This window comes from Providencia sp. Je.9.19 (assembly GCF_051129765.1).
Taxonomy (GTDB): domain Bacteria; phylum Pseudomonadota; class Gammaproteobacteria; order Enterobacterales; family Enterobacteriaceae; genus Providencia.
On sequence record NZ_JBCPSS010000004.1, the window covers coordinates 230,686 to 346,028 of the forward strand.

106 protein-coding genes, 1 tRNA gene and 4 pseudogenes (2 of these 111 only partly in view) are annotated in these 115,343 nt (G+C 38.7%); 65 read left to right on the top strand and 46 right to left on the bottom strand.

The genetic code is table 11. The features are described from left to right. The 18 genes from AAZR93_RS15685 to AAZR93_RS15770 form a co-directional block, all read right to left on the bottom strand. Positions 1-633, bottom strand: partial view of a hypothetical protein gene (locus AAZR93_RS15685; RefSeq protein WP_434720347.1) — the 5' portion only. It extends 1,311 nt beyond the left edge of the window; the window shows 633 of its 1,944 coding nt (coding positions 1-633); it begins with the start codon at positions 631-633; its stop codon lies beyond the left edge, outside the window. Between the two features lie 74 nt (positions 634-707). Further along, the gene (locus AAZR93_RS15690) at positions 708-1,940 is read right to left on the bottom strand and encodes a hypothetical protein (protein ID WP_434720348.1); all 1,233 of its coding nucleotides are present in this window, start codon (positions 1,938-1,940) and stop codon (positions 708-710) included. Positions 1,941-1,943: 3 nt separating this feature from the next. Continuing rightward, complete coding sequence (locus AAZR93_RS15695) at positions 1,944-3,278, bottom strand: type III secretion target, IpaC/SipC family protein (protein WP_434720349.1); 1,335 nt, start codon at positions 3,276-3,278, stop codon at positions 1,944-1,946. Positions 3,279-3,298: 20 nt separating this feature from the next. Beyond that, positions 3,299-5,350, bottom strand: a complete 2,052-nt coding sequence (sctE, locus tag AAZR93_RS15700; protein ID WP_434720350.1) for a type III secretion system translocon subunit SctE — start codon at positions 5,348-5,350, stop codon at positions 3,299-3,301. A gap of 29 nt (positions 5,351-5,379) precedes the next feature. Next, positions 5,380-5,880, bottom strand: coding sequence for a type III secretion system translocator chaperone SicA (sicA, locus tag AAZR93_RS15705; protein WP_434720351.1), 501 nt, complete (start codon positions 5,878-5,880; stop codon positions 5,380-5,382). Positions 5,881-5,997: 117 nt separating this feature from the next. After that, positions 5,998-7,092, bottom strand: a complete 1,095-nt coding sequence (locus AAZR93_RS15710; RefSeq protein WP_434720352.1) for an EscU/YscU/HrcU family type III secretion system export apparatus switch protein — start codon at positions 7,090-7,092, stop codon at positions 5,998-6,000. A 21-nt stretch (positions 7,093-7,113) separates the two neighbouring features. After that, the gene (gene sctT / locus AAZR93_RS15715; RefSeq protein ID WP_294107053.1) at positions 7,114-7,908 is read right to left on the bottom strand and encodes a type III secretion system export apparatus subunit SctT; all 795 of its coding nucleotides are present in this window, start codon (positions 7,906-7,908) and stop codon (positions 7,114-7,116) included. Continuing rightward, positions 7,905-8,177: a type III secretion system export apparatus subunit SctS gene (gene sctS / locus AAZR93_RS15720; protein WP_336430653.1), complete on the bottom strand. Its 273-nt coding sequence runs from the start codon at positions 8,175-8,177 to the stop codon at positions 7,905-7,907. The genes sctT and sctS overlap by 4 nt, the downstream gene beginning before the upstream one ends. A gap of 13 nt (positions 8,178-8,190) precedes the next feature. Then, entirely contained in the window at positions 8,191-8,847 is a 657-nt protein-coding gene (locus tag AAZR93_RS15725) for an EscR/YscR/HrcR family type III secretion system export apparatus protein (protein WP_434720428.1), read from the bottom strand. Between the two features lie 10 nt (positions 8,848-8,857). Continuing rightward, entirely contained in the window at positions 8,858-9,787 is a 930-nt protein-coding gene (locus AAZR93_RS15730) for a FliM/FliN family flagellar motor switch protein (RefSeq protein ID WP_434720353.1), read from the bottom strand. A gap of 2 nt (positions 9,788-9,789) precedes the next feature. Next, the gene (locus AAZR93_RS15735) at positions 9,790-11,238 is read right to left on the bottom strand and encodes a SpaN/EivJ family type III secretion system needle length determinant (protein WP_434720354.1); all 1,449 of its coding nucleotides are present in this window, start codon (positions 11,236-11,238) and stop codon (positions 9,790-9,792) included. Beyond that, positions 11,210-11,665 carry a hypothetical protein gene (locus AAZR93_RS15740; protein ID WP_336430649.1) on the bottom strand — a complete coding sequence of 152 codons (456 nt, stop codon included), beginning with the start codon at positions 11,663-11,665 and terminating at the stop codon, positions 11,210-11,212. The genes AAZR93_RS15735 and AAZR93_RS15740 overlap by 29 nt, the downstream gene beginning before the upstream one ends. Beyond that, positions 11,665-12,957, bottom strand: a complete 1,293-nt coding sequence (gene sctN / locus AAZR93_RS15745) for a type III secretion system ATPase SctN (RefSeq protein WP_434720355.1) — start codon at positions 12,955-12,957, stop codon at positions 11,665-11,667. Before sctN ends, AAZR93_RS15740 begins: the two co-directional genes overlap by 1 nt. Positions 12,958-12,963: 6 nt before the next feature. Then, on the bottom strand, positions 12,964-13,368 hold the full coding sequence (locus AAZR93_RS15750; RefSeq protein WP_294107047.1) for a type III secretion system protein: 405 nt from the start codon (positions 13,366-13,368) through the stop codon (positions 12,964-12,966). A 123-nt stretch (positions 13,369-13,491) separates the two neighbouring features. Beyond that, on the bottom strand, positions 13,492-15,558 hold the full coding sequence (locus AAZR93_RS15755; RefSeq protein WP_434720356.1) for an EscV/YscV/HrcV family type III secretion system export apparatus protein: 2,067 nt from the start codon (positions 15,556-15,558) through the stop codon (positions 13,492-13,494). Positions 15,559-15,579: 21 nt separating this feature from the next. Further along, complete coding sequence (gene sctW / locus AAZR93_RS15760) at positions 15,580-16,680, bottom strand: type III secretion system gatekeeper subunit SctW (protein WP_434720357.1); 1,101 nt, start codon at positions 16,678-16,680, stop codon at positions 15,580-15,582. Beyond that, positions 16,671-18,374 carry a type III secretion system outer membrane ring subunit SctC gene (gene sctC / locus AAZR93_RS15765; protein ID WP_434720358.1) on the bottom strand — a complete coding sequence of 568 codons (1,704 nt, stop codon included), beginning with the start codon at positions 18,372-18,374 and terminating at the stop codon, positions 16,671-16,673. Before sctC ends, sctW begins: the two co-directional genes overlap by 10 nt. Next, positions 18,364-19,143, bottom strand: coding sequence for a helix-turn-helix domain-containing protein (locus AAZR93_RS15770; protein WP_434720359.1), 780 nt, complete (start codon positions 19,141-19,143; stop codon positions 18,364-18,366). The genes sctC and AAZR93_RS15770 overlap by 11 nt, the downstream gene beginning before the upstream one ends. A 229-nt stretch (positions 19,144-19,372) precedes the next feature. On the opposite strand from AAZR93_RS15770, the gene AAZR93_RS15775 reads away from it, so the two are divergent. The 9 genes from AAZR93_RS15775 to AAZR93_RS15815 all read left to right on the top strand — a co-directional run bounded on the left by AAZR93_RS15775 (position 19,373) and on the right by AAZR93_RS15815 (position 24,860). Further along, positions 19,373-20,575, top strand: coding sequence for a PrgH/EprH family type III secretion apparatus protein (locus tag AAZR93_RS15775; RefSeq protein WP_434720360.1), 1,203 nt, complete (start codon positions 19,373-19,375; stop codon positions 20,573-20,575). Between the two features lie 34 nt (positions 20,576-20,609). Further along, entirely contained in the window at positions 20,610-20,918 is a 309-nt protein-coding gene (locus AAZR93_RS15780; protein WP_434720361.1) for a type III secretion apparatus needle protein, read from the top strand. Positions 20,919-20,972: 54 nt separating this feature from the next. Further along, entirely contained in the window at positions 20,973-21,269 is a 297-nt protein-coding gene (sctI, locus tag AAZR93_RS15785) for a type III secretion system inner rod subunit SctI (protein ID WP_294107040.1), read from the top strand. Positions 21,270-21,272: 3 nt separating this feature from the next. Continuing rightward, on the top strand, positions 21,273-22,022 hold the full coding sequence (gene sctJ / locus AAZR93_RS15790; protein WP_434720362.1) for a type III secretion system inner membrane ring lipoprotein SctJ: 750 nt from the start codon (positions 21,273-21,275) through the stop codon (positions 22,020-22,022). After that, positions 22,006-22,578, top strand: a complete 573-nt coding sequence (locus tag AAZR93_RS15795) for a hypothetical protein (RefSeq protein ID WP_336430638.1) — start codon at positions 22,006-22,008, stop codon at positions 22,576-22,578. The genes sctJ and AAZR93_RS15795 overlap by 17 nt, the downstream gene beginning before the upstream one ends. Next, positions 22,535-23,197 (top strand): hypothetical protein, encoded by a 663-nt coding sequence (locus AAZR93_RS15800; protein ID WP_434720363.1) that lies wholly within the window; start codon positions 22,535-22,537, stop codon positions 23,195-23,197. The genes AAZR93_RS15795 and AAZR93_RS15800 overlap by 44 nt, the downstream gene beginning before the upstream one ends. Continuing rightward, on the top strand, positions 23,175-23,657 hold the full coding sequence (locus AAZR93_RS15805) for a hypothetical protein (RefSeq protein WP_294107036.1): 483 nt from the start codon (positions 23,175-23,177) through the stop codon (positions 23,655-23,657). The genes AAZR93_RS15800 and AAZR93_RS15805 overlap by 23 nt, the downstream gene beginning before the upstream one ends. Positions 23,658-23,970: 313 nt before the next feature. Next, complete coding sequence (locus tag AAZR93_RS15810; protein WP_294107035.1) at positions 23,971-24,399, top strand: winged helix-turn-helix domain-containing protein; 429 nt, start codon at positions 23,971-23,973, stop codon at positions 24,397-24,399. A gap of 26 nt (positions 24,400-24,425) precedes the next feature. Further along, entirely contained in the window at positions 24,426-24,860 is a 435-nt protein-coding gene (locus tag AAZR93_RS15815; protein ID WP_294107034.1) for a YbaY family lipoprotein, read from the top strand. A 101-nt stretch (positions 24,861-24,961) separates the two neighbouring features. On the opposite strand, the gene AAZR93_RS15820 is transcribed toward AAZR93_RS15815, so the two are convergent. After that, positions 24,962-25,864, bottom strand: a complete 903-nt coding sequence (locus AAZR93_RS15820; protein ID WP_294107033.1) for a LysR family transcriptional regulator — start codon at positions 25,862-25,864, stop codon at positions 24,962-24,964. Positions 25,865-26,018: 154 nt separating this feature from the next. Between AAZR93_RS15820 and AAZR93_RS15825 the strand changes: the two genes are divergently transcribed. The 4 genes from AAZR93_RS15825 (at position 26,019) to AAZR93_RS15840 (ending at position 30,842) form a co-directional block, all read left to right on the top strand. Beyond that, the gene (locus AAZR93_RS15825; RefSeq protein ID WP_434720364.1) at positions 26,019-27,560 is read left to right on the top strand and encodes an MFS transporter; all 1,542 of its coding nucleotides are present in this window, start codon (positions 26,019-26,021) and stop codon (positions 27,558-27,560) included. 23 nt (positions 27,561-27,583) lie between these two features. Further along, complete coding sequence (locus AAZR93_RS15830; protein WP_294350000.1) at positions 27,584-28,654, top strand: HlyD family secretion protein; 1,071 nt, start codon at positions 27,584-27,586, stop codon at positions 28,652-28,654. A 115-nt stretch (positions 28,655-28,769) separates the two neighbouring features. Next, on the top strand, positions 28,770-29,213 hold the full coding sequence (locus AAZR93_RS15835; RefSeq protein WP_434720365.1) for a universal stress protein: 444 nt from the start codon (positions 28,770-28,772) through the stop codon (positions 29,211-29,213). A 387-nt stretch (positions 29,214-29,600) separates the two neighbouring features. Continuing rightward, complete coding sequence (locus tag AAZR93_RS15840; RefSeq protein ID WP_434720366.1) at positions 29,601-30,842, top strand: Zn-dependent hydrolase; 1,242 nt, start codon at positions 29,601-29,603, stop codon at positions 30,840-30,842. Positions 30,843-30,849: 7 nt separating this feature from the next. Here the strand turns inward: AAZR93_RS15840 and AAZR93_RS15845 are convergent, their stop codons facing one another. From AAZR93_RS15845 to dcuC, 3 genes are all read right to left on the bottom strand, one after another. Then, on the bottom strand, positions 30,850-31,725 hold the full coding sequence (locus tag AAZR93_RS15845) for a helix-turn-helix domain-containing protein (RefSeq protein ID WP_434720367.1): 876 nt from the start codon (positions 31,723-31,725) through the stop codon (positions 30,850-30,852). A 558-nt stretch (positions 31,726-32,283) separates the two neighbouring features. Continuing rightward, complete coding sequence (locus AAZR93_RS15850; RefSeq protein WP_434720368.1) at positions 32,284-33,549, bottom strand: amidohydrolase; 1,266 nt, start codon at positions 33,547-33,549, stop codon at positions 32,284-32,286. A 15-nt stretch (positions 33,550-33,564) separates the two neighbouring features. Then, the gene (gene dcuC / locus AAZR93_RS15855; RefSeq protein ID WP_434720369.1) at positions 33,565-34,842 is read right to left on the bottom strand and encodes a C4-dicarboxylate transporter DcuC; all 1,278 of its coding nucleotides are present in this window, start codon (positions 34,840-34,842) and stop codon (positions 33,565-33,567) included. A gap of 471 nt (positions 34,843-35,313) precedes the next feature. Between dcuC and codB the strand changes: the two genes are divergently transcribed. The 22 genes from codB to fabG all read left to right on the top strand — a co-directional run bounded on the left by codB (position 35,314) and on the right by fabG (position 59,624). Then, the gene (gene codB, locus AAZR93_RS15860; RefSeq protein ID WP_434720370.1) at positions 35,314-36,561 is read left to right on the top strand and encodes a cytosine permease; all 1,248 of its coding nucleotides are present in this window, start codon (positions 35,314-35,316) and stop codon (positions 36,559-36,561) included. Then, complete coding sequence (locus AAZR93_RS15865) at positions 36,554-37,852, top strand: cytosine deaminase (protein WP_434720371.1); 1,299 nt, start codon at positions 36,554-36,556, stop codon at positions 37,850-37,852. The genes codB and AAZR93_RS15865 overlap by 8 nt, the downstream gene beginning before the upstream one ends. Before the next feature lie 794 nt (positions 37,853-38,646). After that, positions 38,647-38,988 carry a helix-turn-helix domain-containing protein gene (locus AAZR93_RS15870; protein ID WP_434720372.1) on the top strand — a complete coding sequence of 114 codons (342 nt, stop codon included), beginning with the start codon at positions 38,647-38,649 and terminating at the stop codon, positions 38,986-38,988. A 197-nt stretch (positions 38,989-39,185) separates the two neighbouring features. After that, positions 39,186-39,728 (top strand): fimbrial protein, encoded by a 543-nt coding sequence (locus AAZR93_RS15875; protein WP_294107022.1) that lies wholly within the window; start codon positions 39,186-39,188, stop codon positions 39,726-39,728. Positions 39,729-39,812: 84 nt separating this feature from the next. Continuing rightward, positions 39,813-40,352 carry a fimbrial protein gene (locus AAZR93_RS15880; RefSeq protein ID WP_294107021.1) on the top strand — a complete coding sequence of 180 codons (540 nt, stop codon included), beginning with the start codon at positions 39,813-39,815 and terminating at the stop codon, positions 40,350-40,352. 112 nt (positions 40,353-40,464) lie between these two features. Next, a complete protein-coding gene (locus AAZR93_RS15885; protein ID WP_294107020.1) occupies positions 40,465-42,912 on the top strand; it encodes a fimbria/pilus outer membrane usher protein in 2,448 nt (815 codons plus the stop codon). Between the two features lie 41 nt (positions 42,913-42,953). Next, entirely contained in the window at positions 42,954-43,706 is a 753-nt protein-coding gene (locus tag AAZR93_RS15890) for a fimbrial biogenesis chaperone (RefSeq protein WP_434720373.1), read from the top strand. 10 nt (positions 43,707-43,716) lie between these two features. Next, on the top strand, positions 43,717-44,331 hold the full coding sequence (locus AAZR93_RS15895; RefSeq protein WP_294107018.1) for a fimbrial protein: 615 nt from the start codon (positions 43,717-43,719) through the stop codon (positions 44,329-44,331). A gap of 2 nt (positions 44,332-44,333) precedes the next feature. After that, a complete protein-coding gene (locus tag AAZR93_RS15900; RefSeq protein ID WP_294107017.1) occupies positions 44,334-45,452 on the top strand; it encodes a fimbrial protein in 1,119 nt (372 codons plus the stop codon). Positions 45,453-45,464: 12 nt separating this feature from the next. Beyond that, the gene (locus AAZR93_RS15905) at positions 45,465-46,028 is read left to right on the top strand and encodes a fimbrial protein (RefSeq protein ID WP_294107016.1); all 564 of its coding nucleotides are present in this window, start codon (positions 45,465-45,467) and stop codon (positions 46,026-46,028) included. 17 nt (positions 46,029-46,045) lie between these two features. Further along, positions 46,046-47,740 carry an O-antigen ligase family protein gene (locus tag AAZR93_RS15910; protein ID WP_434720374.1) on the top strand — a complete coding sequence of 565 codons (1,695 nt, stop codon included), beginning with the start codon at positions 46,046-46,048 and terminating at the stop codon, positions 47,738-47,740. A 124-nt stretch (positions 47,741-47,864) separates the two neighbouring features. Further along, positions 47,865-48,065, top strand: a complete 201-nt coding sequence (locus AAZR93_RS15915; protein WP_294107014.1) for a DUF4762 family protein — start codon at positions 47,865-47,867, stop codon at positions 48,063-48,065. A gap of 87 nt (positions 48,066-48,152) precedes the next feature. Continuing rightward, positions 48,153-48,833, top strand: a complete 681-nt coding sequence (locus tag AAZR93_RS15920; protein WP_434720429.1) for a DsbA family protein — start codon at positions 48,153-48,155, stop codon at positions 48,831-48,833. Further along, entirely contained in the window at positions 48,830-49,786 is a 957-nt protein-coding gene (locus AAZR93_RS15925) for an ABC transporter (protein WP_434720375.1), read from the top strand. The genes AAZR93_RS15920 and AAZR93_RS15925 overlap by 4 nt, the downstream gene beginning before the upstream one ends. Positions 49,787-49,791: 5 nt before the next feature. Continuing rightward, complete coding sequence (locus AAZR93_RS15930) at positions 49,792-52,008, top strand: peptidase domain-containing ABC transporter (protein WP_434720376.1); 2,217 nt, start codon at positions 49,792-49,794, stop codon at positions 52,006-52,008. Further along, positions 52,005-53,180, top strand: a complete 1,176-nt coding sequence (locus AAZR93_RS15935; RefSeq protein WP_434720377.1) for an efflux RND transporter periplasmic adaptor subunit — start codon at positions 52,005-52,007, stop codon at positions 53,178-53,180. The genes AAZR93_RS15930 and AAZR93_RS15935 overlap by 4 nt, the downstream gene beginning before the upstream one ends. Before the next feature lie 2 nt (positions 53,181-53,182). Continuing rightward, complete coding sequence (locus tag AAZR93_RS15940) at positions 53,183-55,147, top strand: ABC transporter permease (protein WP_434720378.1); 1,965 nt, start codon at positions 53,183-53,185, stop codon at positions 55,145-55,147. Continuing rightward, a complete protein-coding gene (locus tag AAZR93_RS15945; RefSeq protein WP_434720379.1) occupies positions 55,144-56,577 on the top strand; it encodes a TolC family protein in 1,434 nt (477 codons plus the stop codon). The genes AAZR93_RS15940 and AAZR93_RS15945 overlap by 4 nt, the downstream gene beginning before the upstream one ends. Further along, complete coding sequence (locus tag AAZR93_RS15950) at positions 56,574-57,827, top strand: beta-ketoacyl-[acyl-carrier-protein] synthase family protein (protein ID WP_434720380.1); 1,254 nt, start codon at positions 56,574-56,576, stop codon at positions 57,825-57,827. Before AAZR93_RS15945 ends, AAZR93_RS15950 begins: the two co-directional genes overlap by 4 nt. After that, the gene (locus tag AAZR93_RS15955) at positions 57,824-58,618 is read left to right on the top strand and encodes a protein dehydratase (RefSeq protein WP_434720381.1); all 795 of its coding nucleotides are present in this window, start codon (positions 57,824-57,826) and stop codon (positions 58,616-58,618) included. Before AAZR93_RS15950 ends, AAZR93_RS15955 begins: the two co-directional genes overlap by 4 nt. A 16-nt stretch (positions 58,619-58,634) precedes the next feature. Further along, positions 58,635-58,886, top strand: a complete 252-nt coding sequence (locus tag AAZR93_RS15960) for an acyl carrier protein (RefSeq protein WP_294107008.1) — start codon at positions 58,635-58,637, stop codon at positions 58,884-58,886. After that, complete coding sequence (gene fabG / locus AAZR93_RS15965; RefSeq protein WP_434720382.1) at positions 58,887-59,624, top strand: 3-oxoacyl-ACP reductase FabG; 738 nt, start codon at positions 58,887-58,889, stop codon at positions 59,622-59,624. A 153-nt stretch (positions 59,625-59,777) separates the two neighbouring features. Here the strand turns inward: fabG and AAZR93_RS15970 are convergent, their stop codons facing one another. The 3 genes from AAZR93_RS15970 to AAZR93_RS15980 form a co-directional block, all read right to left on the bottom strand. Then, positions 59,778-60,785: an alpha/beta hydrolase gene (locus AAZR93_RS15970; RefSeq protein WP_434720430.1), complete on the bottom strand. Its 1,008-nt coding sequence runs from the start codon at positions 60,783-60,785 to the stop codon at positions 59,778-59,780. Positions 60,786-60,935: 150 nt separating this feature from the next. Beyond that, positions 60,936-61,415 (bottom strand): cyclophilin-like fold protein, encoded by a 480-nt coding sequence (locus tag AAZR93_RS15975; protein WP_434720383.1) that lies wholly within the window; start codon positions 61,413-61,415, stop codon positions 60,936-60,938. Further along, a complete protein-coding gene (locus tag AAZR93_RS15980) occupies positions 61,393-62,616 on the bottom strand; it encodes an MFS transporter (RefSeq protein ID WP_434720384.1) in 1,224 nt (407 codons plus the stop codon). The genes AAZR93_RS15975 and AAZR93_RS15980 overlap by 23 nt, the downstream gene beginning before the upstream one ends. A 114-nt stretch (positions 62,617-62,730) precedes the next feature. Here AAZR93_RS15980 and AAZR93_RS15985 point away from each other — a divergent pair, with 114 nt between their 5' ends. The 3 genes and pseudogenes from AAZR93_RS15985 (at position 62,731) to AAZR93_RS15995 (ending at position 65,286) form a co-directional block, all read left to right on the top strand. Beyond that, positions 62,731-63,627, top strand: coding sequence for a LysR family transcriptional regulator (locus tag AAZR93_RS15985; protein WP_434720385.1), 897 nt, complete (start codon positions 62,731-62,733; stop codon positions 63,625-63,627). A gap of 225 nt (positions 63,628-63,852) precedes the next feature. Continuing rightward, positions 63,853-64,188: pseudogene (locus AAZR93_RS15990) on the top strand (aldo/keto reductase); the annotation flags it as partial. 108 nt (positions 64,189-64,296) lie between these two features. Next, positions 64,297-65,286: an aldo/keto reductase gene (locus AAZR93_RS15995; protein WP_434720386.1), complete on the top strand. Its 990-nt coding sequence runs from the start codon at positions 64,297-64,299 to the stop codon at positions 65,284-65,286. Positions 65,287-65,343: 57 nt separating this feature from the next. Here AAZR93_RS15995 and AAZR93_RS16000 read toward each other — a convergent pair whose 3' ends face one another. Beyond that, a complete protein-coding gene (locus AAZR93_RS16000) occupies positions 65,344-66,237 on the bottom strand; it encodes a LysR family transcriptional regulator (protein ID WP_434720387.1) in 894 nt (297 codons plus the stop codon). Positions 66,238-66,438: 201 nt separating this feature from the next. Between AAZR93_RS16000 and AAZR93_RS16005 the strand changes: the two genes are divergently transcribed. Next, on the top strand, positions 66,439-67,137 hold the full coding sequence (locus tag AAZR93_RS16005; RefSeq protein WP_434720388.1) for an RluA family pseudouridine synthase: 699 nt from the start codon (positions 66,439-66,441) through the stop codon (positions 67,135-67,137). A gap of 18 nt (positions 67,138-67,155) precedes the next feature. Here the strand turns inward: AAZR93_RS16005 and AAZR93_RS16010 are convergent, their stop codons facing one another. Continuing rightward, entirely contained in the window at positions 67,156-68,031 is an 876-nt protein-coding gene (locus tag AAZR93_RS16010) for a LysR family transcriptional regulator (protein WP_434720389.1), read from the bottom strand. 96 nt (positions 68,032-68,127) lie between these two features. Between AAZR93_RS16010 and AAZR93_RS16015 the strand changes: the two genes are divergently transcribed. Beyond that, on the top strand, positions 68,128-69,135 hold the full coding sequence (locus tag AAZR93_RS16015) for a nitrilase family protein (protein ID WP_434720390.1): 1,008 nt from the start codon (positions 68,128-68,130) through the stop codon (positions 69,133-69,135). Between the two features lie 432 nt (positions 69,136-69,567). On the opposite strand, the gene AAZR93_RS16020 is transcribed toward AAZR93_RS16015, so the two are convergent. Beyond that, positions 69,568-70,107 (bottom strand): DUF2058 domain-containing protein, encoded by a 540-nt coding sequence (locus AAZR93_RS16020; RefSeq protein ID WP_434720391.1) that lies wholly within the window; start codon positions 70,105-70,107, stop codon positions 69,568-69,570. A gap of 169 nt (positions 70,108-70,276) precedes the next feature. Continuing rightward, positions 70,277-70,759 carry a cold-shock protein gene (locus tag AAZR93_RS16025; protein WP_294110353.1) on the bottom strand — a complete coding sequence of 161 codons (483 nt, stop codon included), beginning with the start codon at positions 70,757-70,759 and terminating at the stop codon, positions 70,277-70,279. Positions 70,760-71,049: 290 nt separating this feature from the next. Between AAZR93_RS16025 and yajD the strand changes: the two genes are divergently transcribed. The 3 genes from yajD (at position 71,050) to AAZR93_RS16040 (ending at position 73,870) form a co-directional block, all read left to right on the top strand. Further along, entirely contained in the window at positions 71,050-71,397 is a 348-nt protein-coding gene (yajD, locus tag AAZR93_RS16030) for an HNH nuclease YajD (protein WP_294110242.1), read from the top strand. A 436-nt stretch (positions 71,398-71,833) separates the two neighbouring features. Further along, positions 71,834-72,811: a DUF1852 domain-containing protein gene (locus AAZR93_RS16035; protein WP_434720392.1), complete on the top strand. Its 978-nt coding sequence runs from the start codon at positions 71,834-71,836 to the stop codon at positions 72,809-72,811. 27 nt (positions 72,812-72,838) lie between these two features. After that, on the top strand, positions 72,839-73,870 hold the full coding sequence (locus tag AAZR93_RS16040) for a methionine synthase (protein ID WP_294110359.1): 1,032 nt from the start codon (positions 72,839-72,841) through the stop codon (positions 73,868-73,870). A 265-nt stretch (positions 73,871-74,135) separates the two neighbouring features. Here the strand turns inward: AAZR93_RS16040 and AAZR93_RS16045 are convergent, their stop codons facing one another. Then, positions 74,136-75,056, bottom strand: coding sequence for a LysR family transcriptional regulator (locus AAZR93_RS16045; RefSeq protein WP_434720393.1), 921 nt, complete (start codon positions 75,054-75,056; stop codon positions 74,136-74,138). Positions 75,057-75,161: 105 nt separating this feature from the next. On the opposite strand from AAZR93_RS16045, the gene AAZR93_RS16050 reads away from it, so the two are divergent. Beyond that, complete coding sequence (locus AAZR93_RS16050; protein WP_434720394.1) at positions 75,162-76,187, top strand: zinc-dependent alcohol dehydrogenase family protein; 1,026 nt, start codon at positions 75,162-75,164, stop codon at positions 76,185-76,187. Between the two features lie 206 nt (positions 76,188-76,393). Here AAZR93_RS16050 and AAZR93_RS16055 read toward each other — a convergent pair whose 3' ends face one another. Together AAZR93_RS16055 and AAZR93_RS16060 are read right to left on the bottom strand one after the other, a co-directional pair. Then, entirely contained in the window at positions 76,394-76,756 is a 363-nt protein-coding gene (locus tag AAZR93_RS16055; RefSeq protein WP_434720395.1) for a cupin domain-containing protein, read from the bottom strand. Between the two features lie 76 nt (positions 76,757-76,832). Next, a complete protein-coding gene (locus AAZR93_RS16060; protein WP_434720396.1) occupies positions 76,833-77,651 on the bottom strand; it encodes an AraC family transcriptional regulator in 819 nt (272 codons plus the stop codon). Positions 77,652-77,885: 234 nt separating this feature from the next. Between AAZR93_RS16060 and AAZR93_RS16065 the strand changes: the two genes are divergently transcribed. The 3 genes from AAZR93_RS16065 to AAZR93_RS16075 all read left to right on the top strand — a co-directional run bounded on the left by AAZR93_RS16065 (position 77,886) and on the right by AAZR93_RS16075 (position 80,106). Then, a complete protein-coding gene (locus AAZR93_RS16065; RefSeq protein ID WP_294110257.1) occupies positions 77,886-78,248 on the top strand; it encodes a YibL family ribosome-associated protein in 363 nt (120 codons plus the stop codon). 624 nt (positions 78,249-78,872) lie between these two features. Further along, positions 78,873-79,010 (top strand): hypothetical protein, encoded by a 138-nt coding sequence (locus tag AAZR93_RS16070; protein WP_434720397.1) that lies wholly within the window; start codon positions 78,873-78,875, stop codon positions 79,008-79,010. Positions 79,011-79,287: 277 nt separating this feature from the next. Further along, positions 79,288-80,106 (top strand): hypothetical protein, encoded by an 819-nt coding sequence (locus tag AAZR93_RS16075; RefSeq protein WP_434720398.1) that lies wholly within the window; start codon positions 79,288-79,290, stop codon positions 80,104-80,106. A 100-nt stretch (positions 80,107-80,206) separates the two neighbouring features. On the opposite strand, the pseudogene AAZR93_RS16080 reads toward AAZR93_RS16075, so the two are convergent. Then, positions 80,207-80,407, bottom strand: a pseudogene (locus AAZR93_RS16080) (tyrosine-type recombinase/integrase); the annotation flags it as partial. A 1,111-nt stretch (positions 80,408-81,518) separates the two neighbouring features. Between AAZR93_RS16080 and AAZR93_RS16085 the strand changes: the two are divergent. The 9 genes from AAZR93_RS16085 (at position 81,519) to AAZR93_RS16125 (ending at position 89,409) form a co-directional block, all read left to right on the top strand. After that, positions 81,519-81,806 carry a helix-turn-helix domain-containing protein gene (locus tag AAZR93_RS16085; RefSeq protein WP_294110261.1) on the top strand — a complete coding sequence of 96 codons (288 nt, stop codon included), beginning with the start codon at positions 81,519-81,521 and terminating at the stop codon, positions 81,804-81,806. A gap of 209 nt (positions 81,807-82,015) precedes the next feature. Next, positions 82,016-82,567 (top strand): fimbrial protein, encoded by a 552-nt coding sequence (locus AAZR93_RS16090; RefSeq protein WP_434720399.1) that lies wholly within the window; start codon positions 82,016-82,018, stop codon positions 82,565-82,567. A gap of 224 nt (positions 82,568-82,791) precedes the next feature. Further along, on the top strand, positions 82,792-83,370 hold the full coding sequence (locus AAZR93_RS16095; protein ID WP_294110265.1) for a fimbrial protein: 579 nt from the start codon (positions 82,792-82,794) through the stop codon (positions 83,368-83,370). A gap of 59 nt (positions 83,371-83,429) precedes the next feature. Beyond that, positions 83,430-85,967, top strand: a complete 2,538-nt coding sequence (locus tag AAZR93_RS16100; protein WP_434720400.1) for a fimbria/pilus outer membrane usher protein — start codon at positions 83,430-83,432, stop codon at positions 85,965-85,967. Positions 85,968-85,994: 27 nt separating this feature from the next. After that, positions 85,995-86,723: a fimbrial biogenesis chaperone gene (locus tag AAZR93_RS16105; RefSeq protein WP_294110267.1), complete on the top strand. Its 729-nt coding sequence runs from the start codon at positions 85,995-85,997 to the stop codon at positions 86,721-86,723. A gap of 35 nt (positions 86,724-86,758) precedes the next feature. After that, positions 86,759-87,187 (top strand): fimbrial protein, encoded by a 429-nt coding sequence (locus AAZR93_RS16110; protein ID WP_434720401.1) that lies wholly within the window; start codon positions 86,759-86,761, stop codon positions 87,185-87,187. Continuing rightward, on the top strand, positions 87,180-87,713 hold the full coding sequence (locus tag AAZR93_RS16115; RefSeq protein ID WP_434720402.1) for a fimbrial protein: 534 nt from the start codon (positions 87,180-87,182) through the stop codon (positions 87,711-87,713). Before AAZR93_RS16110 ends, AAZR93_RS16115 begins: the two co-directional genes overlap by 8 nt. Further along, positions 87,713-88,246 (top strand): fimbrial protein, encoded by a 534-nt coding sequence (locus AAZR93_RS16120; RefSeq protein WP_294110272.1) that lies wholly within the window; start codon positions 87,713-87,715, stop codon positions 88,244-88,246. The genes AAZR93_RS16115 and AAZR93_RS16120 overlap by 1 nt, the downstream gene beginning before the upstream one ends. Before the next feature lie 11 nt (positions 88,247-88,257). Continuing rightward, positions 88,258-89,409, top strand: a complete 1,152-nt coding sequence (locus AAZR93_RS16125) for an adhesin (protein WP_434720403.1) — start codon at positions 88,258-88,260, stop codon at positions 89,407-89,409. Positions 89,410-89,505: 96 nt separating this feature from the next. Here AAZR93_RS16125 and AAZR93_RS16130 read toward each other — a convergent pair. The 5 genes and pseudogenes from AAZR93_RS16130 to AAZR93_RS16150 all read right to left on the bottom strand — a co-directional run. Continuing rightward, a pseudogene (locus tag AAZR93_RS16130) lies at positions 89,506-90,062 on the bottom strand (tyrosine-type recombinase/integrase); the annotation flags it as partial. A gap of 535 nt (positions 90,063-90,597) precedes the next feature. After that, the gene (locus AAZR93_RS16135) at positions 90,598-92,010 is read right to left on the bottom strand and encodes a hypothetical protein (RefSeq protein WP_434720404.1); all 1,413 of its coding nucleotides are present in this window, start codon (positions 92,008-92,010) and stop codon (positions 90,598-90,600) included. A 181-nt stretch (positions 92,011-92,191) separates the two neighbouring features. Next, positions 92,192-93,226, bottom strand: a complete 1,035-nt coding sequence (locus AAZR93_RS16140; RefSeq protein WP_434720405.1) for a virulence RhuM family protein — start codon at positions 93,224-93,226, stop codon at positions 92,192-92,194. Positions 93,227-93,433: 207 nt separating this feature from the next. After that, positions 93,434-93,598, bottom strand: a pseudogene (locus AAZR93_RS16145) (Arm DNA-binding domain-containing protein); the annotation flags it as partial. 164 nt (positions 93,599-93,762) lie between these two features. Continuing rightward, positions 93,763-93,857 (bottom strand) — tRNA-Sec (locus tag AAZR93_RS16150). Between the two features lie 290 nt (positions 93,858-94,147). Between AAZR93_RS16150 and prlC the strand changes: the two genes are divergently transcribed. Together prlC and rsmJ are read left to right on the top strand one after the other, a co-directional pair. Continuing rightward, positions 94,148-96,190 carry an oligopeptidase A gene (gene prlC / locus AAZR93_RS16155; RefSeq protein WP_434720406.1) on the top strand — a complete coding sequence of 681 codons (2,043 nt, stop codon included), beginning with the start codon at positions 94,148-94,150 and terminating at the stop codon, positions 96,188-96,190. Further along, complete coding sequence (rsmJ, locus tag AAZR93_RS16160; protein WP_434720407.1) at positions 96,183-96,947, top strand: 16S rRNA (guanine(1516)-N(2))-methyltransferase RsmJ; 765 nt, start codon at positions 96,183-96,185, stop codon at positions 96,945-96,947. Before prlC ends, rsmJ begins: the two co-directional genes overlap by 8 nt. Before the next feature lie 94 nt (positions 96,948-97,041). Here rsmJ and gdhA read toward each other — a convergent pair whose 3' ends face one another. Both gdhA and uspA read right to left on the bottom strand, forming a co-directional pair. Then, the gene (gene gdhA, locus AAZR93_RS16165) at positions 97,042-98,376 is read right to left on the bottom strand and encodes an NADP-specific glutamate dehydrogenase (RefSeq protein WP_294110279.1); all 1,335 of its coding nucleotides are present in this window, start codon (positions 98,374-98,376) and stop codon (positions 97,042-97,044) included. 264 nt (positions 98,377-98,640) lie between these two features. Further along, the gene (uspA, locus tag AAZR93_RS16170) at positions 98,641-99,075 is read right to left on the bottom strand and encodes a universal stress protein UspA (RefSeq protein WP_294110281.1); all 435 of its coding nucleotides are present in this window, start codon (positions 99,073-99,075) and stop codon (positions 98,641-98,643) included. A gap of 627 nt (positions 99,076-99,702) precedes the next feature. On the opposite strand from uspA, the gene uspB reads away from it, so the two are divergent. Beyond that, positions 99,703-100,038 (top strand): universal stress protein UspB, encoded by a 336-nt coding sequence (gene uspB, locus AAZR93_RS16175; RefSeq protein ID WP_294110283.1) that lies wholly within the window; start codon positions 99,703-99,705, stop codon positions 100,036-100,038. A gap of 195 nt (positions 100,039-100,233) precedes the next feature. Here the strand turns inward: uspB and pitA are convergent, their stop codons facing one another. Next, positions 100,234-101,724, bottom strand: coding sequence for an inorganic phosphate transporter PitA (pitA, locus tag AAZR93_RS16180; RefSeq protein ID WP_294110363.1), 1,491 nt, complete (start codon positions 101,722-101,724; stop codon positions 100,234-100,236). A 378-nt stretch (positions 101,725-102,102) separates the two neighbouring features. Here pitA and AAZR93_RS16185 point away from each other — a divergent pair, with 378 nt between their 5' ends. Beyond that, the gene (locus tag AAZR93_RS16185) at positions 102,103-103,302 is read left to right on the top strand and encodes an NAD(P)/FAD-dependent oxidoreductase (RefSeq protein WP_434720408.1); all 1,200 of its coding nucleotides are present in this window, start codon (positions 102,103-102,105) and stop codon (positions 103,300-103,302) included. Positions 103,303-103,724: 422 nt separating this feature from the next. After that, positions 103,725-104,423: a pirin family protein gene (locus tag AAZR93_RS16190; RefSeq protein WP_434720409.1), complete on the top strand. Its 699-nt coding sequence runs from the start codon at positions 103,725-103,727 to the stop codon at positions 104,421-104,423. Positions 104,424-104,650: 227 nt separating this feature from the next. On the opposite strand, the gene pckA is transcribed toward AAZR93_RS16190, so the two are convergent. The 4 genes from pckA to AAZR93_RS16210 all read right to left on the bottom strand — a co-directional run bounded on the left by pckA (position 104,651) and on the right by AAZR93_RS16210 (position 109,967). Then, positions 104,651-106,270 (bottom strand): phosphoenolpyruvate carboxykinase (ATP), encoded by a 1,620-nt coding sequence (pckA, locus tag AAZR93_RS16195; RefSeq protein WP_294110289.1) that lies wholly within the window; start codon positions 106,268-106,270, stop codon positions 104,651-104,653. Positions 106,271-106,473: 203 nt separating this feature from the next. Next, complete coding sequence (gene hslO / locus AAZR93_RS16200; RefSeq protein WP_434720410.1) at positions 106,474-107,346, bottom strand: Hsp33 family molecular chaperone HslO; 873 nt, start codon at positions 107,344-107,346, stop codon at positions 106,474-106,476. Positions 107,347-107,407: 61 nt separating this feature from the next. Next, on the bottom strand, positions 107,408-107,818 hold the full coding sequence (gene hslR / locus AAZR93_RS16205; protein WP_434720411.1) for a ribosome-associated heat shock protein Hsp15: 411 nt from the start codon (positions 107,816-107,818) through the stop codon (positions 107,408-107,410). A 55-nt stretch (positions 107,819-107,873) separates the two neighbouring features. After that, positions 107,874-109,967 (bottom strand): IgaA/UmoB family intracellular growth attenuator, encoded by a 2,094-nt coding sequence (locus AAZR93_RS16210; RefSeq protein WP_294110295.1) that lies wholly within the window; start codon positions 109,965-109,967, stop codon positions 107,874-107,876. A 304-nt stretch (positions 109,968-110,271) separates the two neighbouring features. On the opposite strand from AAZR93_RS16210, the gene nudE reads away from it, so the two are divergent. Next, the gene (gene nudE, locus AAZR93_RS16215) at positions 110,272-110,823 is read left to right on the top strand and encodes an ADP compounds hydrolase NudE (RefSeq protein WP_294110297.1); all 552 of its coding nucleotides are present in this window, start codon (positions 110,272-110,274) and stop codon (positions 110,821-110,823) included. 76 nt (positions 110,824-110,899) lie between these two features. Here the strand turns inward: nudE and mrcA are convergent, their stop codons facing one another. Beyond that, positions 110,900-113,431, bottom strand: a complete 2,532-nt coding sequence (gene mrcA, locus AAZR93_RS16220; protein ID WP_434720412.1) for a peptidoglycan glycosyltransferase/peptidoglycan DD-transpeptidase MrcA — start codon at positions 113,429-113,431, stop codon at positions 110,900-110,902. Positions 113,432-113,547: 116 nt separating this feature from the next. On the opposite strand from mrcA, the gene pilM reads away from it, so the two are divergent. The 3 genes in view from pilM to AAZR93_RS16235 are tightly spaced (at most 1 nt apart) and all read left to right on the top strand, a layout consistent with a single transcriptional unit that may run on beyond the window. Beyond that, positions 113,548-114,375, top strand: a complete 828-nt coding sequence (pilM, locus tag AAZR93_RS16225) for a pilus assembly protein PilM (RefSeq protein ID WP_434720413.1) — start codon at positions 113,548-113,550, stop codon at positions 114,373-114,375. Position 114,376: 1 nt separating this feature from the next. Then, the gene (locus tag AAZR93_RS16230; RefSeq protein WP_434720414.1) at positions 114,377-114,916 is read left to right on the top strand and encodes a PilN domain-containing protein; all 540 of its coding nucleotides are present in this window, start codon (positions 114,377-114,379) and stop codon (positions 114,914-114,916) included. Continuing rightward, positions 114,909-115,343, top strand: partial view of a hypothetical protein gene (locus tag AAZR93_RS16235; protein ID WP_434720415.1) — the 5' portion only. 156 nt of this gene lie beyond the right edge of the window; the window shows 435 of its 591 coding nt (coding positions 1-435); the start codon lies at positions 114,909-114,911; its stop codon lies beyond the right edge, outside the window. Before AAZR93_RS16230 ends, AAZR93_RS16235 begins: the two co-directional genes overlap by 8 nt.

Genomic DNA, 115,343 nt, shown 5'->3' on the forward strand with positions numbered 1-115,343 from the left:
CGGTAATGCTTCGATGGTTTTTTCAGATAAATAAGGCATTAATTTTTCTTTAATTGCAGGTTGAACATATTTATCTATAAAACGCTGAATTAACCCATCAATATTGTTTTTACCCAATACATTATCAAAAAGCGCTACTTCAAAGGCTTTTTGAGATGATTTAAGTACCTGCTTAAAATTTTTATCATTATCGCCGCTATTTACTTGCTCAATAAGCTTTGCCGCGCAGGCTAATACCTTTGAACCCTTAATTTCCTCATGAGTCAATAATGTTAAACTAATTAGTGCATTTTCAGGTTGATACTGTAATTTTTGTCCTTGGAGATTTCCACCATGCCCTAAATTCATAGTTTTGATTATCATATCCAAGCTTATATCTGGGTATTTTTCATTTAATAACGACTTAATTATATTAGCCTGTAACTTCTGGTTACTCAGATGCAATTCTTCACTTTTACCTGAAATATTAAATGTTTTATCAATATTCTGTTTATTGGCCGAAAAATGCGTTTCCTGACTTGAATTATTAACTGAATTTAAATTACCCAAAAATGATTTTGTTTGATCACTTTTTTTAGATAAAGATAATATATTATTTACAGTTGGTGTCGTGATACTTTTATTTATGATCATCCCCCCTCCTTATTTATTAATATAGAGTAAAAATTCTAAAACTTTTTTCTACGGAGAAAATTAATACTCAATTATTACATATTGACGTAGCTATTATTATATTGCTGTAAATCTTTATATAATTGGATAAGTAACTGGATTAAGGTTCCAAAGTGGCTATTATCTTGTCTAAAAGTTTCTAATAAACGAGATTGTGAGCTATTAATGGCACCTTTTTGGCTATCAACGATTGATTGTAGACTTTGAAATTCTTGGGGTGAAATATCACTTCCTTCATCACCCCATTTAAGGGAAGAGTGGTTCAATGCATAGAAAATTTCCTTAACTGGCTTTAAATCAGGAAATATACGTAACGCTCCATTCATTCGCTTAACAATAAATCCTTGTCCCTGTAGTTTTTTTTCCCAGAAAGCATACTCTTGCTCAGTGCCTTTTATTTCCATTAGCGGCTTAGCATTATCAAAATCAGGTTTCCATTTTCCAAAGTACTCGCCAATACTTATACCTTCTTTAACAACCTTGAACCCTTTTAGATCTTCTATCTCCTTTTCCAGTGCACTAATTTCTTTCTCTAATTTTTTAATATTTCCGGAAATAGAGCTAAAAATCGAGCCCAATAATCCTCCAGTCTTATCATTAATCTTCTCCTTGGCTAATTTTTTCTCTTTATCATTTAGTTTTCCTTTTAGTTCGGCGATTTTATCCTTATTTACAATACTGAGATCTAGTTTTTGCGTTGACCTTTCGGCCAAACTTGTGCCTGAATATTTCGAAACAATTTCATCCATATCCTCTAGTGTGGCTTCTAATCTTATATTGATTTTGCCATCTTCCCCCGCTTTCATATAACGCGATAACTTGCTAGCCATCGTATTCATATCTTGCATATATTGCATCGATGCTTTAACTAACTCACCGTATTTTTGCTGGTAATCCGTATATATATTGTCAATGACTTCACTTATTCCTGCAATATGAGGTCGACCATCAGCAACTCCTCTTTTGGCGGCTAATCCTCTCACCTCTTCGTAGTTATCATTAACACTCTTATACTTGTACGCCTGCATTTTTGATTTGAGTTGTATATTTTCCAGCGAGTTATTCATTGGTTGTGGTTGAACGTTTTCCTCTGGAATTCGATACCCCATTTGCTGAAATGCATCAAATGCCTTCTGATAAGGATCAAGTGCATTATTAAAGATAACCTCCCCTTTAAAGGGGAAGTCTGTTTGTTCAACATTAATAGGAATTGATAATAATTGATTATTATTCAATTTATTATAATTAATCGAGGCCGAAATATTCATTCCCTAACCCCTGACTAGACTTTGCATCGTTCTTAAGCCATTTTCGCGAATTTCACGTAAATGCTCTTGCATTTGTTTGGCAAGGTCTTGGCTCTTATCGATTTGTTTATCTTTATCACCCGAAACTGACCGTGCAATATCCGCTACTGATTGCTCAATTGTTTTATCAGCTTCTGCCGACTTCACATTGACTTGATTTGACGCTGTTGCCAACTGACCCGCATTATCTGACATTCGAGAAGCTTGCTCAGCGACTGCCATTTGCACACGAGATTTATTCATGACTTGGTCGTGCTTCTCATGTTGTGACATGCCTAAATCTTTTGTACGTTTGCCTGCCTCGTCAATTCTTTGACTCGCAAGATTCTTTTGATTTTGCGTAGCTTGATTACTCAACGTCACAGTTGAACCATCTTTTCCCGTCAAACTCAACACATTCGGCTTCGTTGCATCGCTCCCTACTTTTCCATTTAACCCAGATAACTTACCAGCACCGCTGAGATTTTGATTTCCTGGTACCAAGTTACTTTTAATCGATTGATGTTGCTGACGTAGCCCTCTTGCTTGGAAAGCACTCCCCGCGGCAGTAATCGCTAGGGAAGTAAAAAAGCCCATCATCGCCCCTTTAAAGGTTTCTTTACCCTCACGAATAGTTGAATCCGCGGAAGCTTGTACCATTTTGGCATTTAATTGTAGAAAATCCGCACTAATACGGCGATCTGAAATATTAATTTCCTTCATCACGTTACGGATAATTTTCGATAACTCCACCATCAAATCGTTACTAATAATGCCAATAAAAGTACCGTTTTTTACGCTATCAATAGGCTTTTGACCTTTTTTTGCCTCATTCCCTTCAATATTTATCTCTGATGAGCCCTTGAAGAAACTGCTTGCAATAAGTACCTGAATGGCTTGAGACATCTGCTTTAAATCAGCTTCATCCGGTAACTGTGCGTCACCAATCAACTGCTCAATAGGGCTTTTTTCTTCTGTTAACACCTTAACAATTGCCTGTTGGATATTTTCTGGTGTCAGCATTCGAAATGCATGTAGATCATCCAATGTGGTTAGTTTATCTGAGTCAGTTAAGGCGCTAAAATCTACTAAACTTTGAGCATCCTGAATTAAAAATTGAGACATTTTTAATGATGGCTTATCCATGGTCATCTCAGACTCTAATGCCATGGTATGCACATCCATTAATTGCACGCCTTGAGGCAACTGAGTCAGAGCTGCTTTCCCATTACTGTTAACTGTAGAAGAAACTTCCCCAAAACTAACAGACTTAGGAAATAAAACTGGCTTACTTAATTCTGATTGAATATTAAAACTCATTTGATAAATTCCTATATTTGCTATGCAAAGCGGGCTGTTTTCAGCATATTGGCTTTAGCTTGACCTGATTGATTTAATGACGTGAGCATTCCACTGAACATTTCTTCTAATTGTTCATAAGTTTGCGACATAGACTTCAATAAATTTTTTAATAACTCATCCAAGACTTGAATGGTTTCCATATTAAGCATCATGCCAGCAAATATTTCTTTCATATCACGAATTTGGCCTGCTGCATGTAAATTCAGTCCCCCCGAGATTGCCGTATTCGCAACCGTCAATACCGCTCCGGTTCCTTTCATACCAACTTCAAGGCGAGCGGCTGCTACACTTTGTGTTTTAACCGAATTTATTGCTTTATCCGCCGTTTTGGTGGCATCAGTGATATTGTCAGCTTGGTCAGCAACCTTATCTGCCGCTTTCACAATGTCTTTCATGTCATCAGCTTTTTGCGCTACCTTCGTGGTAGTTTTTACCGCTTGCTGTAAATCATCAATGCTGTCGGCTAATTTGGTAAATTTAGTAAGTACCACCATATCATCAGCCGATTTCCCTACTTTCCCAGCCCCATTCGCAATATTTCCTAATGCATTCGTTAAGCTACTTGGCATCGACTTGATAATGCTTTTCAATAAGGTACCTGCATTTTTAGCAAGCATTTTTACTGCGTTAGTAGCAACATTGACGATATTTTTCACAAAAGATGACATCGATGCTAATGAGAGTGCTAAAAATGCAATTGCTGCCACAATCATTCCAACAATACTACCAATCTGCTTCGCTTTTTCTTCTGGTACACCAAAAGTGATGAGCATATCAGTAACTACACTTGAAATTTCAGTCGCCAACATCTGCATCAAACTACTTTGTCCGGTCTCTTCAAGAACAATATCGGCTACTGAAATGGCAATACCAATCGCTGCTACCGCAATCGCTAAAGGAGCGGCAGCGCCAAACGTGGCAACGGTTGCAATGACTGACACCGCTAACATCACATAGCTAAAAATTTTACTCGCACATGAAGCAGCCTTATTGGCTTCATCCGCTTTACGCTGAGCTTCTTCTGCTTCTTTAGCTTTAGCTTCGGAATCTTTTCGAGAGGCTTTACTAATTGTATTCATCACCTCTTCTTGCTCTTTCATATTGCGAATAGAGTCTTCGTTCATAGCTTTTTTTAGTGATGCGGTCAGCATCGTAAGTAAAGCCAGAGTGCTTTCCCATTTTTCGCCATCAATCTCAATAGGCTTTGAGCTTTCTGCAACAAATTGATTTAATGTTTCACGTTGGCTATCCGCGGTTTTTGCCAGTTCGGTGACTTGATTAGTCACTTTTTTATACTGATGCTCAAGTACTGTTATTTCTTTTTGGCAATTTGCTATATTCGCCTGGAGAGTACTACATTGTGTTTTAAGGGATAACTGCTGGGTATTAAGATAGTTAACATCAGCTTCTAGTTGATTTTTTTGTTGAGTCAACTGAGTAAATTGTGCTTTCTCATCAGATGTTGTCGGCGCCAAAAGTGTATTTAATTTAGCTTTAGTTTCCCCTAAAGCATTATTAAGTGTTTGCAGCTTCTGTTGATTAGCATCAGATTGCTTTATTAACGTGTCATATTCGCCATTTAAAAAATCTACGTTAGAATTTTTAACGTTCAGCTGGTTAGTGAGCTCATCAAACTCAATTTTTGTATTACTTAACGCATCCGTAGTCTGTGCAAAAGAATCCAGTAAATCATTACCTTTTTTACTACGAGACTCAGATTCTGCATTAAGCAATTTCAATGTGTCACGCAGCCCCTCAATCGTACTGTTATTCAGAATTTGACGTAATGAAACAAATGCCTCAACAACTGAAGCGCTCGCATTAAAGCCCATATTTGGCGTTGCTAGCGTTGGTGTACTTTTCGCTCTGAGGCGTTTCGTTTGCTCTGTTGAAACCATATCACTACAAGCTTCCTCACAGGCTAAGACCGCTTTTACACTGTCCTCTCCTAGCCCAATAGAGTTGCTTCCTTGTAGAAAAGTATGAGTTTTATCAATTCGTTCACTGTTAGGATTGGTAATATTAATCATATTATTCCTTTGTTTTATATTCGAGCCCTCTATTTAGGCTCAACCTTTTCTAAATTTTTTTCTAATGTCGTTAAATAAGCTTGTGACTTTTTTTGTAAATCCGTATCCGTACTACTTTCTAAAACACTTTCAAAGCAATGAATTGCCGCACTACTTTTTTTCATCATCAGATTACATTGCCCTGCATGAAAAAGTGGTCGGTAATCATTTTTAGCTAATACAAAAGCAAGCGCATATAATTCAGAGGCTTTCTCATAACGCTTCGTTAATTGATAGACAGCAGCTAGTCCCATCACATAATCTGTATTATAGAAATCATAAATACTTAAAAATCGAAAAAATGTTTCTGCTTCTTTTAATTTACCTTGCTGATAGAACTCATATGCATAAGCATAAATACCATCCATCGTGCTTTGTGGTATTCCATGTATATCTTTATAAGTTGCACCTTCCATTAATGCAGTTGTAATATCATCAAGCAATACTTCCATATCCGTACTTTGCAAATCTTCTGCTTTAGCGTTATTCATATACCCACCTTATTTTTACATGTGATACATGATGCAAACTTTATCTTTGCATCATAGTTAATTGATTTTTTATTTCTTTAAAAAAACGATTTAAACGATAAATGATTAATTTACACTTCAATAGTTCTGTGAATTAGAGTCATTTTTAATTAATGTATTCAATGCTTCATCCACATCTATTCCCATTTTCACTAATTCAACACGAACTAGCCAAGACACTATTTGCATAATATCTTGCAAACCATTTTCATCAATGAAGCTATCTTTCTTATATGTGCGCCAAACTTGCCTTGCCAGAATAATATCTCTAACCACAGGCACGCCTTGTTGTTCTGCATATTTAATTATCGCTCTTGCTTGTGTCCCTTTACTTTTTGAAAGTAAAAAAGGTAAAGGGGCTATATCAGGATCATAATAAATCAACATAGCGATATGTGTTGGATTAGCCATAACAAATGTTGAGTTACGCACGTTTGATTTAACCTCCTCAGATAATATTTCTTGGTGCATACCACGACGAGCACTCTTAATCTGAGGATCACCTTCATTATCTTTATATTCTTTTTTGACCTCTTGTTTTTCCATTTTTAAATTTTTAATATATAAAAAGAATTCCGCAAGGGCATCCACAAGGATGATAATTAATGCGACAGCAAGAAAAACAATAATAAAAGTAACGCAGAGATTAACCCATTGACTAATCATGCCATTGATCATAGTTCGATAAAGCATGAAAATATCTTTTCGCCAAACAATAAAAAAGACTAATGTTGATATAATAAAGACAATTAAATACAAAATGGCCTTAATTAATTCCTTTAAAGAATTAAGCGAAAATATTTTCTTAAACCCTGCAATTGGATTTAACTTTGTAAAATCCAGTTTAATTGCTTCACTGGCTAATCTAAAACGACTTTGCAATAAAGCAATAATAGTACCCGATAAAAAACAAGCAAATAGTACTGGCAACACAATATTTAAAAATATAGTAAAAAACTGCCAAATTAATGCATCAACTTTTATATCAGTAGGTGATAAAAATATTTTACGCATCAGTCCGCCAAGTTCATATAAACTGGAAACTCCATCAATAACAAATGCACTGACGACTAATACAATTGCAGCAACACTATCTTTACTCTTAAAACCTTGTCCTTTTTTAGCTGAGTCTTTAATTTTTTTATCGGTAGGCTTCTCTGTTTTTTCAGCCATAGCTATCTGTACTCGTGACAATTAAGAAGAAAGAAAAATATCATTCAGTGGCGAAATCGAAATCATATTAACTAATATATCCGGAACTTCATTATGGAAATAAAGTAAAAACACACAAAACGCGATTATTGATTTTATTGCTAATGATAATGAAAATGCATTTAATTGAGGGCAAAAACGAGAATATAACCCGAGAGCAACCTCAGTAATAAATAACGTCACTAATATTGGCGCTGTGAGTATCACGCCATTAACAACCATCTTATTTAACCATTCACCTAAAGGAAGGCTAGTAAATGACGTAAATCCCTGAGCAAAAGGTAATAACTGGTAACTTTGTGCAAATATATTGGCTAACTGATACATTCCATCCTGAGCCAAAAATACCATACATGTAATGTGACTTAATAACACAGCGAGTTCAGAGGCTTCTGTTCCACTTGCTGGGTCAATGATACTGCTGATAGTTTCACCGCGCTGCGTATCAATTAATTCACCAATAACATTGGCTATCATAAAGGGCAAAGCCAATATCAACGCTAATACTAGCCCAATAGCAATTTCATAAATAAATACTTCAACTAAACTGATTTCATCCCATTGAATTTCACGAGAAGAAAAAAAAGGCCATAAACCTAACGCAATATAGGCGACAACACAGTTTTTAATGATCCCACCATTAAGTAATTTATTACTCAAAAAAGGGAGTAAAAACATCACCGGAGCAATTCTTAACCAAGCTAGCGCTATTTTGATCAGTCCTTCTTGAAAAATAAAATAAAGTGATGACACTAGCGATAGCATTTCCTGATTCATCCGAATAACCCGATTGCAGGGATCGCAGCAGTCAACGTTTCTAAAGCAAAATTCATGACCTTATCGGATAGCCAGCCTGAGATCATAAAAAGTGAACCAAAGACAGCTAATAATTTTATGCCAAAAGGCAATGTTTGTTCTTGAAGCTGAGTGACCGTTTGTAATAACCCCACTAGTAGTCCTACCGCGGTAGCAACTATGACTGGTATTGCGGATAATACAACAATCAACAACATCGTTTTATTACTTAAATAAACTATCTGGTCCATGGTATTTTCCGCTTTAATGCTGCGCTAATTCAATATATTGCATAACTAAACCTTTAGAGATTAGCGACCAACCATCAATAGCAACAAACAGAATCAATTTAACTGGTATTGATATTGTTACGGGACTCATCATCATCATTCCGAGTGCTAATAAAATACTGGAAATAACTAAATCAATAACAACAAACGGTAAGTAAATATAAAAACCAATTTCAAAAGCCGATTTAATTTCGCTTAATGCATAGGCCGGTAATAAAGAGAATAATGTTGCTTCAGCCTCATCAGCACTTACTTCTGCTTCACTTCGGCCTTGTTGTATCGATTCAAAAAAAGTCACTAATTGAGGATCTGAGTATTTTTTTAAATACGCTTTATACCCACCCAAACCATTATCAACAAAGTTATCAATAGATTCGACATTGCTAAAATCGACACTTTCTTGGCGCATATGATTATTCACGTCTTGCAATACTGGCATCATCACAAAAATAGAAAGCAACAATGCAATACCGTTTAATACCATCGTTGAGGGAACCTGTTGAACCCCCATCGCGTTACGTACCATAATCAATACAATGGATATTTTTAAATAACAGGTTCCTGCCGCAATAATAAACGGCAGTAATGTCGAAAAAGCGATAATCGCTAATAATGGAATTCCATCTGGTATTGTTGGCATATTAAACTCTTTTATCACCCAAACTCACGATATGAGTTATTTCCAAACCGAGTTCGTCACTATCACCAATATAAATAAGCTCACCTTCTGCAATAAGTTGCTTGTTGGCATACACCTTAACTTCACGCTCTTTATTTTCACCAATAGAATAAATATAACCAGGTTGCATTTTTGAAAGCTCATCGACGGTAATATCGCTGCGCCCCAAAACAAACGTTAATTTGACGTTCATTTCGTTGACATCAAATGGACGAACGGCTTCTTGTATTTCATCGTCTTCAGAGTCGACAAATGTTTCTTCAACTTCTGGCACCATCAATTCTTCGATCATAAATAATCCTTCTTCTTGCTTTTGAAACTGGGCTAACAGCCGTCCTGTCACAGACATATTTAACTGTAATTGTTGAACACACAGCACATCGCGTAATTCTATTTTTTGCAAAAGTTTGACGCTGATATAGCTATATCCCAAGATCCAATCAGCTTGTAGTTTCAAATTGTTTACTAACTGATTGGTCGGTTTTATCTTTTCAAGGCCTTCAATTGGCTCTGGTAATAACACCTCGCCAAGGCTAGCTTCCTTCACAACTAACCAAGGTTGGTTGATGCGTTCATCATCAACTATCTCGACAGATTCACAACGGAATTGATGGGAGAAAAACGTACCCTTACTATATTCAGAAGTAAATAATTCACATAACTGGCTGATACTTAACAATTCCCAAGCATACTGAGTCAATTTAGGCCAGCGGTGATGACACCAGCTTTCAACTGCAACAAATACAGTGATTTTTTGCGTTTCACTCACCATTGATAATTGAAAATGACGCTGCCCACGTTTCGATTGTTTGATTTGTGTATTAAACGAGTAGCATTGCTGCCAAACTCTAATTTGTTTTTCACGCGCACTGATTCGACGAATATTCAACATGACTAATCTTCTTGTTGCTGCTGCTGTTGATCATGACGTTGCTGATTACGTTCATCTTCACGTCGAATATGCACGTTGCTTTCATGATTGAATAAATGCTTATTTTCATTCAGCGCTTGATGCACTTCTTGACTATACGTTGAGCCAAGAAATTCTCCTTTAGAGGCAAGTTCAAATGTCACTGATGGGCTAGCTTGCCAATTTTTAAAGGTATAAGTGAGGCTACGCGCTTCCGCCTTAGGCTCTTTTGCATCAAATACTGGATTAGACTCCATAGATTCAGGTGTTCTATGGACCATTGGGCTTGGTTGTTGAGCCTGAGTTGAGGTCTGCGGTCGCGCGACCATTTCACTAATAACGGATGTCACAATATGGTTTTGCAAATCCGTTTTTTCCGTCGAAATCTCTTGAAATAAAGTTGACGATTTTTGCTCTTCATTAACTAAAGAATTAATGCGGGCTCCTGTGGGTTCAAGCAGCGAATTATCAGACGAATGTGTACCTTTTTGTGGTGTTGTTAACGCTCTCGACTGTTCACTTTGGGCATCCGAAAAACTTACGTCAATACCCTGTTCACCTAACGGTTTGTTACCCAACTCATGGGCCTTCAATGGAAGGTCTGCTGTAAGAGGCATGTCTGTTACTAAAGGAACCGTGGTATTTTTAAACTCATTCAATGAGTTAGTATTCATCTGCCTCATTTGGCTCGATAAATTCATTCCCTTCTCTAACTGAATTTCCGGTTGTAACGCTATTTTCGATTCAACTTTTTTGGTAGACGGTAAAACCTTGGCTTGACCCCTTAGTGATTCTAACGTAGGAAAATCAGCTAGTTTCATTGGGTTAGATGGTAATAATGCAGCCAGTGGCTTCGTTGTATTTAACTCTACACCCGCATCCAATACGACCGTTTGCTCTTCGAACTGAGTACGATGATGGGTTGAGAGCTGATTTTTTATCGAAGGTACCACGTCCATTAAGACTAAATTAGCTATCATGCTGTTAACCAAAGGAATTTCATCCTCGATTACTAATTTATGCGCAACCTTTAGTTCAGTATTAACCGGTAACTCACCCTCAGTAGGTAAATCTTGGTTTATCGGTAACTCGCAACCATCAACCTCTAGCAACTTACTTTGCCCTACTGCTTTAGTATTAATATCCGTATAAGGACTGTCTTTTAGCGCTATAAATGCCTTCGGCATACCATTATTTTGCAGCACCTGAATAGGTAAATGGGCGACTGCTGGCGTAATATAATCTTCTATTTTTCTACTTTGCTTTTTATGACAAACAGATTCCGTCCTTTTTTTATTGGCGGCAGTTTCAACTATTTTCTTTATAAGATTTTTATGACTAAATGTGGAACTATCAAACTTTGATGATGTTGCATTCCCTTCCATTACCCGATGAACTATTTTTTCACTCGGGTTCGTTTTTATTACTGACATGTACGAATAACTCCTCAATTTCATTTTGTTGCTGAAGTTCTGATTTTAACCTTCGAGCAGTACGTTGTTGCTTAAGATAATTTCGGAATTTCTCGCACTTGTTCCGTAACATGAATGCACGCTTAGCAATTTGCGATTGCAATAATTTATGTTTTGATAATTCCAAGGTTATTGTTTCTATTTTGAACTCAAATTGAGCAATTTCAGCGAGTACTGCCGCTTTCAATCTTTGTCGTTCCCAAAATGCAATTCGATTTAATTCTTCTGATTTTTCATAAGAGGTAGTCTGAGTGGCCAAAATCGAAATACGTTGGCGAATATTGATGCATTGCTGTTGTAATTCCTTTATCAAGGCATTCAACTTAGACTGCTCTTGTAACGTTCTTTCAAGACGCCTTTGTGTCAATGCAAGCAACTTGTTAATCATTACGATGCCAAAATATTTAATTGATTTAGCATTTCATCAAAATGCATTGGCTCATCCATGGCTTGTTTTAAAAAACGTTCAATTCCGTCTTTATTATCCAACGCCCTATCATTTTCTTCACTTTCACCACGTTGATATTCACCTAACTCAAGATAAACTTGGATTTGCTCAAGCCTTGAAATCATGTCACGAAGATTAACGGCATAATTACGGTGATCGGATGTAGTGACTTTTTGGAAAACACGACTAATACTATGCAAAACATCAATAGCGGGATAATGCCCGCGGCCTGCAAGTTTATGGCTCAGATAAATATGCCCATCTAAAATAGAGCGAATTTCATCACCAATAGGATCGGCCTCTTCTTCACTTTCCAACAACACCGTATAAAAAGCCGTAATTGAACCGTGTTTTAAACGCCCAGGACGCTCTAGCAACATTGGCAATTGTTCAAAAACAGAAGCGGGGTAACCACGTCTGGCGGGTAATTCTCCGGTAGCTAACGCAACATCTCGCAACGCTCGCGCATAACGCGTCATCGAGTCAACATACAACAGAACATTGCGCCCACAATCGCGAAAATATTCAGCAATAGTGGTTGCCAATAGCGCCGCATTACAACGTTCAATCGGCGGACTATCAGAGGTAGCGTAGATCAAAATAGTCTGAGCCGCATGAGGGGATGCTTGTAGTTCTTCAATAAATTCAATTACTTCACGACCACGCTCACCAATCAAAGCTACCACATGGATATCTGCATGGGCATGATTAATAATCATGTTCATCAATGACGTTTTACCGCTACCAGCAGCAGCAAAAATACCAATACGCTGTCCTAAACCGCAGGTCAAAAGCCCATCAATGGCACGAACACCGGTTAACATTGGCTCAGAAACTGGGCGTCGTTGTATCACACTGACTGGTGGGCTATCGATACGCTGTAATTTTGTATTGAGTAACATGGTTTCAGGAACATCATCACTTAATGTGCCAACCTGCTCTCCGGCAGCATTGAAGATTTTACCAGCTAGGTGCTCCCCAACTTGAAATACAAATGGATAGCCACTCGGATGAATAACCACCTCTCGGGTTAAGCCTTGGGCGCGACCAATTAAGCTCAATACTGTTAGCCCTTCTTTAAAGCCGACAACCTGTGCTTTAGCAATAATTTCCGGTTGTGCAAGAGATTGCTCAATAAAGCAAATCTCACCAATAAAAACGCCCCTTAAAGGCGCTTCAATTAGGCATCCATGAATGCGCGCCGGATGCGCGCAAGAATCAAATAGCTTCATGATTAATTAAGATAGCTGAGTTCTAAGTTCGTTTGCACGCTCAAAGAATTCGTCAAAACTATCAGAAAAAAGTTGAATATTATTGATAGCGGATTCTTTTAACACAGCAGAAAGAACATAAATATTATCAACGATATTTAATGCAGGTTGTCCTGGTTGAAAATTACGTGGTGGATATTCTAATAATGTGGTTAATAATGATGAGCTGACAGATTCTAAGTGACTATAATTACAATCAGCTAAATGACACCAAATAATAATATCATCCGTTGATAGATCAATATTAATTGGAGGGGTATCGCTCATCTCTAATTGAATATTAGAATGGCAATCTAATTGAGAATTAACTAAATCACTACGACCCATCGTATTTAAAAATTCATTTAGTACTTCTATAAATCGATATTTCACAGGTGTTTTCCTTATTTTATTTTAATGACAAATTGTTTGCTTATGACCATTAATAATTTAGTCATATTATTTATTACGTGAATTTATTTGTTACAGTGTTTTAACTATATAAACTTAATGATATTAAATTGTTTTAATCACATTCACTTTCACCATGTCAGAGACCTCATTAAAAGAGAGTACCTCTAACTCAGGGAAACGACCTTCGAGAATTTTCTTCACAAAGCGACGAATATCAACGGGTGCTAATATATTAATATCACGAACAGATAAGTAACTATTTTCTAAAGCGAGTTCAGCAGCTTGTATCAGTTCATTTGTTTTTTCAGGTTCTAAATGCAAATACACACCGCCCGATGATTGTCTAATCCCTTGACGTATAGAGTCTTCCAGCTCAGCATTAATCATTAACACATTCAAACGACCATCTACTGAGAAGCGAGAAGAAATATAACGCGCCATTGAACTGCGGATATGCTCTACCAACATTAAGCTGTCTTTTTCTTTTGGCACCCACTGCACCAGTGTTTCAATAATCAGTTTCATATTACGGACTGAAATTTTTTCCATTAATAAACGTTGGAATACTTCAGTGACTTTTTGCACTGTGGCATGGCGATAACATTCTTTTAGTAATTCAGGATATTTTCTCTCAAGATCATCAAGTAAGTTTTTAGTTTCTTGAATACCAAAGAACTCATTAATATGTCGCAGCAATAAAGTACTCACACAGTCAATAACTTCCGTAACATCATCACGTGCCATTAAGCCAAGTTGTTCAATATTATAAAGATGTTTATTTTCAAACCATGTACTAACTGAACCATATTCATCGGTAAATTTAATCAACTCCACGCCAAGATATTCTAACTCATCGTTCATCGTTAATAAACGATGACCATGGAAATAGACATCATATTCTCCCGCTTTTACTTCATTAATTAATACCACTATTTTATTTTCAGGAACAATAGGTGAATAGTTAATTGCGATATCTGGAATTCGATATCCATAACGAATAAAAATATCTTTTTTCATTCGTGATAAAAATTTACTCTCTTCTAGATGTTGCTTATAATTTTGATTGACAGAAATAATAATAGGTAAAGTTTCTGGAATATATTCTTCATCTGCCTCACTATTTTCTCGTTGCGTTTCCCCTTCGGTCACATCAGGATTCACACTTTCATTGACTAATTTCTTTTCATTTTGGTTAGCTTTATGTTTTTTGAAATACCGCACAACAAATAGAGCGATCAGCAGTCCCCCTAAAAATAGAAATATCGTCGTAGGAAAGCCTGGTAAGAAACCCATAGAAAGTACAATCAGTGCCGTAATTAATATTGTGAAGTCGTTAGCGAATAACTCAGAAACAATATTTTCACCCAAATTCTTATCATTACCGCCGACTCGGGTCACAATAAAACCAGCACTAATTGAAATAAGCAATGCAGGAATTTGCGCAACTAATCCATCACCAATGGTCAATAACGAAAAAGTATTCAACGCCGTTGAAACATCCATACCCTGCTGAGCGGTACCAACAGAAATACCACCAATTAAGTTAACAAAAATAATGATAATACCGGCGATGGCATCCCCTTTAATGAACTTCATTGCCCCATCAAAAGAACCAAATAACTGGCTCTCTTTTTCAAGATCTCCACGTTTTTCTTTAACTGTTGCCTCATCGATAACACCAGCACGTAAATCTGCATCGATACTCATTTGCTTACCGGGCATCGCATCTAGAGAAAAACGCGCCGCCACTTCTGCAATACGTTCAGAACCCTTTGTAATAACGATAAATTGCACAATGGTCACAATGGCAAATACCACCATACCAACGACTAAATTATCTTGAATAACAAATTCACCAAAGGTGGCGATGATATCCCCAGCATCGGCTTCTAATAAAATAAGGCGACTAGTACTAATTGATAACGCAAGTCGAAATAATGTACTGATTAACAAAATAGAGGGAAATGATTGAAAATTCAGTACGCGAGTTATATAAAAAGAACTCATAAAAATAAGCACTGAAATCATAATATTCAGGCCGATTAATAAATCGACAAGAATTGTGGGTAATGGAATAATAAGCATCGCAATAACCATAATCATGATAACAAGTACCATTAATTCTGGGCGATTACGGATCTGTAATAAAAATCCGGTTATATTTTTCATGGAATTATTTATCCTATCAAACTATGGCTGGCGGTGTAGAATTTGCTCCTGCACCATAATTTGGTCCATGAGTATTTTTAATTGTTCGAGAAGTTCATCCCTCGCGTCGAGTGACTGAAAGACAGTGATTGGGATCACCGAAAAAGCAATTAACAACAACTGTAAAAAACGGGCTCGCATATCGCTACTCATAACATGCAATTCTTCGTTAATAAAAGTAATCAATTCTTCTTCAAAACTAACTTGCCGACGAATGCCTCGGGTAAATAGCTGGCTCAACTCTTTTTCAAGCTGTAATTTATTTGCTTTTTCATTGCGACGAAAAAAACCAGATTGAAAAAATTGCTGACAAAAAACATGGTCTAAAGACTGTAATTCACGCAGTCGACCAACCCGATTAAAAAAGCTACCAAACTCACTAATATTAAGGTCACCTAATGGTAAAGCTTGTAAATCACAAGCAAGAGCTCGCCCTAAATAGCGCATCATATTTTCTCGCTCTTGGGCTTCCATCTCTTCAACCCATTGTTCATATAAATACACTACTGGTCCGTCATAACTGATAAATTCACGATATAACGTACGTAAATTATCTGCACTAAATTGCAGTTTTTTAGCAAATGCTCTCGCAATTAGTGCGACATTAATTCCCGCTTGCGCACTTCGTTTGGTATCTTCGGATTGCAACAGTTTCTCTAGCGCCTCGAGATTTTCAATCTGTTCTTTTTTTAATTTTTTACGATTGACTAACGCAGCAAGTACCATCAATAAGTCGCTGGGGTCCGTAAAATATTGCAATAAAAAAGCACGTAACTGTTTAGGGTTCATCAACTGTTTACTGAGTAAACCTTCTATATGCAGCACTTTTTCATCCGCATCTTTATCTAAGATACGATCAGCAAACTGCATCCACTCTTCTTCACTACCTTTCTTGGCACTTCCTCGACGAACATGGCTAGCAGCCAACATCGACATAGATGCATATTCACTGGAACTATCGATAACACCCGCACCACGAGATACTTCATCGGCATCATCGCTACTGCCACTTGATGGTGTACGACTTTTGTTTTGAGTGTTAACCGAAAATCGGTTATTGATGCTAAGTGGTGTTATTGCCATGACTCACTCATATATTGTTGAAGAAATTGAACCGTACCGTGTAATTGGCTATCACGGTTTGTAATACGTGTTTTTTCAGAGAATTGTCGACCATCCCATCCTTCATTTTCTTCTAACAGTCTTGGCTGGATTAAAAACAAACGCACCATTTTCTGTTGGTTAGTCGACGAATGACTAAACAATCCACCAACAAAAGGGAGATCGCCAAGGAATGGAATTTTACTTTCATTTTCAACATATTGTTCTCGAGTATATCCACCGATCAACAAGCTACTGTCCTTGGCGATACGAGCGACCGTATTAATACTGGTACGATTTACGGCGGGTAAACCCTCAACACTCGATGTTTTCCCAGCGCTATCGCGATTTTCTGCTCCATCCTCAATATTGACTTCCATTTCCACATGATTACCTGCTGAAATACGCGGCATCACACTCACCATCGTGCCGTAAGTCACTTGTTCGAGAGTCGCAATACGCTCACCTTGTAGCTTGGCGTAGAAACTGGTGTTGTTATCAAATAAAGCAGGAATATTTTCTTGTGTTAATAAAACCGGACGAGAAACAATATGGCCATTACCGCTTTTATTTAAGGCGTCAATCTGCAAAAGAAATTGTTGGCTATTCGATAATGTGCTGCGATTAAACGACACTGAGCCAGTGCCTGTTTTAAAAGTACCCACTTCCCAATTCACGCCCAAATTATCCAATTCAGAACGCGTAATATCGATGATCCACAATGAGAGTTCGACTTGGCGACGACGCATATCTAATGTATTAACTAATTGACGAACATAACGAATTTTTTCTTGGCTACCTTTAACAATCAAACTGTTACTATCAGGGTGAGCCACAAGCGAAAAAGCACTATTCGATGGCGCACGGGTCATCACCATGCGTTTATTAGTAGACGGTGCTAACTCACCAATCGGTGCATCCATCAATTCATCTATCGAGTCACCCGTTGAGTTAAGCGGTGCTGGAGGTGGCTGAATATGCAGAGTTTCCTCCATCCCAATGCCATTTTTAAATAAAGTATTAATGACCGTTAGCATGCCGGGGATCGTAATATTTTGTCCCCGTAGTGAATAACTTCTATCAGTTACAGATGCATGCTTGAGTGGAATAACTGCCACTTCACCACTGGATAACTCTTCTTTTTTGATTTGCTCAGCAAGATACAAAGATGCCGCTTTGATTAATTCAATATAAAGAGGCGGCCCAGAAACAAATAATAGACTTTCACCGCCTTGTGAACGTACAGGAAAGCGCGAATCATAAATGCCATTTCGTTGAATATAATTAAGCACCTGATTACTGCTAACATTATTTGTTGGAATAATAGCACTGCGCATTTCACTATTATCGTAAACATAAATGCCTGCGCCATCGTCATACCAAACCAATGCAATGCGACGAGTTAATGCTTTAAACATTTCATCTGCATTGGCTAAATTAAAATTACCCGTCACCTTTTTTTGGGCGGCTAATTTACTCAATATAATGGACTTATTAAGACGCTCTGCAACCGCATCAAAAACTTTACCTACTGCAATATTATTTGCCACAAATGTATCGTGATTCTTTGATTGCGTAACAGGCTCCGCCACAATAATTTCTGCATGCGCTGAATAAATATTCATACTCAGTAAAAAGAGTGTTAAACATAACACCCGATTTTTTTTACTGTTCATATAATGTTACTCCAATGTGCCTGATTTCCGATGGAGTCAGACCCAACTCTTTTTTAATGTCATTAGTAAAATGCGAAGCTGAGCAATAACCGGCTTCTAACCCCACATCTAATATTGAATCTTCACTTTCAATTAACTGCAAAATTGCATTAGCCATGCGAACGCTCATAATTTTTCTTTTCGCAGTTTTATTAAAGCTTTCTCTATAAAGCTGTCTAAAATAAGATGCGGAGATTCCATAACGAGCGCATAGCTGATTAATATTGGCATTTCTATCATCCTGCGCAGAAGAAAGAATAAACCGCATCATGCCATATGCCTCATAGCGTCTTAATACTTCACACCAGCTATCAAATATAGAGTGATGACTAATAATTAAATCAATCACAATATTTTTAATTGATGCTTTTAAAGGTAAATCTTCATTCAAGGAAATAAACTCATAGTTACAATTTTCGGTTACTTCAATAACTTCTTTTTTAGCCAAAAAAGCTTGCCCTGTTGCAGTGTCTATAATTGCTAGAATTTCGACTAATTCTGATAAATTCATTGAAAATAAATCCCAATGGGTTTTATCTATCAAGTCCCACTCATTCTCTTGGCAAATGAATATAGACTGATTTTCTATCGAAATATTTAAATTTGAATATATAGATTTATAAAAAAAAGGCGGTGCATTCTTATTTGGTATAGCCAAGACCAATTTGTCCTGCAAAGAAAAGCGACAGCCTCTACTTTCTAATAATATAGCAATATCTTTGTTTGACATTATCTGTAGGCCTTATCAATTAAGTTTAGTCGCTACAGAGTGAGTGATAGGATAAAAAATAACAAAGGAATACTCTGGAATCATTCATACTTTTCCGTCCAAATTATAAGTGTAAATGAATAAGATCAATTCAACTGACAAAAAAACTATTTTTTGCTTTACTTGCGGCCAATAGCTAATCCGATTAATCCATTACTAAAGTGAATTTAATTCCACGAGATAATTTTTTATGAACGACACAAATAACCGGGCTTGTATAATAAAAATTGCTAGCGGCCCCATGAATGGTCAAGAGCTAATGATTAATACAGATATGAATCTTATTATCATTAATAAAGACATTGATTATAGAACCGACATTAATGATGAAGGTTTCACGACTTACTATATTCCTAGTGATGGCAGCGCTTGTGAGTTTTCCATTATTACTGATGAAAATAATCCAAACGAAGGTATAGCCATTCGACTCAATGATAATGGCCTCAGCACCGACATTCCGGTTATTCTGCAACAATTACTTTTAGCTGACATTTTTCCTATCGCAATCAAAATGCAGGATTCCACTTGGGATAGCCCTCAAAATATCACCATCACTGAAAATTCGTTACTTGATTTCAAGCCAGAAGAAAAACAATCTAAAGTACAAAAAACGAGCTTTTTTAATAAACAAACTATGCTAGTATTTTTCTTCACGCTACTCTCACTCTTTGTTCTTTTTGTTACATTTCAATATATTCCTGCCCAAACAGCTGAGAATACGCAAAAGAAAACAAAGATGTTAGAACAGATTCTCCAAGGTAATCACGACTCAATCATTGTCACCCAAGGTATCAAAAATGAAAGTCTGATCTTAGTGAAAACACAACGGGATTCAGATTGGAGCATGCAACAACTTGTTAAAGCAAAGTACAATGAAAAATTCTCTATTAAAATAATGTCTAAATTTGAAAGTGAAATTGAAGAAAAACTCATTGACACAATTCCAGATATATTAAAAATCGAACTTAATAACCCTTGCCAACCAATAATAAGGAGCATCTCCAATAATCATTTAATTAATGATGAAAAGAATATAGACAAAATATTATCATCTTATTTTAACTGTAAAACAAAAATAAATTTAAAAACCATTACTTTTGATGAATTACTAAAAAAAGCTGAGTTAGGATTAACAGAAAGTAATGTTCAATGGCGTAAAATCACTAAAGATAATAAAGTTATCTTTATCGTAAAAGATAGTTTAAATGACAAACAAACTATTTCTTTAATCAACTTCACGAATTCATTTTATAAAAAATGGGGGGGGCATCACATTCAATTTTCGGTATCCCTTGTTAAAAACGAACTCGTGGGAAAATCGTTTGTCACCAATGCTAATGGTTATATTTTATTAGGTAATAACCATTGGTTTTTTAACTCAACCAGTTTTTAATTAATTTAATTTTCAAAAAAAGAGGAATTTACAAATGGCAGATACAATCCCAGGTTTAGATGGCAGTAATCGATGGGCAAAATCCGATCTTGAAGTAGAAGGGAGCGGTACAAATAATTTAGGTATGATATATCGCACCTCTGCGAGCATTAGCTCCAAAGCTAAGTTATTTGGTGACGAGCTAAATACAATACTCTCCAGTACCAATTTAGAAGTCGATAATCCGCTAGTCTTAGCGAAAATCACAGCAATGAGCGGCAATTATAATATGGCACGTCAATTACAAAGTAACTTTATGAAATCTATTAAAGAAACTGACCAAGCTATTATTCGTAACGTTTAATATTTAATAGAGCATCATTTAACATGATGCTCTGCATTATTTAGGAAATCATCTATGTTAACTATCACACCAAATTTATCAATAATAAGCCCGACAGAAATGACATCTGTTATACCATCAGGGATACCAATTGAAGACAAAGTTAAAAAGCTTTTTGCCGAATATTCCGTTTCTGTTAGCCAAGAAAAAGCAGCATTAATGGATAATGTGAATAGTATTGACCCAAGTAATCCAACTCAATTACTTCAATTTCAAAATCGAGTCGGTAATTACAGTCTTACCATGAATATGATTAGTACACTGACACATAAAAGTGTTTCAGCTATTGATACGGTCTTAAAAGCGCAATAAACCATGAATATTTTAAAGAAATTTATCTTAATTAGCTTTATTGGCTTATTGCTAGGATGTGACAACCAATTACTCCTGAGCCATCTAAGTCAAAGACAGAGCAATGAAGTACTCGCCATACTGCAAGAGCATGGTGTCGAGGCCACTCGCAAACAAGATAATAAAAATGGGGATTCAATTCGGGTTTTACCTGGTGACTTTGTGATTGCGGTAGATTTACTACGTCAATATAACTTGCCATCAAAAGAACCCGTGGAAATTATTCAAGCGTTCCCCGGCGATTCACTTGTGGCATCACCACAAGCAGAACGCACCCGTTTACTTTCTTTAATTGAACAGCGCCTCGAACAATCCTTACTCACGATCCCTGATGTGATTAATGCACGTGTTCATGTCAGTTATCCATTAAATGGCAATAATCCGGCAAAACAAACGCAAAATGTGTCCAGTTTGGTGACTTATTCTGGGAGTGAAGACCCAAAAATGATGATGAATAAAATCAAACTGTTTTTAACCAGTAGCTTTGCCGAAACTAGCTACGATAATGTCTCCGTCGTAATCGTCAATCGACCACCACTACAATACCAAATAAAATCCGCACCTGAATATTCATTTAACCCAATCATAATCGGTTCTATTATTGCCGCAATTTTGACACTTTTCGGAACATTACTATTACTTTTTCGCCAACAAGGTAAAAAGAAATCTGTTGTAAATAATGTGGAGAAACGGGCTGATGGCAACGCTGAATAACCTTCTCATTACGCAAGGGAATATTTTTCTGGCCCCTGGTTGTTATTTTCATAGTGACTTTAATGGGGTGGCCTATCATGACCTACCGCCTGTTTTACAAAGAAAACACAATCAGCAATTAATCCAGCAGTATTCTTTGCCTATGCCCAATGAAAAGACGCCGTTATTACCAAAGGTGTTATCCCAACATTGGGCACTTTTTCCTGAAGTTGCTTTAGGTTTAGGGGTGTTATTACACGCAGACCCCCTACCGTGGTGGGTGGAGCTTTCTCAATATCGAGCACTTCACACTCGTTTGAGTCGCCCACTTTGGCAATCAGAAAACCAACCATCAACGCCTCCACAAGTTTTAACTGCCCTTGGGGCACAGCAGCTGTTGTTATGTTTGGCCCCCTTTGGGGCGGCCTATACTCTGCGCGCAAAACATATGTTTAGCCATGAAACTCAGCAGCTTATACCGCCATCAGTGAAAACGATGCTACCTTGGAATACTATTGAAGAAACATGCCATTATGTCAGAGAAAACACCCCCGGATATCAAGCAAACCGTTGCTGAAAAAGTCTTAATCAAACATCAAGTATTAAGTACTGATAAGTATCGCAAAGCCGTCACTCAACAAGCTCAAAAAAAAGCCAATGAGTATTATCAGCAAGCAAAACAGGAACAAGAAGCGCTCTACCAAACCGCCTATCAACATGGCTATAACGAGGGTATTAAACAACTATTAGCCGATTTTATTAGTGTATTAGCAACCAGTGAAAAGCAGTATCAAGAGAAAGCTCGCGAAAGTGAAAGTCAGCTCACCAAGCTACTAACGGATTTTTTTGCCGATAACCGCCTACAGGAGATTGTGGCGCTCTATTTTGAAAAACAACAACATAAAGCAGCCGATATGGCATTACATCTTCCCGCGAACCTACAATCACGTTTTGCTGAAAATTGCGCTGACCTGAAATTATTAACTAGTACTGAAAATACCATCGCTTTAGAGGTCGATAATAAAATTACTTATTTCTCCCCCTCTGTCGCAACAAAAAATATCTTACCCCATGTATTTTCGGTACCGACACAGTGTCAGATTTTACAAGAACGCAAAAATGCCTATCAAAATTTGATAGAGCTCATGAATTTAACCGAAGAAAGAAATGACGATGCAAACCAACCTACAAATTAAAATGGCAACCACAGTACAGAATAATGCTCAGGTACAGCCTGAAAATATTCAACATAAAATAACCTCACTTTGGCAGGAAAAAAGCATGAAAACCGCAAGCAATAATCAGTACCAGAGTGACAAAATAAATCTATCCCCTAATGAAAAAAATAAGATTAATCAATTCATTAGTGAACTAAAGTCCAGAGAAGATAAGAAGGAATTTTTTGCCCATATATTTAAAACCATGATCCATTTAGGCAAAGATGAAAAACAAAATTTTGTAGCTGGTGTAGCACAAACATTCCAATCTTCAGATGATCCTGAGATGCAATCATTAAACACAAAATTCACTAAAGCATTATCCCGTTATATGTCGATCAGTTTGATGTCTATTCCTTTGACGAATCAACTTAACCATAATATAAGTAATGTAACTCTAGAAGGGGACAACGATGACGATGATATTGGCCCAATCTAATTTAGTGGATGATTTTTTTATTTAATAGACCTCCGACCAGTATTAATAGGTTTAGCTTACTTTTTTAATAAACTAAGCCTTATTTTTTGATAAAGATCAATAAATATAAAAAATACAAATAAGAAATTGATATATATTACCCCTAAATATAGTTTAAATTTACATCATCAATACACTTTGTCTTATTATAAAAAAACGCCTGAATTTTTTAGATATCTTATATAGCATCGTTTTTTTATATTGAACACCACTTTAGAGACAGTTAGGATGTATATAATTAATTTTCAATCAAACTATATTTGTGGGAAATACTATGAATAGCACTGACTATAATGAAAAAGAATCTATGGTTCTCTTATCTGAGCATGTTGTTTATGACCCGCTCAAACGCACACTTTCTCGAGGAAAAAAAATTATCAATCTTTCAGAAAATGAATCTTGTTTATTAAAGCTTGTTCTTATTAAAACAATAAGCAAAAGAGAAATCATGCATGAAATATGGGAAAAACGTGGAACTATCGTCACTGAAAGTAGCTATTACAAATTAGTCAGACAGTTACGTCAATCATTCAAAAAAGTCGAATTAGATGAAAATCTAATTATGACATTACCTCGAATTGGCATACTTTATACCGGCGAAAAATCAGAAATGCCGATATTATCAAAAAGAGATGAAAAGAAAAACGTCTATTCATATGTAAGATGCTTTTTCCAAAAAGTATTTAGCCGCTCATTAGTATAATTATTAATTACCAAAGAAGATTAATCATGTCAAAAACTAATACATTAAAAAATAACATATTTTTATTATTTATTTTTATGACAACCTGTATTCTATCTGGTTGCCACACACCTTTATCTACTTATTTTATTGCAGATACAGCTCAACATATTAAAGGTAATATCTATTCTCACTCTATCGATATTCCTGAAAATTCCACAATTACACTCTCTCTTACTTCGATAGAACAAAATGATAATCATGCCAAGTCGAATATTGATTATAGCTTTAGAACTCAAAGCGCTGGACGCAGTATTTCATTTGCCATCAAGCTTCCTGAAGAATTAATCATTAATCAAAGTAAATTAGGCATCAGCGTTAGAATAGAGAAAGAAGGTGAGTTGATCATGATGAGTTCTAAAATTATACCAATTACTGAGAATTTTTCTGATAATTTAATGCTGCTTGTGAATTCTATATAATTTAATTATATAAGCTAATAATCAAAAAATAAGAATAAAGATTATCTTCATATCATATGAATAACAAACATTCATAAATTAAAAGAATAATCCTCATTAAATCACTCTCGCTTTAAAAAAAACTGCTTAATAGTTTGTCTTAACCACTGATGTGCAGAGTCTCTATCCAAGCGAGGATGCCAAGCTTGAACAATAAATACTGACTCTAATTCAAGAGGCAAATCAATCTCGACGAGTGGAAGATTGATACTTTTAACCCCCTGCAACACATGACGCGGTAATGGCAAGATATAATCCGACTTCATCGTCAGCATCATTGCTGAATGAAAACCCGGTAATGTCAACGCCACATTCCGCTGTAGGCCAAGATCTCGTAGTGCATCATCTATAGGCCCTTGCGTTAACCCACGCCGTGAAACACTAATATGTGGATAATGGGTCAAACTCTCAGGTGTTACCTGCCCAATAATCGGATGCCCTTGACGCACCAATGCTTGAAAGGTACTGGTAAATAAACTTTGAGCTTTGATTTCAGGATGCCAATTCTGCGAAGAACCGATCACTAAATCAACTTTACCACTGCGCAATCCATCATCATCAATATCACTTTCAGCGATAAACTTTAAACTACTCAGCGGTGCCTTCTCTCGCAGCCCTTCTAACAATCCACCACCTAATGCACCAATAAAAATATCATTCGCTCGGATCGTAAATGTTCTTTCCAATCTTAAAGGATTAAATGCTTCATTGGGTTCAATCAATGCTTCTGCTTGTGCTATTAGACTACTAAGCTGCTGTTTCAATTCTAATGCACGTGGTGTTGGTACCAATTTTCGCCCTGCTCTAACCATGATCGGATCATTAAATTGCTCACGGATCCGCCCTAAAATCCGGCTCATCGCTGGGGCACTTAAATTCATTTTTTCTGCTGCTCCCCCCACACTTCCCTCTTCGAGTAACAGGTTAAGTGCATAGATCAAATTAAAATCAATTTTCTGCGGCATCGAGCCTCCTTTTTCCATCAACCAAATGGATTGCATTTTATGCAACAACTTATTTACATGATTTCATTTTAAACAATCAACAAAAGTTTAGATACTACTTTGGCATTTTTAAAATAATGATTGAAACAATAGGAGCGAGAGATGGGAGTTTGGAATGGTTGATGCATCTATTGCGCCGCACTACAAAAATAAATGGCTCACCAGTGCTACAGAAATTAGTGGCCGTACTTGGTTGGGATTATTTGGTATTTTTTTAGCTGTTATGGCAAGTGGTATTGGCGAAAATGCCAGTAAATTTGCGCTAGCCGATATTCAAGGTGCCATGTCACTAAACTTGGATACGGGGAGCTGGCTTATTACCTGTTATGTCACTGGTTTTGTTATTGGATCAGGGTTCACGCCCTGCTTTTGGCCAACCTTTTCATTACGCCGAGTTGCACTGCTCATGTGCTCAATTTATTTAATTGGCGGATTAATCACACCATGGTTAGGGGAGCACTATTCGATTTTACTCGCAGTACGCAGTTTGCAAGGCTTTGCGGGAGGTGCATTACCACCCATGTTAATGACTGTTGTATTACGTTTTATGCCACCGCTAATCAAAGTTTTGGGATTAGGTGCTTACGGCTGGGTTTCAGCCTGGAGCGCAACATTCGGCGCTACTGCTGCCGCTTTTGCTTTTCATTGGGGATGGAGTGGCTATTTTTATTGGAACTTACCCTTAATGGCGATCGCCACTATTTGTATCGGTTATGGCTTACCCCAAGACCCATTACGTTTAGAACGCCTAAAACAATTTAACTGGCGCGGCTTACTGTTGGGAAGCTGTGCGCTGGCTATGTTGACCATTGGGATCTCTCAAGGGGAGCGTCTCGATTGGCTCAACTCATCACTTATCTATATTTTATTCATTGGCGGTCTCGGATTATTAGCACTCTTTTTAATTAACGAGTGGTACCACCCATTACCATTTTTTAATTTACAGCTACTTGGTAAAAGAAATCTTTCTTTCTCATTAATTACCCTCGGTGGCGTTTTATTAATTATGGTGTCGTTAGTTAATATTACATCTGGTTATTTAACCGTCATTCAAGGATATCGTCAGGAACAAACGTCCGACATGATGTTATGGGTATCGCTGCCACAATTAATTACCTTACCCATCGTTGCCATAATTTGTAATACACCTAGAGTTGACTGTCGCTGGGTGTTAGCTATCAGTTTGATATTAATGGCAACCGCCTGCCTGTTAGCGTCCCAACTAACCCCTGAATGGAATGGTGACAATTTCCGCGCTATTTCCCTATTGCAAGCCATAGCTCAACCCATGGCGGTAATTCCATTACTGATGTTAGCCACCGGAGGATTACTACCAACGGATGGTCCTTTTGCAGCGGCATGGTTCAATGCCGTCAAGGGCTTCGCTGCCACTGCCGCAGGGGGCGCTATTGCTTTGTTTAATCGCCAACGCACAGATTTTCATTCAGACATTATCGCTGATAGTTTTGGTTCAGCTCATCGGGCAACCTCACAGAACTCAGTAGACGTATTAACACAATTAGCCACAAAGCAAGGTCATGTATTGGCCAGCGCTGATCTTTATATGTTGGTTTCGGGATTAGCATTATTACTTATCGTGCTGATCTTCTTCATGCCAACCCGAATTTATCCACCGCGGTCAGTCGCGGCGGTCTAGACATTTATATTCAGGAATCAAAAATGAGTGGAATCAAATTTATGGCTAATCGAAAAGTACCTTTAGCCATATTGGCAATTATTACTGTTGTACTCGGATTACTCATCAATAAATTTTTTATTGAAAACACCAAACAAAATACTAACGATGCCTACATTCGGGCTGATATTTCACGTATTTCCCCACAAATAGCGGGCGTGATCACCGAAGTATTAGTACAAGATAACCAATGGGTCAAACAAGGAGAGTTGCTCGCGGTAATTGATCAACGTGAATTTAATGTCGCTCTTTCACAGGCAAAGGCACAGTTACAGTCAGCCATTGCTCGTCAAGATGATGCTAAAGCCAGTCTTACGCGACAAAATGCATTAATTGCAGCAGCACAAGCACAATTACAATCAGCACAAGCAGAGCTTCAATTTGCTCGTCAAGAACATACCCGTTATCAAAAAATGGCAGCAAGTGGCGCAGGCTCACAACAAGCCGCACAACAGGCAACCACTCGCGTTTACACCATGTCAGCCAGTGTCGCTCAATCTGAAGCATCACTAAAAGCGGCCAAAAACATGTTGCAAGTCCTGCAAGCTAAACAAGCAGACAGTGATGCTGAGTTAAAATTCGCACAGGCTAAGCAGGCGATGGCCGTGTTGAATTTATCTTATACCCAAATTACTGCCCCCATTAGCGGCATCATTGGTAAGAAAAGCTTACGTATTGGTGAATTTGTCAAACCTGGCGATGCCTTAATGGCCATTGTTCCCCAAGACAAGCTCTATATCATCGCTAACTACCAAGAAACTCAATTGGAAAAAATTACGCATGGTCAGCAGGTGGATATCAATATTGATACCTTCCCAGGTCAAACCTTAAAAGGCTATGTCGATAGTATCGCCCCTGCTTCTGGCGCGAGTTTTTCACCCGTGGCCCCCGAAAATGCAACGGGCAATTTCACTAAAATTGTTCAGCGCATACCGGTGAAAATTATTTTTGATAACAATAAAGATCAAACAACGATGATGAATGCACTACGCGTAGGTATGTCTGCGGATGTAAGTATTAATACCCTAAATGGAGATCGCTTATCAGCTCAGTAACTTATCTTAAATATATTGTCCAAATTGCAATGAAAAAAGTGATTAATGCAATGCAGTGCAAAATCTAAAAATAGAATTTAACAGTAAAGTTTAAGCCATAGCTCAGGAGCTCCTCATGATTGATAGAGTTTTACTTGCAGTAGATAGCTTCGCCAATAGCGGTAACGCCTTACAATATATGCAGCGTTTACAAGGCTCTATTTCAGAAGTCATTGTCTTAACCGTTATTGACAATACCTTTGCATTAAGTCGGACAGGATTGCGTTCTGATAGCGATGAATGCAATGAATACCCTGCTGCCCAGCGAGAAGAAGCGCTCGCAGAAGCACAACTTACTTTGGTCTCTCAGGCATTAAAACAAATGGGCTTTCAAGTAAAAAGCTTATTGGCTGCTGGCACACCTATTGAGGTGATCCCTGAACAAATGACACTATTCAACTGTGACTTATTGATTATTTCCCATCGTCATCTTTCGTCACTAGGACGCTTATTAAATACTTCCGTCACTCGTAATTTATTAGATGATATTGGCCAACCTGTTTTAGTGATCCCTCGCTAAAATCAATCACATCAGAATTTAGTCGATAATATCATGCTATGGCAGCCGTTAGGCTGCTATTAGCATTTAAAAATCATCAGATAATTCATCGAAAAAATGCAAAAAAAATTCACCTTAGTTAAAAATAAGTACATCAACACATTGAATATTAACAATTATTAAACCAATTTAACCCTTTATTCATATTGCTTTCTACTCTCTATTTTGATCAGAATCATATAATATCAATTATTAGACAACTGTGTTTGACTTATCCATTTTTAGCTTGTAAAAATGAGTAATACAAATAAATCAGTTTTAAATAAGACTGATTTATTTATTTTTTACCCTTGCAGTCTCATTTTTTAGACAGTTTACTCAATAAGTATTTTAGGTGAGAGGTCATCCATGAATAAGCAAAATTTTTCGATACAAGATATGGAAAATTTATTCGAAAAACTAAAAACATTTTGCGCTTCACCTAAAAACAAAGGTATCACTCGGCTCGCTTATACTGAAGAAGATCAATCAGCTCACAACTATATGATGGAAATAATGAGAGAAGCTGGTTTTTCAGTGCGCCAAGACGCCATAGGCAATGTATTTTGCCGCTTATCTGGAAAACGTCGTGATTTACCCGCAGTCGGCACGGGTTCTCATCTTGATACCGTTCCTGATGGTGGGGCTTATGATGGCGCCCTCGGTGTATTTGCTGGGTTTTACGCCTTAACACAATTTGAACCTGAACAATTAACCCGAGACCTTGAGCTGATTATCTTTCGTGCAGAAGAGTCAAGCCGATTTGGTTTTTCCTGCATTGGCAGTAAAGTGTTACTCGGCGCTGTCGATAGAAATAAATGGGCATTAAATCAAGATGATACAGGCAGTAATTTTTTTGAAGTGCTTGATAATAATGGCTATAAAAGTAATGAAATAGAAGCATGTGAATTATCTGACGACTATTTTTCTGCATTTGTTGAATTGCATATTGAACAAGGAAAACGACTTGAATTTGAAGAAAAAACGATTGGTATTGTTAATGGTATTGCGGCACCAACTCGCTATTCAGTTCAAGTGAAAGGTCACGCTGACCATTCCGGTGCAACGCCGATGTATCAACGCCATGACGCCCTTGTGGCAAGCGCCGCAATTATTGATGACTTGAATCGAGCTGCTTGTAAAGAGTCGGTATGGGGCACAGTGGGAACAATCGGTAAATTGAATGTTTATCCTAACTCAATGAATGTCATTCCAGGAGAAGTAAAGTTTTTAGTCGATGTCAGAGGTATTGAATCTGAAAGTATCAAAAGAGTAACCAATAGCTTGAAAGATTCGATTAGCAAATCGGAGCAGGATAACAATGTCACTATTGATATTAGAGAAATTTCATCGGAACTACCGGTTAAATTAAATAATGATATTTGCCACATTATCGAAAAACATTGTATCGAAAAAGACATTAAATATATGACAATGTTAAGCGGAGCTGGGCATGACACGATGAACCTAGCGAAAAAATTTCCAACAGCAATGATTTTTACGCCATCTAAAGATGGGATCAGTCATCATCCTGATGAATTTACTGACTTTAACGATATTATTATCGCTGCAAATTTATTAAAAGATACGCTGTATACACTGGCAAAATAGTCAATAATTAATAATCATCAAGGGTTTTTTTCAGTAAATTAATGGCATCAGTACCTTTGGCTGCATCATTCCAAAGATTATCAAAAAGTTGCCTATAGCGGGAAATCGCTTCTTCAGAGTTAGTTACTGAAGCTATTCCATTAGAGATATTAGGAAACTCCCCCAGTCTGAAGGGGCTAACCGCTAAAGATGATGAGCCATCGGTGTGATATAAAATTTGAAATGTGACTGAAGGAATGGTTTTAATTGATATTGCAATATGTACTGAACTTTGATTTTCTTCAATTAAATTAATAAGATGCTTAAGTTCATTTCTAGCTTGTAATATACGCTCAATTTTCGTACTCGGTGGTAAATTTAAAGATCCCACTAACCCCGAGTGCAGCAATCGTTGAATTGATTGAAGACCAATAAGATTAAATAATTGCGGGCTTTGGCTATTAACCTTTTTTTTCCGCTCAGCCAGTATTGAAAGTGTTGATTGTTGTTTTTCCGAAAGCCCAACGTCAAGATCGGAATCCATCAACATTTTGGCAAGATAATTATCATAATTTTTAGAGGTTAATAAATATGAAAATGGCTCAAAATGTGCATAAATTTTTGTCGATGAATCCTCAAGCTGGCGCATTCGCTCAAAAAAACCATCAGCACTAGAGTAATATTCAGCACTCACACCCAGTAGGCTTGAAAGAGAAGTATTGAGTAAATCGGCCAGTTTTTCGAGTGTTTCTATTTTGACAATTTCACCTTTTTCTAAACGGTACACTGCGGCTCTAGAAATACCCAGATTTTCAGCGACTTGTTCCGCTTTTAAAGACGCCGCAATACGATAGGCTCGTAATCGGTTACCAATAGAAATGTAATTAATCGGATTATTTTTCATATTTATTCTTTAGGTGAGTTTTTAATCAACATGAGCCGTTTAACAACAAACTGATAACATTTCAAAACGGGCAGTTTGATTGTTTTATCTGATGACAATATCAAACTGTTTGTTTAGTTGCATTAAGAAATTTGATTAAGCAAATAGGATTAGATAGACAGGACGATTTTAAACATAAAATTTATGCGAAAAAAATGAGCTTACTATCAATTCGATTTGTTCATTAACATTATTTGAGCAGAAAGGTTTCCCTCTAAAAATCGTATTAAGACACTAGCTCAACTTCATTTTCTAGCATATCACCTCAGGGAATAAAAATAGACCAACATTACAATTCAACTCACCTACACATCACATTTCGATAAGCTATAAAAGCATTAATTATATATAGCAATAATACTTATTTTCTTACTGACAAAAAAAAATACGTATCAGATTACTACAATCATTAAATGTTAATGGCAAAATAAATATATTAAATTATATTTTTTAATTCATAAAAACATAATGGCCGAGAATAAATAATATTATCGGCCATTTATATAGATATTAAATGAATTATAAAAGAGAAGTTAAGCAACCCGTATATAAGTTATATGCGGTTAGCATTTCTTTTTCATCAAAATCAAATTTTGATTGATGATGGCCTGCGGTTCTATCCGCACCAACAACAAAATAAAGTGATTTTCCACCGCAACGCTGTACCCGTTTAGCCAGAATTGTCGCATCTTCGCTCCCACCAAAAGGCCTCGTTGCAATACCGGTTAATTCAGTATGCTGATTAACAACATTCGTTAATATATCAATGAGTTGTTGGTCATTTGTTAGATCGACAGCTTCCCCCATAACTTCACTTTCCATCTCTAATTTGAAGCTATGAGCAGAACCTTCTGCCATACGAATGGCATTTTCACTCATAAAACGATTAATATCTTCATTTTCACCACGAACTTCAACCTGCATTTCAGCATAAGCAGGTGTCACATTTCGCCCTTCGCCTGCTTTTAATACCCCAATATTAATACGAGACATCCCTTTTCCGTGACGAGATATACCTAACATCTGAGTTGAGGCATGACAAGCACCAGCAAGTGCATTTAATCCTAATTCTGGCTCAGCACCTGCATGAGATGGTACGCCTTTAAACCGAAAATCAAGTTTTGTGGTACAAAGAAAATGAGTTGGATTAATCACAATTTCACCACTATTTGCGATAAAACCTAAGTGGGAACCTAAAAAATAGTCAACATCATCAACAATTCCGCTTTCAGCCATGGCTCTAGCACCACGAACTCCCTCTTCAGCAGGCTGAAATAGCAGCTTAACTTTACCTGTTAACTTATCTTTATTGTCAACTAGCCAATGAGCAACAGCTAAACCGATAGAAATATGCCCATCATGACCACAAGCATGCATTTCACCTGGATGACAAGAACTAAAATTATCATTTTTTGGTCGATGGTCATCAGCCGTACTTTCAGTTACACCGACGCAATCAATATCAAACCGTAAAGCAACTGTTGGACCTGCTTTTCCACTATCAAAAATAGCTACGCAGCCTGTCAGCTCTTGCATTTCTTGTAGTAATTCTTCGCTAACATTATGTTTACGTGCAATTTCTAACCCTTTATCAATAATGCTCCTTTGACGTCCAAACGCATATTCTGGGTTTATAACATCAGTACCAACCTTAACTTCAAGGTTAAGCCCGCGTAATTGGTCCACAATCTTGGCGGTTGTCAAAAATTCAGACCAACCAATTTCAGGGTATTGGTGGAACTCGCGACGCCATTTTATGAGTTGTTCTAATGTGATAACAGACATACTATCTCCTTAATATTAAAGCATTATTAGTGCGATAAAAATCACACCAACGATCATACCGGGTGCCGTTCTTTTGGCTATTTCCATCGGGTTGATATTAGCTAAACCAGCACAAACAATTGTTGCGCCTGCCAGTGGTGACATCGTGCGTCCTAATGCGCCAGAAATAGCTGAAGCCATGCCTAAATCCGGTATTTCATAGCCAAATTGTTGGGCAAACGGCGTCACAGTTTCATTGAATGCAAAAGCAGCGGCATCCCCAGATCCCGTTATCATCCCCATCAAGAATGGACCTAAAGTCCCGCCCCAACGGGCAAATTCAGGGGCATGGATCAGAAAACCAATAAATGAATCAATAAGACCAGATGCTTTTAACCCAGCAGAAAAAACAGCGGCAGCAATAATGATACCGAGCACATCTCCATAGGCATTGCCCATTCCTTTAAAAAATTCTTTCGTGATAATTGATGGGTTAGTACGCGTGATAATTAATGCATAGATTGCGCCAATTAGCATCGCTGCAGGTACCGTGATTTGGTAAGCTTTTAGTGAATCAATAAAGGGTAATAGTAATAAAATCAATGGAATGAATGGTGCGGTTGCATAAAGATAATTCGGACGCTCAGCAGCTTCACTTTCAACAGAATTAGCTGCCCCACCATTATCATTTACAGTAACTTTAATGTTGTACTCTTTTTTTACCAATGCCACGATGGACAATGAAACTGCACCTATCGCCCCGACAGCCAGACTATATGGGCCATGACGAGCAATCAAATCCACAATGCTCATGTTAGACATTTGCGCCACGAAAGGATTATGTGATAACCCCGGACTCAACATTGAACCGATGGTGCCACATAATACCGCACCGCCTGCAATTGCAGGGTGGATGCGGGCTGCAATCAATAATGGAATCAAAGTCGCGCCAACTGCTGCGGCACAGCCCGCTGCCGATGGAATCGCAATATTAATAAAGAAGGTTAAAACGACAGCGGCTGGAATAAGAAAAAAACCTAATTTAGTTAATAAATTAGATAAAACTAAAACAAGGTGTTTATCGCACTTTGTGTATTTCATTACATAGGCAAAACCCATACTCGAACAAATCGCTTGTATTAATGGGGCCGACACCATTCTTTCACTAAAAGCATCGAGTGCACTCATTGGTGTTAAACTAATAATACAAAGTACTAATCCAGCTGCAATGAGTACCATTCGAGTTTCATATTTCTTTATTAATAAATAGATTGTCAAAAAAATGACTAGCCCTGCGATAATTTGCATTATCATAAAATGTCCTCTTCTTATTATAGCGTCACGCTTAGAAGTTAATTGGAGTGATGAAATAAAATCCCTAGTGTCACATTCCATTGTGAGCCTCAATGGTTTTATTTAATTGAGTGAAATCAATTTTTATAGTTAAAAATAAAATTTGCTATTATTTTGTGATCTAAATTTACTTTATGAAATATTGGAATTAAATTGTTTCGCACATTAAGATGAATATATTAAAAAATTCATTGCTATATCATGAGTAAATTTAAAATAATTTTCAGATTAATTAGAATAGTTCTCAACACCAAAATATTGATCTATTTTTTAACGTTATTAACTCAATTAATATAATATAAAGATATAAAATCGTCACATTAGCGATTCATTAATTGTCTTAAACTATGTGCGAAATAATTTGCTTTTATTTTATTCATCTATAAACTCCGTTCGAATTTTTTGGCCTGCTAATCGAAATGGGAGGTAATTTTGTCTGAAGATAAAAATTATAGTCATGGGCCTGTGCCCATATCCGCGAGAAAAGGCGGACTAGCATTAACCTTTGTGATGCTAGGTTTAACGTTCTTTTCCGCCAGTATGTGGACCGGAGGCGCACTCGGTACCGGTCTCAGTTTTAATGATTTCTTCCTCGCAGTTCTTATCGGTAATCTTATTCTTGGTATCTATACCGCATCTCTTGGTTTCATCGGATCTAAAACAGGCCTCACAACTCACCTTCTCGCGCGTTACTCCTTCGGTATTAAAGGTTCCTGGCTCCCATCATTCTTACTCGGCGGTACACAAGTTGGCTGGTTCGGTGTTGGTGTCGCGATGTTTGCCATTCCAGTAGGAAAAGCCACCGGTTGGGATATTAATTGGTTAATTGGTGTCTCTGGAATATTGATGACAGTAACTGTTTTTTTTGGGATTTCCGCACTGACCGTACTATCAATTATTGCTGTACCAGCAATTGCCATCCTCGGCAGCTACTCTGTCTATCTTGCAGTAACCAGTGTGGGCGGCATGAGCACCTTAGTTTCCATTGTCCCCGCGCAACCTATCGATTTTAACTTAGCCTTGGCAATGGTTGTTGGCTCATTTGTCAGTGCTGGTACTTTAACCGCAGACTTTGTTCGCTTCGGACGCAAGCCAAAAATTGCAGTACTCGTTGCAATAGTGGCATTTTTCCTCGGTAATTCATTAATGTTTATCTTTGGTGCCGCTGGCGCTGCATCACTCGGTATGGCAGATATTTCAGATGTCATGATTGCACAAGGGCTCTTATTGCCAGCAATTATTGTTCTTGGGCTTAATATTTGGACCACAAATGATAATGCACTTTACGCTTCAGGATTGGGATTTGCGAATATTACAGGGCTATCTAGCAAAACCTTATCTATTATTAATGGCTTAATCGGTACCCTATGTGCGCTATGGCTTTATAACAATTTTATTAGTTGGCTAACTTTTTTATCTGCGGCTATTCCACCAATTGGTGGGATCATTATTATGGACTACTTAATGTATCGCCACCGTTATGACACCTTTGATTGTAGCAAAATGCGTGATGTCAATATTAGCGCACTACTCGCTGTCGCCGTTGGTGTAATTGCAGGCCATTGGCTACCAGGAATTGTTCCTGTAAATGCTGTCCTTGGTGGCGCATTAAGTTATGCTGTTCTCAATCCACTGCTTAATCGTCGTCGTGTCATCAACCCGGAGATAACCCGTGCTTAATCATAATATAAAACATATACATAATATCCGTTTACCGGAACGTGATGGCTTATGGCGTATCGATATTAATAACCAAAAAATTCAGGCGATTGTCCCGCAGCCTACCAATGAAGTTTTACCTGAAAGCCTTGATGGCGAGGGCGGTTTAGTTATCGCTCCATTTATAGAGCCCCACATTCATCTTGATACCACCCAAACCGCGGGCCAGCCAAGCTGGAATTTATCCGGCACACTATTTGAAGGAATTGAACGCTGGGCAGAACGCAAAGCATTACTGACTCATGAAGATGTTAAAGCCCGTGCTTGGAAAACACTAAAATGGCAGATTGCCAACGGCATTCAACATGTCCGTACTCACGTTGATGTGTCCGATGCCACACTCACTGCGCTCAAAGCCATGCTCGAAGTCAAACAAGAAGTATCACCATGGATAGATCTGCAAATTGTGGCTTTTCCACAAGAAGGCATCATGTCTTATCCAAACGGAGAGGCATTATTAGAAGAAGCATTGCGTTTGGGTGCTGATGTTGTCGGCGCAATTCCACACTTTGAATTTACCCGTGAATACGGTGTGGAATCTCTACATAAAACATTTGCACTGGCACAGAAATACGATCGTATGATTGATGTGCATTGTGATGAAATTGATGATGAACAATCACGTTTCGTGGAAACCGTTGCCGCCCTAGCACACCGCGAAGGTATGGGCGCTCGCGTTACCGCCAGTCATACTACTGCAATGCACTCATATAATGGTGCCTATGCCTCTCGCCTATTTCGTCTGCTAAAAATGTCTGGCATTAACTTTGTCGCAAACCCACTGGTTAATATTCACCTGCAAGGCCGTTTTGACACCTACCCTAAACGCAGAGGGATCACCCGAGTCAAAGAAATGTTAGCCGCAGATATTAATGTCTGTTTTGGTCATGATGATGTATTTGACCCATGGTACCCATTGGGTACAGCCAACATGCTTCAAGTTTTGCATATGGGGCTGCATGTCTGCCAGTTGATGGGCTATGACCAAATTAATGATGGGCTGAAACTTATTACACAATACAGTGCACGAACACTGAATTTACAAGATTACGGAGTGAGTGAAGGCAAGCGTGCAAGTTTACTGATTTTACCCGCAGAAAATGGATTTGATGCTCTGCGTCGCCAAGTTCCGGTACGTTATTCAATTCGTGATGGCCGCGTGATCGCGTGCACTCAACCTGCCATCACGCAGATCCACCTTGATCAGCCTGAAACCATCCGTTATGGCTACACACCACTTTCAGGGAACTAAACACCAATAAATTCTAGATAAACGCCTACCTGAAAGGATAGTGAACAGGAAAATGAAGCATAATGTGACTTCATTTTCCTTTTTTTTTGCCCACAGTTCAAAGCGACAATACTTTTACGATGAAACCAGTACCTTCAATATTATAAATAATCAGTTAATAAGAGACCCTGTTAAGGAAAAAGCTAAAAACTAGAATTGTTCAATATCTAAATAAAACTTAATACTAAAATAAACACCCACACTGAGATTTTGATACCGCCCCCCCTAAATTATCTCATTTATAAATTACACGCCTTAAAGTGACAATCCAATTAAGATGCAATCAAGCCATTGACATACCCATACAAATTACTTGTTTTTATAATAATCCATGATAATTCATTGAAAATTTAACCTGTAGTCTGAGTAGGATAAGTCTTAAAAAAAAACAAACAAAATAATAAACTCGCAATTGGAGTAACTAGTGACATTTACTAGCTTGTATTTGTATTATTTTTGATCAAATTAAACATAAAACGAGTTGAATTTGTGTGTCTGTATTTTACATTGTATCTAAATGTAAATTGTATCTACTGTTATTTAGATATGAAAAATATAACTCATTGTTATCTATGATTTATATTTTTAACTCATTCATTTTCCTGTAACACTTTTTCATTTCATTAAGATGATAATGTTTTTTAATATCAATCAATTCGTACTATCTATTATACAAAATAAATAACCGCCAATATAATTAATGAAAATTTCATATGGCGTCTGAGGTTAGTTATTTAAATTAAAGGTCAATTAAAATGGTTTTTTTTTCTAATCAAATGGTTCATTTTTCTAACGGAATAAATAAAGAAGTGGGACTATATTTAAGAGGAATAAGAAAAGAGCAAAACCTAACAGGGGGTCAACTGGCAAAAATGCTAAATGTTAGCCAACAACAAATATCTCGATATGAAACAGGGAAAACTAAGCTAACATTTGAAATGATGGATACAATATTAACCGTATTTAATAAATCATGGAGAGATTTTTTTAATACTGTCATCGATAAGCATGATAATGAACGACTAAAACACATCATAAAAAATGAATCCACCTATTTATCTGTACTGGGTCAAGATTCTAAAAAATTATGGCGATGAAATTTATAAAATCGATTATTACACTTAAGACAGGTATTGTTAAATAAGATCAGTTTTATAAATTCTAACAATAGAAAATAAAATGACAACTTTATTAAAAATTATCATTAATTAATTTTTGTTAATGCTTATTTTTATCTAAAGTTGTTATTAATAACAATCATCACAAAATAAACATCATATAGGATTAATAAATCATGAAATTGAATAAAATAGTCGTGGCTGCTGCATTCGTAACTGGCTTTGCTTCTTTTGCAACAATGGCGGCTTACACAGGTACACCAACTAACGGTACGATTGAAATTACTGGTGAGTTAGTCAACTCTGCATGTGGTCTAAGTGAAGAATCAAGCCCAGTAAAAGTTAATTTTTATCAAATCCCAGTAGCAAACCTAAAAAATGGTGAGCGTGCGGGTAACGTTAAAAAAGATATCGTCCTGCAAGGCTGTGATACCACTGTAGCACAAACAGCAACAGTGACATATACACCATCAACAGTGAACCCTAACGATGCTAGCTTAGCCGCATTTACTTCAGGTACAGCAAGTGGCGCAGGTATTGGTTTAAGAGACAATGGCAATCAAGATGTTGTTTGGGGAACTGCCTCTACAGCAGTTAACTTAACTGATGGTAAAACATCAATTCCATTCGTTGCTTATCTAAAAGCTGATAATGCATCTAATGCAGTAACGCCAGGTAACTTTGATTCAACGATTAATTTCCAAATCAACTATCAATAAGCTGTAGCTCGTTTTTATGAAAATGTGCGGAGTATTAAATACTCCGCAATAATAAAACTTGATATATAGCCATATGGTATCCCCATGATAATGCGAGTTATAAAAATAGCATTAGGTTCTCATTTATTGTTACCTTTATTAAGTTGGGGAGTAACAATTAATAGCACGCCAGGTGATATTATTATGCATGGCGAACTAATAGAAGCCTCATGCACAATTGATCCTAATAGCCGAGATCTTTGGATTGATTTTGGTGAAATTAGTGCAAGAGAAATTACACCAGAGGCTAATTTACTTGTAAGTAAACAATTTCAAATAAAACTAATTGGCTGCACACTTCCCTCAGCAGATAAAGGTAGCGCATCTCGAGCTCAAATAACAATAATGGGAACATCAGTTGATAGTGATAAATTACTTCGAGTTAATGGAAAGTCTGAAGGATTTGGAATTCAATTACGAGATTATCATGGAGAAATCCTAAGCCTTAATACAAAAATGCCGGATTACACCTTACTTGAAGGACGTGATAGCTTGAACTTCACTGCGATTCTTATTGCTTATCAAAAAAATATAAAGGCAGGTGAGTTTGCAGCAACTCTACGATTTAGAATGGATTATTTTTAGAAGAAAAATTAAAAATTTATTTTATCTCATAAGCTCATGAGAAATTAATTCCAACATTGCCAGTGAATACAGAGTAAATATAATGATTATTTTTAATAAAAACATAATTAAGATGAAAAGGTTATTTGCAATATATATTGCATTACTCTGTTATTCCTCAAATCTCCTCGCTGATGATATCGTCGAATTTAATACAGATGTATTAGATGTTGGCGATCGAAGTAATATTGATTTAACGCGTTTTTCTAAAGATAATTTTGTGTTTCCTGGAGTCTATTTATTAGACCTTTATATTAACGGTCAATCATTATCTCAACAAAAAATAACTTATATTACTGATCCACAAAATAGTGAAAAAACATTAGCTTGTTTTACACATGAACAAGTTGAAATGTTCGCACTTCAAGAAGATGCATTAAAGAAAATTCAAATCATATCGCCAGAATGTTCGAATATTTTAGTTATTCCTGGTGCGAAAATTAATAACTCAGAAGGAAAGCTGGATATCACTATGCCACAGGCGTGGATGAAATATTCGGACCCAAACTGGGTACCACCTGAACGTTGGGATACTGGCGTATCCGGTATCTTATTTGACTATAATTTATCTGGGACAGTTGCACGTTCTTTAACGACGCACACCAATAAACATTCATTATCTGCTTATGGCCAAACTGGATTCAACCTTGGCGCATGGCGTTTCAGGGCAGACTATCAGGCTAATTATAATGAACGTGGCGACAGAAAATTCGATTGGAATCAATTCTATGCATATCGCCCTTTAGTCCATATGGCAGCAAGACTGACGTTAGGGGAAATCTATCTTAACTCTCAAGTCTTTGACACTATTCGTTATACCGGATTTAACTTATCCAGTGATGAACGTATGTTACCGCCTAATTTACGCGGTTACGCACCACAAATTAATGGAATTGCCAAAAGTAACTCAAAAATTATTGTTAGCCAAGCAGGACGAGTGGTTTATGAAACAACCGTTCCTGCCGGCCCGTTTAGTATTCAAGATTTACAAAGCTCAATTCGCGGAACGCTAGATGTAAAAGTTGAAGGTGATGATGGCGATATTTCGACCTTTCAAGTTAATACCGCAAATATTCCGTATCTAACTCGGCCTGGCTATATCCGCTATAACATCTCGGCGGGTAAACCATCACGCTTTAACCACAAGCCTGAAGGTAGCATGTTTGCAACAGGTGATTTCTCTTGGGGATTAAGTAATAACTGGTCAGTTATTGGTGGAATATTGTTTGCAGGCAAAGACTATACCGCACTATCCGCAGGCTTAGGGCGAGATCTCTCTATTTTGGGTGCACTGTCTGCTGATATCACACAATCTATTAGTCGGATTCCGGGCAACAACACTGAAACGGGCTCATCTTTTCGACTCAGCTATTCAAAATCATTTGATGAAATTAACAGTACTATTACATTTGCCGGTTATCGCTTCTCACAGGATAAATTTCGGACAATATCTCAATATTTAGATGAGCGTGAAAATAAATATTTAGGTACTGGTCGTCAAAAAGAGATGTATACCATTACCGCAAATAAAACATTTTGGGCTGACCAAGCAGACTGGCGAACAACCGTATTCTTAACTTATACCCGTCAAACCTTTTGGGATCAAACAACCCAAGATAGATATGGCTTATCTGTTGGTCGTACATTCCGTTTTATGGAAATTGATGGTATCTCAACAAATATTTCAGCCTATCGCTCTGAATATCGTGGAAAACGCGATGATAGCCTATCCCTATCGGTTTCAGTCCCTGTCGGTGATAGCCGTTGGGCGGGCTATGATTTACAGAACAGTGGTAGTAAAACAAGCCATATGTTGTCATATAGTGACAATAGAGATTTCAATAACTTATGGCGAATTAGAGCCGGTAGAAGTGGTGACGACCGTGCCCAATTCGATGGCTATTATCAAAAAAGAACGCAACTTGCTGAAGTCAATACCAACGTCAGCTATCAAGAAAGACAATCTGCATCACTTAACGGAACATTCCGCGGTGGTTTTACCGCTACGGGCTATGGTGCCGCGCTGCATAACAGTAGTGCAACAAGCAATACGGCAAGAATTATGGTCGATACCAATGGTGTTGGCGGCGTGCCATTTAACCATGAAAAAGCCAGAACTAACTGGAAAGGTATATCAGTCGTTCCCGATATCGTGAGCTATTACAGTTTTGATACTCGTATTGATGTGGACAAACTAAACAGTGATGTTGATACCAACAAAGCGATTGCGACATCAACATTAACGGAAGGCGCAATTGGTTATCAGCGGTTTGATGTAGCAAAAGGTGAAAAATTAGTGGCAACAATCCGTTATAACGACACCGTTCCTCCTTTTGGCGCAGATGTAACCAATGCTGATGGCATCAATATTGCCATGGTAATGGAAAATGGGCTGTCTTATTTGATGGCAGTAAATCCTAAAGAAACGTTAACCGTCTCTTGGGGTGGAAAAGCACAATGCAAAGTTCAGCTACCTGCACAAATTGATTCTGGTATGTCAGTTCTGCTGCCTTGCCAATAATAAAACGACGATCAGAACAAGTCTTATATAGGATATAAAAAATGGCAATTCAGATAAATCAATGGGTCGGTGGTTTGCTAGTCATCATGGCAGGTGTTAATCAGTCATATGCTGGTATTTCACTTGATAGAACACGAATTATTATTACGGAAGCAGAGACTTCTACAAGTGCGAATTTATCAAATACAAGTTTAAGTATTCCATTTTTAGCACAGTCATGGGTTGAAGATGCTGAAGGTAAAAAAATTACATCGCCCTTAGTTGTACTGCCACCATTACAACGAATTAACGGGGGACAAAAAGGCGTCGCTCGCGTTTCAAAAACAAATGAGATCAATAAATTACCACAAGATCGTGAAAGTTTATTTTATTTAAATGTTCGTGAAGTTCCACCAAAACCCGATAAAGCCAATGTTTTACAGCTGGCCATGCAGTCACGTATCAAACTATTTTATCGACCAACCGCCGTTATTCCAAAATCAAAAAGTGCAGTTTGGCAAAATCAAGTTACGTTCAACAAACAGGGAAATAATTGGCGAGCAGAAAACCCAACACCTTATTACGTCACCATAATTAGTTTAAATAACAAATTAACGACCGAGGGTGGAAAGAAACTTACCGATTTCCCAGGTGTCATGATTGCGCCTAAATCTCACTTAGATATCAAAGTAAATGGTGCGGCAGAAAACTTTACCATGATGTATGTGAACGATTATGGCGGACATCCTGAACTGAAATACAGTTGTAGTGGAAATACATGCAAGGCATTACCAACCGAGCAACAACCACGCTAGGAGTATTAACATGAAAATTAAACACTTAGGGATCTTGTTACTCGGAGTAAGTAGTGCCAGTGCAATTGCTGAACTTGCAGATGATAAAACGTCTCGTCAAACCTTACTTGACGTACACAGTGAAGTACATTTCCAAGGAAGCATATATGCATCACCTTGTGTTCTCGAGTTAAGCACACAGGAGCAATATGTTGATTTAGGTGAAATAAACGCAAGAACATTTCATCGTATTGGTGATAGAAGCGCGCCAGTCACTTTTAATATACGGCTTAAAGACTGTCAACGAGGAGCATCGAGATCGTTTGTTAATTCTGCGGGCGAAGCCACTCAAGACGGTAAACGTTACTATCTCACGGGAGAAAGTGCCGTTTCATTGAGTATCACCGGAGAACCTGATTTCTTTAATTCTGATTTAGTGCGTATTAAAGGTGATGTGAAAGGGGCTGGATTGCGTATTTTCAGTCAGGATCATGAAAATTTAATGTTAAATCAACCTAAAGCCTCATGGGTTATTAAACCTGGGGATAATAACATCACACTAAATGCAGTATTAGAAGCGACAGGGCAAACAGTAACAGCAGGTAACTTTAACGGGTTAGTTAGGTTAAAACTGGAGTATTTATAAAAATGTCTATGCTCAAAAATAAAAATTTTAAAAGTGTCGTCATTATAACTGGTTTTCTAACAACCGCATTATTACCTATGCGAGCACTAGGATATCCCCATGGCGCTGTTATTCCTGACGGCGGAACTTATACTTTTGAAGCGCAAATGAATAATCAGCTTTTGGTTAATGAAAAAGACGCAGAAACCGTATTTACATTCAATATAGGTAACACGCCTTATTTTAATATTTATTGCGATACTTATATGAAACCTGGGGGGCCTGGTAATACAGATCCTGACTCTGGAATGACGTTTGATTTGACATCAACAATTCCAAAATCAATGCAAAATCCGGGTTATTTAAGTCTCAACGAATATTTTGATGTAAAAGTTGAAATCCAGATTGGTGGACTGGTAAACCAACATATTACAGTTCCTATGACAAATCTTTGGAACGGAGGGTCCGATCCAATGGAATGCCGACCAACGAGTACGAATAGCCGTGACTATGCGACAACATTACAAACAGGTTCTAATGGAAGAGTAACATTCCGACTAAAAAAACCAATTATTAATGGAATTACCATTAATCAAGCGGAGCTAGTACAAGTTTTTGCCAAAAAAGGAAAAGATAATGCCGGAACTTCTTACGCGGCCATACCGTCAACCCGTGTGGTATTAGGGGCAGGTATTATTACCGTTGCAGATAGTTGCATAATTAATAACGGAAATCCTATTGATATAAAGTTTGGTGATGTTGCGAATACCAGTGAACAATTAAATGGAACAAATTACCTACAACCTTTCGCGATACCAGTGAAATGCTCAGGAGGTAGTTTTACAACTGGTGACTTAAATATCAAATTATCACTATTACCAGGAGCTTCGGGTCACGCTGAATTTAATTCAGATTATTTCGGTACCTTAAAAAATGGTATTAAACGTACAAACTTAGGCATTGTCATTAAAGATAATTCTATGGGAAATGTGGTTAAGCCCAACCAAGCCTATCAAGTACCTAACTTTGTAAACAATCAAGGTACTTGGAATTTAACCGCAGCACCGATTGCAGCCCCCGGAAGTACGGTAGATGATGGTGAATTTACAGCAACGGGTACTATTCTTGCTGAATTTCAATAAGGAGCTAATAGCATGTTAAATTATAAACAAATAATTCGTGCAAAATATTTTGGCGCAATTTGCGGCTTTATATTAGGCTCTGGCCATGCCATTGCAAGTACTTCACATATTAATACAGGTAATTACTCTTTTTCAGGAACAGTTGTTGTCACACCCTGTCAAATAGCACCAGGAAGTGAAGAAATACCTGTTGATTTTGAGCAAGTATCTGTCAAGGAGCTTTATTTAAATGGCAAATCAAAACCATTGCCTTTTTCTATACACTTAATAAGTTGTAATACTTCTGTATTTAAAGCAGTCACAGTGACATTTAATGGAATAGAAAATCAAGATCTTCCTGACCATTTAGCCATTAATAATAAAAGCACAGCAAGTGGGATTGGTATTGGTTTGCTAAATCAAAATGATACATCAATTAAATTGAATGCACCTTCATTAGCACAAAATCTTACAGACAATAATACTGAAATTAAATTTAAGGCTTATATTCAAGCTGAACCAGAAGCGTTAGCAAATGAAACAATTACCTATGGACATTTCTATAGCACGGCATATTACACCTTAAATTATCAATAATAATTAAAAATAATAATATGAATTTAATAGAAACAAATTTTAATAATAAAAGACTAGGTTACTCTTGGGTGACACTCTTTCTCACGCTTATTTTTTTTGGTGTGATATTACATATATATCTACCTAATTTAGGTGGTTCAGGTTTATCATTGCCATTAAATATAATTAGTAACTTTAGTATTGCTTTATTTATTTTTTTAGTTAGTATCATCCAACTAAAAAGAACTACCCTATTTTACTCAACAGCGAGCAATTTAATTTCTATCGGCCTAATTATTTTTATTTTTATTTGTTTTTTTTCACCAGATGCTTATCGACAAAGTGCCTATTTAACAGCATACTGGATATTAGGGATATTGGTTTTCTATCAATTATTAATGCAAATCAATTTCTCAGAAGTTGACTGCGATATTATATTATGGGGAATATTACTAGCTAGCGTTATCGAAAGTACACTAGCCATAGTTCAGACTTTTAATCTATTACCTATAGCTGGACTTTCTTACCCGCCATTATCGGGTGAACGCCCATATGGTATATTTCAACAAGTAAATGTTTTCTCTAGTTTTATTTGTGTTGGAATAGCAAGTGCAGTTGGTTTAATAATTAAAATTAAAAAAAATACTTGGTATTCTCTTAGCATTATTATGATAAGTCTCATTTTAATGAGTTCAGTATTACCTTTGTCACAATCATTAACAGGATATTTAAGTTTATTTTTAGTTTTAATTGTTTTTTTTATTTTTGCACGGTATTATCGTAAAAAAATATTACTCGCTTTATTTTCAATTATTATTGGACTTATTTTAGGATATATAATTAAAATTGGGCTTAACGTTTCTGATGTTTCTGAAATGAAGTTACATACATCACATATTCGTTGGGTTTTATGGCAACATAGTTTATCTCTATTTAGTGAAAATTTCTTATGGGGAACTGGAGTTGGTAGTTTTGAATCAGTTTTCTTAGAGCGATTTGGTGGTAATTTAATTAGTACTAGTCAAAGCACAATGTCTCACCCCCATAATGAAATATTGCGTTGGATGGTTGAAGGTGGATTAATTGGGCTTCTCGGTATATGCTTCATAACTTTAGGTGTTTTTTATTTATTACGATCTTCATTACGAAGACAAAATTATATTTATCTAGTAATAGCTTTACCTATTTTTATTCATATTATGACCGAGTTTCCATTATGGCTATCAACGCCACATGGAATAGTTTTGATATTATTATTACGGTGCACCGATGTTTCATTAAAAAAACAAATAATTTATAAACCAATTGCTATTTTTTCAAGGAGTATATTGGCATTAGGTGGCGTATTTTCAATAACATTATTATATTTAACGTTGCAGGCACAACAATATTTAACTTATATTGAAAAAACAGGAAGTCAATCAATATTGTCAACGTCAAATCCTGCTAACAACAAATGGAGCTATTTATTAATAGCTGATCGATATTGTTATGATTTAAATATGGGATATCTGTTACGTTATAATGAAACACATGATAATGAATATTTAAAACTATTTGACATTTGGGCAGAGGATTACTCTCTTAAATACCCTGATGCTAATGTTTATTATTCATGGATACTTGTTTTAAATGAGTTAGATCAAAAAGAAAAAGCTAAAAAAATTTATAAAAAAGCAAAATGGCTATTTATTAAAGATGAACGAATTGAACAAATTAATTTAATTAATTAGACAGAATTGATTGTTTTTATAGAAACCTTCATGTCAGAAATAGAATTGTAAGAATTTATTGGTAAATCGTTTATCAATAGAGTGTTGTTTTATTTAATTAATATACATTTAAAAAGGAAACAAAATGAAAAAGTTAAATGCTACTGAAGCTGCAAATATCGTTGGTGGAACAAGTAAAGTATGTTCAGACTCTTATGAAAAAATCATTGTTGGTGGTGTTTCATCTTGTAAGCTAATTACAACATGTACTGACAAGCATGGTAATAAAACTTACCAAGCTCAAACTGCTGATGATGCTAAATGTGCAGGTCCAATCGCACCATAAGATTTAATTAGTTTTATTTAATTAATATATACATGGGGATTTATCTCCATGTATTTTCATAAAAGAATGGAATTAACTGTTATGAATATGCATTTCAAACCAAAAACCCTTACTCTTTATACACTATTTGTTATTATTGCGTCTTCCCTCATAACGGTTTTGTTCTATCATATTTTTGTCTTCAAAACATTTTCAAATGATGACAATCAAAATTCTTCTTTTTTTGAATTTAGTACTGAACAAGTTTTATTAAGCCCAATAAAAGAAGATAACAGTATTATCGAAGTTTTATCCTATGGTTGTCATTACTGTGCAATTAATGATGAAAACATTAGTAAATTTGTAAAGACACTACCTGAAAATGCCACATTTAAAGTCATCCATTTGACAATCACTAACGGTGAAGGGCTAGCCGCTTATGCGCCTATTTTTGCAACATTAGAAGAAATGGGTATAGAGTTTAAATTACGTTCAAGTCTATATGATTCTGTAATTAATAAAAAAATTGAATTAGCTAAAAAAGACATACTCGAAAATTGGCTAAAGCAAAATGATATTAATGTCACTGAATATCTAAAAATCAGTCAAAGTCAGGCAGTCCAAGAACGACTCAAATATATGGCTGATATCACTAAATATTATCAAATTACTGGCACCCCCGCTTTTATCATTAATAAACGTTATGTGGTTTATCAAGATCGCGATTTTCCTGAGTTTGCCGATTACATGATTGAATTATTAGATAAAAGTAAAAAGGAGCCACAGTGATTCAGTTCTTAATTGTTTGGACGGTTTTCAGCGCGAAAAATTGCTTGATGCCGTTTAAAAAAGGATATGAAAAGCTCAGCCATAGTGCGTTGAGCTCTTTACGCTTTTTACTGCATCACGGCAATATCGCATCAATATTCGTTATATCTCGAGGTCTTGCTCGTATGGGGATCTTGGGACGGAAATATCAGAATCATAATAAAGTTGCCACCGAGAATTTCCGCAGTTTAATGAAAACTAACGGCTATATTGATGCAAGCTGGATTGCAGTTCGTCGCTTTATTTTAGAAGAAGCAGCAACTTGGGGACAAAATCGCCATATTATTGCTCAAGTTCAAGCTTGTACGCTCGCTCTCAATAACGTTGTCGAACCCCTTCATCAGCAAAAAAAGCCCATTGTTCTTGCCCCCCTACATATGGTTTCAGATGTTCTTGCCACTATGGTCGGCGCGGGTGTTACACCAGGCAGTGCCACCGTTGTTGTTTCCTCCAGTGCTGAACAACAAAAATATAATATGTCTGCTCGGGAACTAGGTGCTGTCAATTTATCTTACTGTTCAATTCATCAAGATAATAAATCTTTGGCCAGCAGCCTAATGACGTTAATGACAGAAACGGCGACAGGTCAGAAAAACATGATTGTTTTTCCTGATATAACCCCTGATTACACAATTCAAACCGAAGAAGGGATGTCGAGTAAATTATCATGCCAATTATTTAATCGCCCAGCCAAACTCCACAATGGAGTCATACGATTATCTAACGCGATTTCAGCGCAGGTTATTTTCTACCATTTGTATTATCAAAATGGGCTGCAAATCAAAATATATTCTCCTGTTGCGGCTAAAGATGTCGCAGCTCAAATGCCAGTGATTATCGAAAATGCAATTCGCGATTATCCCCATGACTGGCTTCTATGGCATAGCCATTCACTTTATTTTATTAATCATTAATAATAATGAAAAACATTATTCCAAGTCTTATCTATCAGGAAGAAACTAATGAGTGTGGGCTAGCTTGTATTGCAATGCTGGCACAAACTCAAGGGTTATCTATTTCTCTCGATACCTTACGTGAAGTTTATCCTGCTTCCGATCACGGGACTTCTTTGATCGACCTTTCAACTATCTTAACCAATTACGGTATTGCAACAACACCGGTACTTTTTGAGCATAATGAATTAAATAGCCTACCACTCCCTGCTATTTTACATTACGGCGCAAATCACTTTGTCGTACTTGCATATCGTAAAGGGCAAAATGTCTGTGTAATGAATCCCGCCATTGGACAACAATGGCTGCCTTTTGCTGCCTTAAAGGCTGAAATTAGTGGGTATGCACTCATTTTAGAGCCTGAAACTGCACTAAATAAAATTGAATCCCTCACAGCAGCGGCAGCAGCAGCAGAATCAACAACAAAAAATACATCGAACAGTCGGAAGGTTCCTCATGCGATGAGCCTCAAAGAAACTGCGGTTGTTCGAAATATTTATTGGTTAATGACATTCACTTTCTTAGTTTCATTAACACTTTTTTTAATGCCGGCTATGGTGAGCAATGCAATAAATCAAGCCTTCTCTGATGCAAAAAATGCGATTTTTCCCTATGGTTGGTTTATCCTCGCCTTTGTTGGTGCAACATTGCTTGCCCTTGCCGTACGAATGGTAAGTGAGCGATTTGTAAAACATTTTGTCTTAATCAATAGCGGTGTGGGATTCTCACGTTTACTCAGTAACCCATTACGCTTCTTCGAAAAACGTGCCCCTGGCGATATTTTTAGCCGCTTTGTGGCGTGGCAAGGCGCGTTAACTGCAAAAGTTGAACTTGATAATGGATTACGTACAGATTGGATAATCTGTGCCATCGCTCTCGGTGTCATGTTTTGGATAGCGCCGGTTTTAGCGGCGATTTCAGCGGCCGGTGTCACCATCATGGGGCTTATCAGCGTTTGGGCAATCATTCGTGACCGTTGGTATACGCAGCAACTACAGCTCAAGGCCGCCGAACTCAATGATTTCTTCATGGAAACGCTGCAAGGCATTCTCACCATTAAAACAGCAGGGTTAGAGAATCAACGTAAAGCGCAATTTGCATGGCTAAGCCGTGAATTATTTACGTGCATGCAACGAAGGAATGTTTACCAACAAATTAAAGATGGCATCTATCAATTAACGGGTAGCTTAGAAATGGTCATTTTTATGTTAGTGATTTTACCAATGGTTGCTAACGACTTAATTTCGCTAGGTGATTTTTTTGCTTATAGTTTCTTACGTCAAATTTTCACCTCATATATCACGCGTATCTTCTATGCCATTATTCATAAATCACAACTGCATATTATTGATACCCGAGTTCATTCTTTGTTTCCTAAAAAGAATGAAGAAAATATTACGCCATTTAAAGAAAAGCACCCTACAGGTAAAGCGCCCCATCTCGCCTTTGAGCATATTCACTTTAACTATGATCCAATCAAACCCATTTTAAATGATATTTCTTTAGATTTACCTTCGGGTACACAGATAGCCATCGTCGGGGAGTCCGGAGCAGGTAAAAGTACATTATTAAGAGTGATAGCTGGATTATTCGCCGCACAACAAGGCGAATGTCATTCGAATGGTGACCTTGTCAGTACCCAGCAATTAACGCAACTGGTTTGCTTACAAAGCCAAGAAGATATTTTATTCAATGCGACAGTGTTGGAAAACATTACATTATTTGACCCCAACTTCCGCGAAAAAGATCGCAAAATTATTGAGCAATTGCTCGAAAATCTCGCATTGGGAACAGTCATCAATAGCTTACCGGGTGGTTTAAACGCACTGATAAGAGAAAGTCATTCCGCGCTTTCACTTGGGCAGCGTCAACGCCTCTTATTGGCTCGTTCACTATATAGCGCTCGCCCTATTCTTCTGCTCGATGAACCCACGGCTAATTTAGATGAAGAAACCGCAAAAACCGTGATGGAAACTATCCAGTCTCATTGTCGTAAGGCAGGGAAAACGCTCATCGTTGTGACACACAGCGATAAAATCACGGTTCGTTTTAATCATATTTATCGACTCATTGATGGCAATCTCAACCAACAACATCCATCAAATAAAAATGAGTTTAAAATAACCGATACTGCTAAGCCTGCATCCTCTTTGCTAACCACAACAGAGGAATTAACACAATGATGACTCGCCACGTCAAACTGAAATCATTAATAAAAATACTTCGCTCGCCCAAAGTGCTTGGTATTGCTGTATTGCTATTCATGATTGTCGTTGGAAACCTATTTTGGCAGACACCAACATCAGCGCAACACGAAACAATAATTCTATCCGTTGAGCGTGGCGATATCGAAAAAATTGTCATGGTGACGGGTATTTTGAAACCTTCGGTACAAGTTAACGTCGGTGCTCAGGTTAATGGGCAGATTAAAAAATTATTTGTTCAACAAGGCGATAAAATTGTTAAAGGCCAACTACTTGCTGAAATTGACCCGACCATTCAGCAATCTGAATTAAAAAATGCAACCGCACAACTCTTGAGCACACAAGCGCAAAAACGAGCAGCAGAAGCAACCTTGATGCAGTATATCAAAGCTTACAAACGCCAAGTCATGATGCAACGTGATGGTTCTGGTATTCGAAGTGAATATGAGCAAGCACAAGCGCAATATGAAGCCCAGTTACAACAAGTCAATGTCAATGATGCGATGATCATTCAGTCTGAAATGGCAGTACAAACGGCACAAGCTAATTTGAACTTTACACGTATTGTCGCGCCAATTAGTGGTGAAGTTCTGGGAATTGTCGCCAATGAGGGGCAAACCATCGTTTCGTCACAAACAGCTCCGACTATCTTAGTGCTGGCTAATCTCGATAAAATGCAGATTCAAACACGCATTTCTGAAGCTGATATTCAGAAAATTCATTCGGGACAATCTTTAACATTTCATGTTATCGCTAATCCCGAAAAACAGTATGAAAGTACAATGGGCTATGTACAACCCATACCCTCCGAAGCCCTTGAAGAAAAAAACAACTCAGGTGGACAGCAAAGTGGGGCAGTTTACTACAATGGCACATTTGAAGTTGATAATGCCAATCGTGAATTAAAAACCTCGATGACCGCTCAGGTTTTCATTCGTGTTGCTGAAGTCAAAAATGCCTTACGTTTACCGGTTAGTGCACTAGGGCGCTCTGTCGGTATCAATCAATATGAAGTCATCGTCATTGATAATGGAAAATCGGAAGTTCGTACTGTAAAAATTGGTCTCAATGATCGCCATTTTGTCGAGGTCATTGATGGGATAGAAGAAGGCGAACGCGTTGTCATTCAGCCAGATAGTGTTGTGAGTTAACGATGAAACACTATCAGTCATCATCCGAACCCATCATTAAGCTCAATCATGTTTTCCGTGAATTCTCTGCGGGAACACAAACCATTCCAGTACTAAATGATATTTCACTATCAATAAACCAAGGAGAAATGGTCGCCATTATTGGTGCATCTGGCTCAGGAAAATCAACCTTGATGAATATTATTGGCTGTTTAGATAAGCCATCTCAAGGTGAAATTTTTATCAATGGTATTGCAGTTCATGAGGTAGATAACGAACAACTCGCGGAATTACGCAGTCAATATCTCGGTTTTATTTTTCAACGCTATCATTTAATGCCGTACCTTACGGCTGAAGAAAATATTGCCATTCCCGCTTTATATACGGCAATGCCAGAAGCTGAACGCATCACTCGAACTAAGTTCTTAGCTGAAAAATTAGGTTTACGCGAACGTTTAAACCATAAGCCGTATCAATTATCGGGCGGCCAACAACAGCGAGTCAGTATTTGTCGCGCATTAATCAATGGTGCTCGTGTGATTTTAGCTGATGAACCCACGGGGGCATTAGATAGCGTTAGTGGTAAAGCATTGATGGATGTCTTGCACCAATTACATCTTGATGGGCACACAATTATTATTGTCACGCATGATAGAAATATTGCTGAGCAAACTCAGCGAATTATTGAAATCAGTGATGGCAAGATTGTGGCTGATAATCAAAATGATGCATTACAAAAAACGGGAATTCCACATAATTTCCCGCCAGTCAAAGATAACGGGCGAGCCTCTCTTGGAAGAAGTATTCATGAATCAATCCGCATGGCTTGGCGCTCATTAATCGGACATCGTATGCGAGCATTCTTATCAATGCTTGGCATTATTATTGGCATTTCCTCCGTCGTATCATCAATGGCCGTAGGTGAAGGGGCAAGACGCACCATCATGGATGAAATCGGAAAACTCGGCAGTACAACCCTTGAAATTCGCCCCGGAACAGGATGGGGGTCGAAACGCCCAGATATGGAGCGTGCGTTATCACTTAACGATATCAAAAGCCTGAAAAAATTTTCATGGATTGAGCAAATTTCCCCTGTTACCAGCAGTATGACGATTGTTGTTAATAAAGGACTCGACTTTTCAATTCTGCTCAATGGTGTTTCTGATGAATATTTTGCGGCGCAAGGGTTTCAGATTTTACAAGGCAGTAATTTTAGCCCATTAGACGTAGCAGATAATGCACCCGTTATTGTTTTGGATGAAACCAGCCGAGAAGTGTTATTTACGCCAGAGGAAGATCCTTTAGACCAAATAGTGCAAATAGAAGGCTCGCCATGGCGAATTATCGGTATCGCTCGCAAATCTGGGCCAAAAATGTCGAGTGGATTTATTATGGGTTGGACCCCCCACACCGCATTACAACAACGTGTTTTAGGCGACAAACCAATAGAGTATATTTCGTTACGTTTTCCTGAAACCTTGACACCTAAACAAGCTGAAATACAAGTTGAGCAGCTTTTATTACGTGAACATGGCAAAAAAGACTTTTTTATTCAATCTGATGACCAGTTGGCAAATGCGTTACAAAAAACGTCTGATTCAATGTCATTACTCATTACATCTATCGCTGCTATCTCTTTATTAGTCGGTGGCGTTGGGGTGATGAATATTATGTTGGTATCCGTCACTGAACGTACGCACGAGATTGGTATTCGCCTATCGGTCGGCGCTCGCCCTGCCGATATCATGAATCAATTTTTAATTGAGGCCATCCTAATTTGTTCCCTTGGCGGACTAATCGGCATCGCAGGTTCCTGGGTTGCGGGGGCTATTTTTGCTCAAGTCACCACTCAATTTACGATGGTTTTTACCTTATTACCGGTTTTACTCGCTTGTGGCTTCTCTGCGCTAATTGGACTTATTTTCGGTTATTTTCCTGCACGTAGAGCAGCCAAACTTAATCCGACAGAGGCATTGGCTCGCGAATGAATATCAAACAGCTCTCTTTACACACTATTTTACTTTCAATACTGCTATTACTCAGTGCTTGCGGGAGCTTTACACGAACAGAATATCAGCGCCCACCGCTTGAGTTACCCCTGTCGTGGGATGAAAAAACCAAGCACTCTTCAAATAGGAATGACGTCATCAATTCACCACAGAACCAGAATTTATCCGCAGAGTGGTGGAAAAAATTTAACGACCCTAAGTTATCCCAACTGATCGCCCAAGTTTTAGAAAACAACAATGACTTGGCTGCCGCTGCGATCAAATTAAAATTAGCACGGAACATGGCAGGATTGACCAATACCAATATCACGCCGAGTTTTACCTTGGATGGTTCGGCGAGTAACACAAAATCAATCCGTCATGGCTCCCCTTCCCAAGAAAGTTATAGCTCGGGTTTATCGTTAAATTACGAGGTCGATTTATGGGGGAAGTTAGCAAGAATTCGTGAGAAAAATGAGTGGGAAGCTATCGCAACAGAACAGGATTATCACGCAACAACATTAACCGTAATCAATACTACAACACAATTATATTGGAATATTGCGTTGTTAAATCAACAAATTAATAATTTTACGGCTAGCCAAAAAATTGCAGAAAAAAGCCTGCAACAGGCTCAATCATGGTATTTGGCTGGTAAAGTTGGGCAACTCGATTTATTACAATCAAAACAAACAGTAATCAGCCGCAAAAATGAATTACGCAAGCTAATGAAAGAGCGCGACAGTTTACGCAATGCGTTAGCCTTGTTGTTAAATCGACCAGCAGAGAAACATGTCAGTGAATTAGCCTTTATTGATAGTAATCAACGAATTGAAATCCAGCACTCAACCCCTTTGGCCGTGTTAGCACAACGCCCGGATATTCAGGCTGCCGAATCGCGTTTACGTTCAGCATTAGCCGACTCGGATGCAGCCAGACTGAGTTTCTATCCCACATTATCCCTTCAAGGTGCCTTAAATGCAGGTAGCCAACTCTTCACTCAGTGGTTTAGTGACCCGACGCGAGTGGTAGGAGGCGCGGTTTCATTACCCTTTATTCAGTGGAATACCGTGCAGCTCACCATCGAGCAATCCGATTTACAGGTGCAACAAGCAGCGGTGTCATTTCGAAGTACTGCATATAGTGCACTGGCAGAGGTTGATAATGCGATGGAAGCACGCTTCACCGCAGAAGAACTAAAAAGTCGCCTACAAGACTCATTAGCACTCAGTCGACAACGATTAAAACTAACAGAAAGCCGTTATCGCGCTGGTGTGCTGGATTATCAAACATTGCTGAATGCTGAAGATGACCTTTTATCTCTAGAAAATTCATTAGCACAAAATCAATACGACTATCTTTATGCAACGCTACAACTTTGGTTAGCACAAGGTGGCGGTAGCACTCAACCAGAGGACAACCAATCATGAATCAAAAAACTCACTTTAATCGCGTTGTTGTAACGGGGTATGGTGCTGTCACTCCCCTTGGTGATACTGCACAAGCCTGCTGGCAAGCCATTATGGATAAACAACTCGGCTATCGGCTCGTCGATAAAACAGAAAAAAATATCCAGTGCCATTTTTTAGGACTAATTGATAACGAACCGAGTTTAAAAGGCGTACCTGCGGCTATCCGCCGTCGCTTACCACGCCACTCGCGATTAGCGTTAGGTGCTGCTCGTGAAGCAATGGAAATGGCTTTTTCTGGTAGTTCCCCCACTGAACATTATGACCCCCTGATGTGTGGTGTGATTATGGGAACAGGATGGGCGGGACTCGATGAAAGCTATATGTCAGTGAGTGAGTTCGAAAAAACGGGTGTGACATCGCCATTCAACTGTTTTTATGCCATGCCCAATGCGACTACCGCAGCCTGTAGTCAATTTTGGAACTTACGCGGATACCAGAACACCACTATAGCGGCCTGCGCCACTGGAACTATCGCGATTGGCGATGCATTTGAAGTCATTCGAAGCGGCCGTGCCGCAATGATGTTAGCAGGTGCAGGGGAATCATTACGAACAGATTGCGCTGTATGGAATATCGATATACTCGGTGCGTTAACCCATGAAGCCGCCGATCCCACACGAGCGAGCTGCCCATTCAGTGCAGACAGAAGTGGTTTTGTCCTTTCTGAAGGCGCAGCAGTCCTGTGTTTAGAAGAGCGTGAAAGTGCAATTGCACGTGGCGCAACTATTTTAGGTGAAATCACAGGCTATGCTAATTTTTCAGATGCTTTTGATTTTACTTCACCAGCGGAAGACTGTTTGGCACGAGTTAAAACAATTCAAATGGCATTACAGCAAGCCGATATTGAGCCTGAAGCATTAGATTACATCAACGCCCATGGCACCTCGACAGCCTTGAACGATCTCAATGAAACTGAATCACTTAAAAAGGCCTTAGGTTCCGCCGCTTATAAGATCCCCATTTCTAGTACTAAATCATATTCAGGGCATTTAATTGCCGCCGCCGGTAGCTTTGAGTCCATTATTTGCTTACAAGCTATTCAAAATGGCGTTATGCCAGCAACCGCCAATCTATCAAACCCAGATCCTGAATGTGACCTTGATTATATTCCAAATGAGCATCGTACAGGCAATATTGAACGAACACTGAACCTTAGCTTCGGCTTTGGTGGTGCTAACGCCGCGCTAATTTTGGAAAAATCAAAATGAAATCACTATATTACACCCTAAAGGATGCTCACCACTGGGCGGCGTTTTCAGGTGACTATAACCCAATCCATTTTGACCTTAATTGGGTACAAGCACAGGGCCTTGATCAGCTCAGTGTTCATGGTATGCGCGTATTATTAGACGCGAAACAATTTGCCAGTAAGCAAATTTGTCATGACGTAGCGCCAAATAACGCTTATATAAAATGTGTTGTACGACTACGCAATCCATTATGGAACGATAAAACCTATCATTTAGTAACTCGAAACAAAGCGGGTTCCGTCGCCGTCTTATCCGCTGAGGATCAAAAAAATAGCTTAACGTGTCAGCTATCTTCGCTAAATACTTTTGATTTGAATGATTCAGAAACAATGAACTGCCTATCTTCAGATGAGGTGGCAATATTACAATCATCATTCGCTGTTTTTTCAAAAGAACTATATGACTGGCAATTTATTGATGCCGTTATGTTTCAATATTTGATACATGATGATGCCCTACTACGCCAAGAAAATATTGCAGCTTGGCTACCGGAAGGTACAACCTTAAAAGATATTTTTTCAGATTATCCAATCGTTCAAACACATCAAGAAATCATCTTTGAAAGCAGTCTACTTCAAAAATGGGTACCCACTGCTGACCCTGAACCTATCCATATCGGTATTCAACCTTCGTTAGTTATCGGTGACATAGAAACTGGATTATTAATTTGTATTAAAACAATTGCTCGTTATAAAAATAAATTAGTGAGTAATTCCATAACATTAAAAGTTAACGCTAAAAGTAAATAGAACAAAGGACAATACGATGAGTCAATATCAAAATATTTATATCAAAATTAGTGAAATGATCTGTGATGCTAAAGATTTAGAAACAGAGGATATGAATGAAAACCTAACATTAATCCAACTAGAGTTTGATAGCTTAGATTATGTTGAATTAATGGTACTTGTAAAACGTGAGTTTAACCTCTCATTAGACGCTGATTTTTTCATTCAACACCCTAATATTTCAGTGAAAATATTATGTGAACATATCGACAAGGAGTCTGAATCTTAAATGGCAGATAAATGGGTACTCATTACAGGTGGAAGCCGAGGTATTGGGCAAGCACTCGTGACTGAATTATTATCCCATTGGAATGTGGTTTTTACTGGGCGTAGTACTGAGGGTATTTCAAATGCATTAGCGTCCTTTAAAAATACACATTCTGATACGTGGGTAAAAGGATACCAATGTGATGGTAAAGATGAAAAACAAGTCAAAGCACTCACTCAATCTTTATTAGAAACATTCGGTGAACCTGCTGCGATTATTCATAATGCTGGTATTACGAGGGATGCCTTACATATTCATCAAGATGCTGAGGTTTGGCGAGATGTTATGGATAACAATATCATTTCTATTATTAATTGGAACCGTGAGTTACTGCCATCAATGCTAATGGCACGTAATGGTTCGATTGTATTAATGTCATCCGTCACCGGATTAAAAGGCAACATTGGCCAAACAGCATACGCAGCAAGTAAATCAGCAATGATAGGCATAACGCGTTCATTAGCCCATGAAATAGGACGTTTTGGTTTACGTGTTAATTGTGTTGCGCCAGGGCTTATTGACAGTGATATGACCAACGCAATGCCGGAAGCTAAGCTAAAAGCAATGTGCAAAAATATTCCATTGCGCCGATTAGGACAACCCCAAGAAGTCGCTAAAACGGTTAAGTTTCTCATCGGAGAAGATAGCCAATATCTAACAGGACAAACTATTGTCTTAGATGGTGGTTTAACGGCTTAGTTATTATTTAATAAAATTAAACTTAAACTTATTTTTAAATCCGGAGAGTTTTTAACTTTCCGGATATTTTTCTATTTTAAAACGTATGATTACTAAGCTCATATATCAAAGTAAATTAATGAGTTTTATTTATAAAAACAATCATATCCTGACTCATAGATTTTGTTGAAAAAAATCACTGAGTTTATCAAAAGGGATTTTTTTGATATTGTCATATAAATCAACATGATCTGCCTTTGGGATAATCAATAATTCTTTTGGCTCAGAAGCCTGTTTATAAACATCTTCAGAATAATATCGAGAGTGTGCATTCTCCCCAGCGATTAATAAAATAGGCCTTGGTGAGATCATGTCAATATTGGCGTGCATCGGAAAATTAAAAAATGATATAGGCGTAGTGGCCGTCCATGCAGTCGATGAATTAATTGATCTAGGGTGGAAGCCTCTAGGCGTGCGGTAATAATCGTAAAACGCCGCTAATACGGTAGGTGCGTTCTCAGGTAAGGTTTCCGGTAAAACTCGTTGTCCTTTGATAATATTGCCATTTTCATCAAAAGGAACTTCGTGATAACCAAGCGCATAGTCACCCTTCCCAGCATCTTCCCAACGCTGTTGACTAAGGTAATCAATCACTTTTTGGCGTTGCTCAACGGTATAACTATCTTGATATCCACGGCTAATACTGCGAGACATATCGTACATTGAAGCCGTTGCAACTGCTTTGATTCGTGAATCACTGGTAGCGGCAGTCAATGCCATTCCACTCAAACCGCATATGGCTAAAACACCAATACGATTTCGGTCAACATTTGGCTGCATTCCTAAAAAATCTATCGCAGCACTAAAATCTTCAGTGTTGATATCCGCTGAAGCGACATTGCGTGGCTCACCTCCACTTTCCCCAGTAAACGACGGGTCAAATGCTAATGTAATAAAACCACGCTCCGCTAACGTTTGCGCATATAAACCAGAGGATTGCTCTTTTACTGCACCAAAAGGACCACTGAGCGCAATTGCTGCTAATTTTTCATGCCTATTTTTAGGTTGATATAAATCAGCCACTAATACCAAGCCATATCTATTTTTAAAACTTACTTTTTGGTGCTCAACGTTCTCACTTTTTGCAAAAGTTTTATCCCACTTTTGATTCAGTAATGGCATTGATTGAGCCGAGGCAGGAGTTGCTATCACCGATGCAATACTGGCCACTGCGAGGCTCGCCCCTGTTAATTTAAGTAAATGACGACGTTCATTATTAAGCGGATATTTTGATAATTTTTGTCGATAACTATTCATAAAATTAACCCTCTGTTAGTTTTCTTGGAAAAGCACTATCGTGACTTGCTTCGCTGATTTAAATTTCAAATGTTCAATACCTTGAGTAATTTTCCCCAATCGAATTAAGCCCGATGAATAATGAAATCTCTGATAAAAAATGGCGATATTTCCCCAAGGCGCATAATAAGCAATGTCACCTATTTCTGGTGTTATCCCTTCAGGGGTATTTCGAGTCAGTAATTTGCGTGGAAGATAAGTGATTTTTTCCGTAGCGGCATAATCAGCAAGTTCAACGGTTATTGGTAATAAGGCAATAAAATCACGTACGGTTTCGGTATCATCCAATTTCCCTATAACTACTTGGTTATCTACACGTATTTGTATAAGGTGTGTTTTTACCTTTTGACCCACAGAAGTGTCACTGGCATAAACGGATTGAACTGAGTTAAAAAACGAAATCCACATGCAAAAACATAAAGATATCGCAATTTTATTCGGTGATATTCTCGACATGAACTACTCCTTCAGCCTTTGCCGTAAACTTAACCAATATGGCTGCAATCACTAAAAATAGCGCACTGAAAACAAAAGCACTTTGATAACCACTAATATCAAAAAGTAGACCGCCAACCGTAGAACCCAACGCGATAGAAAGTTGAATAACGGCCACCATTAAACCACCACCCGCTTCTGCATTATTTGGAAAAATTCGCGGCACCCAACTCCACCAGCCAACAGGTGCTGCTGTTGATATCAATCCCCAAATTCCTAATAAAATCATAACGGCAACTAGCGAATGACCAAAAGCAATAAGAGATAAAGCAGCTATGGTCATTAATAATGGTATCGCTGCTAATGTTCGATAAAGTCCACGTTTTAATACGTTCCCTACTAAGAGCGTCCCAATAAATCCTGCAATACCCATAATTAATAAAATTAACGTCACCATCGAAATATCAATTTTTGTAACGGTTTCAAGGAAAGGACGAACATAGGTAAACAGCGTGAATTGACCCATGAAGAAAAATCCAACAGCTAGCATGCCAAGGGCAATAACACGACGCTTAAATAACGTAAAAATAGTGAAAATATGCTGATTATTTTGGTTAGACAATAGCTTAGGTGGCATCGAAGGCAAACTCACCCACAGCCAAATAATGGCAAGTACTGCAATAGGAACTAGGCAAAAAAATGCACCTCGCCATCCCACAACCGCACCTAAAAAAGCCCCCAATGGCGCCGCAATTACCATTGCTAATGCATTACCACTATTAAAAATGGCTAAAGCGCGAGGTACTTGATTTATCGGTACTAAACGCATGGCTATAGCGGCAGACATCGACCAAAATCCGCCAACAACAACACCGATTAATGCCCGACCTACCATATAAACATAATAATTTGAGGCTAAAGCAATCAGAGCACCCGAGAGTCCCATAATCGCCGTTAATCCCAATAATAAGGCTTTACGATTTATTCCTTTCGTTAATATAGAAATAAACAAACTGGTGATCACCGCAAAAAAACCTGAAATAGTGATACCTTGACCTGCCATACCCTCAGTAACTTGAAAATCACGAGCAAGAGGTGTCAATAAACTCACAGGCATAAATTCTGATGCTATCAACACAAAGACACATAAGGTCATAGCAAAAACCGCACTCCAATTTGCATTTTGAGGCTGCGGTTCTTTTTGTAAAATAGCGTTATCCATCCCGTTCATTCCCTCTTATTTATAAATCACAAATTAATGGACACTATGATGGCATAGGGTAGATAATTTAATTAGTAGGCATAATCTTTATGAACTTGTGAGAAAAATTCACTAATGACAAAAAGCAAAATGAACGACTTACACGCCTTTCTTATCGTTGCTCAAGAAAAGAGTTTTACTAAAGCGGCGGCAAGACTTGGTGTGACACCCTCGGCATTAAGCCACACCATCCGACTTTTAGAAGAACGATTAGGTATTCGCTTATTAGCAAGAACAACACGTAATGTCTCTGCGACCGAAGCGGGTGAACAGCTAATGAATGCAATTAATCCTCTATTTGAGCAAATTGATGCTGAACTTAACGCACTTGGTGAGCTGAGAGATAAACCTCGGGGAACTATTCGTTTAAGCTGCACAGACGACCAAATTGAATTGTATATTCGCCCCATGCTCAAAAATTTTTTACAACAATATCCCGATATTACGCTAGAAATGTATGTCGATTACGGATTTACTAATGTTGTAGAAGAACGTTTTGATGCAGGTATTCGCATTGGCGATGAGATCAATAAGGACATGATAGCAGTACGAATTGGACCAAACTGGCGCTTAATTGCTGTTGGCTCGCCATCTTACTTTAAATTCGCTCCAAAACCTTCAATTCCTGATGATCTCATTCAGCATCAATGTATTAACATTCGCCACCGAGCCGCTGGTATTATTTATGCGTGGGAGTTTGAACATGAAGGTCGTGCTTTTAGTATGAAACTCGATGGGCAATTAGTCTTTAATAGCACCCTCCACCAGCTGAATGCCGCTCTTGATGGAATGGGAATAGCCTATATTCCTGAACATTTAGCCGAACCTTATATCACTAGCGGCAAGCTACAAGCAGTATTAACAGATTACAGCCCTTATTTTGAAGGCTTTCATTTATATTATCCAAACCGTCGTCAATCCTCACCTGCTTTTATGGCTTTTGTTGAAGCAATACGATATAGAGCAAAATAACCATAACAAAATAAATATTAGTTATTATCGATACATTCGTAATCACAACCTTTTGTATTATAACATTATTACTTCACCTCTCCCCCTCGACTTTCTTAAGTGGTTTTTTATTTAGTTAATCTGAATTCATGAATTTTGCTCATAAGCGCTAGAAAATAACAGCCTCTAATCTAATCAATAAATTTACGTTATGCTTTATCTCACAGGCAGCAAAAGGAGTTAAATATGCAAACGGTCAAATTAAATAATGATATTGAAATGCCACTTTTAGGTTTCGGCGTATTTCAAATGACAGATGCCGCCGAGTGTGAGCGCGCAGTGCTTGACGCACTAGAAACAGGGTATCGATTAATTGATACCGCAGCTTCTTATCAAAATGAAAACCAAGTTGGGAATGCACTCAAACAAAGCGGAATACCACGAAAAGAGTTATTTATAACAACAAAATTATGGTTAGAAGGCGCGAGTTATGAAGGTGCCAAAGCACAATTTGAACGTTCGCTAAATCGCCTACAGCTTGATTACGTTGATCTCTATCTTATCCACCAGCCCTACGGCAACGAGTGCCTTTGTCTCTCATCGAAATCCTGCCATGGTTGAGTGGTTAGCAAATCGTAAACTGGATGTATAACAAAACAAACAATGAACGCAGTTATTAGGAACAAAACCATGAAAAAACGTTATCTCGGTAAATCTAATCTTGAAGTTTCTGCTCTTGGTCTAGGTTGTATGGGACTAAGCCATGGCTATGGTCCCGCTACTGATACACATAAAGCCATTGAATTAATTCGTGCGGCGGTTGAAAGGGGTGTAACCTTTTTTGATACCGCGGAAGTGTATGGTCCATACCTAAATGAAGAAGTCGTCGGTGAGGCCTTAAAACCATTTCGTGACAGAATCATCATTGCCACAAAATTTGGTTTTAACTTAGGAAATGATAATAAACAGCAGCTTTTAAACAGCCGCCCTGAACATATTCGTGAAGCCGTCGAAGGCTCATTACGTCGGCTCAAAACAGACGTTATCGACCTGCTTTATCAGCATCGCGTTGACCCTGATGTCCCGATTGAAGATGTCGCAGGTACAATCAAAGATCTGATTGCTGAAGGTAAGGTTAAACACTTTGGTCTTTCTGAGGCAAGCGTACAAACAATTCGCCGTGCTCATGCAATCCAACCCGTTACTGCATTACAAAGTGAATATTCTTTATGGTGGCGCGAACCTGAAGACGAAATATTGCCTGTACTTGAAGAACTTGGCATTGGATTTGTGCCATTCAGTCCATTAGGTAAAGGGTTTTTAACTGGTGCGATTAAAACAAGTACCACCTTTGGCGATGATGACTTTCGCAGTAAAGTACCACGCTTCAGTGCCGAATCTCTTGAGGCAAATGAACAATTAATTTCATTATTATCTGAACTTGCCGCAGAAAAAGGCGTCACTTCTGCACAAATCGCGCTCGCTTGGCTACTTGCACAAAAACCGTGGATTGTGCCTATTCCAGGTACAACTAAATTACATCGTTTAGATGAAAACCTTGGCGCCGTGGATATCATGCTGACCCAAAGCGATTTACAAAAAATAGCGCATGCACTTAATACAGTGAAAATTATTGGCGAACGCTACCCTTCTGCATTACAAGCACTGATTAATCGTTAATATGAATTAGGGCTGATTACAGTTGCTAAACCACTGTATCAGCCTTATTTTTAAATATTATTCATGATGGCGTAGCGCATCAATTAATAATGCAAATGCGGGAAGATGCTGTTTTCTACTTGGATAATAAAGGTAATAACCTGAAAATGTTGGGCACCAATCATCCAGAACTTGAATAAGCTCACCAGATTTCACCGCCTCTTGAACTGTATCCTCTGGCACACAAGCAACCCCAAATCCAGATAACACAGCATCAATTCGCTCTGACAATAAATTAAAGGTCAGTTGCCCTTCAACTTTCACGCGCAACGATTTCCCTTCTTTTTCAAATTCCCAATGATACAAACCACCCGCCGAAGGAAGACGCATATTAATGCAGCGATGATGCTGCAAATCATGTGGGGTTTGCGGTATATCGTGGGATGCAAAATAACTAGGGGCTCCAACGACAACCAGACGCATATCCGGCCCAATACGCACAGCAATCATATCCTTATCAACACTTTCCCCCAAACGTACTCCTGCATCAAAACGGCCATCAACAATATTCACAAAACCATTGTCAACGACTAACTCAATATTGATATCGGGATACATGCGTAGAAACGGCTTTAGTTTTGGCCAAAGAAGACTACGAGCTGCATGTTCCCCCGTAGAGAGGCGGATATTACCTGAAACCGTTCCATTAAGCTGAATTAGGCTTTCTAATTCATATTCAAGCTCTGTCAGTTTAGGCTCGAGGCAAGCAATAATTTTTGTCCCTAACTCAGTAGGTGCAACACTGCGGGTTGTACGGGTTAAGAGCCGAATGTTCAAACGCTCTTCTAATCCCTTGATTGAATGACTCAGTGCCGATTGAGACACTCCCAATATATTGGCGGCTTTAGTAAAACTTCGTTCCCTCGCAACAACAAGAAAGATTTGCAATTCATTAAAATTATCTTTCAGCATTACACATTTCCTTAAACCACTAGCCCTACAAACCAAATTAATAAGATTTACCCATAAATGCAATGAGTTATATTTAGGTAAGACATGAGGACTTGATAGACAATAACATCAAGAATAAATACGTTTTCTCGCCATACCCCGATTCGCCAGTCGGCTTAAAATTAGTTATCATTCATTTCTACTTTTTATCGAGATAGCCTGATGTCTAAGATTATCGATACTTTTATTGCTCCGCCGTGCCATGAAGAAATTGAAAATCTCTATCAGGACGAGCATCTCGTGCTTATCAATAAACCTGCCGGACTACTTAGTCTTTCGGGGAAAAACCCACAAAATCTAGACTCAGTACATCACCGATTGGTGCAGATATTTCCCGGCTGTACTCTTGTCCACCGTCTCGATTTCGGCACTTCCGGATTAATGGTGATTGCTCACAATAAAGCGATAAACGCCGCTCTATGCCACCAATTCAGCCAACGTGCAGTCACCAAGGTATACAGCGCACTACTTTGCGGACATCTAATAGAGAATGAAGGTGTGATAGACGCCGCCATTGCAAAAGACCCTGCACTATTTCCCCGAATGTCGATTTGTGCAATCCACGGCAAACCCGCCCGTTCTTACTATCAGGTTATTGAACGCTTCTATCATGAATTGGAAGATGGAACATTGCTGCCATTAACGCGAGTACAACTAACGCCAGAAACAGGGCGTACTCATCAACTCCGCATCCACTGTCAGCTATTGGGACACCCTATTTTGGGCTGCGACCTGTATGGTGGACTTCTACTACCCGGTACTGAACAAACTCCACGGCTAATGTTGCACGCCAGCGAACTGCACTTTGTGCACCCCATTAGCAACGAGTGGATCAAAGCCCATAATGCCAGTCCATTTTGAACACAAAAATTCGTTTGATCATAAAGCCACTGATGATGAGAGTACTGTCCTAACAAAATTATCTCTGATAGGGTCCTCTATCTTCGAATTCCACGCTAGACCTATTTGCCATGTAGTATGCGCACCTTCAAGAAGCACCAGTTTTACTTGAGACGGCAGAATATGGATAACACTCTGAGGCAATAGAGCCACCCCTTCACCCGCAGCGATAAGTGCCAATAACGTCTGAATATCATTAGCAACTAAAATAGCTGGGGGAATAATGTTATTCGCGGTAAGAAATTTGTGCCCTTGACCGGTTAATCCTTCCCCTCGATGGTGAGAAAGTTGAAGAAGATTATGAGTTTTAATTAACTCTATTGCATTAACACCTTTTTTATAATGTTTCAGCGCTATAGCAAGAACCAATTTTTCTTCGGCGAGGGCTTTGCTTTCTAACTGATCATTAACTGGCAGCCTTACAAACCCTGCATGAAGCTTTCCTTCTATTAAAAGCTGAAGCTGTACTGCCGTAGGCATATCGTTCAGTGATACTTGAATACTGGGAAATAGCGAATGAAAAACTGCCACGTGTTCGGGAGCCAAACTAAAGGACGATATACCAAAGCCCACTTTTATCTTACCTGTATTCCCTTTTTGAATATCTATCATCGCAGAACAAAAATTATCATAAGACATCAATACTTCATCAGCTTTATGCATTAATTGTTCCCCCGCTATAGTCAACTTGGCACCATGACGGCCACGCTGAAATAGGGTCAGGCCAGAAATACTCTCAATTGCCTGAATTTGCTTAGTTAGTGCGGGTTGCGTTATGCAAAGCTGATCCGCTGCCAAATGATACTTCCCTTGGCGTGCAAGAGTAACGAATGCACGTAATAGTTTTATATTCATTCTTTTTAGTTATCAAATAGGGGAAAAATTATGATTATACTCATTGGATTTTTTTTAGTGAAATGACGACTTAATCACCAGATTAGGACGAGTATAATGAAAAACAATCTATGCACTGCTACTGTACAATTTTGTCACCGTGCTGGCGATAAATCGTATAACTTATCAGTTATGGAAAGCTTTATCCTACAAGCTTATGAGAAAAATATAAAGATTTTAGCATTTCCCGAGATGTGCATCACCGGCTACTGGCACGTTCCAAATCTTAGCAGTGAAGAAGTCTATATGTTATCCGAATCTGCTGATGATGGCCCATCCATAACCAAAGTGGCTGCTTGGGCTGTAAAATATCAAATGGCAATAGGGGCAGGATTTATAGAGAAGGGAAGTGACGGAAAGCTCTATAACGCCTATGCGGTTTGTATGCCTGATGGTAAGCGCCATATACACAGAAAACTCCATCCTTTTGAACATCAAGAGATTTGCAAAGGCGATAGCTTTACTGTTTTTGATACACCTTGGGGCGTTCGTGTTGGTATCCTTATTTGTTGGGATAATAACCTCACAGAAAATGCACGAATAACTGCATTACTGGGTGCTGATATCCTTATTGCCCCACATCAGACCGGAGGAACCCATTCACGTAGCCCTTTGGGAATGAAACCTATCCCAGTTAGTCTTTGGGAAAACCGACATAACAATCCCGATGAACTCATGGCTGCTTTACAGGGTGATAATGGCCGTGGCTGGCTAATGCGCTGGTTACCTTCACGCGCTCATGATAATGGTTTTTTCATTTTGTTCAGTAATGGTGTTGGCTTGGATAACGGTGAAATCCGTACTGGTAACGCCATGATTATTGACCCTTATGGGCGGATTATCACAGAAAGTCATACCTATGAAGACACAATGGTATGCGCCAATTTGGATCTAGATTTGCTCACTTCATCTACCGGAAGACGCTGGATCCACGGCCGCCGCCCCGAGTTGTACAATATTTTAAGTGAATACCAAGGTTACGAGCGTGATTCCATTACAGCGCGCTTTTCCGAAGATATCCCTTGTTTTAATAGCAATAAAAAAGATGGAGATATATCTAAATGATTGAAGTGGTTGAAGTATATCCACTCTATACTCTAAATAATTCAAATGACAGCTAGGCGACAAGAGAATGAGACACTAGGAGCATACAAAAGTATGTGACTAGTGCGAATGAGCGCAGTCAACAACGCTGCCGTTTGAAGTATGGCTACTTAAAAATACTAAATACTCTAAATAATTCAAATGGCAGCTAGGCGACGAGAGAATGAGACGCTAGGAGCATACACAAGTATGTGACTAGTGCGAATGAACGCAATCAACAACGCTACCGTTTGAAGTATGGCTACTTAAAAATACTAAATACTCTAAATAATTCAAATGACAGCTAGGCGACAAGAGAATGAGACGCTAGGAGCATACAATAGTATGTGACTAGTGCGAATGAACGTAGTCAACAACGCTGCCGTTTGAAGTATGACGAGTATTTGACGAGTATTACCACATAAGGTCATCAGGCACCTGAAACTCCGCATACGGATCCTCATCATCCTGCGCTTCTTGGCTCAATGCGTTATTTAATACAATGCTACTCTCATCTCGTTGTGCGATTTTATCTGCAACACTTGCTGGGATAATTGCATATCCACTTACTTCGCCGTTATCTGCGACTAGGCGCGCAATCGCAAGGCGTCCACTTATTAGCTGAGATTGAGTTATTTTATCCACGGCGACTTTTTTAATTAAATTATTGTCAGTGAAATTAAAATTAATATCGCCTTTTGAAATGTCGATTCGATTCATTTCAATTAATTGTTTTACCTGAGCTTTATACTCTTTAGATAACGCGGCTTGTTTTTGTTTTTCGCTTAGCGCTTTATCACGCTCAAGTTGTGCTTTTTTATTTTCTTCTACAGCTTCTCTGGCCTCACGACCTTGAACGCGTGATTTTTTAGCGGTTCTTTGGACTTTCGCCATTTTTTTGCTGGTCACTAATCCAGCTTTTAGCATCTGCTCTTGTAAGGTGAGTTTTGTCATATTGGTTCCCAAACCCGTTCAAAGTAGTTTGTAGGATTATACCTGTAATATTGAGGCTGTACCAAGTTACAGAACTTGATAACTTTGAGTGAGTTAAATTTGAAGAGGGTTTATCTGAGGCTGGCACTGCCAGCTCTCAATCAGCGATGTTTGCTAATGACACAATATTTTAAATTTTGAGTAGTTTTACAGTGGCATCTATATCTATTTCGTCTTCAGAAAAAATTAATGTCGTATCCTGAAAAGTATTAATCGCCAATTTTTTCAATGTGCGCATTTCACCGGGTTCAGTGGCTGCCTTTGGCCTAATGCTATTCATGAGTAAACCCACAGACAATACCGCGTTGTCTTTATCAATACGGGTATCAGCTGGCACTTCTTCGTTATAAACTAAAAAAGACTTGATAGAGGTAAGTTTAAGACGCTCGCCTGCAATAAAAATATATTTACTTTCCGGTAATACTTTTACAGCAAAAGCTGATAAGCCTTTGTTATTTGTAGTGGGTTCAAAAGTCACCGCTGCATCTTTTTTAATTAGCTCGGGATTAGCGACCTTAATCACATGAAAATAACGGTTATCGCCGTTTTCATCTTTGATAAATCCAAAACCTTTATCTTCAAACCACGTTGTGATCGTTCCATTCATCGCTATTACCGCCTACTTAATTGTTTGTCTACTCAGTTTTTTCAGCACGCAGTATAAAGCACAATGCCTGCGCAAACCATGTCTTTGGTTTAAGTCTAGATGATAAATTTTGGGGATGCGAGGGAATGACAAGTGAAAGTGCAATAGATACTGCTAGCCATGACAAAGCATTAGCAAGGCTGCTGAGCGAATGTTGATATAATTCTATTCCTCTTACATTTTACCTTCTATTCCATTATGGGGTATATTGGAAACACTCTCATGAAATTATCTCTTGTTAACAGGTAACATTGGCAATGGCTCTGATCCCAAAAAACTACGCGCGACTGGAAAGTGGCTACCGAGAAAAAGCATTAAAAATTTATCCGTGGGTATGTGGACGCTGCACACGAGAATTTGTTTATTCAAATCTACGTGAATTAACCGTTCACCATATCGATCACGACCATACGAATAACCCTGAGGATGGCAGTAATTGGGAGTTATTGTGTTTATTTTGCCATGACCACGAGCACTCAAAATACACTGAAGCCGACTTATACGGTACAAATGTTGTCGCTGGGGAAGATGCTCAAAAAGATGTTGGCGTTGCCACCTATAATCCCTTTGCCGATTTACAGTCAATGCTTAATAAGAAGAAATAATTTCAACAACAATGCCCCTAGGCAAGAAACTGATTTTCAGAATTTCGTAAAAATGACAATCACACATTATCACTTGCTTGCCTTTTTCTATCAGCCTTTTAAAACAGCTATTAAATTTCGTTCCTTTATTATTTTTAGAATAATATCAATACGCTATCAACCATCCCTATTTACTTTTTGAGTCGATGTAAGTAATAAGCTAATGGCAAATCTTATGAACCAATAACTTCTGCAACTAGCTCCCACCCCAGATCATGAATATGGCTCATGTTGCAATGAAATTAAGTCGCTTTCACTCATCCACTCGCTCTGGCATAAAATAGATAATATTAACTTATTGGCAACATGAAGACTGACAAATGAGAAATCTTGTTACTTCTCACAAACTAATAAATAAATTCAGTTTTCATATCAGCACTTAGGATGCGAGATCACCATGAACAATGACTTTACATTTACGATTAAGAGCAGTCTTTTCGATGAAAATTATAACCCCTCTGAAAATACGCGGATCACAACCAACTTTGCTAATTTAGCCAGAGGAAAAAATCGTCAAGAGAATTTACGCAACACTTTGGGAATGATTAATAATCGATTCAATTCATTAGCGACTTGGGATAACCCTAAAGGCGACCGTTATTCTGTCGAACTTGAAATTATTTCTGTTGAAATGAATATTGCAGACAATAGCAATATCTTCCCCGTCATTGAAATATTAAAAACGAATATTATTGATAAAAAGACCCATGAACGTATTGAAGGCATTGTCGGGAATAACTTCTCTTCTTACGTGCGAGACTATGACTTTAGTGTATTGCTGTTAGAACATAATAAAAACCAATCTGAATTTAGCATTCCAGATAACTTTGGCGGCTTGCATGGAAATATCTTTAAATACTTCATTAATTCAAGTGAGTACAAAGAAAATTTCAAAAAATCACCTGTAATATGCCTAAGTGTCTCAAATAAAGACACCTACCATCGCACGGGGAATCAGCATCCTGTATTAGGTATAGAATACCAGCAAAATGGCGCTTCCTTGACTGAAAAATACTTCAAAAAGATGGGTCTACAGGTTCGTTATTTTATGCCCCAAAATAGTGTTGCGCCTTTAGCTTTTTATTTTACGGGTGATTTACTCAGTGATTACACCAATATTGAGCTTATCAGTACCATCAGCACGATGGAGACTTTCCAAAAGATTTACCGACCTGAGATTTACAATGCTAACTCTGCCGCAGGACAATGTTATCAGCCAAGCCTGAATCAGCAGGATTATTCATTAACAAAAATTGTTTATGACCGAGAAGAACGTAGCCAGTTGGCTATTGAGCAAGGGAAATTTACTGAAGAACACTTCATTAAACCCTACAAGAATATTCTTGAACAATGGTCTGCTAACTGCACTCTTTGATTAACCGAAAATAAAAGGTCATCGACTATGAAAATATTACTACCAACTTCCACTGCGGGCAGTTTGCCGAAACCTTCTTGGCTTGCGCAACCTGAGACACTTTGGTCCCCATGGAAATTACAGAATGAAGAATTAATCGAAGGAAAACAAGATGCCCTTCGTTTATCACTAGACGATCAACTACGAGCAGGTATTGATATTGTCAGTGATGGTGAACAAACGCGCCAGCACTTTGTCACCACGTTTATTGAACACCTTAGCGGTGTTGATTTTGAAAAACGCCAAGTCGTTAAAATTCGCGATCGTTATGATGCAAGTGTACCGACTGTTGTTGGTGCTGTCGCTCGTCAAAAACCTGTTTTTGTCGAAGATGCCAAGTTTTTACGTCAATTAACTAACAAACCTATAAAATGGGCGCTACCTGGTCCCATGACTATGATAGATACGCTCTATGATAACCATTATAAGAGCCGTGAAAAGCTCGCGTGGGAATTCGCAAAAATCCTCAATCAAGAAGCAAAAGAGTTAGAAGCTGCGGGTGTTGATATTATTCAATTTGATGAGCCTGCTTTTAATGTTTTTTTTGATGAAGTGAATGATTGGGGAATAGCCGCTTTAGAAAGAGCAATTGAAGGGCTTAAATGTGAAACTGCGGTACATATCTGCTATGGATATGGCATCAAGGCCAATACAGATTGGAAAAAAACGCTAGGATCAGAGTGGAGACAATATGAAGAAGCGTTTCCTAAACTGCAAACCTCTAATATCGATATCATCTCGCTGGAATGTCACAATTCGCATGTTCCAATGGATTTAATTGAATTAATCCGCGGCAAAAAAGTCATGGTAGGCGCCATTGACGTGGCGAGCAATACCATTGAAACACCAGAGGAAGTCGCCAATACACTGCGTAAAGCACTTCAATTTGTCGATGCTGATAAGCTCTATCCTTCGACTAACTGTGGCATGGCGCCATTATCTCGTCAGGTTGCCAGAGGCAAACTCAATGCCTTAAGTGCAGGCGCAGAGATCATCCGCAGGGAACTCTCAGCTAAATAACTTCACCCACTATCTTAGTTTCAGTTGATAGATAACAGGGTTCATATTACAGGGTTGAATGTCTAATAAACGTCAACCCTAGTAACCATCTTACTGGCTCCCTGCCTCTTTCAATTTAACATTCTCTACAAGATTCTAATTGGTTATGGCTTTGCATTGATTACATGGAAAAACGGATAAAATGTGTTAGTCGCAACTAAATATTAATTCCGCTGTAAAACTGTACCTCTGAAGAAAGAAACTCACAATTCTATAAGTCAGCGTATTATATCTGCGCTTCAATTACGTCCATCATACCCGGTAATTCACTGACTAGTTTATCGATAGCAAACCTAACTTTCAGTGGAAGACGGGGGGTGCGCAGCCATACAGCATATATAGGCCAGCTTGCCGAAGAGTATTCTTTTAATATCTCTTTTAAGCTGCCGCTAGCGAGTTGCTCGCGGACAAGCCAGTAAGGCAACCAAGCAATTCCACCACCCATTATCGCAGCGTCTTTTATCGCCTGCATATCATCCATCATAAGTCTGGCGGGTGGATTAATTTCTGAAATTTCCCCCCTTTCATTTTTAACTTGCCACTTCAAAATACGCCCTGAATGGATATAAGCAATAGCCTCATGCTGCTCCAGTTCTTCTAGTGAAATAGGCTCACCAGCTTGCCGAAAATAATCAGGAGAAGCACAGAAAATCATAGAGTGAGAAGTTAGATTTTTGGCTATCAGGCTGCTGCTGTCAGGTAACGCACCGATCCTGACGGCTAGATCAAAACCTTCTTCAGACAAATCGACCTGACGATCGCTGAATGAAATTTCTAATTCTAACTTCGGATGTTCTTTTGCCAACGCCGACAGTAATGGTGAAATACATAGGTGCCCGAGTAAAACCGGAACAGACACTCTCAATTTTCCGCTGACCTGAAGCTTGCCACCTTCTAAAATATCTTCTGCCATTTTTATTTCATTCAATGCCCGGCGACAAAATTCATAATAAAGCAAGCCTTCATCAGTCAAGCTCTGGCTACGGGTGGTGCGGTTAAATAAAGTTATACCAAGCCTCTGCTCAAGACGAGATATCGTTTTCGCCACCGCTGAGCGTGTGACGTACAGTTTTTCAGCAGCCTGAGAAAAACTAGAGGACTCAGCTGCTATCACAAAAACAGGAATGCTGTTTATTTCACCCTTCACATTGTCACCTAAATGGAACCAATAAGAGGAAATAGTATCGCCATTGTTACCTGACAGGCAATGATAGAATTCTGTCCATAGTCAATTACTACTCAGGAATTTCCCATGAAACACACAATGAAGCGCTGGGAACTAAACGAAATCGGGCGTCAAAATCTGAAACTTTCGGAAGTCGAAATCCCACAGCCTGGCTCAAATGAAGTACTAGTTCGAGTGAATGCCGTTTCACTCAACTTTCGCGATAAAGTCATTATTGAAGGTCATATGGGTAATAATATGCCAATGCCTTTCACCCCCGGTTCCGATATGGCCGGTATCATTGTCGCTGTCGGGCCAAAAACGACCCGTTTCAGCCCGGGAGAGCGTGTTATTTCATCTTTTAATGCAGATTGGATTGATGGGAAACTGAAAAACACAGCCAAAAATCCGCACTACAACACCGTAGGTTATGCATTTCAGGGCGTGCTTGCTGAGTATGTTGTGATGAATGAGGAGTGGTTGGTTAAATCTCCGCAGACGCTAACTAATGCTGAAGCCAGCACGCTGGTCTGTTCAGGTCTGACTGCTTGGTTTGCACTGATTGAACGTGGTGGGCTACGTGCTGGTGAAACCGTGCTAGTTCAGGGAACAGGCGGCGTAGCTCTCTTTGCCCTTCAAATCGCCAAGTCTGTCGGAGCCGAAGTATTTATCACCTCATCGAGCGATGAGAAGCTGGCAGCTGCAGCTGCGCTCGGCGCTGATCACGGTATTAACCGTAACAAAGAAAACTGGGTCGAAGCCATTTACCGCCTGACGGACGAACGAGGAATCGATCATGTTGTTGATACTGTAGGTGGTAGAAACTTTGCAGATTCTGTCCGCGCGGTGGCTTCCCATGGCCGAATCTCCCTGATTGGTATGATGGACACACATGATACTTCAGCATCAGGAATGTTATTGCTACTAAAATCGCCAACTATTCAAGGGATTGGTGTAGGTCATCGCCGAGCGCTTGAAGATTTTGTCCGAGCGGTTGACTCCGTAAAACTAAAACCCGTAATCGATAAATCATTCCGTTTTGACCAATTGCCAGAGGCACTGGAGCTGCTCGAAAAGGGAGCATTTGGAAAAATTGTTATCAACGTAAGCTAATATCTAATATCAAAATAATATCTGTAGAGGTAAACAGTCCATACGCAGAACTCAAGAGACTGATTTTAGCAAATAGCGGTTCTAAAATCATAAGATTGATTATCAATAGTTCGGGATAATGTAGATTCTTATTGAATAATTAAATAAAAATTTAAAACACAAAACCAGAATTTTGTTTCTGGTTTTGTCGAGATAATATTAATTGATTAGAGCCAAACATCGTTCTTTGCTGTACGCTCCCCGCCTTCATCCCCAGTATTCAATACTCCTCGAGGCTCTATCATCATTAATTTGACTTCCGACTCAGCAGAAGTCTTGTGCTCGATACCTTTAGAAACCACGTATATTTCCCCTGGCTTAACTAGCACATGTCCATCCCGAAAATCGATACGTAAAACGCCATCAATAACTATAAATGCTTCATCGGTTTCTGAATGCGAGTGCCAGACGAAATCGCCTTGTATTTTAACAATTTTAAATTGGTAGTCATTCATCTCCATGATGACTTTCGGCTGCCAGTGTTCATTAAACTGAGAAAATTTATCTTTCAGATTGATAGGGCAATACATGGTTACTCTCCACAATGTCAATGAGAGCACAATAATAGAGCATGAAAACTAGAGCAGTCTTGAACGATTGTGCAACTTAGGCACTACTTTTATTAATGATTTTTAGCCACCGCCCCGGTGAAATGCCTAATGTTTTGATAAATTGTCGTGTCATATGGCTTTGATCTGAAAATCCGGATTCAACAGCTACGTTTGAAAGAGATAAGCCCATGCCCATAAGGCGTCTGCTGTATTCTAAGCGGCGCATGGTGACGTATCGATAAGGACTAGTTCCGAAAAGTGCACGAAAATCGCGGCTTAAGCTCCAGCGATCTCTGCCACTGATCAGCGATAACTCATCTAGCGTGATATTCTGACTAAATGCGGAGTCTATATATTGGCGCGCTATTTCTGCCGCCTTATAATCAAATGTTCGTCGGTGAAAATTCTGACCTCCAACAGTCGCGAGAGTTTGGGCGAAATCATAAAGCGCATCCTCCTCCTCCAGTATTTCGAAAGAATTCTCTACCGCTGTTAATAAAGGGTCTGTAGCAGCAAAAAGCCGTGGATCAGTTGTAATCCCACCAACAATAAAAGGTAAAGGTCTGCCACCCAGTATTTTCTGAATTAATGCAGGCTCTAGATAAATCATACGATATTGGAACCCATCCAGCGTACCTGCTTCGCCATCGTGAATTTCATCAGGGTGTAAAACCATAATGTTACCGGGTAAACTATGTCGTTTACTGCCGCGATAATGAAAACTTTGTACCCCTGATAATGTCCTGCCGATAGCGTAAGTGTCATGGCGATGAGGTTCATAACCATGACCGCTGAAATATGCTTCAATACGTTCAATTTTTCCAGATGGCGGAGCAATTTTTATCCAGTCATTTGGGGATTTCTGTCTGTCCATTTCTGACATCCTAAGGTAACGTTATTAAGATACCGTGTGAAAAGTACAAAGAAGCGCGACTTCTTACCATGCTAAGCTTACAAAATTTTGTACATGTCGTTAACAGCACAGTAATTTCGACAACGTGAAAGAGCAACCGGTATTTTTGTAGGTACCAACTCGTATCCCCTTTCGCCCTCTTACATAGAATGGTGTATACTTGCCGACAAGAAATTTATTCACGGTTAATTAATAATGAAAGAAATCGAAAAAACACAAATTAAACTTCTTAGCGATCGCTTAGACCTTATTCGTCACCAGATGGCAAGTATGCAGCTGGCGAACGAAGTGGAAAAATATGCAGAGCTTGAGAAAGAAAAAGCAACTCTGGAAACTGAAATCGTTCGCCTGAAGGCCGTACGTAACAAGAAACTAAGCAAAGAAGCCCAGAAGTTAGTGGATATGCCATTCAAACGCGCTATCACTAAGAAAGAACAAGCGGATCTTGGCAAGCTAAAAAAAACCATGCGAGGCCTGATAATTGTCCATCCAATGACGGCATTAGGCCGCGAAATGGAACTGGATGAAATGACTGGTTTTTCTAAGACGGATTTCTAATTAGAAAACTAATCTAACTAAAACCTGTCATGACCCACTAATACTAAAAGGTTCTTAATACATATTTCGTTGTTATGAACCATTAGTAAGTAATTAGCTTCCAATATTTACTACGTCCGCTTATGGCTATAAGTTCAACTGATGGATGCTACTGGTAGCCTTTCCCATATTAGTGGTAAAGGCAGCTGACACAAAACAATAAACTCAACGTGGGCGGTAATCTCAGCCTCAATGCAGGCCAAAATATCACTATAAAAAGTAGCCTAACCCAAGCTGGTGGCTATATCTACATCCTGCCGAATAAAGCCACTAATAAAACCCAACTTGATGCACAGAGTAATCCGCTTGAACTAAAAAATGCAAATAGACAAATTTTTTGGTATCTATCAAAACGTGCTATCCACAGAATAAAAAATAAGTTATTAAAACCTATAAAGAAAATTGAGCTATCAATTACTTATTGGCTTAAGGACGCAACCTAGAATTCTTTCGACTATTCAATGTGACCATATCTAGAGATATTATCTTAGTTAAACAAGTGAATAGAATTAGCTACTTAACTACCTAATAGAACACAAGAAAATAAAAGTAACTTCTTTAGACCTTCCAACTAATTACCAACTCATGAACTATTCTGATGAAATGACTAAGCGAATGCTTGTGTTAGGAATACTGACAACCATTGCAGACAAGAATTACGCAGATAGACGTCATCGCCAAATTCAAGGCACGCAAAAAGAAAAATATTACACCAGAAATTAAGAGCCTTCTTACGGAGAAAATGAGCTATAGCCCAAATTATTCTGTATCGTTTAACAATAAAATTATAACCAACATTAAATTTTTAAGATTGTAGACTTAAAACTAATCGGAAGTTGATGGTCAAAAAATTAAGCACGTTACGCTCTGAAAATAGCGATCTGTACAAAAAAACAAGCTTGATGCAGGAGTTTTACGTTGTTCAAATTGCCCGCTAATTCGTGTGTTTATGTACTTTATTGATATTTAGCTAATTAAATAATAATCATAAGGATTATTAATGAAGAACAAAAGGAAAGGTTTACAGTTATTACTAGAAGCATCTATGTTTATAATGCTGCTTGGCTGTAGCTCAAGTAATTCAACTCCATTTAATCCCTCTCCAGATCCTTCAAACCCATCATATGGAAAAATATTTATCAAAATGGCCACTAGTGTCATAGATAATCAATCACCTTATGTAACGAAAATGCCTGGCTATACCTTAAAAGGGTTATATCAAAGTGATTGTTGTGAGGAGCTTGAAAGGGATAATCGTATGGTTTTGTCTTTAGAGGCTTACTATAACGATCCTCGCGTAGTCAAAAAATCCAGCCACTTGAAATGGGAAGTTGGGCAAATAATACCTTACATTCTCCCATTTGTTTACCCTACAATAGACACCCTCGAGGGCTATAAGCATCAAGATCTTAAGTACAGTGTAAAATCGCCTCAAGGTCAAAAATCTTTCGTAATACCTCGTTATCCTACTGGGTATGAACTAAAAATGATTGAATTAACTGAGGTTCAAAAATATATCGTTGTTGAACCTATTGGTGGTAATGAAGACACATACCTTCCTATTGAAATATTGTATCCAAGGCTAGTGGTTGATCATCAAGGTAAATGTCAGAACCCAATCTTAGAATTAAAACCCATCGCATTAAGAAGTCATTTCTATTGGTATTTTAGTGATGATTATGACGGAAAGGGTGAATTTACGAAAAAGAACATCGCTGACATCAAAGCATTTATCATGAATTCACCCGATATGGTTGTCACCATTGACATGTCTGATTTAGCTGTCTGTTTACGACCTTTACCTTTAATGAATAAGTGATCTGCGTTAATCAAACAGGACACTTAAATAATGGACTATAATCCAACTATTTAAGTGTCTAATGACTTAATTGACTAATAACAAAAAGCATAAACAGATACTACCCCTGTACTATTTCCCAACGCCCTTCCATATATTGCGCATGATTATACGTACCACGGGGAGCATTCTTATCAATATGCGCGAACAGGGTTTCAATCTCTGCCCAGTCGCATCCCTTCTCATGTAAAATCATGCTAATCGAGTGACGAAAGCTGTGCCCTACCAGCCTTCCTTTATATCTCAGTAATTCAATAAACTGATATTGGCAATCCGTTAACCTTGCATTTCTTAAACCACAAACAACTAAGTGAATACCTAAAGGCACCATATGCCTCCTCATTCTTTTATCTAGGTTAAACCCAGAAAATATATGCGTCAAATCGAATATCTCTTTATTCATAGATCATTTTGATATTCATCAAATTTAAAGCACTAACAGTTGATTATTCACCTTAGTTTAAATACCAAAAATATGAATATATAAATCTCATAATGATGAATTCTTAATTTTCATATTTCTATTTGCTCACCTATTATTAATGCAATCTTAAGCCAAATACCTCTACACTCTTATTCTAACTGCACCCTATAATTTATTCATAGCCGGTTTGTTCACTCTCATAGTATTAGCAGCATTGAATGATAAGATAGTTTTTATCGACAATCAATTAGGGCTATTCAAACTTAAACCCCTAACTAAAACCACATTGAATTTCATAAATTATAATAGTTATCTGTTAAGTTATGAGGTATACAAAACATTTTTATTGCGCTAGTAAAATCAGCGCAATCACTTTATGACTAGTCATTAAGTGATACTTTCACTCATAATACCAATGTAATCTTATATTATTAAAATAAAACATATTTGGATAAAAATTTCCCATCGATAATGAATTCTCACCCACCCAATTAACCTAATTTGATTTTATCATTTTTATAAAAAAATAATTTATTAATGTTATGTTATATCAATATAATTATATTTTATTTTTCTTCCATGAGAATTAAATATGTAACAAAATGAAAATATCTTTAATGAAATAAGTCACATTCAAAACATTGATTTTTTTTCAAATTAATTTGAATGTTAAATCGAGAATAACTTAAATTTAACTTACTCATTGAATTCATTACGCTTACCACTTTTTTTGATCTATTATAGCGATCAATTAAGATCAACTGATAGCCTGCACCTATCATATTTGACTTATTGATCGATAGAAACGTTTTTACAGTGATTATTAAAGCGTCTATATTTTATATCAATTAAGTGTTGTGAAGTTTTATTGCAGGATTATTTTTATGTTGATTTATTTTTCAAAATAAACATTCCAAATTTTATTTTACGTAAACGCAGGTGATTATTTATGTTCGTAAAAAAAAATAAAAATAGAAAGCCAGTAAGTCTGAATGAAGCTGTTGGTAGATTTGTTCGTGAGTCTCGATCAGCTAAATCTTTAACTGGAGCTGAATTTGGTAAGTTAATTCATGTTAGTCAGCAACAAATATCCCGTTATGAAAATGGCATATGCGGTTTAAACATTGAAACTTTAGAAAATATATTAATTGCTTTAGATATAGAGTGGCAAGAATTTTATAGAAAAGTTCTTCACATTGATATAGGAATACATGTCATTGAGAGTAATAACAAGTAAGAATACACATCAAATGGTTCTAGACTATTATTTTAATTCTTATTAGAAGGAATATATTTTCTCTCGAATAATGAAGCTCAATAATATCAAAAAATGATAGTTTGTTATGGTATCACTTTGCTTTACCAACAAAAACGAAACTAACACCCTTAGATGATAAGGGGTGGATGGCTTCTGTTTATCTTTTATTTAATAGAAAGGAAAAATAAATGAAATTAACTAAATTAGCGATTGCTACTGTATTTGCTGCGTCTGTTGTTCCACTCAGTTCAATGGCAGATAACTCTGGTACTATCAACTTTGTTGGTTCCGTTGTAAATACACCTTGTAATATCGAGCAATCTTCACTGAAACAAACTGTTGATTTCGGTCAGCTATCTCGTAAAGCACTGGAAAGTGGTAAAGCGGCAGAAGCAGACTTTGACATCAAATTTACAGGTTGTGACTTTACCAACTTTGGTAAAGATGAGAGTGATCAACCAGTAGCAGTGAAATCAATGGAACTCGTGTTCACAGGGCAAAGCTACGCGGATGACAGCAACACCTTGCTAGCAACCTCTACAGGTAACGTAAACAACTTGGGGATTATGATTGATGGTTTCGAGTTTGGTAAAACAAAAGATATTTTATCTAATATCACAAACCAAACTGGCGACAACACGCTAACGTTTAAAGCATTAGCGAAAGCCGTTGATGCGAGTAAAGATGTTTCTGAAGGTAAATTCAGTGCTATCTCTAACTTCCGTATTACTTACCAGTAAGCCGATAAATTGACCGCCAGAGAAATCTGGCGGCCAACGTGACTAACGAAGAGGGCTAATGCTAATTTCCCCCTCTTCGTATTATCAATCGAAAATCAATGAATTGATTTCCATCACTTATTTAACAATCTCTGATGAATACCGTCAAGCAATCTTTGTTTGTCAACAGTCGGAACCGTCAGTGAGGTTTGGCGATTCTATTTACATCTGTAAGGGAGGAACTGGTGACTGTTTATCAACGTGTCCGTCTGCAAGTAATAGGGATTCTATTTTCTCTAATTTTGGCCGGAACACCTGCTTTAGGTGCAATAGAGGTTGGCATGCGCCATGAGGGAGTCACTCAGTTAGTAGGCAGTGTGATTTCAACGCCGTGTTCAATTGTGATGTCAAATCGATATCAAACGATAGATTTCTCTGCTTTAACAATGACGAAATTATCAACCGCAGTGGAGCGTGAGCAACAAACCCAGCCATTTGAGATTGAGCTTCGAGATTGTGGAAGTATTTACACATCAATTGACAGTAAAACCTGGACGATACGTTTTGATGGCCAACACGCCCATAGTATTAATGCCTTTCTCTTACAAGGGCCTTCTAAAGGCTTGGGGGTTTCTGTACTTGATGACTCTAAGAATGTCTTGATACCTGGAGAAAAATATCCCTTGTTTGACAGTGTGTTACGACAAGGTAAATCCGGGCAAACTCTCTTTTTACGTTATTTTTTACGGCTCGAACTAACAGGTAAACCGCTACAAGCAGGCAGTTATCAAGGACTCGTTCGTTTTTTTATCGATTATCAATAAAGCACAGAAGCATTCCTTCAATGAAATCGAATTGAGGAAGCATTCTTGCAGTCTTTGGGATGGTACAGGGCATGATGTTCAAACTTAGCAAAGTAAGGCTGGCCGTTTTATTGGCGGTGAGCGTCAGCGCATGCACAGCGTATGCAGCAGAATTCAATACGGATGTATTGGATGCGGAAGATATGCAAAATGTGGATATGAGCCAATTTTCCGTTGCAGGTTATGTACCCCCCGGACATTATGTTTTAACTGTCTTTGTTAACGGGCAACGCTTAGGCGCACCTCGTGATATCACTGTGTTAGAGCAAAATAACCAGCAAGAAGCCACTGGTCAAACTATCTGTATTCCCGCTAATTTGCTTGATCTTATCGGGCTGAAAGACTCTGCAAAACAAAAAGTAACGACCTCTCATGAGGGGCAGTGTCTCGACCTTTCTGCATTGACGGGCGTACAAACAACCATCGAATTATCAACATTATCGCTCAAAATCACTCTTCCACAACTATGGATGGAATACCGTGATCCTAACTGGATACCACCTACGTTATGGGAAGAAGGGAGTAATGGTGCATTTGTCGATTACAGTGCCAATGCTTCCGTGACCGAAGAAAACAAAGGGAATAAACGGACTTATTTATCTACGAATGGCACAACAGGTATTAACCTTGGCGCTTGGCGTTTTCGTGGAGATTATAACGCAACATATCAAAAGCAACACGGAGGCAATAATCCCCAAGAAAACCATAATTTTGATTTTAGCCGCCTTTACGCGTTTACTTCATTGAAAAAATTAGCCTCAATTTTGACGATTGGGGAAAACTATTTCTATTCAGATGTCTTTGAATCATGGCAATACAGCGGGATTTCATTAGAAAGTGACGATCGTATGTTACCGCCAAAATTAGTCGGTTATGCACCTGAAATTATTGGCGTAGCTAATACCAATGCCACGGTGATTGTACGTAGCCAAGACCGTGTGATTTTAGAAACCACAGTGCCGCCAGGCCCGTTCCGTATTCAGACATTAGACAGCGGCGTACGGGGAGTATTGGATGTCACTGTACGTGAAGAAAATGGCGAAGAGAAAAAATTCAGTCTCAGCACGGCGTCACTGCCTTATTTAACTAGACCGGGACGTATTATTTATAAATTACTTGCCGGTAAAACGCGCTATAACGGACATAATTTAACTGGTAGTCCCGTAGTCAGCGGTGAACTTTCTTATGGTTTATCTAATGCGTGGTCTTTATATGGCGGGTCGCAGCTAAATGGCGATTACCAAACCGCGGCTATCGGTATTGGCCGAGACCTATTTTCATTTGGGGCATTGTCCTTCGATATTACTCAGTCATTTTCACACTTTACCCATGAAACATTACAAGGACGCTCATATCGCCTAAATTATGCAAAATCATTTGATGCGTTACGCACAGATATCACTTTTGCAGGATATCGATTTGCAGATAGAGATTACCGCACCTTAACCCAATTTATGGATCAAGACCGCACGGGCTATGTGACTCATGCGCCAAAAGAAAACTATCAAGTTTATTTAAATAAGTATTTTGATAATTTCAATTTATCACTGAATTATCAATACAGTACTTATTGGCAAGATAAGCCACAAACACAATATGGTTTATACGCCAGTACTAATATAAGTATTCCGGGGTTATCCCAGCAAGATGCCAATATTTCATTATCTGCCACGCGAACTGAGCGAGATAACGGCTATCAAGACGATGCCATTAACCTGTATTTAACCATGCCACTCTACAGCGGGCACAATATTACGTTCTCTGAACTGTATTCACGCGCAGGGGGAAATAATCAATATAATCATAGTGTTGGTTATAGCGGCTATAGCGATCGCGATAACTACAGTTTGAATGTGGGTTATAACCACGGGCAAAACATAGAGAGCCAATCGAGTGTCAGTGGTTATTATTCCCGCGATCTGTCGCAAGCCAATTTATCTGCTAACGCCAGTTATGTACCGCAGCAATATCGTAGTGTCGGTGCATCAATTAACAGTGGTATCACTGCAACAGCTCACGGAGTAGCCTTACACCGTAGTGCCAATGGGGATACCCGCTTAATGATTGAAACACCGGGAGTAAGTGATGTTCCTCTCGATAGTGGTGTTATCAAAACTAACCGATTCGGGCTTGCCGTCATTCCTAACATTAATAGTTATCGTAAGTCTACGGCATCAGTTAATACTAGCCAACTCCCCGATAATTTAGAAACGTTGGAGTCAACAACAGATATCACGTTAACCAAAGGCGCAATTGGCTACCGCAGTTTATCGGTTATGAAAGGGGAAAAATTGTTCGCTATTTTATCGCTTAGCAATGGTAAGAATCCGCCATTTGGTGCCAGTGTGCGTAATGCTGATAATCGTGAGTTGGGGATTGTGGGGGAAGACGGGGTAACGTGGTTAGTTGGTATTTCACCCAAAGAAACCCTTTCTGTTTATTGGGGCGGGGAGAAGCAATGTGAGTTACAAATGCCTGACAATGTAACGTCACTATCAAGCATGTTATTGCTGCCGTGCACTTTTACGACAGTTGCAAACACACAATTGGCAAAATAAATATTTAATTCGTTTTATGAGGTCATTATGTTGAATTTAGGTCAAAAATTATGCCATACATTAGTTGGTATTACCGCATTAGTTTCCATCAGTGCACACAGTGCAGTAACGTTAGATAGAACGCGCATTATTTTTCCGGGAACAGAAAAATCAATTAACGTCACCATCACTAACGATAACCCAGAAGAAGCCTACCTAGCCCAAAGTTGGATTGAAGATTTACAGGGTAATAAATTAACTAAGGGGGCAATCTTAGCAACTCCACCACTACAACGGATTGAGCCAAATAGTAACAGTTTAGTGAGACTAAGCACCACTCCTGAACTAAGTAAGTTGCCACAAGACAGAGAATCGGTGTTTTACTTCAATTTACGCGAAGTGCCACCAAAATCGAACGATGGCAATACGTTACAAATCGCCTTGCAATCGCGCGTGAAACTATTTTATCGCCCCGCCAGTATTCTGCCAGAATCGGAAACCAAGTGGACGCATAAAGTTACGTTAACAAAAATAGCGAAAGGCTATCGAATCAATAATACAACGCCGTTTAATTTAACAGTAATTGGGTTTGGGAATAGTAAATCCGCCTCTGAACAAAGTACCTTTAACGTGGTAATGGTGCCGCCAAAATCAACTCATGATGTTGTATCACCTACATTATCTACCCCGTATCTGACTTATATCAATGATTATGGTGGTAAGCCAACGTTGGCATTTCATTGTCAAAGTGACACTTGCACGGTAACAGGTCAGTAGTCATTTTCAAACGTATTGGCTACGGAGCAAAGGTGATGAGTAAACAAGAGGTTTTCATAAAAATAAAGTGGTTCGGCGCAGTATTATTCATTGTTGGCAGTGTCTTGGGTCAACTTGCTATGGCTAAAAGCCCTGTTGCGAATACGCCTGTTAATCAATCGGACTATGAACCATTACATCAAGGTAGAGTACAGGTTAGGGCTATGTTGTTTAACGCGCCTTGTAATTTGTCCTTCAAGAAAGTATTGAGCTTAACCGGATGTGGAGCAGGAAAGGATTACCAAAAAATGAACCTGCTTGATACAAGCGCAAATACTCCCGTTAGTGTACGATTTTATGATGTACAACGCGGGGTGCCTTCTGTGCGTTACCCAATCTCCTTGTCAAATGGCAGTAACCCGATTCATATCCCCATGTTGATGAAAGATCAACATACATTACGTTTAGAGGTGAGTTATGAATAGAGTTGCGATACATGGATGGGCTCTTTGTGCCGCCCTATTGGGTTGGCAATCTCCCGTATTGGCTGGTAATAGCTTAGATGTTGAATTTAGCGGTGAATTAGTGAGTACAGCGTGCCAAGTTGCTGCAGAGTCAATCAATAAAAAGATCACACTGTACAACTTACGGTGGCAATTTATTAATGAAAAGGGCACCAGTGAAGTAACCCCTTTTACGATTGCAATTGATAAGTGCAGTGAAACGGATTTACAAAAGAGCATTAAATTAACATGGAAAAGCAATGAATTAGTAAATATTGGTAGTGAGAGCTTTTTAACCACTAAAGGAGATAGTGGCGTGCTGCTAGGACTTATTGACCATGATGAAAAACCCATCGTATGGAATAAACCGATGACAATTGGTGATATCAATACTGTCGAGAACCTACAACAGTTCGATTTCGGTGTTTATGTTCGCAAACCCATCACGGGTGAAGCCAAAGTTGGTGATTTTTCAGGTATCGTGACTTTCAATATGGAGTATGAATAGTGAGCATATTCAATAAGATGAAAAAATCACTCGGGTTACTTCTGCTGTTTACTGTATTAGAAAGCCATGCAGACGTTTTGATTGATGTTAGCGCCACAATGGTTGATCCCGCTTGTAATATTCGCAGTGAAGACAGTAGTTCACCGTTGAAAATTGGTTTCGGTACACTCAACCCAGAAGCCCTGAATAAATCGACGGCAGTAAAAGATTTTTCGTTATATATATCAGGTTGTAATTTCAGCAATAGCTTAGGAATAATGTTGAATCCAAAGGGCGGAGGCACGTTGTTATATAACGGAAATAATATCTTGGCAACCAGCACAAAGGGGCTTGGTATTGATTTTAAAGAAGTGACAGGCGGTACTATTCGTACATTGGAAATGAGTAAAACACAACGCATTTATCCGGAGCGAATTGATGGAACACTTTACCGTATGGATTTACAAGCGCAACTAGTGAATGCCGTGCCTACCAATCAATTGGAACCAGGAAAGTTTACTTCAACAGTAACTATTTCCGTGACGTATAACTAATAAGGCGGTTTATGATGTTAAATTTAAAAGGTTCCCATGGCATACAATGGTTTAATTGTAGACAACAACAAAAAAAACTTATATCGATAGTATCTACTTTAAAATCAAATATAAAACTATTGAATTTCGTTTTATTAGGTTTTTTATTTATTTCATTTTGCTCTAAAGCTAATTATGCTCCTGCGATTGAGAATCCACAGGATGGTTATACTATAAATTTAAGTAATAATACATCAATTGGAAATACTCCCTATGTAGGAACAGATGGAAATAAATATTATCAAATAGGAAACCCTATCGCTCTTCAAAATAGTTCAGTAACTGGAATGGTGAGATGTTTAGGTAGAAGATGGGGAGACACAGCGAATAATAATTTAGGGACCGACGCTTTTCATAGAATATTTGTATATCCAATAGCAGTAAATACAAAAATTGATGGTGTAGACGCTTATCTGATCAACAATAATGTTCTTATGACTGTTAAATCATCCGTTTTAGAGTGGACGCTATTACCTGAATCACAAGCTTGTTCAAATCCATCATATTCAACGCGAGTGGCAACTTCTTCTTTTTATACCCCTAAAAACATTGTACTTTCTTTTTATGTTAAAGATAAAATTATTGATGGAGTTATTTTAATTCCTGCAATGGATCTTGCTGGCTATGTGCGTGCATTTATGGATCCAAAAGTTGCTCCGACATATAACTCATGGCCAATAGCCGAAACAACCGCACCAGTAAGAATTTTATCATCCACACTTAATCTTAATTCTTCTTGTTCTACAACGACTAGCTCTGGACAGGCAGCTACGTTAAATTTAAGACATGGGCCGCTCAGCGCCTTAAATTTCGATAGCTTAGCCACTGAAAAAGTATCGTACTCTTGCAAATTTTCTATTCCAACAAAAGTCAATTTACGCCTTGATTATATAACAGATAACGATCCCCAAAAACGATTACCAATGCAAAACACGAAAAATAGTGATGATAAAATTTATAGTGAATTAAAAATAATAGATGATGAAACAGGACAATCCGGAAAAAATATTAAAATAGATATTACAGGTTTTAAGCCAATAACTATAAGCAGCCATATTTATGGAGAAAATGCGGTTGCAGGAGACTATAAAGGTTCCGCTTGGCTAATAGCAACGTTTGATTAACTGTTATTTACTCATTTATTAAATGAGGCTTAAATGTAATAAATTATTAAATTAAGGCTATTTGAGAGCAGACTTAATACGCTACTCTCATTTTTGAAAATAAGGCAGTTCTTCGGCGATTAAGAATGGGAAGTGTTGTTTCTTTGGAGAAGTGAATGCAGATGCAAGATCAGGGGCTGGGTATATTCCGCTCGACCAGTAATAATTGCATAGCGAAAGACCTCACCACAACGCTTATGGACGTTACGCTTCTTCTTCAAGGCTCCGCATTTCTCCATCTTACGTAAAGCTTCAAGTAACTCTAGAGGCTTAATTTCTACTATCGGACGCTTACCGATATAAGAAAAGATATCTTTTTCAAAAGTATCGATGATTTCTTCTCGATAACGCAGCGACTAGCGATCCACTTTGCTTTTGTGCCATTCACGCGCAATAGACTCAAAACTGTTTTCCATTCCCATTTTCTGAGCCATTTTTTCTATTTTTTTAGTTTCAGCAGGATCAATTCCATCCACTAAGAGCTTTTTGGCCTTATCCCGTTTTTTTCGTGCATCAGCTAATGAAACTAGTGGGTACATCCCAAAAGAAAGTCGTTTCTCTTTTCCTCCAAAACGGTACTTCATTCTCCAAGCCTTCGACCCATTGGTGTTAACCTCGCCCTCCATCGGTCATTTTATAGAGGGTTCCATTGACCTTGAGGCCGCTACCTGGCAGGCGTAACGCTTCATTGTGGGAGCATTCAAAAAATAGGGAAAAATTATGCCCCCAAACAAGGGTATAAACTAGTAAACAAGGGGAGAATCAGACAGACTGAGAGATGATTAATCTTTTGATTTACAAATGAAATATAGCTTTTTTGGGGAAATTCAGAAACCGCGTTTGGCGGAGATCACAGGAGTCGCATTTGATAGCTAATGACACTGATATTAAATGAGTTTACTGAGATGGATAAATATCGGTGCCCCCAGATTGATTTTTGAGGTGGGGAAGTAAAAGTTAAAAATCAGGAAATAAAAGCATCATGATGTTGAGTGTAACAAGCAGATCAAATCTGAGATAATAAATGCGGACGTTAGCAATTAATCTCACGATTGATGGCGTATGCACCTGTGTCAGGATAAGAGACATTGACACTCAATCCTTCCAAGGTACAGGCTCACCAAATAAATAAGTGAGCCCGCTTGTTTATTAACGCGTCACATTAACCTGTTCCAGTTTGACTGGACTTTCAGGCTTATCCCCCACTTGCATAGCGACTGGGACGAAAATGTTAAAATCCTGCAACCAAGCTAGTTTAGTACTGCTACTAGGCTGCCCTTCACTAGTCATTCGGCATTCAACTGATAAATATTTCCCACTAAATTCGGGGGCAATACTTTGAGCATCTCCTTCTCCAGTGACATCACAGAATAGCGATGAAGTAGTTACCTTCTTATTAGAGTCAATATCTTCCCATTGTGCCTGATATCGTTGACCTGTTTTTAACGGAAAATGCAGGTCTGTCTGTAACTTGTTGAGTAGTGAAGTATCATTACTGATAGACATGGCGAACTTCAATTGTAACTGATTAGCCAGCGTTAAACGTTGTACTGTCCAGATATCATAATCTTCTAGCTTGCGTATATAGCCATCCGGCTGTGCATCCAACTGTATATTGACCTTACCGAAATCGCTTACTTCGGTATAGTGAATCTGTTTAAAGCGAGGAGGCATCAATGGCTTGATCAATAATTGCGCTTGGCTATCAATCGCAGAAGAAAGCGGAAATTTATTCAGCCACTGCGGATTATTATTACTCAGGTCGGGCATTGAAGGCCCCATCAGTGTTGATGCAGGCTTATTCTTAGCAGGCACAAATAGCCCTTTCGCTGTGAACGATTTTCCTTCTGGTAACTCGCAAAGTTGATCGAAGAGCTGTGTCATTTGAGTATCAATTTTGAAACTGCTCTTGCGGCGAATAATATCTGCAGAGATCAGTGAGTCTGTCACGCGACCCTCGCTATCAAAATTCATTGCAGCAACAGCATTACCTTGATGTGTTTTACAGTTATATAAATAGTGCTCAACCTTTAATTCTAGTGGCGCATCGTAAGGCGGTTCCCAAGTAATTTCTGAGATATCATATCCCATACGTACCGATAAAGTGTCACCAGTGACATAAACACTATTAATATCAACAAGATTGGTTATAATATCTTGAGAAGTCGTCGACAATTTTTCCCACCGCATCTCTTTTATAGGTAACTGACAGACAGCACGGATTTCCTCTTCTGTCATCTGCTTATCAATTTGTGCGGGCGCATAGCGGGCATAACTTTTCCCATAATAACGAGCACTAGTTACTCCATCATCATTAAGAAAATCTTTATATAGAAGCTCAGCCTTGCCTTGTTTACAATCAATTGATCGCCAGTGCTGAACTGTTTTTCCATTATTATTGGTAACCGACAACATATAATTCAAACGGTCATCTATTCGGGTTACAGACAATGGATCAATTCCACTATCTCTCAATTCAGGCTTACCCCCGGCTTGAACGAAAGAAAGTGGTAAGAAAGACAGAAATAACAACGGACTCATTAAAGAACGTAGGTAAGACATATATATTCCTTCATAAAGGATTAAGAAACAAATAAATTACCATCTAAATATAAATCATTCGTCCAACTTGATATGTAACTTATAGATAAACGTAGCGCGAGGTCAACAACACCCGCTTATGGCACAAAGTGAATTTTAACAATGGAGAAAATGTTAAATCAAATCACAAAACTGCCACTTTTTACTTATCTCTTTTCAGTAACTCTTTCAGCGCCACTATATTCGCTCTCGCCCCTTCAACCTCTTTTAACCGACGACGTTTTTGAGCAAAAACATCAAACGCTGCTTTAGCTTTTTCATCAGCCACTTTTTTACTAATTCCACCAGCACCCTGCAAAACTTCACGGTCATTGAAACTTAAAAACTGATCCAGTTTAGTATCCCAATCCTGTAAAAAAACCTGCTTACGGCGCAATGCTTGGTCTTCAGCAAAATCCAGCCACATATTGACGATGCGATTTAATTCTTTGAGTTCATTCTCACGTAGATAATTCTTCGCGATCGTGACATCGGTTTTACGAACTTCGCCCGACTTATAGCTGGTTAAGCCCATATCCGCCTGACTCGCATCTGCACGGCTAGCAATAAGCTCAGCGGCAGTCATGCCCGTACAAGCAAAATGCAATTTGTTTTGGATGGTTTGGAAAAAACGATTGATTTCTTTATTGGAAGGCTCGTAGTCCGCTGCCATAGTGAAAATCTCTTTCACTCGTAGATACACGCGTCGCTCACTGGCGCGAATATCACGGATGCGTTCGAGCAGCTCATCAAAATAGTCAGGCACGACTGACTGACCGATAGGCGGATTCTTCAGCCGCTCATCATCCATCACAAACCCTTTGATCAGATACTGTTCCAGCGTTTGCGTTGCCCACTGGCGAAACTGCGTTCCGCGAATAGAGCGGACGCGGTAACCGACAGCAAGAATGGCGGGTAAACTATAGTGTTCTATCTCTCTGGAAACCTGACGATTTCCCTCTAATCGAACTATCCGGAATTTCCGGATGGTTGCGTTTTGAGCAAGTTCTCCCTCAGAGAAAATATTAACAATATGCTCATTAATTGTACGAACATCTTTTCCATACAGTTCAGCAATGGATGCCTGAGATAGCCACAACGTATCAGATTCAAAGCGGCATTCGACGCGAGTTTGACCATCTTCACTTCGAAACAAAACAAATTCACCCTGTGGTGCCTCAGGAAGATTATCACTCATCAAATTGCCTCCTCTCTATACGTTATGAATAAACTATGAACAACAATATATCATGTTTTATAAAAAAATAAGTTCATCAGAAAGCCGATAGTAAGCACATTATTTTATGCAAAAACAATGTGCTACTATTTCTATATTCCCTCTCCGCCAGAAAAATATTCGTGCATCTTTTCTGTCATCACCTACGGTGCCTTATTCAATTTAATCAACACCTATGGAAAGCATTTTTTCTTTGCTTGCAAAACGATACTTCATCCTCCAAGCCTTCGATCCGTTAGTGTTAACCTCGAGGTATAACCCCCCTCCATCGGTCATTTTATAGAGGGTTACCATTGGCCTTGAGGCCGCTACCTGGCAGGCGTAAAGCTTCATTGTGGGGGCATCCAAAAAATAGGGAAAAATTATGCCCCCAATTTTGCCCCCAAACAAGGGTAGAAACCAGTAAACAAGGGGAGAATCAGACAGACTGTGAGATGATTAATCTTATTGATTTACAAAGAAAATATAGATTTTTGGAGAAGTTCAGAAACCGCGTTTGGCGGAAGATCACAGGAGTCGAACCTGCCCGGGACTGCTGGCAGCCCCAACTGGATTTGAAATCCAGCCGCCTCACCGGAGACGACGATCTTCCTTATCTTGAAGGACTTTGATTATAGACTGTATTCAATGTTTTCCAAAGCATTGTAATTATAACTATAACGTTTCTTGATAAAAGCTAAGAATAGATCCCATTTATTGATAAATACTAATACGAAAAAGCGTTATCTTGATATTGAGGTTTACATTTTCGCCCCCATATCATTCTTTATATTCATAATGGTGTGCTGATTTTATTGATACAGAGCTCGCCGTTTTTACTTTTATTGTCAACACAGTAAGCCTTGGCCTACGAGCACAAGCCTGCAATCACAGGATGTTTTTATGACAAATTCATTATTAACCGATTCCGCACTACCGCGCTTTTCTACTATTGAACCTGCTCATGTTTTTCCCGCTGTACAGCAGGTTTTGGCTGAATATCGTCAAACTGTCGAAAACTTACTTTCGGCGACTAACCAATACACATGGGATAACCTTTGCCAGCCATTAGAAGAAGCGAGTGATAAACTCTCACGTGTTTGGTCGCCTGTTAGCCATTTACATTCGGTTAAAAATAGTCCTGAATTGCGTGAAGAATATGAAAAATGTCTGCCACTACTGTCTGAATTCAGTACTTGGATGGGGCAAAATGAACCACTCTATCAAGCGTATAAATCCCTAAAAGATAACGCTGAATTTAATTCATTAACCGCAGCACAGCGTAAATCCATCGAAAATACATTACGTGATTTTGAATTATCCGGTATTGGATTACCTGTTGAAAAACAAAAACGCTACGGTGAAATATCTGCTCGCCTATCTGAAATCGCCTCAAAATATAGCAATAATGTGCTTGATGCGACGATGGGCTGGAGCAAACTCATCAAAGATGAAAGTGAACTCGCAGGTATGCCAGAAAGCGCTATCGCTGCGGCAAAAGCAATGGCAGAGTCTAAAGGTGAAGAAGGCTACTTACTGACCCTAGATATGCCAAGCTACTTACCAGTAATGACCTATGCAGATAACGCTGAACTACGTCGCGAAATGAGCCATGCTTATAGCACTCGCGCCTCTGATCAAGGGCCAAATGCAGGCAAGTGGGATAACAGTGAATTAATTGAAGAGCTAATGGCTTTACGTCATGAATTAGCGCAATTACTCGGCTTTAAAAACTATGCGGATAAATCTCTCGCCACCAAAATGGCAGAATCCCCTGAGCAAGTGCTGAGCTTTCTCAACGGCCTAGCAAAACGCGCTCACCCACAAGGTGAAAATGAGCTTGCTGAACTGACTGCCTTTGCAAAAGAACATTTTGGCGTAGATACCCTTGCATCTTGGGATCTTGCCTATTACAGCGAAAAACAGAAACAACATAAATTTTCGTTGAGTGATGAACAACTACGCCCTTATTTCCCAGAGCAGCGTGTTATTGAAGGCCTATTTGAAGTTGTTCACCGTATTTATGGTCTAACCGCGAAAGAACGTCTTGATGTCGAGACATGGCATAAAGATGTACGTTTCTTTGAGCTGTATGACGATACTAGCACCCTACGCGGCAGTTTCTACCTTGACCTATACGCTCGCGAGAATAAACGCGGTGGGGCTTGGATGGACGACTGTCTTGGCCGTATGGTTCGCAGCAACGGTTCACTGCAAAACCCTGTCGCTTATCTCACCTGTAACTTTAATCAACCTCTTGGTGACAAGCCTGCATTATTTACGCACGATGAAGTCATTACATTGTTCCATGAGTTTGGCCATGGTTTACACCATATGCTGACACAAATCGATGTCGCTGATGTTGCCGGCATCAATGGTGTTCCATGGGATGCCGTTGAATTACCAAGTCAGTTTATGGAAAACTGGTGTTGGGAACCTGAAGCTCTTGAGTTTATTTCAGGTCACTATGAAACAGGTGAACCATTACCAACTGAAATGCTAAATAGCATGTTAGCGGCTAAAAATTATCAATCCGCCATGTTTGTCTTACGTCAGCTTGAATTCGGCTTGTTTGATTTTACTTTACACGCAGAATATGACCCAGCAAAAGGGGCGCAAGTCATGCCAACTTTGCAAAGAATTAAAGAAAAAGTCGCTGTTGTTCCATCACCGGAGTGGAGCCGTTTCCCGCATGCATTTAGCCATATTTTTGCTGGCGGCTATGCAGCTGGTTACTACAGCTACCTATGGGCTGATGTACTGGCGGCGGATGCCTACTCACGCTTTACTGAAGAAGGCATTTTTAACCGTCAAACTGGTCAATCCTTCCTTGATAATATCTTGAGCCGTGGCGGTTCTGAAGAACCAATGGCCTTGTTCGAACGCTTCCGTGGTCGCAAACCTGAATTAGATGCAATGTTGAAGAGCTACGGTATTCATGGCTGAGAACGTTAAGATTCAATTGATCTGTGAAGAAGGTGCCGATGCAGGCACCCTCTCTCAACTTGCTGAAAAATGGCAGCTAATTCATACCCCTGATGCCGTTATGGCGTTAGTACTCACCCCTGAGAATTTACAGCTACGTAAAATCGATGAACCGAAACTCGGTGGGATTTTTATTGATTTTGTATCGGGCGCTATGGCTCATAGACGTAAATTTGGTGGCGGTCGAGGTGAAGCAGTAGCCAAGGCAGTCGGATTTAAAAAAGATTACTTACCTGATGTGATTGATGCGACAGCAGGGCTCGGTCGTGATGCTTTTGTTCTTGCGGCTTTAGGTTGTCGTGTTCGTATGCTAGAGCGTCATCCTGTTGTCGCTGCATTATTAGATGATGGCTTACAACGAGGTTACCGAGATGCAGAAATCGGCCGCTGGCTTCAAGAGCGCATGTCCCTGATCCACGCATCAAGCATTACCGCACTAAGTAAAATTACTCATGCACCTGATGTTATTTATCTCGATCCTATGTACCCACACAAACAAAAAAGTGCATTAGTTAAGAAAGAGATGCGAGTGTTTCAATCATTGGTAGGGTCTGATGATGATGCGGATTCTTTATTAGAACCTGCAATTGCATTGGCAAAACGGAGAGTGGTGGTGAAACGTCCAGATTATGCAGAACCTTTAGCCGGAAAAAAAGCGCCCTCTGCGATAACCACTAAAAACCATCGATTTGATATTTATCCCTGCATTAAAACATAAACTTCAATTTAAACGTAACGGCGAAGGGCGTATTGTACAGGTGAATTATCAGTATTATACATTCCGCCCTTTCGCGTACGTTTTGGTCAGAGAATTACAAAACACCCTGCGCAAGCATTGCATCAGCGACTTTCACAAAGCCCGCGATGTTAGCACCTTGAACATAGTTGGTTTGTTTCCCTTCACCGCCAAACTCAACACAATGCTGATGAATATCCAACATAATGTAATTTAGGCGAGCATCAACTTTCTCAGCAGGCCAGCTTAAGCGTGCTGCATTCTGAGCCATTTCAAGCCCTGATGTTGCAACACCACCTGCGTTAGCAGCTTTACCTGGCGCAAATAAAACACCTGCTTCAAGGAATAGCTCTGTTGCTGGGATGGTTGTTGGCATGTTTGCACCTTCACCAACTGCTTTAACACCATTTTTAATCAGCAGTTCAGCCGCATCAGTGTCTAGCTCATTTTGTGTTGCACATGGCAGCGCGATATCAACAGGAACACACCATGGTTGTTTGCCAGCTAAGTAAGTTAGACCAAATTCTTTGGCATATTCTTCAATACGACCATAGCTATTTTTGATTTCTTCTAAGCGAGCAAGTTTTTCAGGTGTGAAACCAGCTTCATCAACCACAGTACCGTTTGAGTCAGAAGCAGTCACAACTTTAGCGCCTAATTCCATACATTTTTCAATGGTGTACTGCGCTACGTTGCCTGAACCTGAAACTGCTACACGCATACCGTCAAAACCTAGGCCATGGCGTTTTAGCATTGCATCAACGAAATAAACTAAGCCGTAACCGGTTGCCTCTGGACGAATTAAGCTACCACCGAAAGAAAGACCTTTACCTGTGAATACACAAGAAGTGTCATTAGACAGTTTTTTCATCATCCCAGTCATGAAACCAACTTCACGACCGCCTACACCGATATCACCCGCCGGTACGTCTGTATTTGAACCAATGTGACGATAAAGCTCAGTCATCAACGCTTGGCAAAAACGCATTACTTCACCATGACTTTTTCCTTTAGGATCAAAGTCAGAACCACCTTTACCGCCACCCATAGGCAAGGTTGTCAGTGCATTTTTCAGTGTTTGTTCAAAACCTAGGAATTTCAGGATTGATAAATTAACTGATGGATGGAAACGCATACCACCTTTGAATGGACCAATTGCAGAACTGAACTGAACTCGCCATGCACGGTTAACTTGTACTTTACCTTGATCGTCAACCCAACAAACTCGAAATTGAATAACTCTTTCTGGCTCAACAAAGCGCTCAAGTAGAGCTTGATCACGGTATTTTGCATTTTGCTCTAAGAATGGCCAAAGAGAAGTGAACACTTCACGTACTGCTTGAAGAAACTCAGGTTGTGAAGGATCTCTTTTTTGGACAGATTCCAAGAACGAAGATAGTGATTGTGTCATCTAGGTCTTCCTTTTTAACATTTATTGTTGTGATGTGCCTCACCATTTCATTTCATTATTTTTTGGAAATGTGAGGTTGATTTGCGTTTGCCTATTGAATATATCACTAGTTTGTATTCTTAATTCAAGCTTTTTTTTTCTTAATTAAGTAAAAAAAAACCTTGACCTGCCAAGAACCACCTTAAATTACATATTTTGATACAAAAAAAACGCCTGCATAAGCAGGCGTTTTTAGTGAATAATTTTTCAAAAATAGCGAGTAGCCTATTCTTCTTCGTCATTCAATGGCACAATCAACATATCCACATGGACAGTATTGATTAGCTGACGAGCAGAAGACATTAACTTACTCCAAAAGTCTTGATGATGACCACAGACAACTAAATCCATGTTGTATTTTTTAATCGCATCAACTAAAACTTGGCCTAAATCACCACTACCACTGAGTGTTTCTTGAATTTCATAACCGGCACCAGCAGAAAGATCTTTCAGTGAATTACGTGTTTCATCAGTGATACGTTGTTGCATATCACCAAGATTTACATCGATAAGTCCAGTGTAAAGATCTGAGTAATTTACATCAACATGGATCATGGAGACTTTGGCACCGTACGGTTTTGCCATAGAAACAGCTTTATCCAGCAATACTTTACTTTCAGGTGATAAATCTACCGCAACGAGAATATGTTTGTAAGCCATAAGTAAACTCCTTCCAAATGCTGATTATCTGATAATTGATGAAAATTTATCAATATCTAATGAATACTATACCTGCTAATTGAGATAAGTAAGTGTCGTTTAGATCACATCTAAGCAGATTAACCTTGAAATCATGAATTCATATAACATTTTATAAAACAGTAACATCATTCATTCAATATTAATATATTACCCGAAATAATGCGAATTATCCCTAAAGTACTTTACGCTTTGCGGACTACTTTCATCTGTAAAAAACAATCAAATTAAGCCAATTTGAATCAAAAATCGAAGTCTGCCCCCCAAAATTTGCCGCCAAAAGAAATCGATATAAAAACAAAAACGCTACTTATAAAAATAAGCGCATAGTGACAGTTTTTCACATAACTTTATTAGCTTAAAATATCGTATTAAGACAAATAATGGTGCAATACATTAGTTAATACAACAAGGAACAGATACTCTGAGTTTCATCAATATAAACAAATACTAATCACAAATTTGATAGCATTGCACTTTTTTTATACAGATTTTTGTCCTACAATAAATTTGTACCCTATAAGTTCAATGTTTTTACTGGTTTTCCTTTGTTACAACTGCGAAAAGCTAAGTTCTAAGGAGAGGATTATGTTCAGTATGATTGTCTTGTTTTGGGCTTTGTGTATTCTTTGCATCATCAATATGATGCGCTATTTTTCTTCGATTAGAGCTTTATTATCTATTTTAAGAGAGTCCGATCCTCTGCTCTATCTATCTGTCGATGGTAATGGCTTTTTTACCACTCACGGTCAATTAAATAAACAACTTAGGCTTGTTCGCTATATTAATAACAAACAGTATCTTGAACATTATGAGCCTGAAGTTATCCTTCGTTGTGAACGAATTCGCAAACAATTTTTGCTAATCAGTCGATTGAGTATTCTCGTTGTTGTCAGCTTGGTGTCTTTATTTATTACCGGATAACTATTAATTGAGGGTAAAAAATCGTATGAGTAACTATTTATTTTTTGATTGAATCAATAATATGATGAGCTATTTCACTGACTCAATATTTAACCCAAAAAAATAGTGATGACCTTCTCAGATCATCACTATTTCATCATGTTCATGTAACTCATTGACGTTTTTAGCTTGCGCTGAAAAACAAGTTAATTGCTGTTAAATAAACAGCAGTGATAACCAATATAATCCACCTGACAACACGATTGATACTGGTAAAGTCAATAACCATGCCAGAGCAATGCTCTTAATTGTCTTGGTCTGTACACCACCACCATCGACAACCATGGTACCTGCAACCGCAGAAGATAATACTTGTGTCGTTGACACTGGCATACCAGTATAACTCGCAACACCAATGGAAACCGCTGCGGTTACCTGCGCAGAAACACCTTGTGCGTAGGTCATGCCTTTCTTACCGATTTTTTCACCGATAGTAACAGCAACACGCTGCCAACCAAACATAGTACCGATAGAGAGTGCTAAAGCCACCGCAATAATAATCCAAAGTGGTGCATACTCGACAGTATACAGCAGGTCATTACTGAGTTTTTTCAACAAACTTGCATCTTTAGAACTGGTCTCTGGTAATTTAGCGACTGCGCTTGCTGTATCAGAGATACACATTAATAAGCGACGTGCATGGTTACGCTGATCAGGAGAGAGCTCATCGTAGCTCTGAATGCCGTTGAGCATTGTTTGAGCTTGATTCAAGATGGCAACAGTACGTGTACTATCACAATGGAACTCACCACTAATTTCATCGACACTTTCGATAGCCGTTGGGGCGTTTTCTATTGCGTGGTTTAACGCGGGTTTATGTGTTTCGTAGTATTGTTGTAAATGAACAACAGCATCATGCGTTCTCGCGATGTCATAACCGTTAGAATTCATGTTGACAACGAAACCAGCTGGCGCAACACCAATTAACACAAGCATGATAAGACCAATGCCTTTTTGTCCATCGTTCGCACCATGAGAGAAACTTACGCCGACGGCGGAAAGAATCAATGCGGTTCGAGTCCAAAATGGCGGTTTACGCTTACCATCTTTTTTCTCGCGCTCAGCAGGCGTTAAGTGCATACGGCGACGTTTTTTAGTGCCACTCCAATAACGGCGTAGTATAAAAATCATCAACCCTGCAACCATAAAGCCGATAGCGGGAGAAAGAATTAACGAGATGAAAATACTGATCATTTTCGGTATATTCAGCGCATCAACCACTGAAGAGTCTGTGACTATTGCGTTGGTTAAACCAACCCCAATAATGGCCCCAATCAGTGTATGAGAACTTGATGCAGGAATACCTAAATACCAGGTTCCAAGGTTCCAAATAATTGCAGCCAATAGCAATGAAAAAACCATCGCAAGGCCGTGAGCAGAACTCACATTAAGCAATAGGTCCGTCGGTAAGAGGTGAACAATCGCGTATGCAACGCTCAACCCTCCCAGCAAGACGCCGAAAAAGTTAAAAACCCCTGCCATGACGACAGCGAACTGAGCTCGCATTGCTCGGGTATAAATAACCGTCGCTACCGCATTTGCGGTGTCATGGAAGCCATTTATAGCCTCATAGACCAGCACAAATAGCAGTGCCAGAACTAATAATAGACCTGTATGAAATTCTAAACCTGTAAAAAGATGTAGCATAGACGTTAAGCCATTATATGTTGGACATGAACGCGGCGCATTATCAGTGACAAACGCTAGCGGTGGAAGCAAAATCTAACCTTTTTTTGATATAACTACCCATCAAAAAAGTACCTCATAGCAATTACTCCATAAATATCAACCAATTGAATAAAACAAACTTATTCTGATTTATTGAAACTTTTACGGTAAAAATCCCAGAAAATAAAAGTTATTTCATCTTTTTTGCCGAATTTCCCTAATTATAATACGTCTTGTGCACTTTTCATTAGTTCTTCATCGAAGCTTTACAATACAACCTCTATGATATGACGTAAAATACACCAATCCATAATGGTAATTACGCTTAAAATCAGACATATATAGAGAATTTTTATTGTGAAAAAAATAGACGTTATTATTTTAGGTGCAGGTGCCGCAGGCCTGTTTTGCGCTTCATTGGCAGGAAAACGTGGTTTAAACACGTTAGTACTCGATAACGGAAAAAAACTTGGCCGAAAAATTCTTATGTCTGGTGGTGGCCGCTGTAATTTCACCAACCTGTATGCCGAGCACAGTAACTACTTATCAGCGAATCCACATTTTTGTAAGTCAGCACTTGCTCGCTATACACAATGGGATTTTATTGAATTAGTCAGTAAATATAAAATCCCTTACCATGAAAAAACCCTCGGGCAACTATTTTGCGACAATAGCGCACAAGAGATTGTCGATATGCTGAAAAGTGAATGCGACTCTCCTCACATATCCATCAAACTGCGCAGCGAAATTACACAAGTTGAAAAAATAGATGATGAATTTATCGTAACTGTTAATGGTTCGCAGGTAAGTGCGCGCTCACTTATTGTTGCTACTGGCGGTTTATCCATGCCTGCTTTAGGGGCTACCCCTTTTGGCTATCGTCTTGCAGAACAATTTGGTCACACTATCAAACCCACTCGCGCTGCATTAGTTCCTTTTACACTCCATAAGCCTTTGCTTGAGGCTTTACAGGTGCTTTCGGGGATCTCCGTCGCCGCGACCGTCACCTCCGCCAATGGGAGATTATTCAAAGAAAATATCTTATTTACCCATAGAGGGCTATCAGGACCCGCTATTTTGCAGATATCTAACTATTGGGAACCGGGAGAGTATGTAAGTATTAACTTACTGCCGGACACCGCTGTTGACAGCTACTTAACAAATGAAAAACAGCTACATCCTAATCAATCGCTTAAAAATACGCTATCTCAACTATTACCAAAACGATTGATAGAAGTATTACAAGAACGTGGACAAATCCCTGACTGCCCGCTCAAGCAGCTGACACATGCACAAATAGACGCATTACATAACACCCTACATGATTGGCAAGTACAACCCAACGGTACTGAAGGTTATCGCACCGCTGAAGTTACTCTGGGAGGTGTTGATACCGGTGAAATTTCGTCTAAAACAATGGAATCACTCAAGGTTACGGGATTATACTTTATTGGTGAAGTCATGGATGTAACGGGTTGGTTGGGAGGTTATAACTTCCAATGGGCTTGGAGTTCAGCAGCGGCTTGCGCAGAAAGCTTACCGAGCAACCCCAAATAACCACACATTTCGTAGAACACAATATAAGTTAATCCATTGAAAAATAATGGGTAATTTTTAATCTCATATAAATCATATAATTGCATTTTAAATTATACCTTATATCATTTTGATTAAAAATAATGCTTTACAAACGATACTGATAACTATTATCATTATCATTACTTACTCGATATGGTCAACTTAGTCACCGTATTCTTGAAAGTACGACATTGCTCACATTGCTTCCAGTGTTTACTTTAGCCAGCCTTGCGCTGGCTATTTTTTTATCTATTTTCCTATCAACTCAATCTTATTCAAATTTTTTGGATCCTATAGTGAATGCCAGCTACTTCTCTCTTTATTCTATTTGGTTAAACTATCATCAATACATTTAGAGCGAGTTTATCCACACTCGATAGCCGCTTTTAGGAGATGACACGATGATCTATTTACGCAAAGCAAACGAACGCGGCCACGCCAACCATGGTTGGCTTGATAGCTGGCATACTTTTTCATTTGCTAATTATTATGATGAGAAATTTATGGGATTTTCGGCACTAAGAGTCATCAATGAGGACTTTATTGCTGCCGGACAAGGGTTTGGTACTCATCCTCATAAAGATATGGAAATATTAACCTATGTGCTTAGTGGCGCTGTAGAACATAAAGATAGCATGGGTAATATGGAACAAATTCCAGCGGGTGAATTCCAAATTATGAGCGCAGGTACCGGAATTCGTCACTCTGAATATAATCCTGATGATAAAAATGAACTTCATTTATATCAAATATGGATTGTGCCTGAAGAAACAGATATTCAGCCACGCTATGAACAAAAACGCTTTGATTCTAATGATGGTAAGCAACTGGTTCTCTCCCCTGATGCACGGGAAGGTTCATTAAAAGTTCATCAAGACATGCAGTTATGGCGTTGGGCGCTCAGTGCAAATGAAGAACAATCTCATGATATTGCGGATAAGCGAGTCATGTGGATACAAGTCGTCAAAGGCACTGTTGAAATCAACGGACAAAAAGCCACAACCAGTGATGGTTTGGCCATTTGGCAAGAAAATCACTTAGTGATTAAAGCAGATGAAGACAGCGAAATTTTGTTATTTGATTTGCCTTCTGCTGACTAAAGACATGTTTTAATTTATTCGCCCTGTGTGTTTCCCATGCAGGGCTTTTATTTACCAAAGCGTGATAATTGGCACAGGAAGCATTGTCATCAAACCAATTACTCAGAAAGGTATTTGTGCAGGAACCCCCTCAAAGCTGCTCAGAAGGTTGTGGTGACCCTTATTATCGACAAAAAAGGCTCTACGTCGTAGAGCCTTCATCATTAAATAAAATATCAACTAATAACTTACTGCTTAGGACCTACTTTCTCTAATGCAGCCCCAGCGGGGGTATCAGTGTATTTATCAAAGTTCTTCACAAAACGATCTGCTAAATCTTTCGCTTTTTCATCCCACTCAGATTTATTTGCATAAGTATTACGAGGGTCAAGGATATTGGTATCCACTCCCGGTAATGCTGTTGGGATATCAAGATCAAACACAGGCAGTTTTTTCATTTCCGCTTTTTCAATATCACCACTTAAAATCGCATCAATGATTGCACGTGTATCTTTAATTGAAATACGTTTACCCGTACCATTCCAACCTGTATTCACTAAGTACGCTTTCGCACCCGCAGCTTCCATACGTTTAACTAATACTTCAGCGTATTGTGTTGGGTGCAGTGATAAAAATGCAGCGCCGAAACAAGCAGAGAACGTTGGCGTAGGTTCAGTAACACCGCGCTCTGTACCCGCTAACTTAGCCGTAAAACCAGACAAGAAGTGATACTGTGTCTGTTCTGCGGTTAGACGAGAAACTGGTGGTAATACACCAAATGCATCCGCTGTTAAGAAGATAACTTTTGTTGCATGACCTGCTTTAGAGATAGGCTTAACGATATTTTCAATGTGGTAGATAGGGTAAGAAACACGCGTATTTTCTGTTTTTGAACCATCATTAAAATCAACCGAACCATCCGCTAACACCATTACGTTTTCAAGTAATGCATCGCGTTTGATTGCACCATAAATATCCGGCTCAGCTTCTTTCGACAGATTGATTGTTTTTGCGTAGCAACCACCTTCAAAGTTGAATACACCATCATCATCCCAACCGTGCTCATCATCACCAATTAACTTACGTTTTGGATCAGTAGACAGTGTGGTTTTACCTGTGCCAGATAAGCCGAAGAAAATAGCAACATCGCCTTTTTCGCCAACGTTAGCTGAACAGTGCATGGATGCAATGCCTTTTAGCGGTAGAAGGTAGTTCATTATTGAGAACATCCCTTTTTTCATTTCGCCGCCATACCAAGAACCGCCGATCAGCTGCATACGCTCTGTCAGGTTGAAAGCAACAAAGTTTTCTGAATTAAGACCTTGTTCTTTCCAGTTAGGATTCGTGCATTTTGCTCCGTTCATTACGATGAAATCAGGCTCAAAACCTACTAATTCCTCGTCTGATGGGCGGATAAACATGTTTTTGACAAAATGTGCCTGCCAAGCGACTTCAGTAATAAAGCGAACTTTCAAGCGAGTATCAGCATTCGCGCCACAAAAAGCATCAATAATAAATAAACGTTTGCCTGACAATTGCTTAGTAACTAATTGTTTTAAATCAGTCCAAACTGCTTGAGTCATCGGTTTATTATCATTCTTACCTTTACCTTGGTCAGCCCACCAGACCGTATTACGTGTGACATCATCACGCACGATATACTTATCTTTTGGAGAACGACCGGTAAAAATACCTGTATCAACAGCAACCGCACCGAGTGTCGTTACTGTTCCACGCTCATAACCTTCAAGTTCTGGCTTAGTTTCTTCCTTGAATAACAGCTCATAACTTGGGTTATAAACGATTTCTGCTACATCATGGATCCCGTACTTTTCAAGTTCTTTTAGAGTAATACTTTTAACGCTCATTTTATTGCTCCCGATAAACATAACTATTCTGCAGATGATCATAATTCTTTACGACTAATTAACAGCGATAGTTATCAAAGAATTGAAAATGTATAATATTTTTTAATCCATAATGAGACTTAGAGCACGTTATAATGCTTTAAAATTACAAAAAAAAGGTGCAGAATTGCACCCTCATCACATAATTAAGTTGCTAAATCGTATCAGTGAAGTTGCTGATTTAGTTCATTATTCAACCCCTGAATAGTGGATTCAGTAAATACATAGTGCGAACCGCAAAACTCACACTCCATATCAATTTTTCCATCTTTTTGCAATATATCGTTAACATCTTCTTTAGATAAAGTTGCTAAAGTACTTTCACAACGTTCCCGTGAACATGTACAACGAAATTCGACAGATTGTGGGTCATACAATGTGACATCTTCTTCATGATACAGGCGGTGTAAAACCTCTTTAACATTGAGCTGACTTAATTCCTGACCTTTAATTGTCGCAGTCAATTGCACCAAATGATCAAAAATATCACGACTAGTGTCATCCGCTGCGGGTAATACTTGCAATAACATACCTCCAGCCGTTGCTTTTCCGTCAACGTCACCAACACGAATAAATAAGCGCGTTGGTAGCTGCTCTGATTGAAGGAAATAAGCATCAATACACTCTTCAAGTGTATCGCCTTCAATAGCAACAATTCCTTGATAACGTTCACCTTGTTTTGGTGCGATAGTGATCACCATATGACCGTTACCGATCATTTGTTTTAATGAACTTCCCGCCACAACCGGGCCATCAACACGAGCAACGCCGCGCATTTGCTGTAGGTTATCACCCTTAATAACGACTAAGTTTACTGGACCATCACCTTGAATTTGCACCGTAATATCACCGTCAAATTTCAGTGTTGCCGTTAATAAACTCGTCGCAACAAGAAGTTCACCCAATAAGCCCTTAACGGCCTCAGGGTAGTCATGATTTTCTAAAATACGATGAAAGGTTTCATCAATACTGATCATTTGGCCACGAACAGCGTGCTGCTCAAATAAAAAACGATGGAGTTGGTCTTGTTTAGACATAATATCTCTCTATTGCTAAGCGCTCTATGACTAGGCGGTCCTCGATGACTCAACGTCTAAATTAAGACGACTCATGAGAATTTGTTTGTTTAAATTTTAACAGAGTTCGACGCTCTTTTTTATCAGGTCGTCGCTCTGGATGTGGCATCGTCAATGCGTTCATTTTACGCGCTTGAGCCACTTTTTCCCGTTGTTCAAGACTAATTTCCGTTTCACGATAAAGTCGCTGCGCTTCCAGCGCTCCCCTACGTTGACCACTGATTTCAAGGATTTCAATCGTACGCTCATCATTACCTTGTCGCAGTCTAACGGTGGCATTCAACTCAACTATCTTTCCAGGTTTAGTTCTTTGCCCATTATAATGCACTTTTCCGCCATCTATCATTTCACGAGCCATCGAGCGCGTTTTATAAAAACGAGCAGCCCATAGCCATTTATCAAGGCGAATCTGTTCAGTCGAGGGTTGTTTCATGATGTCTTCCTCAATAATAAGTTTGTAATGAGGCGACCACCGTAGGGGTATTAGACTATCTGCGATTGGAAGGATTGTCTGCCTCAAAGCATTTATCGTAATATTGAACAATCTTACGTAAACGCCTTTTGTTATTCAAAACACGAATAACGATCAGCGAGCCATTTATTAGCACGCAAACCATCAGAAATAGAACAAAAAGAGAGCTACTTACATATTGAGATAGCACCGCAGAATCGGGTTCTTCATGCAAAACAATATGTAATGTACCATTAGCGTCAACCGATAAATGAGTAATAATCCCTTCGACATCAAACGGCGTATTAATCAGAATACTCGATAACCGTTGAAGCTCTTGCCAACGCTGTAATTGCGTCAGGTCATTAAGTGAATTACCCGCTATCAAATCTACTAGTGATTTATTTTCGTCGCTAATAAGTAGCACACCACCTGGTGGTGGACTATTTAATTTACGTACTTCTTTATCTATTTCTTTCTTGATAAATTCATATGTGGTGGCTTCAACTAAGTTTTCCAAGGTCTCAGCGCTTCCTCCCCGCAATAAAACATGCGCACCACTCAACTTTCCAGTTGATGCCTTATTCACAAGAGTCGGCCAATCATCGGTACTACCTAGGTTCGTCAAGGCATTCTGTAGCTTGGAACAAGCGGTATCCTCTTTACATAATGCATTGGTTTTTAATATTATTTCAGAAAAATCAAAAATAATATTCATACCAGATTTCATAATATCTCGTTGCAATCTTGGGTTTACACCACCAGCATCTTTATCTGGATGAAGTTGACTATTTACCACATGAAGCAATTCAATAGCACGGTCTACAATCTCTGATTCAGGTTCATTAACCAGACTAACATTATTCCAATACACCCCTGAACAGTCAAAAGGGACAAATAAAGCCTGATTAGCATCATTAAGGTTAGGCGGGCGATAGCACATTCCCATCCCCTTAGCGATCAAAGTATCACCGACTTTTAGTTTACGCGTTTCCAATTCCGTTGAATTTGTGACGGTGACTTTTTGTGACCCTTCAAGCCAAGCAAAACCCAATTTCACAGGTAAACTAATTGATTGATAAGAAAATACTAATGCTAAAACAAATAATGCGCCGACGAGTATGAGAATATTTTTTTTAAATCGTTTATAAGGGTAAGAGCGCTCCTCTTCATGAAGAGAAAGGTATTGCCCATGCTTGAGTACATCGCCAGACACATAAAAATCAATATTAGTTGCACGATTAAATTCATGTTTTACATAAGGTGCCCAGTGCGTGGGGTAATGAAGATCAACGCCACTAATAGACACTGTTGAAGTATATTTTTTATCTAACTCACCAAAAAGTTCCCAACGCTTCGGTTGCCCATAAACACACTTAACATCCTCATATTGACTCGGAAACATTTTAGAACGAAATAAAATAAACAAACCAATTACGAAGCAAATAACTGAAGTAACTAGCCCGACCCCTTGTAAAAGAGGAATCACAATTAACGTCAAATAACCCAAAATAAAGCTTAAACAAATGACTATTGCACCTAGCCAACCAGAAGAATGATGTAATCGATGCTCTTCTGGCGTTTCTTTGCGTACACGTAATAACTCAATGCTGTGCTGTTCACGCTCCTGAATTGCCGCTTCCGGTGCTGCGGGTTCAGTAACAGGCTCAACCAACCATTCATTACTAAAATCTTTTAATGAATGACTATTCATAGATACAATGAGTGGTAGATGGTCAGTCTCAACAATCTCCATCACATTTTGTCGTTGTAAGAAAGGTTCGAGTTGAGAAGGAAGCTGCACTTCAATCGTATCAATAAAATAACGCCAAGGGCTCCCTTGCTCTTGGCGCAAATTAAAGCGCGTGACCGAATTACATAGCGTGACAATCGTGGCGTTTTTTTTAATTTGCCACACCGTTTGAGGTGTATGTTGAGATGTAGAAGCGCAATGATTTAAATATTGGGTGATAGTTTGGTAGTCTGCATCTATCATTTTTCGAAAAGAAGGTGTAGCCAAGGAAGGTATCTGATAGACGCCAGAATGCCGCCCCCGCCTGAAATACAGGAAGGAAGCCATTATAGTTAGGCTAATAATAATTATAGCCGTTATAATGACGTGGTTAAGCATGTTTACCCCAATCAAATATTAGCTGGAAAAGCATAGCAATCACTATGCAATCTCTATATAAGTCAATTCCTATTCTATTTCTATTTTTTATGTTAATTTACAATATGTTGTAAATAAATATTATTATTTATCAATCTGTGCTGTTCTTCGGCGAGAGATATACTAGCAGCATTTCATCCACCCGATAATCTCTATCATTTTTTTTTGATTTAGGTCATAGTTGATAGCGATGTAAAAGTATCGCCTTTATAAATTAAATTGGCTTTTACGCAGAGATATTCACTCATCCTGCTCGGAAATCATTATGACAGAGTTTAAAAAACCAAAAATCTTAAATGTTCAAGATATTGCTAAATCAAAATTATTTAGCATCCAATCAGTTGACCTCGAATTTAGCAATGGTGAGAAACGTGTCTACGAAAGAATGCGCCCAGCTAAACGTGAGGCAGTTCTGATTGTGCCAATTATCGATGAGCATTTAATCCTGATCCGCGAATACGCAGTCGGTATTGAAAGCTATGAATTAGGTTTCCCTAAAGGTGCAATAGACCCAGGTGAAGTCGCACTTGAAGCGGCACAAAGAGAACTCAAGGAAGAAATCGGTTATGGTGCGCATAACATCATTCAACTGGCTAACCTCACCATGTCACCGTCTTATTTTTCAAGCAAAATGAATATTTTAATTGCCCAGAACCTCTACGTAGAAAAACTCGAAGGCGATGAGCCCGAGCCGCTACAACAAGTTAAATGGCCAATTGCACGCATGATGGAATTACTCGATCACCCTGACTTTAATGAAGCCAGAAATATTAGCGCTCTGTTCTATGTTGAGCGTTATTTAAATAATATCAAATAACACAACCTGATAAAAAACACCCCATACCTTTAAATGCAACAATGGGGTGTAAATTTAAATCTATGCAGTGTCAGGTTTAAAACAGCTCTTGGCTTGCCCCACCTTCCGTTGAAATGGTTGTTCCTACCTCTTGTACTGCATGTTCTTTTGGTTCAGTCCCTTCAATGAAATACTCTTTACGAGAAGAACCTAATTTACCGGTCCTATTATCAATAGACACTGAAATAACCCCTTTTGGTGGTTGCATGATTTTAACAGGAACACCCTCTAAGATGGATTTCATGAAATCATCCCACATAGGTTGAGCACTCTTAGCACCCGCTTCACCACCACTTGCAGCTGTTCGGCCTAATGTTCGCTTATTATCATCGAAACCTATCCAAGCAGAAGCGACAACATCAGGGCCATAACCGGAGAACCAAGCATCTTTCGAGCTATTAGTTGTTCCCGTTTTACCGCCAATATCTCGTCGACCACCAAGATCCCTTGCAGCTCGCCAACCTGTACCCGACCAGCCCGGCTCACCGTAGATATTAGTCACCATCGCGTCTCTAATCAAAAATGCGAGTGGGGTACCTATCACATGAGGCGCATATATATCTTGAGAACTAGCACCTTGCTCTGCCGCTGTAGTAAGTTCCATTGTCGGTTCCTGCGCAGCAACACCACTGCCTGATTGAGTCACTTCCTCAGTTGATTCATCATCAACACCTTTTAACGTAATACTGCGCTCAGTATCACCATAAATTACAGGAATATTCGTACAATCAGGGCAAGCAATCTTAGGTTTTGCTTCAAAAATCACTTCATCATTATGATTTTCAATTTTTAAAATATAAAACGGATCAACAAGGTATCCGCCGTTCACCATAACGGCATAACCACGCACCATTTGCATTGGGGTAAATGATGGAGCACCTAATGCCAATGCCTCAGTACGGTTAATATTTTCAGCAGGGAATCCAAAACGGGTTAAGTAATCGGCTGCATAATCGACACCCATAGCCCTCATAGCACGTACCATGACGACGTTTTTAGATTGACCTAAACCTTGTCTTAAACGAATTGGACCATCGTATCGTGGAGGCGAGTTTTTAGGACGCCAATCTGAGCCTGCTCCCGCATCCCAGCGGCTGATAGGTACGTCATTGAGCAATGACGACAGCGTAAGGCCTTTATCCATTGCAGCGGTGTATAGGAACGGTTTGATATTCGAGCCGACCTGACGCAGTGATTGTGTCACCCGGTTAAATTCGCTCATATTGAAATCAAAACCACCCACTAAAGCAATAATCGCACCATTATTGGGATTTAACGCGACAAAAGCCCCATTGACATCAGGAACCTGCCCTAGCCACCAAGTATCTTTAACTTGGCGTACCCAAATTTTTTCACCCGCTTGTACTACTGAATTAACACTTCGAGGAGTTGCACCTTGCTGCGTATCTGAAATAAATTTACGCGCCCAACGAACGCCAGGCATTGTCAGCTGAATTTCAGAGCCATCAGCCAGTAATACATTTGCAGTTCCTTCTGTTGCCGATAGCACCGCCGCAGGCAATAAAGGACCATAAACTGGCGATTTTTTAAGTGTTTCTACAATTTTATCTGTTGGCCACGCCGCTTCTGTTGGTTTCCACAACACTTCGCTAGGACCACGATAACCATGTCGAATATCGTAATCGATTAAATTGGCACGTACCGCGTCGGTTGCTGCTAGCTGATCTTTACGAATAACCGTGGTATAGACTTTATACCCATCGGTATACGCATCTTCACCATATTGGTCATACAGTGTTTGACGAGCCATTTCGGCCAAGTAAGGTGCTGAAAAATCAACCTTTGGGGCATGATAAGATGCCTCAATTTTCTCACTTCTCGCTTTTTCATACTGATCTTGAGAAATATATTTCTCTTCTAACATCCGTAACAGTACAACATTACGTCGATTAACCGCACGTTCATAAGAGTAAAGTGGATTAAATGTTGAAGGTGCCTTTGGTAGTCCGGCGATCATTGCTATTTCACTGAGCGTTAACTCATCGGCTGTTTTTCCAAAGTAAACATAAGCAGCTGCACCAACACCATAAGCGCGATTACCTAAATAGATTTTATTTAAGTAAAGCTCCATGATTTCATCTTTGGTAAACAATTGTTCGATACGGATTGCAAGAAAAGCCTCTTTGGCCTTACGCATTAACGTTTTTTCAGGGCTTAAATAGAAATTTCTCGCTAACTGTTGCGTAATGGTGCTCGCACCTTGAGAAGCATGCCCGGATGACGCCATCACAGTTACTGCGCGAAAAATACCAATAGGATCAATACCATGATGCTCATAGAAACGGCTATCTTCTGTTGCTATGAAGGCTTTCACCATGAGTGGTGGAATTTCACTCAGCGGCAAAGGAATACGGCGTTTTTCACCATATTGTGCAATCAGTTCATTATCAGCACTGAATACTTGCATTGGAATTTGCAAGCGGATGTCTTTCATTGTTGCAACATCAGGTAGCTCACCTTCGACATATTTATACATGCCATAAATCGAAGCGCTTCCCAAAAAAATGCAACAGAAAACAAAAATAAAAAAATATTTTACGAACTTCACCAGAGAATTCCCATGCTCGACTGACAGGAGGGTTTAGATACAGCTGATTTACAGTATAAAGCTTATACAACGCAATAGAAAATGTAATTTATTTGTTGATGATAAGGAAATTATCTATGTACACACCAAAATGGCGCATTGGGATCGACCTATATCGAAATAAAATTCAGCTAGTTGCTGCAAAGCAACGCCGCAAACACTGGTCTCTGTGTGAATGCTGGCAGCATCATATCTCGACTAATTTAGATGAAAAACCTGAACACGAACAACATATTATTTTACTCGAAATATTAAAAAAATGGCGTCAGAAATTACCGAAAAACTGCACAGTTTCTATAGCATTACCGTCTTTACGTACATTAAAACAACAATTCTCGCTTTCCACTCAAATGAATTTACAGCAACCCGAACTAGAATGGTATTTACAAACACGAGCAGAAAAACTGTTTCCCATGCATGCAGAAGAGCTCATTTTAGATTATCGCGTCATTGAATCTAATGTATATCTCAATGGTGCCCGTAAGTCTGACGTAACTTTTTGGCAGCAGCTATTAGCAGAAAGCGGCTTCAACCTAAGTGCCATAGATGTTGCCCCTATTGCTTTACGGTATGTCGCAAAATATGCAAACCTACCAGATGAATGTTGGCTAGTGCATTATCGCCAAGGGGAATGGTTATGGTCTGGGCCTCTTAGCCAACCGGCAAATTATAATCACATCCAAGATAACGAAATTACTACCCTATCTCAGTTAATTCCTTTACTTGGTAACGAAGAAAGCATACCCACGCTTCCCATTTATTACATTAGCGATCACCCTCAATCAGATGCGCAAAATCAATGGGATTTACGGCAAGCTTTTCAGCAATATCCTATTAAACTCCCCCACTTACTTGGTGACTTTGTTATTGCCGCAGGTTTAGCCTTACGTCATGGAGATATCTAATATGTATCAGGTTAATTTTCTACCATGGCGACATGAAAACATTAAAAATAAGAAACGTAATTTAATCATAATTACAATCATATTCAGTCTATTAGCGCTGATTTTATGTTGTTATTTAACTCACCACCAAAATAGAGTTGTCACACACTTAAAAACGATACAATTTCATCAACAAGCACAATTACAACAAATTCAACAGCTAAAATCACAACTATTAGGCAAGCAAAAACAGATAGATAAGCTCACCACACAAAAAAATAGGCTAAATAAATACAGTCAAAGTAACCATGACCTACTTGCTCTACTCCAAACATTACCCTTAATGACACCGCCAAAAAGCTGGTTAAATTCAGTCAAATTACTCAACAATCATCTTGAAATAACAGCCAAAAGTTATCATTTCCAAGATATTAGTCGATTTCCAGATCAACTAGAACGCAGCCACTTACTCAATAATATTCAACTCAAAAAGCTTATTCGGGTAAAAAATTTAAATTATTTACATCTCAGTGCAACACATCGAAGAGAAGCCTATGAATAAAACTTCTCATGTTTTTTGGTACCGTCCTTTCTGGCAGCAAATATTGCCAGTGAGCCTACTTATTGTCCTATTTCTTACAGGATATTATTTTCAATATTGGAGTGATAAGGAAAAACAAATTATCTCACTTCGGCAGGATAATACTGAACTTGTTACGAATACCCAGCAAGAGATGCAATTTATTGACCAATCAGCAACCTCTTCTCAACTAGAACAACAGATTAGTGAATTAAGACAACTCTCTGAATTTGAAATAAAACCACAAACGTTTATCGCTCGCTTACAGTCCCTTATTGCTAATTCAAAGGTGACACTAAATAAGTTACAACCTCGACAAGCCACAGATACTGATAGCCTTGCTTTCCAGCTCGAAATTCAAGGCTCTTTTATTCATATCTATCATTTTATTCAAGCCATGATTTTAGAG

Excerpts from the sequence above, each read along its gene's own strand:
- AAZR93_RS16110 (WP_434720401.1), top strand. The coding sequence starts at position 86,759 with ATGAGTAAACAAGAGGTTTTCATAAAAATAAAGTGGTTCGGCGCAGTA.
- AAZR93_RS15805 (WP_294107036.1), top strand. The coding sequence starts at position 23,175 with ATGCAAACCAACCTACAAATTAAAATGGCAACCACAGTACAGAATAAT.
- uspA (WP_294110281.1), bottom strand. The coding sequence starts at position 99,075 with ATGGCTTACAAACATATTCTCGTTGCGGTAGATTTATCACCTGAAAGT.
- AAZR93_RS15905 (WP_294107016.1), top strand. The coding sequence starts at position 45,465 with ATGTTAAATTATAAACAAATAATTCGTGCAAAATATTTTGGCGCAATT.
- AAZR93_RS15830 (WP_294350000.1), top strand. The coding sequence starts at position 27,584 with ATGAGTGGAATCAAATTTATGGCTAATCGAAAAGTACCTTTAGCCATA.
- dcuC (WP_434720369.1), bottom strand. The coding sequence starts at position 34,842 with ATGATAATGCAAATTATCGCAGGGCTAGTCATTTTTTTGACAATCTAT.
- AAZR93_RS15995 (WP_434720386.1), top strand. The coding sequence starts at position 64,297 with ATGAAAAAACGTTATCTCGGTAAATCTAATCTTGAAGTTTCTGCTCTT.
- AAZR93_RS16055 (WP_434720395.1), bottom strand. The coding sequence starts at position 76,756 with ATGTATTGCCCTATCAATCTGAAAGATAAATTTTCTCAGTTTAATGAA.
- gdhA (WP_294110279.1), bottom strand. The coding sequence starts at position 98,376 with ATGACACAATCACTATCTTCGTTCTTGGAATCTGTCCAAAAAAGAGAT.
- sctC (WP_434720358.1), bottom strand. The coding sequence starts at position 18,374 with ATGAACAGTAAAAAAAATCGGGTGTTATGTTTAACACTCTTTTTACTG.
- AAZR93_RS15920 (WP_434720429.1), top strand. The coding sequence starts at position 48,153 with ATGCATTTCAAACCAAAAACCCTTACTCTTTATACACTATTTGTTATT.
- AAZR93_RS15955 (WP_434720381.1), top strand. The coding sequence starts at position 57,824 with ATGAAATCACTATATTACACCCTAAAGGATGCTCACCACTGGGCGGCG.
- AAZR93_RS15770 (WP_434720359.1), bottom strand. The coding sequence starts at position 19,143 with ATGTCAAACAAAGATATTGCTATATTATTAGAAAGTAGAGGCTGTCGC.
- hslO (WP_434720410.1), bottom strand. The coding sequence starts at position 107,346 with ATGTCTAAACAAGACCAACTCCATCGTTTTTTATTTGAGCAGCACGCT.
- AAZR93_RS15895 (WP_294107018.1), top strand. The coding sequence starts at position 43,717 with ATGAAAATTAAACACTTAGGGATCTTGTTACTCGGAGTAAGTAGTGCC.
- AAZR93_RS15730 (WP_434720353.1), bottom strand. The coding sequence starts at position 9,787 with ATGTTGAATATTCGTCGAATCAGTGCGCGTGAAAAACAAATTAGAGTT.
- AAZR93_RS15740 (WP_336430649.1), bottom strand. The coding sequence starts at position 11,665 with ATGATTAACAAGTTGCTTGCATTGACACAAAGGCGTCTTGAAAGAACG.
- AAZR93_RS16000 (WP_434720387.1), bottom strand. The coding sequence starts at position 66,237 with ATGCTGAAAGATAATTTTAATGAATTGCAAATCTTTCTTGTTGTTGCG.
- sicA (WP_434720351.1), bottom strand. The coding sequence starts at position 5,880 with ATGAATAACGCTAAAGCAGAAGATTTGCAAAGTACGGATATGGAAGTA.
- AAZR93_RS16075 (WP_434720398.1), top strand. The coding sequence starts at position 79,288 with ATGAAGAACAAAAGGAAAGGTTTACAGTTATTACTAGAAGCATCTATG.
- sctS (WP_336430653.1), bottom strand. The coding sequence starts at position 8,177 with ATGGACCAGATAGTTTATTTAAGTAATAAAACGATGTTGTTGATTGTT.
- AAZR93_RS16015 (WP_434720390.1), top strand. The coding sequence starts at position 68,128 with ATGAAAAACAATCTATGCACTGCTACTGTACAATTTTGTCACCGTGCT.
- AAZR93_RS15875 (WP_294107022.1), top strand. The coding sequence starts at position 39,186 with ATGAAATTGAATAAAATAGTCGTGGCTGCTGCATTCGTAACTGGCTTT.
- AAZR93_RS16210 (WP_294110295.1), bottom strand. The coding sequence starts at position 109,967 with ATGCTTAACCACGTCATTATAACGGCTATAATTATTATTAGCCTAACT.
- AAZR93_RS15880 (WP_294107021.1), top strand. The coding sequence starts at position 39,813 with ATGATAATGCGAGTTATAAAAATAGCATTAGGTTCTCATTTATTGTTA.
- AAZR93_RS15845 (WP_434720367.1), bottom strand. The coding sequence starts at position 31,725 with ATGAAAAATAATCCGATTAATTACATTTCTATTGGTAACCGATTACGA.
- AAZR93_RS15775 (WP_434720360.1), top strand. The coding sequence starts at position 19,373 with ATGAACGACACAAATAACCGGGCTTGTATAATAAAAATTGCTAGCGGC.
- AAZR93_RS15930 (WP_434720376.1), top strand. The coding sequence starts at position 49,792 with ATGAAAAACATTATTCCAAGTCTTATCTATCAGGAAGAAACTAATGAG.
- AAZR93_RS16190 (WP_434720409.1), top strand. The coding sequence starts at position 103,725 with ATGATCTATTTACGCAAAGCAAACGAACGCGGCCACGCCAACCATGGT.
- AAZR93_RS15840 (WP_434720366.1), top strand. The coding sequence starts at position 29,601 with ATGAATAAGCAAAATTTTTCGATACAAGATATGGAAAATTTATTCGAA.
- sctW (WP_434720357.1), bottom strand. The coding sequence starts at position 16,680 with ATGGCAATAACACCACTTAGCATCAATAACCGATTTTCGGTTAACACT.
- AAZR93_RS16050 (WP_434720394.1), top strand. The coding sequence starts at position 75,162 with ATGAAACACACAATGAAGCGCTGGGAACTAAACGAAATCGGGCGTCAA.
- AAZR93_RS15960 (WP_294107008.1), top strand. The coding sequence starts at position 58,635 with ATGAGTCAATATCAAAATATTTATATCAAAATTAGTGAAATGATCTGT.
- AAZR93_RS15900 (WP_294107017.1), top strand. The coding sequence starts at position 44,334 with ATGTCTATGCTCAAAAATAAAAATTTTAAAAGTGTCGTCATTATAACT.
- AAZR93_RS16085 (WP_294110261.1), top strand. The coding sequence starts at position 81,519 with ATGTTCGTAAAAAAAAATAAAAATAGAAAGCCAGTAAGTCTGAATGAA.
- AAZR93_RS16115 (WP_434720402.1), top strand. The coding sequence starts at position 87,180 with ATGAATAGAGTTGCGATACATGGATGGGCTCTTTGTGCCGCCCTATTG.
- AAZR93_RS16125 (WP_434720403.1), top strand. The coding sequence starts at position 88,258 with ATGATGTTAAATTTAAAAGGTTCCCATGGCATACAATGGTTTAATTGT.
- AAZR93_RS15910 (WP_434720374.1), top strand. The coding sequence starts at position 46,046 with ATGAATTTAATAGAAACAAATTTTAATAATAAAAGACTAGGTTACTCT.
- AAZR93_RS15695 (WP_434720349.1), bottom strand. The coding sequence starts at position 3,278 with ATGAGTTTTAATATTCAATCAGAATTAAGTAAGCCAGTTTTATTTCCT.
- AAZR93_RS15940 (WP_434720378.1), top strand. The coding sequence starts at position 53,183 with ATGAAACACTATCAGTCATCATCCGAACCCATCATTAAGCTCAATCAT.
- nudE (WP_294110297.1), top strand. The coding sequence starts at position 110,272 with ATGACAGAGTTTAAAAAACCAAAAATCTTAAATGTTCAAGATATTGCT.
- AAZR93_RS16060 (WP_434720396.1), bottom strand. The coding sequence starts at position 77,651 with ATGGACAGACAGAAATCCCCAAATGACTGGATAAAAATTGCTCCGCCA.
- AAZR93_RS15985 (WP_434720385.1), top strand. The coding sequence starts at position 62,731 with ATGACAAAAAGCAAAATGAACGACTTACACGCCTTTCTTATCGTTGCT.
- hslR (WP_434720411.1), bottom strand. The coding sequence starts at position 107,818 with ATGAAACAACCCTCGACTGAACAGATTCGCCTTGATAAATGGCTATGG.
- AAZR93_RS15890 (WP_434720373.1), top strand. The coding sequence starts at position 42,954 with ATGGCAATTCAGATAAATCAATGGGTCGGTGGTTTGCTAGTCATCATG.
- AAZR93_RS15835 (WP_434720365.1), top strand. The coding sequence starts at position 28,770 with ATGATTGATAGAGTTTTACTTGCAGTAGATAGCTTCGCCAATAGCGGT.
- sctJ (WP_434720362.1), top strand. The coding sequence starts at position 21,273 with ATGAATATTTTAAAGAAATTTATCTTAATTAGCTTTATTGGCTTATTG.
- AAZR93_RS15735 (WP_434720354.1), bottom strand. The coding sequence starts at position 11,238 with ATGTCAGTAATAAAAACGAACCCGAGTGAAAAAATAGTTCATCGGGTA.
- uspB (WP_294110283.1), top strand. The coding sequence starts at position 99,703 with ATGTTCAGTATGATTGTCTTGTTTTGGGCTTTGTGTATTCTTTGCATC.
- AAZR93_RS15915 (WP_294107014.1), top strand. The coding sequence starts at position 47,865 with ATGAAAAAGTTAAATGCTACTGAAGCTGCAAATATCGTTGGTGGAACA.
- AAZR93_RS15935 (WP_434720377.1), top strand. The coding sequence starts at position 52,005 with ATGATGACTCGCCACGTCAAACTGAAATCATTAATAAAAATACTTCGC.
- AAZR93_RS15975 (WP_434720383.1), bottom strand. The coding sequence starts at position 61,415 with ATGTCGAGAATATCACCGAATAAAATTGCGATATCTTTATGTTTTTGC.
- AAZR93_RS16065 (WP_294110257.1), top strand. The coding sequence starts at position 77,886 with ATGAAAGAAATCGAAAAAACACAAATTAAACTTCTTAGCGATCGCTTA.
- AAZR93_RS16010 (WP_434720389.1), bottom strand. The coding sequence starts at position 68,031 with ATGAATATAAAACTATTACGTGCATTCGTTACTCTTGCACGCCAAGGG.
- AAZR93_RS15780 (WP_434720361.1), top strand. The coding sequence starts at position 20,610 with ATGGCAGATACAATCCCAGGTTTAGATGGCAGTAATCGATGGGCAAAA.
- AAZR93_RS15885 (WP_294107020.1), top strand. The coding sequence starts at position 40,465 with ATGAAAAGGTTATTTGCAATATATATTGCATTACTCTGTTATTCCTCA.
- AAZR93_RS15825 (WP_434720364.1), top strand. The coding sequence starts at position 26,019 with ATGGTTGATGCATCTATTGCGCCGCACTACAAAAATAAATGGCTCACC.
- AAZR93_RS16040 (WP_294110359.1), top strand. The coding sequence starts at position 72,839 with ATGAAAATATTACTACCAACTTCCACTGCGGGCAGTTTGCCGAAACCT.
- AAZR93_RS15820 (WP_294107033.1), bottom strand. The coding sequence starts at position 25,864 with ATGCCGCAGAAAATTGATTTTAATTTGATCTATGCACTTAACCTGTTA.
- AAZR93_RS15870 (WP_434720372.1), top strand. The coding sequence starts at position 38,647 with ATGGTTTTTTTTTCTAATCAAATGGTTCATTTTTCTAACGGAATAAAT.
- AAZR93_RS16105 (WP_294110267.1), top strand. The coding sequence starts at position 85,995 with ATGTTGAATTTAGGTCAAAAATTATGCCATACATTAGTTGGTATTACC.
- sctI (WP_294107040.1), top strand. The coding sequence starts at position 20,973 with ATGTTAACTATCACACCAAATTTATCAATAATAAGCCCGACAGAAATG.
- pitA (WP_294110363.1), bottom strand. The coding sequence starts at position 101,724 with ATGCTACATCTTTTTACAGGTTTAGAATTTCATACAGGTCTATTATTA.
- AAZR93_RS15690 (WP_434720348.1), bottom strand. The coding sequence starts at position 1,940 with ATGAATATTTCGGCCTCGATTAATTATAATAAATTGAATAATAATCAA.
- AAZR93_RS15810 (WP_294107035.1), top strand. The coding sequence starts at position 23,971 with ATGAATAGCACTGACTATAATGAAAAAGAATCTATGGTTCTCTTATCT.
- AAZR93_RS16140 (WP_434720405.1), bottom strand. The coding sequence starts at position 93,226 with ATGAGTGATAATCTTCCTGAGGCACCACAGGGTGAATTTGTTTTGTTT.
- AAZR93_RS15800 (WP_434720363.1), top strand. The coding sequence starts at position 22,535 with ATGTCAGAGAAAACACCCCCGGATATCAAGCAAACCGTTGCTGAAAAA.
- AAZR93_RS16100 (WP_434720400.1), top strand. The coding sequence starts at position 83,430 with ATGGTACAGGGCATGATGTTCAAACTTAGCAAAGTAAGGCTGGCCGTT.
- AAZR93_RS16135 (WP_434720404.1), bottom strand. The coding sequence starts at position 92,010 with ATGTCTTACCTACGTTCTTTAATGAGTCCGTTGTTATTTCTGTCTTTC.
- fabG (WP_434720382.1), top strand. The coding sequence starts at position 58,887 with ATGGCAGATAAATGGGTACTCATTACAGGTGGAAGCCGAGGTATTGGG.
- AAZR93_RS16005 (WP_434720388.1), top strand. The coding sequence starts at position 66,439 with ATGTCTAAGATTATCGATACTTTTATTGCTCCGCCGTGCCATGAAGAA.
- AAZR93_RS16035 (WP_434720392.1), top strand. The coding sequence starts at position 71,834 with ATGAACAATGACTTTACATTTACGATTAAGAGCAGTCTTTTCGATGAA.
- AAZR93_RS15945 (WP_434720379.1), top strand. The coding sequence starts at position 55,144 with ATGAATATCAAACAGCTCTCTTTACACACTATTTTACTTTCAATACTG.
- pilM (WP_434720413.1), top strand. The coding sequence starts at position 113,548 with ATGTACACACCAAAATGGCGCATTGGGATCGACCTATATCGAAATAAA.
- AAZR93_RS15850 (WP_434720368.1), bottom strand. The coding sequence starts at position 33,549 with ATGTCTGTTATCACATTAGAACAACTCATAAAATGGCGTCGCGAGTTC.
- sctT (WP_294107053.1), bottom strand. The coding sequence starts at position 7,908 with ATGAATCAGGAAATGCTATCGCTAGTGTCATCACTTTATTTTATTTTT.
- rsmJ (WP_434720407.1), top strand. The coding sequence starts at position 96,183 with ATGGCTGAGAACGTTAAGATTCAATTGATCTGTGAAGAAGGTGCCGAT.
- AAZR93_RS15970 (WP_434720430.1), bottom strand. The coding sequence starts at position 60,785 with ATGCCATTACTGAATCAAAAGTGGGATAAAACTTTTGCAAAAAGTGAG.
- AAZR93_RS15795 (WP_336430638.1), top strand. The coding sequence starts at position 22,006 with ATGGCAACGCTGAATAACCTTCTCATTACGCAAGGGAATATTTTTCTG.
- sctE (WP_434720350.1), bottom strand. The coding sequence starts at position 5,350 with ATGATTAATATTACCAATCCTAACAGTGAACGAATTGATAAAACTCAT.
- pckA (WP_294110289.1), bottom strand. The coding sequence starts at position 106,270 with ATGAGCGTTAAAAGTATTACTCTAAAAGAACTTGAAAAGTACGGGATC.
- AAZR93_RS15950 (WP_434720380.1), top strand. The coding sequence starts at position 56,574 with ATGAATCAAAAAACTCACTTTAATCGCGTTGTTGTAACGGGGTATGGT.
- AAZR93_RS16230 (WP_434720414.1), top strand. The coding sequence starts at position 114,377 with ATGTATCAGGTTAATTTTCTACCATGGCGACATGAAAACATTAAAAAT.
- AAZR93_RS16020 (WP_434720391.1), bottom strand. The coding sequence starts at position 70,107 with ATGACAAAACTCACCTTACAAGAGCAGATGCTAAAAGCTGGATTAGTG.
- AAZR93_RS15815 (WP_294107034.1), top strand. The coding sequence starts at position 24,426 with ATGTCAAAAACTAATACATTAAAAAATAACATATTTTTATTATTTATT.
- yajD (WP_294110242.1), top strand. The coding sequence starts at position 71,050 with ATGGCTCTGATCCCAAAAAACTACGCGCGACTGGAAAGTGGCTACCGA.
- AAZR93_RS16090 (WP_434720399.1), top strand. The coding sequence starts at position 82,016 with ATGAAATTAACTAAATTAGCGATTGCTACTGTATTTGCTGCGTCTGTT.
- sctN (WP_434720355.1), bottom strand. The coding sequence starts at position 12,957 with ATGAAGCTATTTGATTCTTGCGCGCATCCGGCGCGCATTCATGGATGC.
- AAZR93_RS15980 (WP_434720384.1), bottom strand. The coding sequence starts at position 62,616 with ATGGATAACGCTATTTTACAAAAAGAACCGCAGCCTCAAAATGCAAAT.
- AAZR93_RS15755 (WP_434720356.1), bottom strand. The coding sequence starts at position 15,558 with ATGAAAAATATAACCGGATTTTTATTACAGATCCGTAATCGCCCAGAA.
- AAZR93_RS15710 (WP_434720352.1), bottom strand. The coding sequence starts at position 7,092 with ATGGCTGAAAAAACAGAGAAGCCTACCGATAAAAAAATTAAAGACTCA.
- prlC (WP_434720406.1), top strand. The coding sequence starts at position 94,148 with ATGACAAATTCATTATTAACCGATTCCGCACTACCGCGCTTTTCTACT.
- AAZR93_RS16070 (WP_434720397.1), top strand. The coding sequence starts at position 78,873 with ATGAACTATTCTGATGAAATGACTAAGCGAATGCTTGTGTTAGGAATA.